The sequence below is a fragment of the Pseudomonas petroselini genome (assembly GCF_045037875.1).
Classification (GTDB): Bacteria; Pseudomonadota; Gammaproteobacteria; order Pseudomonadales; family Pseudomonadaceae; genus Aquipseudomonas; species Aquipseudomonas petroselini.
The window spans coordinates 57,672-173,014 of sequence record NZ_CP173614.1; the positions used below are offsets into that span (position 1 = coordinate 57,672).

Consider the following 115,343-nt stretch of genomic DNA (forward strand, 5'->3'; position numbering starts at 1 on the left):
GTTTTGCTTTCTACAGATAAAATCCCAAGCGACACCCCTCCCCCGCAATGCCCGTCTACACTCGAAACATTCCCCGTGCCATAACGAGACCGTTATGCCCAGACTGTCGACTGTGCTACTGCTGTCGCTGCTGACCTGGACCGCAACGGCTGGCGCGTTGACTCTTACCGATGATGAGCGTGGCTGGCTGGCGGACCATCAGGAGCTGAGCCTCGGGGTGGACGCCTCATGGCCACCTTTTGAATACCGTGACGAAGACGGCCGCTACCAAGGCTTGGCGGCAGATTACGTGCGCCTGATCCAGGATCGTTTGGGCGTCAGGATCAAGGTGATCGAAACGCCGAACTGGAGTGCCGTCCTGGAACTGGCCCGAGCCAATCAGCTCGACCTTGTCCCCAGCGTTATGTCGACGCCCGAACGGCAGAATTATTTGGCGTTCACACGCCCCTATATCGACTTCCCGATGGTCATCCTTGCCCACGAAGGCGGCGTACGACCGCGCAATCTCAAGGACCTGTACGGGCTGAAGATCGCCGTGGTGGAAAACTACGCCCCCCACGAATTACTGCGCACTCACCACCCCGACCTTAATCTGGTGGCCATGCCCAACGTCAGCTCAACCCTGCAGGCCCTGGCTACCGGCGAAGTGGACGCCGTGGTCAGCGACCTGGCCTCCAGTGTCTGGAGCTTGCGCGAACTCAAGCTGGACGGGCTGTATGTCAGCGGCGAAACCCCCTACCGCTATCAATTGGCGATGGGAGTACCGCGCGACGACAAGATGCTGGTCGGCATCCTCGACAAAGTCCTCGCCGACCTCAGCCCGGAAGAAACCAACACCATCCAGCAACACTGGGTAGGCAAGTTCACCGATAACCGTACGTTCTGGACCGATCTGCTGCTGTATGGCCTACCCGCGGTTCTGCTCTTGATTACCGTATTAGCCATTGTGATTCGGATCAATCGCCGACTCAGTTCGGAAATTTCCCGCCGCGTGGCCCTCGAACAGGAACTGCGCAGCAGCGAATACCACTACCGCGGCCTAGTGGAGAGCCTGTCCGCCATTGCCTGGGAAGCCAGCGTCACCGATTTCACCTACAGCTACGTGTCGCCGCACGCCGAGGAACTGCTCGGCTATCCGCGCGCGCACTGGCTGATCCCAGGGTTCTGGCGCAACATCATCCACCCCGCCGACCTGCTCCGCGCCGAAGCCTACTGCTACCGCGAAACCCGTGCTAACCGCGACCACAGCATTGATTACCGGGTGATCACCGCCGACGGCCGTTGCTTGTGGGTGCGTGACATTGTCAGCCTGATCGAGCACGGCCATGAGCCTGTGTTGCGCGGTTTGATGATCGACATCAGCGAAGCCAAACGCACCGAAGAGGCGCTGCAGCTTTCCGAACAGAAGTTTGCCTCGGTATTCCAACAGTGCCCGGACATTCTGGTGATCGCGCGACTGTCCGATGGCTGCCTGCTGGAGGTCAACAAAGCGTTCGAGGATCAAGTAGGCCTGAAGGCCGAAGACGTGATCGGCAAAACGGCCACCGCGCTGAACATTTGGGGGATTCCAGGCATCGGCCCGGACCTGTTGAAACGGGTGCAGACCACCAGCATCCGCAACTTGGAAATGCCGTTTCTGCGCAACAACGGCCAGGCCTTTACCGGCCTTATCTCCGCCGAGCCGTTTCAACTCGACACCACTGAGGCAATCGTGGTGGTGGTGCGCGACATCACCCAGCTCAAGGAAACCCAGCAACTACTGCAAACCTCCGAAGAGAAATTCGCCAAGGCCTTCCATGCCTCTCCCGACGGCTTGCTGTTGAGCCGACAGCGCGATGGCCTGTTGCTTGAAGTAAACGACGGTTTCAGTCGCATCACCGGTTTCAACAGCGCGGCCTCCTTGGACCAATCAACCTTGGACCTGGGCATCTGGGTCGACCTCAACGAACGCAAACACATGCTGGAACTGATGGCGCGCGATGGCTTTGTGCGGGACTTCATCTGCCATATACGCCGCAACGATGGGCAGATTCGCCTGTGCGAGCTGTCCAGCCGCCCACTGCCCATCGGCGATGACGACTGCATGCTGACGATTGCGAGGGACATCACCGAACGCCAGCTGATGCAGGAAAAACTGCAACAGGCCGCCACCGTGTTCGAGAGCACGGCCGAAGGCGTATTGATCACCGACACCCGACAGCACATCAGCGCCGTCAACCGTGCCTTCAGCGAGATCACCGGCTACAGCGAGGCCGAAGCCCTCGGCCAGACCCCGCGCCTGCTCGCCTCTGGCCTGCATGACAGCGCCTTCTACGCCGCCATGTGGCACCAGTTGACCGCACAGGGTCACTGGCAGGGCGAGATTTCCAACCGACGCAAAAACGGCGAGCTGTACCCCAGCTGGCTGACGATCAGTGCGGTACGCAACCGCGAACAGTTGATCACGCACTTCGTTGCGGTATTTGCCGACATTTCCAGCCTCAAGCTGGCCCAGGCCCGCCTCGACTACCAGGCGCACCACGATCCATTGACCGGCCTGCCCAACCGTACGCTGTTCGAAAGCCGACTACAGGCCGCCCTCAACGGGCATCAGGAAACCGGCAAGCAGGGCGCCGTTCTGTTTCTCGACCTGGACCGCTTCAAACACATCAACGACAGCCTCGGCCACCCGATAGGCGACCTGCTGCTCAAAGACATTGCCGTGCGCCTCAAGGAACAATTGCGCGACATCGATACCGTCGCTCGCCTGGGCGGGGATGAATTCATCATCCTGCTCCCCGGCCTCCAGCACGCCAGCGACGCCCAGCACCTGGCCAATAAACTGCTGGCCTGCTTCACTCCCCCCTTCCAGGCGGGTGAGCACGAGTTCTTTATCAGCGCCAGTATCGGCACCAGCCTATACCCCGAGGACGGCACCGACGTCGCCACCCTGGTCAAAAATGCCGACGCCGCGATGTACCGTTCCAAGGCCAAGGGCCGCAACCGGGTCGAAAGCTACACCCGCGACCTCACGGCCCAAGCCAACGAGCGCGTGGCCCTGGAACATGAACTGCGCCGCGCCATAGAGCGCGACGAATTGAGCCTGTACTACCAGCCAAAACTGAGCCTGGCCACCCAGCAATTGATCGGCGCCGAAGCCCTGATCCGCTGGCACCATCCCACCTTCGGCGATGTCCCCCCCGAGCACTTCATCGCCTTGGCCGAAGAAAACGGCACAATCCTGCAGATTGGCGATTGGGTACTGGAACAGGCCTGCCGACAACTGCACGCCTGGCAAGGCACATTCGATGATTTCGGCCCACTGTCGGTCAACCTCGCCGGCGCGCAACTGCGTCACCCCGGCTTGCTGGGCCGCATCGAACAGCTGCTGCGCGACTATGGCCTTGACCCAGGCCGCCTGCAGCTGGAGATCACCGAAAACTTCATCATGAGCCAGGCCGAAGAAGCGCTGGAGGTCCTGCACCAACTCAAACACTTGGGCGTACAACTGGCGATTGATGATTTCGGCACCGGCTACTCATCCCTCAGCTACCTCAAGCGCCTGCCACTGGACTTCCTCAAGATCGACCAATCTTTCGTCCGCGGCTTACCCGACGATCCCCACGACGCCGCCATCGTGCGCGCCATCATCGCCCTGGGCCACAGCATGCAATTCACCATCATCGCCGAAGGCGTGGAGAACCCCGCACAGCAAGCGTTCCTGGCCGCCGAAGGCTGCGAACAGATGCAGGGCTACATCGTCAGCCTGCCGTTACCACCGGCGCTTTTTGCCACGACGTTTCTTCGTATGAGCATTGGGGATTTTTCGGATGGCACAGCGGGTAAACCATCGTTATAATCCGCGGCCTACTGAGGGCCTATAGCTCAGTTGGTTAGAGCAGGGGACTCATAATCCCTTGGTCGTAGGTTCGAGTCCTACTGGGCCCACCATCTTGAAAGCCGCGCATTGCGCGGCTTTTGTGTGTCTGGAAGCCTGTAATATGCTTCCCGCCACCGCCCACACTCTGGAGCCCACCTTGCCCGCCCTAGACGAAATCGATCGCCAACTCATAGCCGCCCTGCAGCTCAACGCCCGCGAAAGCGTGGCCATGCTCGCCCGGCAGTTGGGCATCGCGCGCACTACCGTGACGTCACGCCTGGCACGCCTGGAGAAAACCCAGGTGATCACCGGTTATGGCGTGCGCCTCGGGCAACGTGTGGTCGACGGTGGCTTGCAGGCTTACGTAGGCATCACGGTGCAGGCGCGCTCGGGCAAGGACGTGCTGCGCAGGCTGAGTGCCATGGCCCAGGTGCAACAGTTATGCGCGGTGAGTGGCGAGTTCGATTACGTCGCGTGGCTGCGTACTGATTCGCCTGAACAGCTGGACCAATTGCTGGACCAGATCGGCAGCGTCGACGGGGTGGAGAAAACCACCACCTCGATCATCCTCAGTAACAAATTGGATCGCGGACAACCAATCTGATCACGATGCTCGTCATTCTGACTAAAAACAGATCAATTCGACGACACTTTGCGTCTTATTAACGAACGCTACACGCCCTAAACTGGCTGCCATCTTTTCCTATACTCAGCGGGTCACATCCGCCGATGTCGCCAGTAAGGTCAGCCATGAGCATTCCGTCCAGCACCTTCAGCAAGACCAATCGCCACCCCGCCGACGGCAAGAAACCCATCACCATCTTTGGTCCGGACTTTCCGTTTGCCTTCGATGACTGGATTGAACACCCTGCAGGCCTGGGCAGCATCCCCGTCGCCAATCATGGCGCCGAAGTGGCGATCGTCGGCGCCGGGATTGCGGGCCTGGTGGCTGCTTATGAGTTGATGAAACTGGGCCTCAAGCCGGTGGTGTACGAAGCCTCGAAAATGGGCGGCCGTTTGCGCTCCCAGGCTTTTGAGGGCGCCGAAGGCATCATCGCCGAGTTGGGTGGCATGCGCTTCCCGGTGTCGTCCACCGCCTTCTACCACTATGTGGACAAGCTCGGCCTGGAGACCAAACCCTTCCCCAACCCGCTGACCCCGGCGTCCGGCAGCACCGTGATCGACCTCGAAGGCCAGACTCACTACGCACAGAAACTCTCCGATTTGCCGGTCCTGTTCCAGGAAGTGGCTGACGCCTGGGCGGACGCCCTGGAAGCCGGCTCGCAGTTCGGCGATATCCAGCAAGCCATCCGCGACCGTGACGTACCGCGCCTCAAAGAACTGTGGAACACGTTGGTGCCGTTGTGGGACGACCGCACCTTCTACGACTTCGTCGCCACCTCCGAGGCATTTGCCAAATTGTCCTTCCATCACCGCGAAGTGTTTGGCCAGGTCGGATTCGGCACGGGCGGCTGGGACTCGGATTTCCCCAACTCAATGCTGGAAATCTTCCGCGTGGTGATGACCAACTGCGACGACCACCAACACCTGGTGGTCGGCGGCGTTGCCCAAGTGCCGATGGGCATCTGGCGCCATGTACCGGAGCAGTGCGCCCACTGGCCGGCCGGCACCAGCCTCAGTTCGCTGCACCGTGGCGCACCGCGCGCCGGGGTCAAGCGGATTGCCCACGCGGCCGACGGCCGTTTCGCGGTGACCGACAACTACGGTGACACCCGCGAATATGCCGCCGTGCTCACCACCTGCCAGAGCTGGCTGCTGACCACCCAGATCGAGTGCGACGAAACCTTGTTCTCACAAAAGATGTGGATGGCCCTGGATCGCACGCGTTACATGCAGTCATCAAAAACCTTTGTGATGGTCGATCGCCCGTTCTGGAAGGACAAAGACCCCGAAACCGGCCGCGACCTGATGAGCATGACCCTGACCGATCGCCTCACCCGTGGCACTTACCTGTTCGACAATGGCGACGACAAGCCTGGCGTGATCTGTCTGTCGTACTCGTGGATGAGTGACGCGCTGAAAATGCTCCCGCAGCCCATCGACAAGCGCGTGAAGCTGGCCCTCGACGCCCTGAACAAGATCTACCCGAAGGTCGATATCAAGGCGCGCATCATCGGTGACCCGATCACCGTGTCCTGGGAAGCCGACCCGCACTTCCTCGGGGCTTTCAAAGGCGCGTTGCCCGGCCACTATCGCTACAACCAGCGGATGTATGCGCACTTCATGCAGAAGGACATGCCCGCCGAACAACGTGGGATCTTTATCGCCGGTGATGATGTGTCCTGGACCCCAGCCTGGGTGGAAGGCGCGGTGCAAACCTCGCTGAACGCGGTGTGGGGCATCATGACTCACTTCGGTGGCAGCACCCACCCCGAGAACCCAGGGCCGGGTGATGTATTCGATGAAATCGGGCCAATCGCCCTGGCCGATTAAGGAGTTGAGCATGCGCGTCGCCCTGTACCAATGCCCACCGTTGCCGCTGGATGTGGCCGGCAACCTCAAGCGCCTGCACCAGCTGGCCCACGAGGCGTCCGACGCCGACGTGCTGGTGCTGCCGGAGATGTTTCTGAGCGGCTACAACATCGGCACCGAGGCCGTTGGCGCCTTGGCCGAGGCACAGGACGGACCGTCGGCGCAGGCGATTGGCGAACTGGCCAAAAGCGCCGGGCTGGCGATTCTGTACGGTTACCCGGAGCGCGCCGAGGACGGCCAGATCTACAACGCCGTGCAGCTGATTGACGCCCACGGCCAGCGCCTGTGCAACTATCGTAAGACTCACCTGTTTGGTGACCTGGACCATTCGATGTTCAGCGCCGGCGACGATGATTTCCCGCTGGTGGAGCTCAACGGTTGGAAACTCGGCTTCCTGATCTGCTATGACTTGGAGTTCCCGGAAAACACCCGACGCCTGGCCCTCGCAGGCGCCGAACTGATCCTGGTGCCCACCGCCAATATGGTGCCGTTCGACTTTGTCGCCGATGTCACGGTGCGGGCACGGGCCTTTGAAAACCAATGTTATGTGGCCTACGCCAACTACTGTGGGCACGAAGGCGAGATCCAGTACTGCGGGCAAAGCAGCATCGCCGCGCCGAATGGCCTGCGCATCGCCCAGGCGGGCCTGGATGAAGCGCTGATCGTCGGTGAGCTGGATCGCCAGTCGATCCTCGACGCCCGTGCTGCCAATCACTACCTGCAAGATCGTCGCCCCGAGTTATACGGTGCACTGCACAAGTCCTGATCCAGCCGGTTTGTGAGCGGTTTGTTAACATGGGCACATTCTACGTTTCGGAAGTGCCCATGCCTGCGCCGGCCCAGCCTCATCACCTTCACCTGACCCTGGCCAACGGCTTGCGGGTTGCCTTGCAACATGCGCCGCGCTTGAAGCGTTGTGCCGCCGTTCTGCGGGTGGCGGCCGGCAGCCATGACGTACCGCTGGTGTGGCCGGGGCTGGCACATTTCCTCGAACACCTGCTGTTCCTCGGTACCGAGCGTTTTCCCGCGAGCGAAGGGTTGATGGCCTACGTGCAACGGCATGGCGGGCAGGTCAATGCCAGCACCCGCGAGCGCACCACGGAGTTCTTCTTTGAACTGCCGGTCGCGACGTTTTCCGGTGGGCTGGAGCGGTTGGTGGACATGCTGACCCACCCGCGCCTGACGCTGGAGGATCAACTGCGCGAGCGCGAAGTGCTGCACGCCGAGTTTGTCGCCTGGTCCCAGGATGCCAAGGCACAGCAACAGGTCGCGTTACTGGAAGGGCTGGCGGCTGACCACCCGCTGCGGGGTTTTCATGCGGGCAACCGCGACAGCCTGCCGGTGGAACGTGAGGCGTTTCAGCAGGCATTGCGGGAATTCCACGCACAGTTCTATCAGAGCGGCCAGATGACCTTGAGCCTGGCAGGTCCACAGCCGCTGGAAGCGCTGGAAGGCTTGGCACAGCAGTTCAGCGAGCAACTGACCTCAGGCCCTCTTCGCCCACACTCCGCGCCACCGGCATTGATGCAGGGGCAAGCGCAGCGCTATCAGCACATCGCCAATGATCACCTGCACCACGTCATCACCTGTAACGCTCCGCGTGAAGCACTGGAATTCCTCTGCACCTGGCTCAACGCTTCGGCACCCGGCGGGTTGCTGGCGCAACTGAAAACTCAAGGGCTGGCCAGCGCACTGCAGGCGTCGGTGCTGTATCACTTCGCCGGGCAAGCCGTGTTGGATATCGACGTTACGCTCAGTAATCCTGTTGAATCGGCGACGCGCATCGAGGCGTTGCTGCACGACTGGTTGAGCTTTTTCGCACACAGCGACTGGACAGCCTTGCGGGAAGAGTTCGCCTTGCTGGCCGCTCGCCAACAACAGACCCAAGGCGCCCTGGCACTGGCGCGACACGACAGCGAGGCACTCTCGGAACAGGCTGTCATCGCCCTCAGGATCATGCTCGAGTCACTGCACCTGCCACCCGCCGCGCACACGTGGCAACTGCCGCCGAACAATCCGTTCCTGCACCCACCGGTCAAGGAAGAACGCGCCGGCCTGATTCGCGGCCAGACCAGCGCCCACCGAGGGTTGCGCACCTTTGCCCAGGATCGCTCACGAGGACGTCGTGATGTATCGGCGCTGGTCTTCAGCCAGGCACTGACGGATGACAATGATGAAGGCGCCCTGTATCTGCAATGGCAGTCTGCCCCGTCTGGCCTGGAAAGCGCAGTGCAGTCGTTGCGTGAAAATGCCCGGCAGGCGGGCGTCGACGTGTCGTTCGAAAGCCTGGGTAATGACGGGCTGGTGAAGATGGTCGGGCTGCAGGAGCCCATCCCAGCCGTGCTGGAGGTGTTGGCACAACGCCTGGGCGAACCGCAGGCTGCCCCAACCGTCTCGCCGCCCATGATTGCCATCCGAGCCTTGTTAAAGGCGCTGCCCGCTTGCTGCAGCGTGAGCACGCCCGACTCGACATCGTGGCAAGGCCTGGGGCTGGGCTTCTCCGCCGCGAATGAAGCCGCGATCAAAACAGCGGTGACCCGTTTGCCAGGGCAACCGGCGAACCTCAACCCCGTACTCCCCTCCCTCAGCGGCCAACGTATCTGGCACGCGGTGGAAACCGACTCAACCGAAGCCGCCCTGCTGCTGTTTTGCCCGACACCGAGCGCGTCGCTGGAGGACGAAGCCGCATGGCGACTGCTCAGCCATCTGCTCCAGGCGCCGTTTTATCAGCACCTGCGCGTAGAGCTGCAAATCGGCTACGCCGTATTCAGCGGCATCCGACAGATAAACGGTCAGACCGGCCTGCTATTCGGCGTGCAATCCCCCAGCGTCTCCCTGGAAGGCATCGCTGATCACCTGAACACCTTCCTGAAACAACTGCCGGCGCTGATCAACAGCAACGACGACCTGGGCAGCCTGGTCCTGGCGCAGCAGTTCTCAGCGCAGACACTGCCCAACGCCCAAGCCGCCGAACTGCTGTGGCATGCGCATCTGGCGGGCCATCCGTCGGGCTACTTGGAACACCTTCAGACCCACATCCAAACCTCTACCCGAGAAGCACTGCAGCGCGCCGCCCAGCAATTAAACGACGCTGCCGGCGGCTGGCACTGCGTGGCCAATGGCCCGCGCATCAGTGATGACTGGCAAGCGGCCGACTGATCATTGCCGCCCCTGCAAAAAGCTTTTTCCGCCAAGACAGCGCTAACTTGAAAAGAATTGCGTAACATTCCTGCGCACAAAGCTGAACATCTCCGACTGGAGGTGGACTATATGTATTGCTTGGTAGTGAACGTCCCATCCCTTCGTAGGAGTAAGAATATGACCTGGTCCAAACCTGCTTACACTGATCTGCGCATCGGTTTCGAAGTCACCATGTACTTCGCCAGCCGTTAATCCGCTGGGTAATACAACGCCTCGGTTCGCCCGGGGCGTTTTTGTTTTGAGCTTGATGGAGCTGCCATGTTTGTCCAGATTCTAGGTTCCGCCGCCGGCGGTGGTTTCCCGCAGTGGAACTGCAACTGCGTGAACTGCGCAGGTTTTCGTGATGGCAGCCTGCGGGCCCAGGCGCGTACCCAGTCGTCCATCGCGATCTCCGACGATGGCGTGAACTGGGTGCTGTGCAACGCTTCGCCGGATATCCGCGCGCAACTGCAAGGTTTTGCACCGATGCAACCCGGTCGCGCCCTGCGTGATACCGGCATCAGCGCGATCATCCTGATGGACAGCCAGATCGACCACACCACCGGCCTGCTGAGCCTGCGCGAGGGTTGCCCACACCAGGTGTGGTGCACCGACATGGTCCATGAAGACCTGAGCACCGGCTTCCCGCTGTTCACCATGCTCACCCACTGGAACGGCGGCCTGGCCTGGAACCGTATCGAGCTGGACGCCAGCTTCACCATCCCGGCGTGCCCCAACCTGCGCTTCACCCCACTGCCACTGCGCAGCGCCGCGCCGCCTTACTCGCCCCACCGCTTCGACCCGCACCCAGGCGATAACATCGGCCTGATCGTCGAAGACCTGCGCACCGGCGGCAAACTGTTCTACGCCCCGGGCCTGGGCAAGGTCGACGCGCCGTTGCTGGAGATCATGGCCGGCAGCGACTGCCTGCTGGTGGACGGCACGATGTGGGATGACGACGAAATGCAGCGCCGTGGCGTCGGCACTCGTACCGGCCGCGAAATGGGCCACCTGGCACAAAACGGCCCTGGCGGCATGCTCAACGTGTTGGAGCAGTTGCCTGAACAGCGCAAGGTACTTATCCACATCAACAACACCAACCCGATCCTCGATGAAGACTCCCCCGAGCGAGCGGAACTGGTGCGGCGCAATGTCGAAGTGGCTTACGACGGCATGAGCATTGAACTGTAGGAGCTGACGAGATGACTGACACGCCGATGACACCCGTCGAATTCGAAGCAGCCCTGCGGGCCAAGGGCGCCTTCTACCATATCCATCACCCATACCATGTGGCGATGTACGAAGGCCGCGCGACCCGCGAGCAAATCCAGGGCTGGGTCGCCAACCGTTTTTACTATCAGGTGAACATCCCGCTGAAAGACGCGGCGATCCTGGCCAACTGCCCAGACCGTGAGATCCGTCGTGAGTGGATCCAGCGCCTGCTCGACCACGATGGCGCTCCCGGTGAGGACGGCGGTATCGAAGCCTGGCTACGCCTGGGCCAGGCGGTCGGCCTCGACCCGGACCAACTGCGCTCCCAGGAACTGGTGTTGCCCGGTGTGCGGTTTGCAGTGGATGCCTACGTCAACTTCGCCCGCCGCGCCAGTTGGCAAGAAGCCGCCAGCAGCTCGCTGACCGAGTTGTTCGCGCCGCAGATCCATCAGTCGCGCCTCGACAGCTGGCCGCAGCATTACCCCTGGATCGACCCAGCCGGCTACGAATACTTCCGCACTCGCCTCGGCCAAGCCCGGCGCGATGTGGAGCACGGGCTGACGATCACCCTGCAGCACTACACCACCCGCGAAGGCCAGGCGCGCATGCTGGAAATTCTCCAGTTCAAACTGGACATCCTGTGGAGCATGCTGGATGCCATGAGCATGGCCTACGAACTCAAACGCCCGCCGTATCACAGCGTGACCGACCAGCGGGTGTGGCATAAGGGGATCACCCTATGAGCTTTGATCGCAGCAGAACACCGACCTGGCGCCCGGGCTATCGCTACCAGTACGAGCCCGCGCAAAAAGGCCATGTGTTGCTCTACCCCGAGGGAATGATCAAGCTCAATGACAGCGCCGCGCTGATCGGCGGCTTGATCGACGGCGAGCGTGACGTGGCGGCCATCATCGCTGAGCTGGATAAGCAATTCCCAGGCGTGCCTGAGCTGGGTGATGACATCGAGCAATTCATGGAGGTCGCCCGTGCTGAGCACTGGATCACCCTTGCCTGAAAAGCCAGCCATCGGGTTGCCACTGTGGCTATTGGCCGAGCTGACGTACCGTTGCCCGTTGCAGTGCCCGTACTGCTCCAACCCGCTGGATTTTGCCGAGCAGGGTAAAGAGCTGAGTACCGAGCAGTGGATCAAGGTGTTTCGCGAAGCCCGCGAAATGGGGGCTGCACAATTGGGGTTTTCCGGCGGTGAACCCTTGGTGCGCCAGGACCTTGCCGAGCTGATCGCAGAGGCACGCAAGCTGGGGTTCTACACCAACCTGATCACCTCCGGCATCGGCCTGACCGAGCAGAAGATCAGCGACTTCAAGAAGGCGGGGCTCGACCATATCCAGATCAGCTTCCAGGCCAGCGACGAGCAAGTGAACAACCTGCTGGCCGGGTCGAAAAAGGCCTTCGCGCAAAAGTTGGAAATGGCCCGCGCGGTGAAGGCGCACGGCTACCCGATGGTGCTGAACTTTGTCACCCATCGGCACAATATCGACAAGATCGACCGTATCATCGAGCTGTGTATTGCGCTTGAGGCAGACTTCGTAGAGCTCGCCACTTGCCAGTTCTACGGCTGGGCGCAGCTCAATCGTGTGGGCTTGTTGCCGACACGGGAACAGCTGGTGCGCGCCGAACGCATCACCAACGAATACCGCGCCAAGCTGGAAGCCGAAGGCCACCCGTGCAAGCTGATTTTTGTCACACCGGATTACTACGAAGAACGCCCGAAAGCCTGCATGAACGGCTGGGGGAGTATCTTTCTGACAGTAACGCCAGACGGCACCGCCCTGCCCTGTCACGGCGCCCGACAGATGCCAGTGCAATTTCCCAATGTGCGTGACCACAGCATGCAGCACATCTGGTACGACTCATTTGGCTTCAACCGCTTTCGCGGCTACGACTGGATGCCCGAGCCGTGCCGTTCCTGCGACGAGAAGGAAAAGGACTTCGGCGGCTGCCGTTGCCAGGCCTTCATGCTCACGGGGGATGCGAGCAATGCCGACCCGGTGTGCAGCAAGTCCGAGCAGCACGGCATCATCCTTCAAGCACGGGAAGAAGCTGAACATGCCACCCAGACCATCGAACAGTTGGCCTTTCGCAATGAGCGCAATTCACGACTCATCGCAAAAGGCTGAGGGCCTCAGCGCTTGGCGATGATGTACACCGCGTGAATGATGCCTGGGAAGTAACCGCACAGGGTCAGCAGAATATTCAGCCAGAACGCGCCGGCGAAACCCACTTGCAGGAACACACCCAGTGGCGGCAGCAGAATGGCGATGATGATACGAATGATGTCCATGGGTCAGCTCCAAAAAATCGGCTCGTGTGAGCCGTGTAGCTAATCGACCTTGGCGGTTCGTGAGGGTTCAGTGGGATCTGGCGTTGGGCCACCCATCGCTGTTACACAGACAAAAAAACGCCCCCAGCCAAAAGAATCAGGCCGGAGGCGCCGCGTAGGCCGCGAGACGGTTCAGGAATAGGGGATTAAACGGCGATGCCCTTGCGGCATTGCAGCTGTGCGGTGCGCACGCGGGAGAAGGCGCGGGCCAGGCGCAGGAGCATTTCGTCGATGTTGCTTTTGCTGACTGTCAGGGCCGGGGTGAAGCGCAGGCAGTTCGGTTGCGGGGCGTTTAGGATCAGGCCTTCGTGCAGTGCAGCCTTTACGACAGCGTCCGCAGAATCATCCGACAGCGTCAGGCCCCACATCAGGCCGTGGCCACGCAATTGACCGTGGTCATAGCGGTAGGCCAGGCGGGCCAGGCCTTCACCGAGGTAAAGCCCGGACTCACGCACCTGCTCCAGAAAGCCGTGCTCCAGCACCGTATCGAGTACGGCAACCCCGGCCGACGCCATCAGCGCATTGCCATGATGCGTGCCTTCCAGTTCGCCCACGTCGAAACAACAGGCTGTGCCACGCGCCAGCAACGCTGCGAGGGGCACGCCGCCGCCCAGGCCTTTGCCGAGGGTGATGATGTCGGCACGTACGCCGTATTGCTGTTCGGCGAGCAAGGTGCCGCAGCGGCCTATGCCGGTTTGCACTTCGTCGAGGATCAGCAGGATCCCCAGTTCACGGCACAGGCGCTCGACGCCCTTAAGGTAGTGTTCCGTTGCGGGGATTACGCCGGCTTCGCCCTGGATCGGTTCGAGCATGATCGCGACGGTCTGTGCATCCACGGCGGCATGCAGCGCCGACAGATCGTTGAACGGCACGTGGCTGAAGCCCGGCAATTGCGGCTCAAATCGGTTTTCAATGGCCCCAGCCGACGCCGACATCGCCGCGAAACTGCGACCATGGCAACCACTGCTCGCGCTGATGATGCGGTAAGCGCCGCCGCGATGCAGCTGGCCCCATTTGCGCGCCAGTTTGATCGCGGCTTCGCAGGCTTCCGCACCGCTGTTGAGCAGGTACGCCTGGTCGCTGCCGGTACGATGGCAAAGGCGCTCGACGAGGTTGAGTTGTGTGCGGTTATGCAAGCTGTGGCCCGGATTGATCAGCGCCTGCGCCTGGTCGGCCAACGCCTTGATCAATACCTGCGGGCTGTGGCCGAGGCTGTTGGCGGCGCCGCCCTGGCTGAAGTCCAGGTACGCGCGGTCGTCGCTGTCCCACAGCCAGGAACCCTGGCCACGCACAAATACTTGAGCCGGACGCGCCACCGTGGGCATCAGCGCTTCGCTGGAAGCGCTGTCGCCTGGCGTATCGAGGATCAGGTCGTCCAGGCTCGGCGCCGCGCGGCGCATATTGAACAGGTTCACACCTCACCCCCGCTGGCAACCGGACCTTGGTCGGTACGCGTGGTGTAACTTGGTTGAAGATTGTTTGCCTTGCCTATGTAAACGCTATCAACATAAACGCTGTTCATTGCCCGATCCGGCCCTGTAAGCCCTGCGAATAGGCGCTAGACTAGGCGCCTCAGGGGCCAACAGCCATTTCGTTTTTCCAGCTTTTTCGATAAGTAAGCCTTATGGATTTCAAGCAACTGCGTTATTTCGTCGCGGTGTATGAGGAAGGCCACGTAGGCCGGGCCGCGGAGCGCCTGTCGATCTCCCAGCCGGCGCTGTCGCAACAAATTCGCCAACTGGAACAGAACTTGGATGTCAGCCTGTTCGAGCGCAGCAGCAAGCGCCTGCTCCCGACTCTGGCGGCGCATACGCTGTACAACCACGCCCTGCCGCTGATCGATGGTCTGCAACAGGCGGTGGAAGCGTTGCGCAACTTCAAGGGTCAGGCGATGCGCACGCTGGCCATCGGCGTGCTGCAAACCGTGCACACCAGCCTGGTGCCGCAGATGCTCGAGCGCGTGCGCAAGGCCCAGCCGCACCTGGTGGTGCAGATCTACGAATTGACCGGACTTGAGATTGAGCGGCGCTTACTGAACGGCTCGCTGGACATCGGCATCAGCTACCTGCCGCCACGCCAGCCAGGGCTGCACGGCGTGTTGTTGTATGAAGATGAGTTGAAGGTGGTAATCCCCGAGGACCATCCCTTGCGCGAATTCAAGAAAGTCTCGCTGAAGCAGGCGGCCGAGTTGCCGATGTTGCTGCTGGGCGAAGAGTTTCAGGTCCGGCAGATCTGGCAGGGCCAACTGGCCAACCTCGGACGCCGCCCGCAAGTGCAGGCGGAACTGAATACCATGGTGGGGATTCTCGACAGCTTGCCTCACACAAAACTGGCGACGGTGCTGCCGGGGCGTTCCCAGGATGAACACAATAGCCAGTCGCTGCTGTGGAAACCCTTGAGTGAACCCAGGGTGCCGCTGAAAGTGGGCTTGGTGTGCCGCGATGTGCAGCGCCAGCAGGCGACGGTGGCGTTGCTGCGCACGTTGCTGGAAGACGTGATGAATGCCCCGCAGGTCATCGCCTGACTTTTTCGCGGGCAAAAGAAAACCCCGCCGAAGCGGGGCTTTGCAGACTGTTTCCCTGACATCCATTTCACTCCGCCATCCTGGCAGAATCCTACGTGTCCGTGTTGTTGCTTTGCGCTTCCTGCGCGACGTCCATGTGAAGTAGATTATCGGTGGATCCAATCTGGCGATAGAGGACGAATAGCAGCACGTCATGTAAGAGAATGCTTACACGCCCTCCAAGCCCTTAGAACAGGGCTTCATCCAGCAAAAATAATGATTCGCTACCGGCTTTTACCGACGCACTCAGCGAATAAATACGTGGCAATAGGCGGGCAAAGTAGAAACGCGCGGTGCCGAGCTTGCTGGCGTAGAAGTCTTCTTGCGACTCCTTGCCCAGCGCGGCCTTGGCCATGCGTGCCCACATATAGGCATACGCCATGTAGCCGAAGGCGTGCAGGTACTCCACCGACGCCGCGCCGATTTCATTCGGGTTGGTCTTGGCGCGGTCCAGCACCCAGGCGGTCAACTCATCCAGGTTATCCACCGCCACGCCCAGCGGTTTGGTGAACTCAGCCAGCTCGGGGCCCGCCGAAGCGATGAACGCGCGGATCTCATCGGCAAACAAGGTATAGAACGCCCCGCCACTGCCAACGATCTTGCGCCCCATCAGGTCCAGCGCCTGGATCCCGTTGGTGCCTTCGTAGATCTGGGTGATGCGCACATCCCGCACCAGTTGCTCCTGGCCCCACTCGCGAATGTAGCCATGGCCGCCAAACACTTGTTGGCCCAGCACGGTGGTTTCCAGGCCAAGGTCGCTCAAGAACGCCTTGGCCACCGGCGTCAGCAATGCCACCAGGTTATCCGCACGCTCGCGGGCAACAGCATCTTCACTGAACTTGGCGATGTCCAGTTGCGTCGCCACGTAGGTGGAGAACGCACGGCCGCCTTCGTTCGAGGCCTTCATGGTCAGCAGCATGCGACGCACGTCCGGGTGCACGATGATCGGGTCGGCCACCTTGTCCTTGGCCTGGGCGCCGGTGGGTGCACGGCTTTGCACGCGGTCGCGCGCGTATTCAATCGCGTTCTGGTAGGAACGCTCGCCGGACGCCAGACCCTGGATACCCACACCCAGACGCTCGTAGTTCATCATGGTAAACATCGCCGCCAGACCACGGTTCGGCTCGCCGACCAAGTAACCCACGGCTTCGTCGAAGTTCATCACACAGGTCGCCGACGCCTGGATGCCCATCTTGTGCTCGATGGAACCACAGCTCACCGTGTTACGTTCGCCCAGGCTGCCGTCGGCGTTCACCATGAACTTCGGCACCAGGAACAGCGAGATGCCCTTCGGACCCGCTGGCGCGTCCGGCAGCTTGGCCAGTACCAGGTGGATGATGTTTTCGGTGAGGTCATGTTCCCCCCCGGTGATAAAGATCTTGGTGCCGCTGACTTTGTAGGAACCGTCCGCCTGTGGCTCGGCCTTGGTCCGAATAATCCCCAGATCCGTCCCGGCATGCGCCTCGGTCAGGCACATGGAACCGGCCCATTCACCGGAATACATCTTCGGCAGGTAGGTGGCCTTGAGGTCTTCGCTGGCGTGGGTGTTGATCGACACGCAGGCGCCGGACGTCAGCATCGGATACAGGCCAAACGCCAGGCTCGACGAGTTGATCATCTCTTCGACCTGGGCCGACACGGCCTTGGGCATGCCCATGCCGCCAAAGGCAGGATCACCGCCCACACCTACCCAGCCGCCTTCGGCGTAGGTTTTGTAGGCCTGTGGGAAACCGTCCGGGGTGAACACTGCCGTGTTGTCCCAACGGCAACCTTGTTCATCGCCACCGCGGCTGAGCGGGGCGATGGATTTGGCGGTGACCTTGCCGGCTTCTTCGAGGATGGCCTCTACGGTTTCGGCGTCAACGGTGTCTGCCAATGCCGGCAATTGGGCCCAAGTGGTGGCGACCTCAAAGACTTCGTTGAGGACGAAGCGCATATCACGCAGCGGCGCTTTGTAATCAGCCATGGCAAACCTCGTGAGAACGTGAAAAGTGATTCGGTGAGAGTCGGTTTTACAGGCTCAGAGTGTACCCGAACAACTTTTCAGACACATAGGGTCCACTTGTGACTGATTGGTATTTTTAAGTCATCACAGTGCAAAGGCCTCCGCAGGCAGACTCATCAGGCATTCGCTGCCCGCTTGCACTGCAACACGGTGGGAGGCGGTACGCGGCAGCAGACGTTTGAAGTAGAAGTCGCATGTCGCCAGCTTGGCCTTGGCGAAGTCGGTGTCCTGTTGCTCAAGGGCGGCGATCGCCATGCGCAGCCAAAGGTAGGCGAGAATGACGTAACCGCTGTACATCAAGTAATCCACAGCTGCCGCGCCCACTTCATCGGGGTTCTTCATCGCGGCCATGCCGACTTGGGTGGTCAGTTCGCCCCACTCCCCGTTCAGTTGATTAAGCTGCGCCACATAAGCCCTGAGCTGCGGGTGCTCGGCATTCGCCCCGCAGAACTTATGCACGATCCTGGTAAACCCACGCAGCAACTTGCCCTGGCTGCCCAATACCTTGCGTCCGAGCAGGTCGAGGGCCTGGATGCCGTTGGTGCCTTCATAGATCGGCGCAATCCGCGCATCGCGTGCCAGTTGTTCCATGCCCCATTCGCGGATGTAACCGTGGCCGCCGAAGACCTGCATGCCGTGGTTGGTCACCTCCAGCCCGGTATCGGTCATAAAGGCTTTGCAGATGGGCGTGAGGAACGCCAGCAGGTCTTCAGCGTCCTGGCGTTGAGTGGCGTCGCTGCTCAGGTGCGCCGTATCGAGCAATTGCGCGGTGAAGTAGGTCAGCGCGCGGTTGCCTTCGTTGAAGGCTTTCATGGTCAGCAACATGCGGCGCACATCGGGGTGCACGATGATCGGGTCGGCAGCCTTTTCCGGGGCCTTGGCGCCGGTCAGCGAGCGCATTTGCAGGCGGTCGTTGGCGTATTTGATCGCGCCCTGGAAGCTTGCCTCGCCATTGCACAGGCCCTGCATACCGGTGCCCAGGCGCGCATGGTTCATCATGGTAAACATGCAGTTGAGGCCTTTATTCGCCTCGCCGATCAGGAAGCCCTTGGCGCCATCGAAGTTCAGTACGCAGGTCGCCGACCCCTTGATGCCCATCTTGTGTTCGATGGAGCCGCAGTGCACCGCATTGCGCTCACCGGAATCGGCATGGAACTTGGGCACGATAAACAGCGAAATGCCCTTGGTGCCCGCCGGCGCATCCGGCAGTTTGGCCAGCACCAGGTGGATGATATTGGCGCTCATGTCGTGTTCGCCGGCCGAGATGAAGATCTTGCTGCCGGTGACCGCGTAGCTGCCGTCCGCCTGGGGCACGGCGCGGGTCTTGATCAGGCCCAGGTCGGTGCCGCAGTGGGCTTCGGTGAGGCACATGGTGCCGGTCCACTCGCCCGCGGTGAGTTTGCTCAGGAAGGTGTCTTTTTGCTCGGCAGTGCCATGGGCATGGATCGCCGACATCGCGCCGTGGGTCAACCCTGGGTACATGCCCCAGGAGGTGTTGCTGGAGCCGATCATCTCGCTGAGCACCAGGCCCAATGACTGCGGCAGTCCCTGGCCACCGTAGGCCGGGTCCGCTGCCACGCCGTGCCAGCCGCCTTCAACGTATTGGGCGAAGGCTTCCTTGAAACCCTTGGGCGTGGTGACGACGCCATTGTCGAAATGGCAGCCTTCTTCATCGCCGCTGCGGTTGAGCGGCGCGAGCACGTTCTCGCAGAATTTCGCGCCTTCTTCGAGGATCGCGCCCACCATGTCCGGGCTGGCATCGGTCGCGCCCAATGCCGCGTAGTGGCCGTGGAAATCAAACACGTTGTCGATCAGAAAGCGCATGTCGCGAAGGGGAGCTTTGTACTCAGGCATGGCAATGTCTCCGTCAGCAGATGGTTTCAACCTACTGCCAGCCACTGCCGCGGACAATCACTGTAGAACCGCTGAATACACCGCCATCACTCAACCGGCAGCGCTCTCCATGCGCACCGCGCCACGCCGGGTTTGCCCGGCCGCCACCACACAGTTACGCCCGGCGCCCTTGGCGGCGTACAGCGCCTGGTCGGCGGATTTGAGCACCTCCTCCGGCGTGCGCTGCTCGGCCTGGCGTTCGGCCACGCCGATGCTGATGGTCACCGAAACACTCGAGGCGCCGCTGCCCGAGCGACGCTGGCGGCCCTGTTGGTCGTCGTTAGGACGGTCCGAGTTGCGCAGCTTGATGTCGTAATCGGCGATGATCTCGCGGATCTCCTCCAGGTGCGGCAAGCATTCTTCCACCGTCTTGCCGGCGAACACCACGGCAAACTCTTCACCGCCATAGCGGTAGGCGCGCCCGCCGCCGTTGACCTTGGACAGCTTGCTCGCCACCAGCCGCAGCACTTGGTCGCCAACGTCGTGGCCGTGGGTATCGTTGAAGCGCTTGAAGTGGTCGACGTCGCTCATTGCCAACACATAGTTGCGCCCCAGACGCTGCATGCGCTCGTTCAGCGCGCGTCGCCCCGGCAAGCCGGTCAGCTCATCGCGGAAGGCCATTTGATAAGCCTCATGGGCCACACCGGCGGCGATCATCAGCATCACCTGGCTGCACATGATGTTCAGGGTAAACGGCAGGATGAATGTCTGCGGCAACATCCAGAACAGGCCCAGCAGCCCCACCAGTTGCGCCGCATGCAGCGGGCGCGGCTGGTACCAGTACTGCGCCGCCAGGGTCAGGAAGCCGATCAGGAACATTGGGTACGACAGTTGGATCAGGCTCATCCAACTGCCATGCAGCGCCGGCCAGCGAATCTCCGCCAACCAGTTCAGCACCGCCTGGGGATAACTCTGCTCGAGCGCCAAGGCCACACTGCCGATTGCCAGCAACACCGCGCCACGTGCGACGAAGTCACGGAACAGGTGCGTCTTCTCCTGCCACAGCGCGTAGATGCTGAACAACAACGGCAGCAGCAGGCAGCACAAGTGAAACACCACGGCCGCGTCTTCGCGTACGCGACCGTTGTCGCGATAGAAGTCGGTCTGGGTATCGAGCAGGAAGTAGGCGATGTACACCGTGATCATCAGGAACAGTTCACGCTGACGGCGATACACCGCGCAGTACGAACCGCCGAGCAACAGCACCAAGGTCGGCAACACATTGAACAGCGAGGTGAAGAAGACGTTGAGGTCCTTGACGTACGCAGCCGAAAGCCCAGCCAGCAAGAGCAGCAACGAAGGTAAAAAGTGACTGAACCGTACAGCGGACACGCGCGACAAGGGTAAAACTCCGACCCGCAAAAAAAATGATGGCACTGTGCCTTGATGCGGACAGTTAAGCACAACCTGCCGAGCATGTATCACATTGCCATCACTGTAACGGCAGCGGGCGGCAATCCCTGAGCGCTGTACTGCGGTTTTTTATCGCCCACAAAAAAGCCGCCGCTCCGGGAAGGAGCGGCGGCTTAGGAAGTGAACCCGGTAAGGCTTAGTAAGCCAGGCCGAAGTCTTCTTCTTTCATGTCCATCAGGTTGTTGGCGCCCGACAGCATGGTGGCCACGTGAGTGCGGGTACGCGGCAGGATGCGCTGGAAGTAGAAGCGCGCGGTCTGCAGCTTGGCGGTGTAGAACGCCTCTTCGGTAGTGCCGGCCGCCAGTTTTTCGGCTGCCAGGCGCGCCATGTCGGCCCAGAAGTAAGCCAGGCAGGCGTAACCGGAGTACATCAGGTAGTCCACCGAAGCGGCACCGACTTCTTCGCGGTCTTTCATCGCGGCCATGCCGACCTTCATGGTCAACTCGCCCCACTCTTTGTTCAGTGCCGCCAGCGGTGTAACGAACTCTTTGACGGCTTCGTTACCTTCGTTGGCCTGGCAGAACTTGTGCACGATCTTGGTGAAGCCCTTGAGCGCTTCGCCTTGCGTCATCAGCACTTTACGGCCCAGCAGGTCCAGGGCCTGGATGCCGGTGGTGCCTTCGTACAGCATCGAAATGCGGCTGTCGCGAACGTTCTGCTCCATGCCCCACTCGGCGATAAAGCCGTGGCCGCCGTAGATCTGCACGCCGTGGTTGGCCGATTCAAAGCCGACTTCGGTCATGAACGCCTTGGCGATCGGGGTCATGAAGGCCAGCAGGCCATCGGCGTGTTTCTTGGCTTCGTCGTCGGTGCCGTATTTGACGATGTCCACTTGCTTGGCGGTGAAGTACACCATCGCACGGTTGCCTTCGGCGAAGGCTTTCATGGTCAGCAGCATGCGGCGCACGTCGGGGTGCACGATGATCGGGTCAGCGGCTTTGTCCGGTGCTTTCGGGCCGGTCAGGGAGCGCATTTGCAGGCGATCACGCGCATATTTCAGGCCGCCCTGGAAGCCGATCTCGGCGTGGGACAGGCCTTGCAGCGCGGTGCCCAGCCGAGCGGTGTTCATAAAGGTGAACATGCAGTTCAGGCCTTTGTTCGCCGGGCCGATCAGGAAACCGGTGGCCGCGTCGAAGTTCATCACGCAGGTGGCGTTACCGTGGATGCCCATCTTGTGTTCCAGGGAACCACAGGTCACCGCGTTGCGCTCACCAATCGAGCCATCGGCGTTCGGCAGGAACTTCGGCACGATAAACAGCGAAATGCCTTTGGTTCCGGCCGGTGCGTCCGGCAGGCGGGCCAGTACGATGTGGACGATGTTGTCGGCCATGTCGTGCTCACCGGCCGAGATGAAGATCTTGGTGCCGGAGACTTTGTAGGAACCGTCGGCCTGAGGCTCAGCCTTAGTGCGCAACATGCCCAGGTCGGTGCCGCAGTGTGGCTCGGTCAGGCACATGGTGCCGGTCCATTCACCCGACACCAGTTTGGTCAGGTAAGCGGTTTGCTGCTCAGGGGTACCGTGCTCGGAAATGGTGTTCATCGCACCGTGGGACAGGCCCGGGTACATGCCCCACGACCAGTTGGCGGCGCCGACCATTTCACTGACAGCCAGACCCAGGGATTCGGGCAGGCCTTGGCCGCCGTGCTCCACGTCGTGGGCCAGGCTTGGCCAGCCGCCTTCGACGAATTGTTTGTAGGCTTCTTTAAAACCCGTTGGGGTTTTAACGCCCGACTCACTCCAGGTACACCCTTCGATGTCGCCCACGCGGTTCAGCGGTGCCAGCACTTGCTCACAAAACTTGGCGCCTTCTTCAAGGATGGCGTCAACCATGTCCGGGGTAGCGTCCTGGCAAGCCGGCAGGCTCTGATAGTGCGCTTCATAGCCAAGCAGTTCGTCACGAACGAAGCGAATATCACGCAAGGGGGCCTTGTAGTCAGGCATAGCGATAAACCTCTGCTGATGTATCTGGAATGAACAACCGCTTGGAATTGTGCTGTGGCGGTCAAACAGGTGTTTGAAACATACGTTTACCACCTGGGGATGTCAAGCGTCGTCCGGACGCCGTTTGTCATGACGCACATCAACGGCGCGCACGGCAACGCTTGCGGCAAGACGCCACAAGACTGCGGGAGTGTAGAAGTGCAGAAGTACGACACACATAAAAAATGTGGGAGGGGGCTTGCCCCCGATAACGGTGTGTCAGCCATACACACGTTGGCTGATCCATCACTATCGGGGGCAAGCCCCCTCCCACATTTTTTAGCGCCAGCAGATCAGGCGTAGGTGTCGATCAACGTGCCGAGCATTTCATCCGAGGCCTTGGCGACTTTCACGCCCAGTTCCACCTGAAATTTGCCTTGGGCCATTTCGACCATGTTGCTGGCCGAGTTGGAAGGCTGTGCACGGTCGTTGGCGCGCAGACGGTCAACTTGCGCATCCGACGGCTGGGTAGTCGCGGCGCTGGCGATCTTGCCGGCGGCCTGGTCGACACGGCTCTGCCCGGTCTGAATGGTGCTCAGCCCCGAGTAAAACGCGCTGCTGCCAGAGATGTCCATGGCGTAAACCTGCCTTTAGAGAATCGTGAAGTTGAATTGAAGCAGATATCCCGGCAAAGGGCCCGTCAAAAACACTAATGGCATAATGCCTTAGCGATAGCCAAAATCAGTCAAGCAGGTCCAGCTGCAAGTATTCAGCAACCGCTTCGGCCCCGGCGTGCTTGAGTTTGGGCACACGCCCCAGGCACGGCGCAGGCAGCCGCTCGGCCAGGGTGGCGAGGTTCTCTTCCAGACGAGAGGTCTTGGGGTCGATGATATTCGCCACCCAACCCGCCAGCGGCAAACCGTCCCGGGCGATGGCCTCGGCGGTGAGCAAAGCATGGCTGATGCACCCCAGGCGCACGCCCACCACCAGGATCACCGGCAATTTGAGCGCCATGGCCAGGTCCGACAGATTGTCCTGATCAGCCAACGGCACGCGCCAGCCGCCTGCGCCCTCGATCAAGGTGAAATCCGCTTGCCTTGCCAGAATCTGCTGCATGGGCTTGAGCAAGGATTGCACCGTGAGCGAGACACCCGCCTCCCGCGCTGCCAGATGAGGCGCGATGGCCGGCTCAAATGCCACCGGGTTGACCTCGGCATAGGTCAGCGGCAATGAGCACTCGGCCAGCAACGCCAGGGCATCGGCGTTGCGCAAGCCTTTGGGCGTGACCTGGCAGCCGGACGCCACCGGTTTGCCGGCGGCGGTGCTTTTGCCGGCTTGCCGCGCCGCATGCAACAGCCCGGCGGCGATGGTGGTCTTGCCGACATCGGTGTCGGTACCGGTGATGAAGTAAGCGGCACTCATAGAGGTTTCTCCAGCACGGCATACACCACTTGGTAAGTCGCCGGCAGGCCTTGGGCCTGGCGGAACCGCTCATACGCTTGCACCAGTGCAACAATCCGCGCGCGCCCCGTCAACCCTCCCGGCCGGCCGGGGTTGAGGTTATGCGCGCCCAACGCCTTCAATTCGTGGGTCAGGCTGCGTACATCCGGGTAATGCAGCACATGGGGACGGCGCTCCAGGCTGACCAGTCGCAGGCCGCTGGCCGCGCACAGTTGCTGATAAGCCTCGAAGGTGCGAAAGCGATTGACGTGTACCAGACCATCCGCTGCGCGCCAGCTTTCGCGCAGCTCTTCCAGGGTGCCCACGCACAGACTGGCGAACGCCAGTACACCGCCCGGCTGCAACACGCGATAGGCCTCGCTGAGTACCGCCTCGAAGTTCGCGCACCATTGCACCGCGAGGCTGGAGAAGATCAGCCCCAGGCTTTCAGCCTTGAGCGGCAAGCGTTCGGCATCCCCCGCGATGAAGTGATGCGCGCCCCCCAACGGGCGGGCGTGGTTAAGCATGCCCTCAGCAATATCCAGCGCGACGCCTTGGCTGGCGGGTAACCGTTCGGCCAGCATGCGGCTGAAATACCCGGTGCCGCAGCCCATGTCCAGCCAGCGCTGTGGCGCGGTGCCCGCCGGCAAGCGCGCCAGCAGCTGGCTGCCCACCGCCCGCTGCAACTCGGCGACGCTGTCGTAGCTGGCGGCTGCACGGGAAAAGGAGGCCGCCACCTGGCGCTTGTCCGGCAAGGCACCCGGCAGCGGGGCGTGGGATAAATCAGTCATCGACATACTCATGCAAAAAAGCCTGGATCGCCCCCGCCACACCGTGGGGGTCTTCCAGAAGAAAAGCGTGGCCGGCCTGTTCAATCAGGCCGATTTCAACATCGGGCAGCAGCGCCAACAGGTCGCTGGCGGCTTCGGCGGGCACCAACCCGTCCAGCCCGGCGAACAGGTGCAACTGCGGGCCGCGATAGGCCAGCAAGGCCTCGCGGGTGTCGAGTTGGGCGAGCAGTTCAAGCCCAGGCATCAATACGCTCGACGGCGTATTCGGTGCACCGCTGACCAGTAGCCGCGACAGCCCGCGTGGTTCTTCGGCGCCCTTGGCGCACAACAGGCCGAAACGTTTGAGGGTGACTTGGGAGTCGGCATGGCAGCCGGCGAGAAACGCGTCGAATGTTTCGGCGGGCATCGCGCTCGGCCAACCGTCGTGGGCGACAAAACACGGGTTGCTCGCCAAGGTCAGCAGCCCGCAGCAGCGTTCGCCGCGCCGCGCCGCCAGCTCCGACGCCAGCATTCCACCCAGGGACCAACCGCCCAGCCAGGCGTTATCCGGCAAGGTGGCGTCGAGTTCATCGAGCCACTCATTCAGGTCGCTGGAACCCAACGCCGGCAACGGCTCGATATGCACCTGCAGGTGCGCGTCCAGGCCTTGCAAGGCAGCGGCCAACGGTTCCAGCGGCGATACGCCGAGGCCCCAGCCGGGCAGCAATACCAATCGATCACGCATGGTCGGGCTCCGAACTGCCTAACAAGCGAAAACACGCTTCCAACGCATTTAACAATAGCTGCACCTGCGCCGCGCTGTGGGCCGCCGTCAGTGTCACGCGTAAACGCGCGCTGCCGGCGGGCACGGTGGGTGGGCGGATCGCCGTCACCATCAGGCCGCGCTCGCGCAGCATCTGCGACAGGCGCACGGCCTTGGCGCTGTCGCCGATCAGGATCGGTTGGATCGGCGTGAAGCTGTCCATCAGGTCCAGGCCAAGCTGCTCGGCGCCCGAGCGGAACTGGCGGATCAACCCGTTGAGGTGCTCACGCCGCCAATGTTCGGTGCGCAACAGTTCCAGGCTTTTCAAAGTGGCGCACGCCAGGGCGGGCGGTTGGCTGGTGGTATAGATGTACGGGCGGGCGAACTGGATCAGGCTTTCGATCAGGTCTTCACTGCCGGCTACAAAGGCCCCCGCCGTGCCGAACGCCTTGCCGAGGGTGCCGACCAGCACCGGCACGTCGTCCTGGCTCAGGCCGAAATGCTCGACGATCCCGCCGCCATTGGCGCCCAACGGGCCGAAGCCGTGAGCGTCATCCACCATCAACCAGGCACCTTTGGCCTTGGTTTCACGGGCGAGTGCGGGCAGGTCTGCCAGGTCGCCGTCCATGCTGAACACGCCATCGGTGACCACCAGGGTATTGCCGGTGGCTTTCTCCAGGCGCTTGGCCAGGCTGTCAGCATCGTTGTGCAAGTAACGGTTGAAACGCGCACCGGAGAGCAGGCCCGCATCCAGCAGCGAGGCATGGTTGAGACGGTCTTCCAGCACCGTATCGCCCTGCCCCACCAACGCCGTGACTGCGCCGAGGTTGGCCATGTAGCCGGTGGTAAACAGCAGCGCGCGCGGGCGACCGGTAAGGTCCGCCAGGGCTTCTTCCAGCTCATGGTGCGGCGTGGCATGCCCGACCACCAAGTGCGAAGCGCCGCCGCCCACGCCCCAACGGGACGCACCGGCGCGCCAGGCTTCGATCACTTGCGGGTGATTGGCCAGGCCGAGGTAATCGTTGTTGCAGAACGCCAGCAACGGCTGGCCGTCCACCACCACTTCCGGGCCTTGGGGGCTGTCCAGCAGCGGGCGCTGGCGATAAAGGTGTTCGGCACGGCGGGCAGCGAGGCGCGCGGCGAGATCGAAAGACATGCAGGCCTCGGTTAAGCAGGATGTACGCGCTAAAGAATGGGGCAGGGAGCTGATGTGGGAGGGGGATTGCCCCCTCCCACACACGTCATTTCCAACAGTGGGGTGGCATTTCAATCAAACGGCGGCGTTGTAAAACTGCTCGCTGCTCTTCTGCTCCACCAACGCCTGCTCGATCGCCGCCTGATGCACCTCATCAGCGTGCTCTTCACGCGCTTCCGGCAGGATGCCCAGGCGCGAGAACAGTTGCATGTCCTTGTCGGCCTGCGGGTTGGCGGTCGTCAGCAACTTGTCGCCGTAGAAAATCGAGTTGGCACCGGCAAAAAACGCCAGGGCCTGCATCTGCTCGTTCATCGCTTCACGGCCAGCCGACAGCCGTACGTGGGACTGCGGCATCAGGATGCGCGCCACGGCGAGCATGCGGATGAAGTCGAACGGGTCGATGTCTTCGGCGTTTTCCAGCGGCGTACCGGCGACTTTCACCAGCATGTTGATCGGCACCGATTCCGGATGCTCCGGCAGGTTAGCCAGCTGGATCAGCAGGTTGGCGCGGTCGTCGAGGGACTCGCCCATGCCGAGGATACCGCCGGAGCAGATCTTCATCCCCGAATCACGCACGTAGGCCAGGGTTTGCAGGCGCTCGCCGTAGGTGCGGGTGGTGATGATGCTGCCGTAGAACTCCGGCGAGGTATCGAGGTTGTGGTTGTAGTAGTCGAGGCCGGCCTGGGCCAGGGCTTCGGTCTGGTCCTGGTCGAGACGGCCGAGGGTCATGCAGGTTTCCAGGCCCATGGCTTTTACGCCTTTGACCATCTGCAGCACGTAGGGCATGTCTTTGGCCGACGGGTGCTTCCAGGCAGCGCCCATGCAGAAACGGGTCGACCCGATGGCTTTGGCGCGGGCGGCCTCTTCGAGGACCTTCTGCACCTCCATCAGCTTCTCTTTTTCCAGACCCGTGTTGTAGTGGCCCGACTGCGGACAATATTTGCAATCTTCCGGGCAGGCGCCGGTTTTGATCGAGAGCAGCGTCGACACTTGCACACGGTTGGCGTCGAAATGCGCGCGGTGCACGGTCTGCGCCTGGAACAGCAGGTCATTGAAGGGCTGCACGAACAGCGCTTTGACTTCGGCGAGGGACCAATCGTGACGCAAGGTGGCGGTGGTGCTGGCGCTCATGGGCGATTCCTTGATTATGCTTTGGCAAGCGCTGCGGGAAGGGCAATACCCACAGGCACGACACGGATGCTCGGCATATTTAAGGAAGATTCATGCACTGTCAACTCAAGCACAAACACCAGGTTTACATCTGGCTAAAAAACATACAATCCTGTCTAGTCTGTGATGAGGCGACGGAATCAGCCCATTGTGTGTGCAACGCCTGCGAAACAGAGCTGCCCTGGCTGATGGAGCACTGCGATGTGTGCGCCCTGCCCTTGCCAATGGAAGGTCTGATCTGCGGCCAATGCCAGAAACAACCACCCGCCTTTAAACAGGTGACCGCGCCCTGGACCTACAGCTTTCCCATCGACAGCTTGATCAGCCGCTTCAAGCACCAGGCGCGCTGGCCTCTCGGGCAGATGCTCGCCCGGCTTTTAGCGCAGCATCTGCAACACCGCCTCGACAACAGCGAACTGACGCGCCCCGACTGCCTGTTGCCGGTGCCCATGGCCCGCAAGCGCCTGCGCGAGCGCGGCTATAACCAGGCGTTGATGCTGGCGCGTTGGCTCAGCAGCGACTTGAACATTGCCTACGATGAACACCTGTTATTACGTCCCCATGAAACCGTCGCCCAACAAGCCTTGGACGCCAAGACTCGCAAGCGCAACCTGCTCGGCGCCTTCGCCCTGGCGCCTGGCGCCCAGGTGCAGGGCCGGCACTTTGCCTTGGTCGACGATGTGCTCACCACCGGTGCCACCGCCCACAGCCTGGCGCGGTTATTGATCAATGCTGGCGCACGACAGGTCGATGTGTACTGCCTGGCCCGCACACCCAAACCGGGCAACTGACTTGACTCCGGCCCACCTTGCCCGCAACGTTCAGCTCATCACATCGAAGCGCATCCACATGTCTCTGCCAGCGTCCCTCAGCCAACACATCATCCGTCGCCCCCAGCGCATTGCCTTGCTGGCGCATATCGCCGAGCAAGGTTCCATCACCCGCGCGGCGAAAAGTGCAGGCCTCAGTTACAAGGCGGCGTGGGACGCCATCGACGAGCTGAACAACCTGGCGCAAAAACCCTTGGTGGAACGCAGCGTCGGCGGCAAAGGCGGTGGCGGCGCCAAGCTGACGGCCGAAGGTGAACGCGTGTTGCGTCTTTACCAGCGCCTGCAAGTGTTGCAGGCCGAAGTGCTGGGCTCGGACGAAGCCGCCAGCGACTTCAACCTGCTCGGTCGCTTGATGCTGCGCACCAGTGCGCGTAACCAACTGCACGGCCAAGTCATCGCCATCGAGCCGCATGGCCGTAACGACCTGATCCGCCTGCAGCTGGCGGGCGGGCTAACCCTGGAGGCGCAGATCACCCACGACAGCACGCAGCGGCTGGAACTGGAAACCGGCGTGGAAGTGGTCGCGCTGATCAAGGCCGGCTGGTTGGAATTGCTGGCTCCCGGCGACTCTGCAACACCTGGACACAATTGCATGAGCGGCAGCGTCGACGCCATTCTCGACGCCGACGACGGCCCCAGCGAAGTCCGCATCGCCCTGCCCAACGGCCAGGTTTTATGCGCCCTGGCGCAGCCCGGCGCGCTCATCGCCATCGGCGCCGCCGAGGGCCAGGCAATCCACGTGCAATTCGCGCCGAACAATGTGCTGCTCGGCACGCCGGTTTAGCCGCTGCCGATATTCAAACTGCAACAATTTCGTCACGCCCGCTCCTTAAGGTGTCTGCAAAAACCGCAGGGAGCCTGAGATGAGCCTATTAGAAGAAAACCAAGCCACCGACCTTGAACAGATGGTCGGCCTGACCCGCCGCCGCTTCATCGGCGCCGGCGCCTTGTGCGGTGCCGCGATGTTCCTCGGTGGCAACCTGCTGACGCGCAGCGCCCTCGCCGTCAACGCCGCCAGCGCCAGCCCGTTGCTGGGCTTTACCAGCATCGCCGCCGCCACCCGCGACACCATCACCTTGCCGCCGGGCTACAGCGCGTCGGTGCTGATCAGTTGGGGCCAGCCGCTGAGCAGGAGCGCGCCGGCCTTCGATCCGTCCGGCAACGGCACGGCCAAGGCCCAGGAACAGCAGTTCGGCGACAACAACGACGGCATGAGCCTGTTCGCCTTCCCCGGCGACGATAACCGCGCGCTGATGGCGATCAACAACGAATACACCAATTACCGTTACCTCTTCGCCCACGGCGGCGCGCCGCAATCGGCCGAAGACGTGCGCAAGGCCCAGGCCAGCGAGGGCGTCTCGGTGATCGAAGTACGGCGCAAGGGAGACACCTGGCAGTTTGTGCAGGACTCGCGCTACAACCGACGCATCCACGGCAACTCGCCGATCCGCCTCAGCGGCCCCGCCGCCGGCCACGCCTGGCTGAAGACCAGCGCCGACAAAACCGGCAAGAACGCCCTCGGCACCTTCCAGAACTGCGCCAACGGCAAGACGCCGTGGGGCACTTATCTGACCTGCGAAGAGAACTTCACCGACTGCTTCGGTAGCAGTAACCCACAACAGACGTTCGACGCCGGACAGAAACGCTATGGCGTGGTGGCGGCCAGCAAAGACATCAACTGGCACCCGCACGACCCACGCTTCGACATCGCCAAGAACCCCAACGAACTGAATCGTCATGGCTGGGTGGTGGAAATCGACCCGTTCGATCCGCACTCCACCCCGGTCAAACGCACCGCCCTGGGCCGCTTCAAACACGAAAACGCTGCCCTGGCCGAAACCCGTGACGGCCGCGCCGTGGTGTACATGGGCGACGACGAACGCGGCGAGTTCATCTACAAGTTCGTCAGCCGCGACAAGATCAACCACAAGAACCCCAAAGCCAACAAAGACCTGCTCGACCACGGCACCTTGTACGTAGCGATCTTCGATGCGGGCGACGGCAACGCCGACCATCCCAAGGGCAAGGGCCAGTGGGTCGAGCTGACGCACGGTAAAAACGGCATCGACGCCAGCACCGGTTTCGCCAGCCAAGCCGAAGTGCTGATCCATGCGCGCCTGGCCGCCAGTGTGGTGAAAGCCACGCGCATGGACCGCCCGGAATGGATCGTGGTCAGCCCCACTGACGGCCAGGTCTATTGCACCCTCACCAACAACGCCAAGCGCGGTGAAGACGGCCAGCCGGTGGGCGGCCCCAACCCGCGTGAGAAAAACGTCTACGGCCAGATCCTGCGCTGGAAGGCCGACGCCGATAACCACGGCGCCAGCGAATTCAGCTGGGACCTGTTTGTGGTGGCCGGCAACCCTGGCGTTCACGCCGGCACGCCGAAGGGCGGTTCGTCGAACATCAACCCACAGAACATGTTCAACAGCCCCGATGGGTTGGGCTTCGATAAGGCCGGGCGCTTGTGGATTCTTACGGATGGCGACTACAGCAACGCCGGTGACTTCGCGGGGATGGGCAATAACCAGATGCTGTGTGCCGACCCCTCCACCGGGGAGATACGCCGCTTCATGGTCGGGCCGGTGGCCTGTGAAGTGACAGGCATCAGCTTCTCGCCGGATCAGAAGACGCTGTTTGTGGGCATCCAGCACCCAGGCGAAACCGGCGGTTCGACCTGGCCGGAGCATCTGCCGAACGGCAAGCCGCGGTCGTCGGTGATGGCGATTCGGCGGGATGATGGTGGGGTCGTCGGCGCCTGACAGGGCCTCATCGGGGGCAAGCCCCCTCCCACAGTACGCGGCCCAATGTGGGAGGGGGCTTGCTCCCGATAGCAATGGCACAGTCGCCCCCTATCTCGACCTCGGTGCGTTACCATACCCGGCCGGACGCGGCGCTCTGCTGCGCGCAGGAGTTCGCATGGCCCACCCGTTTGAAACACTCACCCCCGACCTGGTGCTCGACGCTGTCGAAAGCATCGGCTTCCTCAGCGATGCTCGCGTTCTGGCGCTGAACAGCTACGAAAACCGCGTCTATCAAGTGGGCATCGAAGATTCGGAACCGCTGATCGCCAAGTTCTACCGCCCGCAGCGCTGGACCAACGAAGCGATCCTTGAAGAGCATCGCTTCACCTTCGAGCTGGCCGAATGCGACGTGCCAGTGGTCGCCCCGATGATCCACAACGGCGAAAGCCTGTTCGAACATGCCGGTTTCCGTTTCACCCTGTTCCCACGCCGCGGCGGCCGGGCGCCGGAGCCGGGTAATCTCGATCAACTGTATCGCCTTGGCCAATTGCTCGGCCGTTTGCATGCGGTGGGTTCCACCCGCCCGTTTGAACACCGTGAAGCCTTGGGCGTTAAGAATTTCGGTCACGACTCCCTCAACACCCTGCTGGAAGGCAACTTCATCCCCAAGAGCCTGTTGCCGGCCTACGAGTCCGTGGCCCGCGACCTGCTCAAGCGTGTGGAAGAGGTGTACAAGGCCACGCCGCACAAGAACATCCGCATGCACGGTGATTGCCACCCCGGCAACATGATGTGCCGCGACGAGATGTTCCACATCGTCGACCTGGATGACTGCCGCATGGGCCCGGCGGTACAGGACCTGTGGATGATGCTCGCCGGAGATCGTCAGGAATGCCTGGGCCAGCTGTCGGAATTGATGGACGGCTATCAGGAGTTCCACGATTTCGACCCACGTGAACTGGCGTTGATCGAACCCCTGCGCGCCTTGCGGCTGATGCATTACAGCGCCTGGCTCGCACGACGTTGGGATGACCCGGCGTTCCCCCACAGCTTCCCGTGGTTCGGCAGCGAGCGCTATTGGGGTGACCAGGTGCTGGCGCTGCGCGAGCAACTCTCGGCGCTCAATGAAGAACCCCTGAAACTGTTCTGACGGGTGGGTAACGTGTGGGAGGGGGCTTGCTCCCGATAGCAATCTGTCAGTTGATGAAAAGTCGGCTGATACACCGCTATCGGGAACAAGCCCCCTCTCACATAAAGCAACGCAGATCCCATTGCCGGACAAATATCCTTACAATCGCGCTTTGTTAGCTGCCTAAGCAAGGATTCTGCAATGCAAGCCGCCAACCCCCGCAAGGGCTACATCCTGGGCCTGAGCGCCTATGTCATCTGGGGTCTGTTCCCGCTCTACTTCAAAGCCATCGCCAGCGTGCCCGCCGCCGAGATCATCGTGCATCGCGTGCTGTGGTCGGCACTGTTCGGCGCGTTGCTGTTGATGGTCTGGAAACACCCAGGCTGGTTCCGCGAACTGCGCGACAACCCCAAACGCCTGGCGATCCTGGCACTCAGTGGTTCGTTGATCGCGGGTAACTGGCTGACCTATGTGTGGTCGGTCAACAGCGGGCGCATGCTGGAAGCCAGCCTGGGTTACTACATCAACCCCTTGGTGAATGTGGTGTTGGGCATGCTGATCCTGGGCGAACGCCTGCGTCGTCTGCAGTGGGTTGCCGTTGGGCTGGCCGCAGTGGGTGTGGCACAACAGGTGTGGCAAGTGGGCAGCCTGCCCTGGGTCTCGCTGGTGTTGGCGCTGACCTTTGGCTTCTACGGGCTGATTCGCAAGCAGGCACCGGTGAAAGCGCTGCCGGGGCTGGTGGTAGAAACCTGGATGCTGGTGCCAATTGCCGTGGCATGGTTGCTGTTCAACCCCTCGGCCCACAGTGCACAGATGGCTTTCTGGAGTACGTCCGAGGCGTGGTGGCTGGTGGCCGCTGGCCCGGTGACGCTGATCCCGCTGGTATGTTTCAACGCCGCCGCACGGCACTTGCCCTACACCGCCCTAGGCTTCTTGCAATATGTGGCGCCGACCCTGGTGCTGCTGGAAGCCGTGCTGCTGTTCGGTGAACACCTGGCGCCGAGCACGTTGACCGCCTTCGCTTTCATTTGGGCGGGCCTGGTGGTGTACAGCGTGGATATCTGGTTGAGCGTGCGCAAACGCTGATCAAAAAACGCACAATCCTCTGCAAGCCACAGCGGTCATGGCTTGCAGACATCCACCCCAAGGTTATCCACAGCCTGATCCCCGCCATTTGTGCACAAGCCCTTGAAACTGCTCGTTTTTTGCTCAACTGACGAAGAAGCCCGGCCAGCGTGGCCTGGCGCCGGGTCTCTACAGGTTATCCACAGGCCCATGCAAGATTTCCATGCATAACCCTGTGGGTAGATTATTCCTCGTGGTGCAGCTCCACCATCAAGTCATCGGCCAAGGTTTCAAGGGACAGTTGTAAGGTATCCAGGGATAACGCTGTCGGCACCTGCAGCACCGCCTCGGCGGTAAACAGCGGATCACCGCTCATCGGCGCCGGGCGTACATCCGTGCTCAGGCTCTCAAGGTTCACGCCCTGCTTGCTCAGCAGCGCCGTGATCTCGCGCACGATGCCCGAACGGTCATTGCCGACCAGCGTCATCATGATCGATTTAGAGGCCGAGGCTTGCCCGCTACTGCCCTCGCCCACCAACACACGAATGCCGTGTGTGGATAAATCCTCCAGCGCGCCCACCAATGCCTGACGCTGCTCGGCAGGCACGCTGACCCGCAGGATCCCGGCAAACTGCCCGGCCATATGGGCCATGCGGCTTTCCAGCCAATTGCCACCGTGGGCGGCAATGTTATGCGCAATACGTTCAACCAGGCCGGGTTTGTCGGCGGCGATAATTGTGAGTACAAGATGGTCCATGGCAAAGCCCTCTGGAATTCAACCTACAAGGTGGACCCGAAGGCCCTCGATAACAAATCGTGTACCATTTTTATATTTATCTGGAACAATCCAATAGTTTTTTGAGAACATCCGGTTCTCCGCTGTGACCGTACGACCAAAGTGGGTCGCTAATCGACGTATTTAGTCTAATTTTCACAACCGCAAGTCATCATGTAGTATGCCCAACCGTGCACTACATAATGAAATCTGAAAAAGCGCATAGCTCCGCAGAGTGAGGCAAGCAATGACTGAACACGTTCAAGTCGGTGGCCTGCAGGTCGCCAAAGTCCTGTTCGACTTCGTGAACAACGAAGCCATTCCCGGTACCGGCATCACTGCCGACCAGTTCTGGGCCGGTGCCGACAAGGTCATCCACGACCTGGCACCGAAGAACAAAGCCCTACTCGCCAAGCGCGACGATTTCCAGGCGCGGATCGATACCTGGCACCAGACTCACGCCGGTAAAGCGCACGACCCGGTGGCCTACAAGGCCTTCCTGCAAGACATCGGATACCTGCTGCCAGAAGCCGCAGACTTCCAGGCCACGACCCAAAACGTCGATGACGAAATCGCCCGCATGGCCGGCCCTCAGCTGGTGGTGCCGGTGATGAACGCCCGCTTCGCCCTCAACGCCTCGAATGCGCGCTGGGGTTCACTGTATGACGCGCTGTATGGCACCGACGCCATCAGCGAAGCCGGCGGCGCCGAAAAGGGCAAGGGCTACAACAAGGTGCGGGGCGACAAGGTGATCGCCTTCGCCCGCGCCTTCCTCGATGAAGCTGCACCGCTGAGCGCCGGCAGCCACGCTGAGTCGACCGGCTACAAGATCGTCGATGGCACGCTGATTGTCAGCCTCAAAGGCGGCAGTAACAGTGGCCTGCGCGACGATGCGCAGTTGATCGGTTTCCAAGGCCCTGCGGCCGAGCCGATTGCGATCCTGTTGAAACACAACGGCCTGCACTTCGAAATCCAGATCGACGCCAGCACCCCGGTCGGCCAGACCGACGCAGCCGGCGTCAAAGACGTGCTGATGGAAGCCGCGCTGACCACCATCATGGACTGCGAAGACTCCGTCGCCGCCGTGGATGCCGATGACAAAGTGGTGATCTACCGCAATTGGCTCGGCCTGATGAAGGGCGACTTGGCCGAAGAAGTGGCCAAGGGTGGCAATACCTTCACCCGCACCATGAACGCCGACCGCGTTTATACCGGCGTGGATGGCCAGGACGTGACGCTGCATGGCCGTTCGCTGCTGTTCGTGCGCAACGTGGGTCATCTGATGACCATTGACGCGATCCTCGACAAAGACAGCAACGAAGTCCCCGAAGGCATCCTCGACGGCCTGCTCACCAGCCTGGCCGCGATCCACAGCCTTAACGGCAACAGCAGCCGCAAGAACAGCCGCACCGGTTCTGTGTACATCGTTAAACCGAAGATGCACGGCCCGGAAGAAGCGGCGTTCACCAACGAGCTGTTCGGCCGTATCGAAGACGTGCTGAACCTGCCGCGCAACACCCTCAAAGTCGGGATCATGGACGAGGAGCGCCGCACCACGGTCAACCTCAAGGCCTGCATCAAGGCCGCCAGCGAGCGCGTGGTGTTTATCAACACCGGTTTCCTTGACCGTACGGGCGACGAGATCCACACCTCCATGGAAGCCGGCGCGATGGTGCGCAAGGCCGCCATGAAGGCGGAAAAATGGATCGGTGCGTATGAGAACTGGAACGTTGATATCGGCTTGAGCACCGGCCTGCAAGGTCGTGCGCAAATCGGTAAAGGCATGTGGGCCATGCCCGACCTGATGGCCGCGATGCTCGAGCAGAAAATCGCCCACCCATTGGCCGGTGCCAACACCGCCTGGGTACCGTCGCCAACCGCCGCCGCACTGCACGCGTTGCATTACCACAAGGTTGATGTATTCGCCCGCCAGGCCGAACTGGCCAAGCGCGAGCGCGCCTCGGTGGACGACATCCTGACCATTCCTCTGGCCAGCAACACCGATTGGTCCGACGAAGAAATCCGCAACGAGCTGGACAACAACGCCCAGGGCATCCTCGGCTATGTCGTACGCTGGATCGACCAGGGCGTCGGCTGTTCGAAAGTACCGGACATCAACGATGTCGGCCTGATGGAAGACCGCGCCACCCTGCGCATTTCCAGCCAGCACATCGCCAACTGGCTGCGCCACGGCATCGTCACCGAAGCCCAGGTCATGGAAAGCCTCAAGCGCATGGCGCCGGTGGTGGACCGTCAGAATGCCGGGGACCCGCTGTATCGCCCGCTGGCACCGGATTTTGACAGCAACATCGCGTTCCAGGCAGCGGTGGAGTTGGTGATTGAAGGCACCCAGCAGCCCAACGGCTACACCGAGCCGGTGTTGCACCGTCGGCGTCGGGAGTTCAAGGCTAAAAACGGCCTGTAAATGAAAAAGCCCTGATCGAGAGATCGGGGCTTTTTCTTTGGGCTTGTGGTGGCTGAACTGGCGCTATCGGGGGCAAGCCCCCTCCCACAACTAATAGGCGGCGCAGCAAACATGTGGGAGGGGGCTTGCCCCCGATGAGGCCGTTATATACACCGCAGAATCAGGACGCCATCCCCAACTCTCGCTTGACCATCTTCGCCAACTTCACGCTATCAATCGGCTTGAGCAGAAAGTCCACCACGCTCAAATGCATCGCATCGATCACATCCGGCGCTTCCGCGTCCCCCGACATAATGATGATCGGCAACGCCGCACGGGTGGATTCGCGCACCTGGCGGATCAGTTCCAAGCCATTGCTGGGCGCCATGCGCAGGTCGGTGATCAGCAAACCGATAGAGCTGCTGGACTTCAACAAATTCCAGGCCGCCTCACCATTCTCAGCGGTCATGCAGCGAATACCGTCCAGCCCCAGGATCTCCGCCAGCAGTTCACGCGCATCCTTGTCGTCGTCAACAATCAATACGCGTTGTGGCGGTAAATCAGGCTCCAGCATCACGGCGCTCAGCGCCTCGCGCTCGGCATCGCTCAAAATATCGTGATCGGACATACGGTTCTCAGCAATTCTCATCAATCTCCCAGCACACTCGTCAGACATCTGCGGGAGGGCGATCAATGTGCACTTCGTCGGAAAGTTTGCCTAGTGGGCGTTCTACGGGGTTTGGACGATAGTCATGTAAGGTTTTTCCCTAGTTTTGCGGCATTTTCAGCGACCTAGACTTACGTCCAATGGGCACCCGCCGCGCAGGGGTCGACCATGAAGGACGATAACGACAAAAAAATTGCGGTCACTGTTATGAGTAAAGCTGATGCTTTCGCCCAAGCGGGGAAAACTGCTGTGTTGCAGAACATTCACGGCACCCTGCAGTTCCTGCAACGCTTCCCGCCCTTCAACCAGATGGAAAACGCCCACCTGGCATTTTTGGTGGAACAGTGCCAGTTACGCTTCTATGGCCCCGGTGAGATCATCCTCAAACCGTCGGGCGGGCCGGTTGAACACTTTTACATCGTCAAGCAGGGCCGGGTCGTCGGTGAGCGGCCCGTGGCCAATCAAGAAACCGCTGAAACCACCTTCGAAATCACCACCGGCGAATGCTTCCCGCTGGCCGCACTCCTGGGTGAGCGGGCGACCCGCACCGAGCACAAGGCCGCCGAAGACACCTTCTGCCTGCAGCTGAACAAACCGGCGTTTATCAAGCTGTTCGCGCTGTCCAGCCCGTTTCGCGACTTTGCCCTGCGTGGCGTCAGCAGCCTGTTGGACCAGGTCAATCAGCAGGTTCAGCAAAAAGCCGTGGAAACCCTCGGCACTCAATACTCCTTGAACACACGCCTCGGCGAATTGGCCATGCGCCATCCGGTCACGTGCAGCCCAAGCACCCCCCTGCGCGAAGCGGTGACGCTGATGCATGAGCAGCAGGTGGGCAGCATCGTGATCGTCGATGAGCACAAAGCCCCCCTGGGAATTTTCACCCTGCGCGACCTGCGCCAGGTGGTGGCCGATGGCGCCAGCGACTTCAGCCAGGCCATCGACGGCCACATGACCCAGGCGCCCTTCTTCTTGACCCCGGACCACAGCGCCTTCGACGCCGCGATCGCCATGACCGAACGGCATATCGCCCATGTGTGCCTGGTCAAGGACCAGCGCCTGTGCGGCGTGGTGTCCGAGCGCGACCTGTTTTCCCTGCAACGCGTGGACCTGGTGCACCTGGCCCGCACTATCCGCAACGCGCCGCGTGTGGATAATTTAGTGGCGATTCGCGGTGAGATCGGCCAGTTGGTGGAGCGCATGCTGGCCCATGGCGCATCGTCTACCCAGATAACCCACATCATTACGCTGCTCAACGATCACACCGTGTGCCGCGTGATTGAGCTGACGCTCGCCGAAAAAGGCGACCCCGGCGTTCCATTCAGTTGGTTGTGTTTTGGCAGCGAAGGCCGTCGTGAACAGACGCTGTACACCGACCAGGACAACGGCATCCTGTTTGACGCCAGAGACGCCGCCGAAGCGGCCGAGATTCGTGGGCGTTTGCTGCCGCTCGCGCAGCAGATCAACCAGAGCCTGGCGCTGTGCGGGTTCAGCCTGTGCAAGGGCAACATCATGGCCGGCAACCCCGAGCTGTGTTTGTCGCGGGCCGAATGGGCGCGGCGTTTCGCGGCGTTTATCCGCGAGGCGACGCCGGAGAATCTGTTGGGCTCCAGCATCTATTTCGACCTGCGCGTGGTGTGGGGCGATGAGCGTGGCTGCGAGCAACTGCGCCAAGGCATCCTGGATCAGGTCGCGGATAACCGATTGTTCCAACGCATGCTGGCCGAGAACGCGTTGCGCCAGCGGCCGCCCGTCGGGCGTTTCCGCGAATTTGTGCTGACCCGTAAAGGCGGCGAGAAAGCCACCCTCGACCTCAAGGTGCAGGGCCTCACGCCCTTTGTCGACGGCGCGCGCTTGCTGGCCCTGGCTAACGGTATCCACGCCAACAACACCCTGGAACGCCTGCGCCAGTTGGTGGTCAAGGCCGTGATCGAGCCCCTGGACGGCGCGGCCTATGAAGAGGCTTACCACTTTATTCAGCAAACCCGCATGCAACAGCATCAGTTGCAGACTCGTGAGAACCAGCCCTACTCCAACCGTGTCGACCCGGAGAGCCTCAACCACCTGGATCGGCGCATCCTGCGCGAATCCCTGCGCCAGGCTCAGCGCCTGCAAAGCAGCCTGACATTGCGGTATCAGCTGTGAGTTTGTTCGGCTGGCTGCGTAAGAAAAAACCAGGGCTCGACGCGGCGCAACAACGACGACTGGAGCAATTGCCCAAGCCCGCGGCATTGGGCGACGGCTCATTGCGCAGCCAACGCTGGGTCGTGCTGGACCTGGAAACCAGCGGCCTGAACCTCAACCGTGACCAAGTGCTGTCCATCGGCGCGGTGGTGATCGAGGACGGCGCGGTGGACTTCTCCCAGCTGTTCGAACGCACACTGCAACGCGCCGAGACAAAACTCAGCCCCAGCGTATTAATCCACGGCCTCGGCCCCAGTGCGATCGCCGCCGGCAGCGACCCGGTGGAAGCCCTGTTGGACTTCATGGCGTTCGTCGGCGACAGCCCGTTGCTGGCCTTCCATGCACCGTTCGATCAACACATGCTGTGCCGGGCGCTCAAGGACAGCCTGGGTTACCGTCTGGCCCATCCGTTTCTGGATGTGGCCGACATCGCCCCGCTGCTATGCCCGCAAGCCCATATCCGCGAAGCCGGGCTGGACGACTGGATCAACCACTTCAACCTGCACGTGGGCGAACGCCATCACGCCAGCGCCGATGCCCTGGCCACGGCCGAGCTGATGCTCATCCTGTTCAGCCGCGCGCGTGCGCAACACATCGACACGCCTCAGGCGTTGCAAGAGCGTTTGAGCCAATGGAAACGGCGCCAACACGCACCCTCTTTCTAACGCCGCTGATCCTCGTAGTGAGCGGGCTAGCCCCGCGCTGGGTGGCGCAGCCCCCAATAAAAACACCGCGTTCTGCCCGGCAAACCGTGAAATCAGGTTTTGGGGCCGCTACGCAGCCCAGCGCGGGGCAAGCCCGCTCACCCCAAAAGCGTCCCCCCTTCAAACCGACAGACGCCAATTGCGCCCACCCCACGGCTCTGACACAATCGCGAATAATTCTCGTTAGTTTAAACATCGCGTTTGCCAGGTGCTGCCTTGTCGTCAATCCAGAACCCACACAGTGAGCTTGTTGGCGCGTTGTATCGCGACCATCGTGGCTGGCTGTTGGCGTGGCTGCGACGCAATGTGGCCTGTCCTAGCCGCGCCGAGGACCTGAGCCAGGACACCTTCATGCGCCTGCTTGGCCGTGACGAGTTGCGCGAACCCCGCGAGCCCCGCGCGTTTCTGATCGCGATCGCCAAGGGCCTGCTGTTCGATTATTTCCGTCGCGCCGCCCTGGAACAGGCCTACCTCACCGAACTGATGCTGATCCCGGAAAGCGAACACCCTTCGCCGGAAGCCCAGCAACTGATCCTCGAAGACCTCAAGGCCATCGACCGCCTGCTCGGCAAATTGTCGAGCAAGGCCCGCGCAGCCTTTCTCTACAACCGCCTCGACGGCATGGGCCACGCAGACATCGCCCAACGCCTCGGCGTGTCGGTGCCGCGCGTGCGCCAATACCTGGCTCAGGGCATTCGCCAGTGCTACATCGCGCTGTATGGCGAGCCGCAGTGACCATGATCAGCTCCAAGCCGGTCTCGGCCCGTGTGCTGGATGCGGCGATTGCCTGGCAACTGTCCCTCGATTCGGGCGACGGCAGCGTGGTGGAGCGCGAAGAATTCGACAAATGGCTGGCCAGCGATGAAGAGCACGCCCGCGCCTGGCGGCAGTTGGGCATGCTCGACCAGCGTTTCAGTGCGGCCTCGGGCCCGGCGCGGGCGGCGTTGTTGCAATCGCGTGAGGGCATTCGCCAGCGTGTGCGTAAGTTGGGCAGTGGTCTGGCGAGTATCGCCGTGGTAATTGGCCTGGCGTTGTTTGCCGGTGAGCGTTATGTGCCGGTCCACTATTGGCTGGCTGACCAACGTACCGCCACCGGCGAGCAGCGCACGCTGAAACTGGCGGACGGTACGCTGATCAACCTCAATACCCACAGCGCTATCGATGTGCGTTTTGATGAAAAACGCCGACTGATCGTGTTGCAGGAAGGCGAAATCCTGGTCGAGACCGGCCACCACGACGCACGCCCGTTCTATGTGCAAACTCGCGACGGCAGCCTGCGGGCACTGGGCACGCGGTTTATCGTCAAGCGCGAAGACGACGCCACGCGCTTGAGCGTGCTGCAGTCGGCGGTGGCCGCTCAGCCCGAAGCCCTGCACCGGGAACAGATTTTCAAGGAAGGCCAGCAAGTGCTGATGCGCAGCGACGGTCTCGGCCCTACGCTTGCCGTCACCCCGGCCACCGACGCCTGGACACGCGGCATGCTGGTGGTGGACAACGCTCGCCTGGGCGATGTGGTCGAGGAGCTGAGCCGCTACCGCACCGGTTACCTGGGCGTGGATAAAAACGTGGCCGACCTGCGCATCACCGGCAGCTTCCCGCTGCACGACACCACCTTGGCGCTCAACGCGCTGCTGCCGACGCTGCCGGTGCAGATCGAGCAGCACACACCGTGGTGGGTGACGGTTACCCGTAAGCCTTAGGTTTGGCGGTGCCTTGGCTATCGCTTGCTCGCGAAGAGGCCCTGCCAACCCCCTCAAATACCCCAGACAAAAAATATTTCCATCCCCCCCCTATCACTTTTCACTTCTCGTTCGGCACCTAGGCAATTGAGAAATATTTCCATTCAGGAGCCGCCGTATGTCCCGCACGCTAGACACCTTGTTGCGCCCCAGCCTGTTAGCCGTGGCCATTGCCCTCAGCGCCCCGCTGGCCAGCACCGCGCTGGTCGCCGCCGAACAGGCGTCCAGCGTGCGCGCCTACAACCTGCCGGCGGCGCCACTGGCCAGCACCCTGAACCAGATCGCCAGCCAGGGCGGCCTCGCGCTGACCCTCAGCCCGGCGCTGGCGTCGGGCAAGACCTCGGCGCCGGTCCAGGGCCAGTTCGATGCGCCGGGAGCACTGCGTGAGGCGTTGCGTGGGACGGGTTTGCAGTTGGAGCAAAGCAGTGCGGGGACTTATACGTTGGTACCGGTTCCGGAGGGGGTTGTAGCCCTGCCCGAGACAAACATTACCGGCCAGGGCAGCTATGAAAGCGCATGGGGCCCGGTAGACGGTTATGTTGCAACGCGCACCGCCGCCGGCACCAAAACTGATACGCCGATTGCCGAACTACCCCGTTCGGTCACCGTGATCACTCGCAAACAAATGGAAGACCGCTCCGTACTCAACCTTAATGACGCTTTGCGCTACACCGCTGGTGTGCAGAGTTCCGGCTACGGCTCCGACTCCCGTAGTGACTGGCTGTTGGTACGTGGTTTTGTGCCGACTCAATTCCTCGACGGCCTGCCATTGCCCAAAGGTAACTACGCCACGCCGAAAATCGACACCTGGAACCTGGAACGCATCGCTGTCCTACGCGGCCCGGCCTCGTCGGTTTACGGGCAAACCCCGCCAGGCGGTTTGCTGGACATGGTCAGCCGTCGCCCTCAGGCCGAAAGCTCGAATGAGATCGAAGTGCAGGCCGGCAGCAACAACCACAAACAGATCAACTTCGACAGTACCGGCAAGATCGACGACGAGGGTCAGTTCCTCTATCGCGTCAGTGGCGTGGTGCGCGACAGCAACACCGCCGTGGATCACATCCCGGACAAGCGCTACAACATCGCTCCGAGCCTGACGTGGAACATCAACGACGACACTAAGCTCACGCTACTCACCCAGTTCACCCGCGACGACACAGGTATCACCGGGCAGTTCCTGCCGCTGCAAGGCACCAAACTGAGCTCCCCAGCGGGCAAGATTTCCCACCACAAGAACTTGGGTGATCCTGACTGGGAGTTTTATGACCGCACCTACTATGCGCTTGGCTACGCCTTTGAAACCCGCTTGAACGACACGTGGCAGTTCCACCAGAACCTGCGTTATACCAAGAACGACCTGTCGTTCCAGGGTATTACCGCGGGCGGTGCTTTCTTTCCGAATGGCCCTGACGTCGCAGTGGACGCCAACGGTAACGTGAGTCGCTCTGCCGGCAAGGTTGACGAAAACATCGGCCAGTTCGCCGTCGATAACAACTTCCAGGCCGACTTCCAGACCGGTGCTGTCAGCCACACGCTGTTGCTGGGCCTCGACCATCAACGTTCCACCAGCGATGCGCGTTGGCTGTGGGGTTCTGCGGGGGTCCCCACCATCAACTTCAATCGTCCGGTGTACGGCCAGGACTTCTCCAACGTCCAATACTTCACCATGTACGATTACACCCAAAAGACCCAACAAACCGGCCTGTACGTCCAGGACCAGATGGCCCTCGACAACTGGCGCTTGACCCTCGGTGGCCGTGAAGACTGGGTACATACCGGCACCACTTTCCATAACCTCAATGACGCCACCAACACCCAGCGTGACAAACATTTCAGCGGCAACGCGGCACTGAGTTATGTCTTCGACAACGGTATCACTCCGTATCTGTCCTACGCCGAATCGTTCCAAGCCGGCTCAGGCACTCAAGTGGGCAGCACCGGCGCATTCAAACCCACCGAAGGCAAACAATACGAAGCCGGTATCAAGTACCAGCCTCCAGGCACCAAGGCGCTATTCACCGCCGCTGTGTTCGACCTGACCCAGCAAAACACCTCAGTCACCGAGGGGAGTGTCACTCGCCAAGTGGGTGAAGTGCGGGTACGTGGCCTGGAACTGGAAGCCAGCGCTGACGTCACCGAAAGCCTAAAGCTGGTCGGTTCCTACACCTACAACGACAGCGAAATCATTCAAGGTGCTACGGCTGAAAAAGGCAATCGCCTGAACCAGTTGCCGCGTAACCAGGCGACAGGCTGGGCTGACTACACGTGGCGCAGCGGGACGCTGGATGGTTTTGGTGTCGGTGCAGGCGTGCGCTACGTCGGCGACACCTACGGCAACGCCGCCAATACCGACTTGGGCCACGTAGGCTCATACACCGTGTACGACGCCTCGGTGCACTACGACCTTGGCCGCTTGAACAGCACCATGAAGGGTGTGACCGTAGCCGTCGACGCCAAGAACATCTTCAACAAGGACTACCTGTCCACCTGTGATGGTTTCTATTGCTACTACGGCGACCAGCGTAACGTGGTCGCCAGTGTGAACTACAAATTCTAAGACGGTAAAAACCGCCAACGAAGGGCCGCCTGAACCGCGGCCCTTTTGCCTTTGGAGCCGTGATGAAAAGCAAAACCATCCGCCGCTGGTCCTTCATCCACACCTGGACCAGCCTGATCTGCACGGTATTCCTGCTGCTGCTCGCCCTCACCGGCCTGCCGCTGGTGTTTCACCACGAGATCGACCATCTGCTGGGCAACGAGCCGGAACTGGCGCAGATGCCTGCCGACACGCCGCAGCTCAACCTGGAACAGCTGGTGGCCAAGGCGCAGGCGCATCGGCCCGGCGAAGTCATGCAGTACCTGGCCTGGGACGAAGATGACAAGAACGGCGTGATCGCGATCATGGCGGCCACCGCCGGCACCGAGCCCAACTCGTCGCACACCTTCATGCTCGACGCGCGCACCGGCGACGCGCTGGAAACCCCGGCGGCCAATGGCGGGTTCACCTTGTTCCTGCTGCGCCTGCATGTGGATATGTTCGCCGGTCTGCCGGGCAAGTGGTTGCTGGCGTTCATGGGGGTGCTGTTTGTCGTGGCGATCATCTCGGGCACGGTGCTTTACCTGCCGTTCATGCGCCGCTTGAAGTTCGCCACCGTGCGCCAGGACAAATCCACCCGTCTGCGCTGGCTCGACCTGCATAACCTGATCGGCGTGGTTACATTGACCTGGGCGCTGGTGGTGGGTGTGACCGGCGTGATCAGCGCCTGCGCCGACCTGATCATCGCCGCCTGGCGCCAGGACAGTCTCAGCGCAATGATCGAGCCCTATAAAAACGCCCCGCCACTGACCCAGCGCGCACCGGCCAACGAGCTGCTGAACATCGCCGCCAAAGCCGCGCCCGGCATGGAGCCGGACTTCATCGCCTTCCCCGGCACGCGCTTTTCCAGTGAGCACCATTACGCCGTGTTCATGAAGGGCAGCACCCACCTGACCTCGCACCTGCTCACACCAGTGCTGATCGACGCCAGCACCCTGGCCGTCACCGCCATTGCCGAACGGCCCTGGTACATGGACGCCATGGGCATGTCCCAGCCGCTGCATTTCGGTGACTACGGCGGCATGCCGATGAAGGTCCTCTGGGCGGTGCTGGATGTGCTGACCATTGTCGTGCTGGGCAGCGGCGTCTACCTGTGGGTTGTCCGGCGCAAGGCGGGCAAGCCATGAAGCCGCGCCAGTCGAACTTCTGGAAGGTGTTTGCCTTCCCGCTGGGGATAGGCCTGCTTACGGCGGCAGGGTTGTTCGCGGCGTTATTGGGGGATGGGCTGTGGGATTCGCTGAGTTGGCTGGGGCTGGGGGTTCCGGCAGTCATTGCGCTCTGGGGGGTGCTGCACCGTTGAATCGGGGCAATCAATAGATCGCTTCTCAGCAATAATTAGACATTAATAACAACTTATACAAAGCATCTAAATACGCTTAATCTCTGCCCCAGATCACACATCCTGTGCCGACAGTTTGCGGGGCAATACGTAATGACGCTTCCCATCTATGACCTTGCCGACCTGCGCACTGTGCTGAAGCGCGACGACATGCTGCGCGTGGTGCGCGATGCCTGTATGCAACATGCCCAACACAACGTCATCAGTGCCAAGTCCGGCGAGCTGCTGTTCCAGGAACCTCCTGGGGACTGTCATATCAGGCTCGGCTATTTGCGGGGCGGGGAAACCTTCGTCGTCAAACTGGCCATGGGGTTCTATGAGAACCCGTCCAAGGGGTTGGACACCAATAACGGGTTGATGCTGGTCTTCAGCTCACACACCGGCAAGATCATCGCCATCCTCAACGATGAAGGCTGGTTGACCAGTTGGCGGACAGCCGCCGCCGGGGCATTGGCGGCGAAGGCCGGCGCTCCGCCACAGGTCACCGCGCTGGGTATTCTCGGCACCGGGCATCAGGCCGAACACCAGGCCCACTGGGCCGCACACCTCTTGGGGACCGACCGGGTGTTTATCTGGGGGCGGGACCCGGCCAAAGCCGCCCGGCTGGCAGAGAAACTGGGGCATCACGGTTTGTCGGTTCACGCGCTGGCCACGGTTGAGGAGGTGTTCGAGCACTGCAATGTCGTCATCACCTGCACGCCGTCAACCCAGGCAATTGTTCCGGTGTCCGCCGTAAAACCTGGCACCCATATCGTCGCCCTGGGCGCGGACAGCCAGGGCAAACAGGAACTTGACCCGCACATTCTGGCGATGGCCCAGGTCATCATGACCGACGACCACCGCCAATGCGCCGAGCGCGGTGAACTGGGGCATGCCCTTCGCGCCGGGCTGGTCACCAACACTGCCGACATCTCCCTGGGGCACGTGTTGGCAGGCAGCCTCCAAGGGCGCATCAACGCTGACGACGTGACCGTCGCTGACCTGACCGGCCTCGCAGCCCAGGACATTGCCATCGCCACCCTGGCGGTCGGGTTGGTCCGGGCCGTGGCGCCTGGCGATGCGGACAACGTCACGCCCGCCTAGGTACCGAATCAACACCTGAATAAACAATAACAATAAGGTAGGTATTCAAATGAAAAAGCCGCTTAGTACGATTTCCACAGCAACCCTCTGGCTGCTCTGCACCGTCGCGGGTGCGGCACACGCAGAAACACTGCGCATTGCCAGCGAAGGGGCTTATCCACCGTTCAATTACGTGGATTCCACCAACACACTGCACGGCTTCGATATCGACATTGCCAACGCCCTGTGTGAGCGAATGAAGGTCACCTGCACCTTTGTCACTCAGGACTGGGAGGGCATGATTCCCGCGCTGCTGGCGAAAAAATACGATGCCATCGTGGCCTCGATGAATGTCACCGAAGAGCGCAAAAAGAAAATCGCCTTCACTAACCGCTATTACCGCACACCGTTGTCGGTCGCCGTGGCCAACGACTCAGGCATCCGCGATGCCCAGACCGACTTTAAAGGCCTGACGGTGGGCGCCCAGTCTTATTCGACACAAGCCATCTACGCCGAAGAACACTATGGCGCGGCCGGCGCCACGGTGAAGCTCTACCCCTCCCAGGACGAAGCCGCCAGCGACCTGGCGGCCGGGCGCCTGGACGGTGTCATCGCCGACAAATACCCACTGCTGGCATGGGTAGAAAGTGCCGGCAAAGACTGCTGCAAGATCCTCGGGGACATTGACGGCACCAACACCGATGCGGCCATTGCGGTACGCCAGGGGGACGTCAAGTTGCGCGAGCGGCTGAACCGGGCGCTGGACGAAATCGTCGCCGATGGCACTTACAAAAAGATCGCCAGCCGCTACTTCGCCTTCGATATCTATTGACCTTCGGGGCCCGGGCACTGGCCCGGGACGCTCCTCCGGCACTGCGGCGCCGTGCTGATCTAGAGCACCGCGCACCCGTGCAGGTCAAATTTCGCGAGAGGGTTCTGGCATGCTCGAACAACTGTCATTGTTATCTTTTGCCAGCGATGGCTGGGGCTCAGCGCTGCTCGCAGGTGCGTTGGTCACGATCGCCCTGGCCCTCGCCTGCGTGCCGCTCGGTTTGCCGCTGGGCCTGGCAGTGGCGTTGGCTGCGCGGTCCAGGCGGCGCTGGCTGCGGACTGGAGCCACGGCATTTTCCACGGTATTCCGTGGACTGCCCGAACTACTGACCCTGCTGATCATTTATTACGGCTGCCAGATCGCCGCACAAAAGCTATTTGCCGCCATGGGTTACCAGGGCGAGGTAGCCATCAACACTTTCGTCGCGGCCATGATTGCCTTCAGCCTGGTGTTTGCCGCGTTTTCCAGCGAGATCTGGTTAAGCGCCCTCAAGACACTGCCCAAGGGTCAGCTGGAGGCGGCTGCCATGCTGGGCTTGTCCAAGGGCACGACCTTTCGCAGGGTGGTCCTGCCACAACTGACACGTATCGCCTTGCCCGGCCTGTCGAACAACTGGTTGTCACTGCTCAAGGACACCTCGCTGGTTTCGACTATCTCCCTGGTCGACCTGATGCGCCAGACCAGCCTGGCAGTCAGCGTGACCAAAGAACCCATGCTGTTCTACACCGTGGCCTGCTTGGGCTATCTGTTTTTCTCGGCGTTGTCCGGCCGCGTGTTCCATGTGCTCGAACGCTGTTTCAGCCGCCACCAACAGAGTGCCAAGCCATGAACATCGAGAACCTGTGGAGCACGCTGCTCAACGTGGCGTTGCTTGAACGTTACGCCCCACGCTTTATCGACGGCTTGCTGGTAACCGGCAAACTGGTGGCGATTTCTTTCAGCCTCGGGGCATTACTGGGTCTACTGATTGCCTTGGGCCGCTTGTCGACCTATCGCTGGGTGCGCGGCTTCACTGGCGTCTATGTGTACTTCTTTCGCGGTTCGCCGCTGCTGGTCCAACTGTTCATGCTGTATTACGGCCTGGGGTCTTTCAAAGGCTTCTGGCAAGAGGTCGGTCTCTGGTGGTTCTTCCGGGATGCCTGGCTCTGCACCCTGCTGGCCTTCACCCTGAACACGGCGGCCTATCAAGCCGAGATCATGCGCGGCGCCCTGACCGCCATCGCACCGGGCCAGCGCGAAGCCTCGCAAACCCTGGGCCTGTCTCGCTGGACCACCTTGAGAAAAGTCATCCTGCCGCAATCGCTGCTGGTCGCCATCGGGCCGCTGGGTAACGAACTGGTCCTGATGATCAAGGCCAGTTCCATCGCCTCGCTGGTCACTATTTATGACCTGATGGGCGTTACCAAACTGGCCTTCTCACGCACCTTCGATTTCCAGATCTACCTCTGGGCGGCGGTGCTGTACCTGGTCATCGTCGAAGTTGTCAGACGCGCGCTCAAACGACTGGAACGGTCACTGAGCAAGCACATCGGGTAATCCGGTCTCCCCCCACACTGCGGTCCAGAGGGCTAGTCATGAATTCGTACATCACCGCACCAGACGGTCTTTCCCTTTCTGCCCCGCCCACGCGAAAGTCCGTGGTGCAAATCAGTGGATTGAACAAATGGTATGGCAACTTCCAGGTCCTTCACGCCATCGACCTTAACGTCAGCCAAGGTGAGCGCATCGTTCTGTGCGGCCCTTCCGGTTCGGGAAAGTCGACCTTGATTCGCTGCATCAGCCGCCTTGAAATTGCCGAGAGCGGGGTCATCCGAGCGCTGGATACCGACCTCGGGAAACCTTCGCCGGCCAGGCATAAAGCGTTGCGCGAGATTGGCATGGTGTTCCAGAACTTCAACCTGTTCCCCCACATGACGGTCCTGCAAAACTGCACCCTGGCCCCGATATCGGTACGCGGCCTGTCACGCAGGCGCGCCGAAGAACACGCACGGCATTATCTGAGCAAGGTCGGTATCGAAAGCCAGGCGAACAAGTACCCCAGCCAACTTTCAGGCGGCCAGCAACAGCGGGTGGCGATCGCCCGGGCACTGTGCATGGAGCCGAAAATCATGCTGTTCGACGAACCCACCTCGGCACTCGACCCGGAAATGGTCAACGAAGTGCTGGACGTCATCGTCAAATTGGCCGACACCGGCATGACCATGCTGTGCGTCACCCACGAAATGGGCTTCGCTCGCCAGGTCGCCGAACGGGTGCTGTTCCTCGACGCGGGACGCATTGTGGAAGACCTGCCCCCAGAGCAGTTTTTTACCGAGCCCAAGAGCGACCGGGCTCAAGCCTTCCTGGCGCAGATCCACCGCTGAGCGCGCAGGTATCGCCAAGACCGGACAACCTGTCAAAGGCAGGGTCGACTCCGTACAATCAGTCCCTTCACATTCAAGTGCTTTATTTCCCCATGGCCAATATCGCGTTCATGAATGCAGCGGCGGACGGCATCGCTGCCTTGCTTTTCCCCGACCTGGAAGCGGTGGTTCACGATATCCGCAGCGGATTGATCGTGCACATCGCGAATGGTTTCTCCAAGCGCAAAGTCGGGGACGCCTCCCTGATTTGCAATCTGCCGGAGCTGGACCAGGGGCTGGATGTCATCGGTCCGTATGAAAAGGCCGGCCCCAATAACCGCACGCTGCGCTCAATCTCTATCGCGGCCCGCTCCGAAGAGGGCGACATCGTCGCCCTGCTGTGTCTGAACTTCGATATGACGGCGTTATCCCAGGTGCAAAAGCTACTCAGCGGCTTCGCCGTGGGCCTGCAACCTCAAGCGCGACCCGCGCCGTTGTTCAGCGCGGATTGGCGGGAAAAGCTCAACGACATCGTCGAGGCCATATCCGTCGAACACTGCGTGCGGCGAAGTGACTTTGGTCGCACCGAGATCATGTACGCCCTGGCGCAAGCCAGAGCCAATGGCCTGCTGGACATTCGCAACTTCGTCGATTATTTCGGCGAGTACTTCGATATTTCCCGGGCCACGGTTTACAACTACTTGAGAGCAATCCCGCCAGAAAAAAACTAACCACTCTGTGATTGCACCGTTCTACTGTGGCGAGGGAGCTTGCTCCCGCTGGGGCGCGAAGCGGCCCCAAAAAATGGGCCTGCTGCGCAGTCCAGCGGGAGCAAGCTCCCTCGCCACAGGAACAGCTCTTTCATCCTTACAACCCGTGCTTCCCGCTAGAACTGCGAACCCACCTATCAGGGCCGCTTCCAGGGATTGGGTACATACTGAAACGCTGTGAGCATTGGCAGATGCTCCTTGCGGACATCCAGCGGCGTTACGATAAAAGGTCCTCCCATATTCAGCGAAGCCAAGTCGTACTGGTCGTGTGATTTCGGGTAGAACCGTGGGTCAACCTGAAGCGCCACCTGCGCGTTGCCAGCGGGAGCCTTGACATGTTCCGCCTCCCAACTGCCTCTGGCACGTATCATATTAACGAGCGCTGGAGATGCCATCGAAGGGGCAAGTGCTCAGGCGGTGTGTTGAATATTCAGCATAGCGAAAACCTCCAGATGAATACTGCGAGTAGCCGTTCCACTCTAGAGCAGTCATCCTTACCTAGGCCTGAGGCAAAATCCCGAGACGGCCAAGAAAGAGCCCTTTCAACCAAGCAAATCGCTTCGAGGAATATGCATGTCCATAGCCAGCATGACCTTGTTCCACAACCCCGCTTCGCCGTTTGTGCGCAAAGTCCGCGTGCTGTTGATCGAAACCGGCCAGCAGGACCGCGTCGCCCTTCACGGCTGCATGCCGACCCCGGTCAACCCGGATGCGCAGCTGGTACAAGACAATCCCGTGGGCAAGATCCCAGCGCTGCGTCTGGCCGACGGCACAGTGCTGCACGACAGCCGGGTGATCCTCGATTACTTCGACCACCAGCACGTCGGCAACCCGCTGATCCCTCGTGACGGCTCGGCCCGCTGGCGCCGCCTGACCCTGGCCTCGATGGCCGATGGCATCATGGATGCCGCCGTGCTGGTGCGTTACGAAAGCGCCCTGCGCCCGGTGGAGAAGCATTGGGCCCCGTGGCTCGACGAGCAGCGCAACAAGATCCGTCGCACCCTGGCCGAGTTAGAGGCTGATGCGATTGCCGAACTGACCAGCCACTTCGACATCGCCGCCATCAGCGTGGCCTGCGCCTTGGGTTACCTCGATTTCCGTCACCCTGATATGCAATGGCGGTCGGATACCCCGAAGCTTGCCGCGTGGTACGCCGAGGTCAGCCAGCGGCCGTCGATGTTGGAGACGCAACCGCCCGTGTGACCTCAAGCCCCCCACGCCGGGCCGACAGTCTTTCTGTAGTGAGCGGGCTTGCCCCGCGCTGGGCTGCGCAGCAGCCCTAATCAAGCAGCCAAGGGTGTATCAGGCACTACTCAGCGGCTCATTTTGGGGCTGCTGCGCAGCCCACCGCGGGGCAAGCCCGCTCACTACACGGGGTCCGCGGAGGTCAGGAAATAGCTGATTTATCCTGGCCACCAACTGCGCCTTCATCTGCTGATCCTCCCGCAACCCGATCATTGCACTGCCTCCAGGTCAAACTCCAATGGGGCGGTCACCTTGCGCTTGCCCACGCCATACCAGTCCAGTTTGCGCGTCAGCACCATCACCGTGCCCAGCAGGCCGAACAGCAGCAGCGAGCCCATCAGCAACGCGTAATCTTCGGCACTCAGCAGCCCGTACAGCAAGCCATACAACGCCGCCAGCCCGGCCGAAAAGCCCAGGCCATGGGTCACACTGCGCAGTACGTGGCACACGTAGAAGCCAATCAACACTACACAGGCGCTCGCCGAGATCAGGTAGGCCGGAGCGAAGCCTATGTGCTCGGACAACGACAACAGCAGCAGGTAGAAAAACGCCAGCGCAACACCCACCAAGGCGTACTGGATCGGGTGCACCGCCAGGCTTTTGAGCACTTCGAACAGGAAGAAACCGGCAAACGTCAATGCGATGAACAGCAGCGCGTATTTGATCGCGCGGTCGCTCTTGAGGTACTGATCCACCGGGTCGATGAAGTTCACGCCGAAGCTGCGGTTGTTGAAGTCCTCACAGCCTTGCTTGTCCAGGCAGGTTTGCAGGGCTTGTTCGAGGTTGGTGGAGAAGAATGAGGTCTGCCAGTTGGCGGTAAAGCCGTTGTCGGTCACCTCGCGTTGTGCCGGCAGAAAGTTGCCGATGAAGCTGGGGTGCGGCCAGTTGGAGGCGAGTGACACCTGGCTGGTCTTACCCACCGGCACCACTTGCAGTTGCTCGGTGCCTTGCAGGCGCAGGTCAAAGGCAAAGTCCACCACACAGGGCTTTTTGCTGTCCTGCTCCGGCAGCGCTACGTGCACGCCCTCACCCAGCCAATCCACCTGGGAGCCCGGTTCGAACTCCAGGCGCTGGCTGCCCAGTTCCAGCTTCAGCGCGTTTTCGATGCCACGAATATCGCTGATACCCACCGCCAGAAACGCCGGGTCAAAGCGGTAATCGGCATAGTCTTCAGTGATGCCCAACTGCGCAGGCAACTCGAAACGCCCGCTGATGCGGTTGTCGGCATGGAACAGCCGCGCCTGGTAGATGCCCCGTGCGCGCAGCTCGGTTTGCACTTTACCGTCAAGCTCAAAACGGTCCGGCAGGAAATACAGACGACCGCGCTCTTCACGGGTGACTTCGTAGCGTTTGTTGAGTTTTTCATTGAGCTTCCACTCGCGCACAGTCTTGCGATACGGCACCACCATCACCGGGCCGGTGAGGCGCTGGGCGTAGCTGGAGCTGCGGGCAATGTCCATCAGGACGCCATCGCGCAGTTGCTGGCGGTCACTGATGATGCCGTTGATCATCAGCAATGGAATCAGCAACAGCAGGATCAGCAGCGCAATCGCGCCAAGTTTGAAAAGCAGGCTGCGGTTCATGGGTCTCTCCCTGTTTTGATGGGGAGAGTCTGGGCAGCCTGTGTGGGGGATTTATGTGGGCAATGTGGAGACTGTGTGGAGATGCAGCACCACCTGCACGCCGCCTTCGACATTGCCGATCTGCAGCGCGCCGCCGTGCAGCTTCATCACTTCCTCGACAAAATTGAGGCCCAGGCCGGTGCTTTTGCGCCCGCTGGCCGGGCGTGGCAGTGAGTAGAAGCGCTCGCTCAGGCGTGGCAGGGCGTAGTCAGGAATCGGCGCGGCCTGGTTGAACAGGCTCACCTGCACGTCGTTGTGTCGCGTCTGTGCGCCGAACCTCAACAGGCCGCCGGGCGGTGTGAAGTCCAGCGCGTTCTCCAGCAAGTTGCCCAGTGCCTGACGCAATAAGAAGGGTTCGCCATAGACCTTCACATCCACCGCAATCGCTTGTTCGATTTGCAGCCCAGCACCTTCAATTCGCGCACATTGGGCGTTGAGCACCTCATCGACCATGGCCGCCAACGGGATGCTGGCCTGCGCTTCCAGGCCCTGGCGTTGCTCGACCTGCGCCAGGTTCAGCAGACGCTCGATCAACTGCTGCAGGCGCGCGCTTTCGCTGTCGATATTGCCGACGAAGCGCTGCTGTTGTTCGCGGGTCATATCGCCCTGCAACAGCTCGGCCGCACCGCGTATCGCGGCCAATGGGCTCTTCAATTCGTGGGTCAGGGTGTGTACGTAGTGTTCGACGTAGGCTTTGCCCTCCAACTGCGTGCGCATGTGCTCCACGGCGGTGGAGAGCTGCTTGAGCTCACCGCCACGGTAATGCGGCAACTCGGCACGCCGGCCCTCGCTGACCGCCTCGGCGTAAGCCGTCAACCGACGTAGCGCAACGCTCAGCCACCACGACAACAGTGCGCCCAGCAGCAGGCCCAGAATCACCAGGCCGGCGCCATACCACAGCAGGCGACGCTCGGTGCGGTCGACATAAGGCTGCAACGAGCTATTGGGCTTGGCCACGGTGACCACGCCGATGATCTGGCCGTTGTCACGAATCGGCGCACCGACGTGCATCACCGACGAGGTAGGGTCATCGAGTTCGCTGCGGGTGGAACGGGCGCCGTATTCGCCGCGCAGGGTCAGGTACACGTCGTTCCACTTGGAATAGTCCTGCCCCACCGCTTCACCCGAGGAGTCGAGCAGCACGGTGCCCTTGGCGTCGGTCACGTAGATACGGTGGTTGACCTGGTTTTTCGGCAGCCCCCAGATGGTCGCGCCCGGCTGGCGATTGCCATAGGCCTTGAGCAGTTCCGGCCAGTGGCTTTGGCCGAGGGTGCCGTTCTTCACGTCATCGCGCAGGATCTCGGCCAGCAGGTTGGCAGTGTCCACCAGGGTTTCTTCGGTGGATTGGCGCACACCGGGGCGGATTTCCTTCATCACGGTGCTGAGCACAAAATAGCCGGTCAGGCCGATAAACAGGGCATACACCAGGAAAATCCGTAGCCCCAGGCGCATCAGCTGTTGCTCGGGCTGTAGCTGTAGCCGAGGCCGCGATGGGTCTGGATCGGCTCCGCATCGGCGGCCACGCTGCGCAACTTGCTGCGCAGGCTTTTGATGTGGCTGTCGATATTGCGTTCGTAGCCCGCATCGGCCGCCACACCGACCGCATCCAGAAGTTGCTCGCGGCTGAAGACGCGCTCGGGCTGTTCCAGCAGGCTTTGCAGCAAGCGGAATTCATGGCGTGTGAGGCTCAAAGGCTGGCTGCGATAACTGATCTGCATGCGCTCCAGATCAACCTGGAACACCGCAGGCGCAGCACTTGGGCCGATCCGTTTAAGGATCGCCCTGACCCGCGCCGTCACTTCCCGTGGGCTGAACGGCTTGACCACATAATCGTCGGCGCCGATCTCCAGCCCCACCACTCGGTCGATCTCGCCATCCCGGGCACTGAGGAACATCACCGGCACCTCGCTGAACCGGCGCAGTTGCTTGCAGGTTTCAAACCCGGTGATGTCCGGCAGGCCGATGTCGAGGATGACCAGGTCGGCCGGCGTCTGGCGCTGATAGGCCAGCGCCTCCTGGCCGAGGCTCAGCCAGGTGGTGGTGAAGCCCTCGCCTTGCAGGGCGAATATCAGTGTGTCGGCTATCGCCGCTTCGTCTTCGACAATCAGGATATGCGGCATGGTGGTCCGTCAGCAGTCCGGTTTGTCCGCAGTGTAACGACGCGCCGGGTTTACCGCAGCGCCGAATTCACGCAGGGCCTTGGCGCCGATCAGCAACGGGTAGTTGAAGCTGCTGCGGTCGGTGAGGTTGACCTCGACGGTGCGCTTGACGTTGCCCAGGCACATTTCGAGGTCGACCACCGGACGTTTGGCCACGGTCGGCTCGTCCTTGTCGTCGTCTTCGTCGGCGCGGCTCTTGATCTTGCTGATGCGCGAGACTTTGTGTTCGTAGACTTTATTGGACGCATCCTTGCCGCCGAGGCGGAAGCGCACCCAATCGTCGCCCTCACGGGTGAAGGTCTCGATGTCGCGGGCCGACAGCGAGGCGGTCAGCGCGCCGGTGTCCATCTTGGCCTTGAAGGTTTCGCCGATCTCCGGCAACTGGATGTATTCGTAGCGACCGTAAAGGGTCGGTTCGGCGGCCATGACAGGCAGGGCAGCCAGGGCGAGGGAGGCAAGGAGCAGTTTCACGAAGTGATTTCCTCGGAAAGAAGTAGGCGGATTCTAGACCGCAAAGGCAGCACTTAGTTAGCTCACCCCAGCATAACCGGCACATTGTGAAACATTCGTCCGGCGAATTGGGATTTGGCCTCTAGACTCAAGCTGCTTATCATGGCCCGCCCACAGGATTCCAAGAGTTACTTATGCGCCGCCTGCTCACCGGCTGTTTCGTCTCACTGCTGCTCTTGCTCAACACCCTGGTCCTGATCGGCCCGCTGATGGTGTTTGCCCTGCTCAAGCTAGTGGCCCCCGGTCGCTATCGTGATTACATGTCGTGGGCGGTGATGTGGATCGCCGAGACCTGGGCAGAGATCGACAAGCTGATTTTCGCGCTGTGCATCCCCACCCAATGGGACATTCGCGGCGGCGGCGATTTGCGCGGTGACACCAGCTACCTGGTGATCAGCAACCACCAATCCTGGGTCGACATCCCGGCGCTGATCCAGGCCCTGAACCGGCGCACGCCGTTCTTCAAATTCTTCCTGAAAAAAGAGCTGATCTGGGTGCCTTTCCTGGGCCTGGCCTGGTGGGCGTTGGACTACCCGTTCATGAAGCGCTACACCAAGGCATTCCTGGCCAAGCACCCGGAACTCGCGGGGCAGGACTTGAAGATCACCCAGGAGGCTTGCGAGCTGTTCAAGCGCCAGCCGGTGACGGTGGTCAATTACCTCGAAGGCACGCGGTTCAGCGAGGCCAAGCGCAAGCAGCAGGCGTCGCCGTTTACTCGCTTGCTCAAGCCCAAGGCGGGCGGCGTGGCGTTTGTGCTGGCGGCGCTGGGAGAACAGCTGGACGCCGTGCTGGACGTGACCGTGGTCTATCCGCAGCAAAAGATTCCGGGGTTCTGGGACTTGATCAGCGGCGCGGTGCCAACAGTGATCATTGACATCCAGACCCGTGAGTTGGATCCGGCATTGTGGCAAGGGGATTACGAAAACGATCCGGCGTTTCGCCAGACCGTCCAGAACTGGGTCAACCAGCTCTGGACGGAGAAAGACGCACGCATCGAGCAACTGCGCGCGGAGCGTCTTTAACTGCCGGTGCCCCAGGCCTGGGCCAGCTTGCCCAGCAACGAGCTGTTGGCACCCTGCCCGCCCAGGTATTGCAGGATCACCGGGGCAAACTGGCCGACCATCCCACTGTCCATGCCCAGGGCGCTGAACGCGGTGTTCAGGTCGTTGGTGTTCTTCACGTTACCCAGCAAACCGTCCAGGCCGCTGGTCTTGCTGCCGCCGGCCTGGCCGAGCATCCCGCTCAACGCCCCGAGGCTACCCAACGCATTGTTGCCCGACAGTTGGTCGAGGCCCGGCACGCTATTGCCCAGTTGCGAATAGTCGTTGCCGCTCAGTTTGTTCTTGGCCAGGCCCAGCATGGCGCCCGTACCGCCTACGGCTTGTTCGGGGGTGATGTTCAGTTGCGAGGTCAGGGCGCTGAGCAGCCCAGCCGTCTCGGAAGACGGTGCCGCAGCAGCCGCCTTGTTGTTGCCACCCTGCATGCCGGAAATGGCATTGGCCGCGTCGCCAAGGCTGAACCCTGCCGCAAACACCGGGCCGGCCGCCAGGGTCATCAGGCAGGAAAGGGCGAAACCGCGTGAAATCTTCATCGAAACAACCTCTGGGTGTAGGGGCGAAAGCAGGCGTTTGACTGGGTATCCGGCACATTGTTCCGGGTCGGCCGAGGAACCCAATCGGCATACCAGAGTCCATGAAATGACTTCAAGACTTGCCAGGAACAGCCATATGAGCGCCAGCCGCCCCCAAGTAATTGAACAAAAAAAACCATTCTGGAGCCGCCCGCGCCTGTTTATCGGTGTCTGCGTGGCCATCGTCGCCGGGCTCGGCGGCGCGCTCTACACCCAAGACAACGTCAAGTCTGCCGCCACCCTGGTGACCACTGCCCAGCAACCCGCGGCACAGATCATGGCGCACAAGGACTACCTCGAAGTAGAACCGATCGCCACGGCAGCAGCTGAGCCGGATCGCAGCCTGGAACTGTGGGCCATGCCCGAAGGCAGCGCACCGGTGTCGCTTGGGCTGCTGCCGGAAGATGGCAAAGGCATTATCGGACTTAACCCGCGTCAGCAGAAAAGCATCCGCAAGCCGGTGGAGTTGATGGTGAGTTCGGAGACCAAGGGTGGGTCGGTGAGCAAACAACCGACGGGGCCGACGGTGTACCAAGGGGCGCTGGCAGCGCGATAGGCCAGCATCTTTCGTCCCTGGCAATAAAAAACCGTGGTTTGATCTCGACTTCTTCTAAAGCACTGTCAGTTCTCACAGTAGCCATCGACGGAGAATAATCCCCAGCATAAGGCTTCCCGCAACCCACAGGAGGTGGGTAATGAGAAGCTCACTACTTGCAGGTATGTTGGCCACGATGGCCCTGGTGAACACTGTTGGTGCAGCGACCTCCACCTGTCCCTCGATACAAGCCATCAAACAAACGGAGATGATCAAGGGTGGTTACCGCTATGAGGCGTCACAACCTGATGGACGGGCCTGGACAGGTGAAAACCCGTTGGCTGCCGCATCGTACTTGAATGATTCGACCTTTCACGATGCCCGGTACGATGCAAACAACAAAACCGTCACCTGCACCTATAAGGGCCCCATGAATAACGACGCGAGCTTTTCGGTCGCGCTCAAACCTGTGTCTGCCTGGAACCTTATCCCTCCTATTGGCGAGTGGAAAGGCACGTATTGCGAAGCCCTGGCAATTTCCAAGTGCTCATTTACGCATCAGTAAAAACGTCACCCGAATCATTCCGACCGTTCACGTTCACAAATCCTCAGCCAGCCGTCGACGTTCTTGCGGAACTATAGGCCCGGCACGGCCCACCCAAGGCAGCCTTCTCACGATTTTCGACGCGAAGGTTCAGCCACAAACAAAGGAACTGTGACGACATGATCGGATTGATACCCAATATTTTTGCTGCCGCTACCGCACTCAACCTTCTCGATTTTCGCAGGCCACACCAGGCTTCATCGGGCCAGGCCATCGACATCGGCCAATGCCCAGCCGTCAGCGACATCCACTCCAAACCCTACACGGACCCTGACCTGCCACCGCCCTACGGCGAAGGCTATGAATACTCGGCCCACACCAGGGGCAGGACATGGAAGGGCCAGACAGCCGGAACAGATGACGATTATCTAGCCCTCAGGTACGCACTCAAGGCAGAGACCATCACCCAGACAGAGGGAAGGCTACGTTGTGACTATGGCGGAAAGACTGTCGTTGAAGAGGGTGTAACAGCCACTCCCTACCTGCGGCTCAACTCACAATAAATAATAAGGGCGACCCTGGGGTCGCCCTTATTATTTGCCCTGCTCTTTATGCCGCACTGAACAACTTATGCGGATCAATCACAAACTTCTTCGGCACACCCGCATCAAACTCGCCATACCCACGCGGGGCATCATCCAGGCTGATCACCTGCACGCCGACGATTTCGGCAATGTTGATACGGTCCCACATGATCGCCTGCATCAACTGGCGGTTGTACTTCATCACCGGTGTCTGCCCGGTGTGGAAGCTGTGGGATTTGGCCCAGCCCAGGCCGAAACGGATGCTCAGGCTGCCCATTTTCGCGGCGGCGTCCACAGCACCTGGGTCTTCGGTGACGTACAGGCCGGGGATGCCAATCTTGCCGGCCACGCGCACGACGCCCATCAGTGAGTTGAGCACCGTGGCCGGTGCCTCTGCCTTGACGCCGTCATGGCCGTGGCCGCGTGCTTCAAAGCCCACACAGTCAACAGCGCAGTCCACTTCCGGCTCGCCGAGCAGTGCAGCAATCTGCTCGTGCAGCGGCGTGTCCTGGGACAGGTCGGCAATTTCAAAGCCTTGGGCCTTGGCGTGAGCCAGACGGATAGGGTTGACGTCGCCGATGATCACCACCGCAGCACCCAACAGGCGGGCGGAAGCCGCAGCGGCCAAGCCCACAGGGCCGGCACCGGCGATGTACACGGTGCTGCCAGGGCCAACGCCGGCAGTGACGGCGCCGTGGTAACCAGTCGGGAGGATGTCGGAGAGGCAGGTCAGGTCGCGGATTTTCTCCATGGCCTTGTCACGGTCCGGCAGTTTCAGCAGGTTGAAGTCGGCGTACGGCACCAGCACGTACTCGGCCTGGCCGCCGGTCCAGTCGCCCATGTCGACATAGCCGTAGGCGCCACCGGCACGCGCCGGGTTGACGGTGAGGCACACGCCGGTGTGTTGTTCTTTGCACGAGCGGCAACGGCCGCACGCCACGTTGAAAGGTACCGAAACCAGATCACCGATCTTCAGGTTTTCGACATCGCTGCCCTTCTCGATCACTTCACCGGTAATTTCATGACCGAGCACCAGGCCGGTCTGGGCAGTGGTACGGCCGCGCACCATGTGTTGGTCGGAGCCGCAGATGTTGGTGGAGACCACGCGCAGGATGACGCCGTGCTCAATCTTCCTGCCACGGGGGTCCTGCATTTTGGGATAGTCGATTTTCTGTACTTCGACCTTGCCGTTGCCGAGATACACGACACCACGATTACCAGACATGCTTTCACCTCGCTGTTGTTTTTATGGAACTGCGTTGCCCATTTGGGGGGCAGCGCGTTTAAGTGCTCGGGTACAGATGCTGTTTTCTTGCGTTGTTTGTGAGGGCCTCATCGGGGGCAAGCCCCCTCCCACATTCGACCGCATTCCAAAGGCAGAACTTGGTCAACTGTGGGAGGGGGCTTGCCCCCGATTGGCGCCAGTCAGAGCACCACCGTCCGATTGGCGTTCAAAAACACCCGCCGCTCAATGTGATACCCCACCGCCCGGGCCAATGTCAGCCCTTCGATATCCCGCCCCTTGGCAATCAAATCCTCGGGATAGTGGCTGTGATCCACCACCTCCACACCTTGGGCGATGATCGGCCCTTCATCCAGATCATTGTTGATGTAATGCGCCGTGGCGCCCACCAACTTCACCCCCTTGTTGTACGCCTGGTGATACGGTTTGGCGCCCTTGAACCCCGGCAGCAACGAGTGGTGAATGTTGATCGCTTTGCCATCCAGCTTGCGGCACAGCTCCGGCGACAGCACTTGCATGTAGCGCGCAAGGATCACCAATTCGGCGCCGGTGTCTTCCACCACTTGCCACACCTGACGCTCCTGGGACGGTTTGTCGTTGGGGTCGAGGGGGAAATGGTAGTAGGGAATCTGGTGCCAGTCGGCCAAAGGTTTCAAATCGGGGTGGTTGGACACCACCGCAACCACGTCCATCGACAGTTGGCCGATGCGCTGGCGGTACAGCAGGTCGTTCAGGCAGTGATCGGCCTTGGAGACCATGATCACCACTTTTGGCCGGTAGTTCGGCGCCGTAAGCTCGAAGATCATGCCAAAGGCTTCGCCGCGAGTGGCCAGGCCATCGCGGAAACCCTGCTCGTCAAAACCGTCGGGCTGGCGGAATTCCACGCGAATAAAAAATCGCCCGGAAAGCCGATCATCGAACGAATGGTGCTCGGTAACGTAGCAACCCTGCTCGAACAGATAGCGGGTGACCGCGTCCACCGTGCCGAGCACGCTGGGGCAATCGGCGGTCAAAATCCATGTATCGGGTGCGCGGCTCATGGGTGATTCCTCAGGCTTGGACGCTCAGGCCGAATTCAGCCGAGGCATCCTGCAGCCACAACCACCAGTAATCCGAGAAGCTGCGACGGATCACCAGCTCCCAGGTGTCTTCAGCCGTGTGGCGGATCACCAGTTGCGACTTGGCGAACACCGTGCCCACCGCCTTGCCCACCGGGAAGTTGTTGGGGTGCACGTCGTAGCTGGTGGACTTCATCAGCACATCGCGCACGTTCGGGCCGCTGAGCTCAAGGATCTGCTGGCCGCCGCTGACGTTGACGATCTGGATATGCAGGTCGCCCAAGGCGGCACGCAGGTTTTGCTCGGCGGCGAATTCTTCACCGCTTGGCACGACCAGCAGCCACTCATCCGGGCCGAGCCATTGCAAGCTGGTTTCGCCTTTGACGATGACCTGCAGGGCGCCTGGAAGCTCAATACCGAGGGCTTTGTGTACGCCGGCGGCGAAGGCTGCATCGTGGCCATCGCCACGAAGGGTCAGGTGGCCAAGAAGTTTCTTTTCACGCACGGTCACGCCGGCGTTCTTGCGGCCCTTGCCAATCAGGCTGGCGAGGTCGGCATGGTGCAGCGACGACTCGGCTTTGGCGCCGGTGGTGGGGCGTTGTTGGTATACGTTGGCTGCTGTCATAGAGCACCTGTTCTGAATTCTGTGGTGACTGTTCTGGCCTCATCGGGGGCAAGCCCCCTCCCACAGGGGAATGCATTTCAACATGTGGGAGGGGGCTTGCCCCCGATGCAGGCGACTCGGTCTATCAAATGTTCTGCCGTTCACCCTTGGGGTCGAAGAACACCGAGGACACAATCTCCGCCTCGATCACGCTGCCATCCGCTTGCGGCGAAAACACCCGTTCACCGATGCGCTTCAAGCCGCCCTTCACCACCGCCATCGCAAACGAATAGCCGAGGGAGTTGTGGGCATAGCTCGAGGTGACGTGGCCGACCATCTTCATCGGGATCGTCTGCTTCGGATCGAACACCAACTGCGCGCCTTCCGGCAGCCACACGGTTGGGTCGATCGGCTTCAAGCCCACCAGTTGCTTACGCTCTTCACGCACGCAGTCTTCACGGTTCATCCCACGCCAGCCGATCCACGAGAACGGCTTGGTGCGGCCGACGCACCAGCCCATGTTCAGGTCGTCCGGTGTCATCGAGCCGTCGGTGTCCTGGCCGACGATGATGAAGCCCTTCTCGGCCCGCAGCACGTGCATGGTTTCGGTGCCGTACGGGGTCAGGTTGTACTTTTTGCCGGCCTCGACGATCTGTTCCAGCACGCCCATGGCATAGTCGGCCTGCACGTTGACCTCGTACGACAGCTCACCGGTAAACGAGATGCGGAACACTCGCGCCGGCACACCGCCGACCAGGCCTTCTTTCCAGGTCATGAACGGGAAGCCGTCCTTGTCCAGGTCGATGTCGGTGACCTCACTCAGCAGCTTGCGGCTGTTGGGGCCGGACAGGGTCATGGTCGCCCAGTGGTCGGTGACCGAGGTGAAGTACACCTTGAGGTCTGGCCATTCGGTCTGCTGGTAGATTTCCAGCCACTGCAGCACGCGGGCGGCGCCGCCGGTGGTGGTGGTCATCAAGAAGTGGTTGTCGGCGAGGCAGGCGGTTACGCCGTCGTCGAAGACCATGCCATCTTCTTTGCACATCAGGCCGTAGCGCGCCTTGCCCACGTCGAGCTTGGTCCAGGCGTTGCTGTAGATGCGGTTGAGGAACTCACGCGCGTCCGGGCCCTGGATGTCGATCTTGCCGAGGGTCGACGCGTCCAACAGGCCGACGCTGTTGCGCACGGCCAGGCATTCGCGTTTCACCGCGGCGTGCAGGTCTTCACCGTTGCGCGGGAAGTACCAAGGGCGTTTCCACTGGCCGACGTCTTCAAACTCGGCGCCGTTCTTGACGTGCCAGGCGTGCAGGGCGGTGTAGCGCACCGGTTCGAAGATGTGTCCACAGTGACGGCCCGCCACCGCGCCGAAGGTCACCGGCGTGTAGTTGGGGCGGAACATGGTGGTGCCCATCTGCGGGATGGTCACGTTCAGCGAGCGCGCCGCAATGGCCAGACCGTTGACGTTGCCCAGCTTGCCCTGGTCGGTGCCGAAGCCGAGCGCGGTGTAGCGCTTGACGTGCTCGACCGACTCGAAACCTTCGCGGGTCGCCAGTTCGATGGCGGCGGCGGTCACATCGTTTTGCAGGTCGACAAATTGCTTCGGTGCCCGTGCAGTCGGTTTGTCGTGCGGCACTTGGTACACCGCCAGCGTCGGCTCTTCCAGACGGCTCAGGGCTTTGGGCAGCGTACCTTCTACCGGGGCGAAACCCGCTTCACTGGCCGCGCGCACGCCGCCTTCGAAACCATCGGCGAGCGAATCGCCGAGGCTGTAGACGCCGTTGATGCCGCCAACGCACACGCGTTTCTGCGGGGCTTCACCCGGTACGAAACCGAGGATGTCTTCACGCCAAGTCGGCTTGCCGCCCAGGTGCGAGGCCAGGTGGACCACCGGGCTGTAGCCGCCGGAGCTGGCCACCAGGTCGCACTCCAGCCACTCGCCTGGGCTGGTGACTTTATGCGCTTTCACATCGATTGCGGCCACGCGGGCAGCGGTAACGTGCTTGCTGCCACGGGCTTCGATCACGGCGCTGCCGGTGAGGATACGAATGCCTTTGGCGCGGGCTTCTTCAACCAGGGCGCCGCGTGGGTTGTGGCGCACATCAGCCACTGCCACCACTTGCAGGCCGGCGTCGAGCCAGTCCAGCGCAACGCGGTAGGCGTGGTCGTTGTTGGTCGACAACACCAGTTTCTTGCCCGGTGCTACACCGTAGCGGCGCACGTAAGTCGAGACTGCACCCGCGAGCATGTTGCCCGGCACATCGTTGTTGCCGTACACCAGCGGGCGCTCGCACGCACCGGTCGCCAGCACCACACGCTTGGCGCGGACACGGTGGATACGCTGGCGCACCACGCCAATCGGCGCACGGTCACCGAGGTGGTCGGTAAGGCGTTCGTGAATGGTCAGGAAGTTGTGGTCGTGGTAGCCGTTGACGGTGGCGCGAGGCAACAGCACCACGTCCGGCAGCGCCTTGAGTTCCGCGATAACGCTGGCGACCCATTCCGCAGCCGGCTTGCCGTCGAGGCTTTCGCGCGAGTCCAGCAGCGAACCGCCGAACTCTTCCTGCTCATCGGCGAGGATCACGCGGGCACCGCTGCGCGCAGCCGCCAGGGCAGCGGCCAGGCCGGCGGGGCCGGCGCCCACCACCAGCACGTCGCAGTGACGGTTGAAGTTGTCGTAGGTGTCCGGATCGTTCTCGGTCGGCGAGCGGCCAAGGCCAGCCGCCTTGCGGATGTACTTCTCGTAGGTCATCCAGAACGATTGCGGGTACATGAAGGTTTTGTAGTAGAAACCCGGCGGCATCAGCTTGCCGCCGACCTTGCCGAGAATGCCCATCACGTCATTGTTGACGTTCGGCCAGCCGTTGGTGCTGGTGGCGACCAGACCCTGGTACAGCGCCTGTTGCGTGGCGCGCACGTTAGGGATTTGCGTGGCTTCGGTCGCACCGATCTGCAGCACGGCGTTCGGCTCTTCGGCGCCGGCGGCAAAGATGCCACGAGGGCGCGAGTACTTGAAGCTGCGGCCGATGATGTCGACGCCGTTGGCCAGCAGGGCTGCTGCCAGGGTGTCGCCTTCAAAGCCTTTATAGCTCTGGCCGTTGAAGGTAAACGTCAGGACTTTATTGCGGTCGATGCGGCCACCGTTGGACAGGCGATTGGTCTGGCTCATACCTTCTCTCCAGCAGCCTTGGCGGTGAATTGCGGCTTGGTGCCGATCTTGTAGGTTTCAAGAATTTCGTAGGTCAGGGTGTCGCGGGTCGCGTTGAAGTACTGGCGGCAACCGGCGGCGTGAATCCACAGCTCGTGGTGCAGGCCACGGGGGTTGTCGCGGAAGAACATGTAGTCGCCCCACTCTTCATCGGTGCAGGCGTTCGGGTCCAGCGGGCGCGGGATGTGCGCTTGGCCGGACGCGTGGAATTCCTCTTCGGAGCGCAGTTCGCCACAGTGAGGACAGAAGATATGCAACATAGGGAATTTCTCCTGTTAGTGGGCGACGGCCGCAGCGCCGTGTTCGTCGATCAACGCACCGTTGTGGAAACGGTCGATGGAGAATGGCGCGGCCAACGGGTGCATTTCGCCCTTGGCGAGGCTGGCGGCAAACACGTTGCCTGAGCCCGGCGTGGCCTTGAAGCCACCGGTGCCCCAACCGCAGTTGAAGAACATGTTCGGCACCGGGGTCTTGGAGATGATCGGGCAGGCGTCCGGCGTGGTGTCGACGATGCCGCCCCACTGGCGGTTCATGCGCACGCGGGACAGCACCGGGAACATCTCGACGATGGCCTGGATGGTGTGTTCGATCACCGGGTACGAACCACGCTGGCCGTAGCCGTTGTAGCCGTCGATACCGGCGCCGATCACCAGGTCGCCCTTGTCGGACTGGCTGATGTAACCGTGCACGGCGTTGGACATGATCACGCTGTCGATAATCGGCTTGATCGGCTCCGACACCAACGCTTGCAGCGGGTGGGATTCGATCGGCAGGCGGAACCCGGCGAGCGAAGCCATGTGCCCGGAGTTACCGGCGGTCACCACACCGACGCGCTTGGCGCCGATAAAGCCCTTGTTGGTTTCCACGCCGATGCACACGCCGTTTTCCTTGCGGAAGCCGATCACTTCGGTCTGCTGGATCAAGTCCACGCCGAGAGCGTCGGCGGCACGCGCAAAGCCCCACGCCACAGCATCGTGACGGGCGACGCCGCCGCGACGTTGTACGGTGGCGCCGAGTACCGGGTAGCGGGTGTTTTTCGAGCAGTCGAGGTATGGGATCTCGTCGGCCACTTGCTTGGCGTTGAGCAGTTCGCCGTCCACGCCGTTGAGGCGGTTCGCGCTCACGCGGCGCTCGGAATCACGGATGTCCTGAAGGGTGTGGCACAGGTTGTAGACGCCACGCTGGGAGAACATCACGTTGTAGTTCAGGTCCTGGGACAGGCCTTCCCACAGTTTCATCGCGTGCTCGTACAGGTGGGCCGACTCGTCCCACAGGTAATTGGAGCGCACGATGGTGGTGTTGCGCGCGGTGTTACCGCCGCCCAGCCAGCCTTTCTCGACCACCGCCACGTTGGTGATGCCGTGTTCTTTTGCCAGGTAGTAGGCAGTCGCCAGACCATGCCCGCCGCCGCCGACGATGACCACGTCGTAAACCTTTTTAGGGGTCGGCGTGCGCCACATCTTCTGCCAGTTTTCGTGGTGGCTGAGTGAGTGCTTGAAGAGGCCGAAGCCCGAGTAGCGTTGCATAGTCATTACTCCAAAACCGCGCTCAGCGATAAACCGGGAAATCAGCGCACAGGGCAGACACGTGCTTGGCCACGTTGGCCTCGACATCGGCATCACCGAGGTTGTCGAGGATGTCGCAGATCCAGCCGGCCAGTTCGATGCACTGCGGCACTTTGAAACCACGCGTGGTCACCGCCGGGGTGCCGATGCGCAGGCCCGAGGTCACGAACGGCGACTGCGGGTCATTCGGCACGGCATTCTTGTTGACGGTGATGTGGGCGCGACCGAGGGCGGCGTCCGCCTCTTTGCCGGTGAGGCCCTGACGGATCAGGCTGACCAGGAACAGGTGGTTATCGGTGCCGCCGGACACGACATCGTAGCCGCGTTTGATAAACACGCTGGCCATGGCCTGGGCGTTGTCGATCACTTGTTGCTGGTAGACCTTGAAGCCAGGCTCCTGGGCTTCCTTGAAGCACACGGCCTTGCCGGCGATGACGTGCATCAGCGGGCCGCCCTGGGCGCCAGGGAACACGGCAGCGTTGAGTTTCTTCTCGATTTCTTCGTTGGCCTTGGCCAGGATCAGGCCGCCACGGGGACCGCGCAGGGTCTTGTGGGTGGTGGTGGTGACCACATCGGCGTACGGCAGCGGGTTCGGGTACAGGCCGGCGGCAACCAGGCCGGCAACGTGGGCCATGTCGACGAACAGCAGCGCACCGACCTTGTCGGCGATGGCGCGAAAGCGTGGGAAGTCCAGGGTCTTGGAATAGGCAGAGAAACCCGCCACGACCATTTTCGGCTTGTGTTCGACGGCCAGGCGTTCGACTTCGTCGTAGTCGATCAGGCCAGTGTCGGTGTTGATGCCGTACTGCACGGCGTTGTACAGCTTGCCCGAGGACGACACCTTGGCGCCGTGGGTCAGGTGACCGCCATGGGCCAGGCTCATACCGAGGATGGTGTCACCGGCGTTCAGCAGCGCCAGGTACACCGCGCTGTTGGCGGAGGAGCCGGAGTGCGGCTGCACATTGGCGTAATCGGCACCGAACAGCTGTTTGGCGCGCTCAATGGCCAGGGCCTCGACTTTGTCCACGTGCTCACAGCCACCGTAGTAGCGCTTGCCCGGATAGCCTTCGGCGTATTTGTTGGTGAGGCCGCTGCCTTGGGCTTCCATCACGCGTTTGCTGGTGTAGTTCTCTGACGCGATCAGCTCGATATGATCTTCCTGACGCTGCTCTTCGGCATTCATGGCCGCCAGCAGTGCGTCGTCATATCCCTGGATCTGGTCTTTTTTGCTGAACATCGCGTCTCTCCCAGCCTTTCGTATTGTTGAGGCCCATGCAGGGCCCTTTGATGCGATGGTAGGGCTGGTGCAGACAGGTCAAATGCCTACGGACGCCACGCAAAGGTGCGTTTACGACATGGCAGGAACAACGCGGAAAAAATGTGGGAGGGGGCTTGCCCCCGATTGCAGGGTGTCAGCCACTGCATCTGCAAGCTGGCCCACCGCTATCGGGGGCAAGCCCCCTCCCACAGGGGATTACGCGAGGATCTGGCGGATGAGTAGCAGCAGCAGGAAATGCAGGGGATAGAGGGTGTAGGCCCAGCGGCGCATGGCGGGTGGCGAGATGTTTTGCCCATGTCGCAACAAGAACAATCCAGCTAATGGCGCGATCAGGCACATCACCAACCCGAGCATGGCAACCAGACTGCCGCTATTGAGCAAAATCTGCCATTGATTGGCCGCGACGCAAACCACGCCCGGCATCAGGCTGAAATACCAAGGCCGACGAAACACCAGCAACATCGCCAATGGCAGTAATACACCGAAGAAACCGAACATTAACTTCGTCGAAAATACCGCGGCAATTATGACGGCAATCACCGCCAATCCTCGATCAAAAAGCGTCTTCTGATGCCATCCTCGGGCAACCAGCAACCCCAGCGCCAAGGTCGGCAACACATTCAACGTATCGGCATCGTCGATAAACATTCGATAGGGCACTTCGCTGATCACACTGAATAGCAGCAGCCATCCCAGGTAACGCCATTGGCCCGTGACAGGTGCGTTTCTCGCCCGATGCAAATTCGCCGCAATCGCCAGGCAAAACCACGGAAACGCCAGGCGCCCCGGCACATACAGGCCATCCAGGCTCAAACCGACATACCGCAGGTGGTCCAGCACCATGCTCACCAGCGCCAGCCACTTGAGCAGATCCAGAGCGCCATCACGGACGCGTCCGACAGGCATCGTTTCAGTACCGTGCATAATTCCCCAGTGACTTTGCATTTACAGTGCGTGCGCACCCGCGACAATCTTGGTTACAGTGCGCACCAACATCGACCACAGGAATGGGCCATGACCGACAAGAGCCAACAATTCGCCAGTGACAACTATTCCGGTATCTGCCCGGAAGCCTGGGCCGCCATGGAACAAGCCAACCAGGGTCATCAGCGCGCCTACGGCGATGATGAATGGACCCACCGCGCCGCCGACGGTTTCCGCAATCTGTTCGAAACCGACTGCGAAGTGTTCTTCGCCTTCAACGGCACCGCCGCCAACTCCCTGGCGCTGTCCTCTTTGTGCCAGAGCTACCATAGCGTGATTTGCTCGGAAACCGCCCACGTCGAAACCGACGAATGCGGCGCGCCGGAGTTTTTCTCCAACGGCTCCAAGCTGCTCACCGCCCGCACCGAAAACGGCAAGCTGACCCCGGAATCGATCCGCGAGATCGCCCTCAAGCGCCAGGACATCCACTACCCGAAACCGCGCGTCGTCACCCTGACCCAGGCCACCGAAGTCGGCAGCGTGTACACCCCGGAAGAAATCCGCGCCATCAGCGTGACCTGCAAGGAACTGGGGCTGAACCTGCACATGGACGGCGCACGCTTCTCCAATGCCTGCGCGTTCCTCGGCTGCTCGCCGGCCGACCTGACCTGGAAGGCCGGCGTGGATGTGTTGTGTTTTGGCGGCACCAAGAATGGCATGGCCGTGGGTGAAGCCATCCTGTTCTTCAACCACAAGCTCGCCGAAGACTTCGACTACCGCTGCAAACAAGCCGGCCAGCTGGCGTCGAAAATGCGCTTCCTGTCCGCCCCGTGGGTAGGCCTGCTGGAAAACGACGCCTGGCTCAAGCATGCCCGCCACGCCAACCACTGCGCCCAGTTGCTGAGCAGCCTGGTGGCGGATATTCCCGGTGTGGAGCTGATGTTCCCGGTGCAGGCCAACGGCGTGTTCCTGCAACTCTCGGAACCGGCCATCGCCGCGCTGACCGCCAAGGGCTGGCGCTTCTACACCTTCATCGGCAAAGGTGGCGCACGCTTCATGTGTGCGTGGGATACCGAGGAAGAGCGTGTAAGAGAATTGGCGGCGGATATTCGGAAAGTGATGGAGGCCTGAAACGACGGGCCTTTCAGCCTCTTAGCAGAGACTGTTTGTACGTATTTCTGACAGTATCTATCTACCCCCTGCCTTGGATAGGATCTCTGCACCCCGAACGAACGGACGCGTTCTTTCGGGGCTGACTGCCTGCCGAATAGTCGGCTGGAAATGGAAATCCGATAGAGGGCAATATCATGGAAATTCAATGCTACACGACGGACTCGCAACTTCGAGACGGCACCAACGCCACACTCGTCAGCCTGGACGACCTGAGGAAGCTGGCGAATCTCGGCGACACTATTGTCGAGCCTTCAAGGCTTTTCACCGTCACCGGTAAAGAGTTTGAAATGACAGCATCCGGCGCGTACATCATCAACCTTTTTGTGCGTTAAGCACTGACTGTGGGAGGGGGCAAGCTCCCCCTCCCACATTTAGACGCGCTCGTTAATCAGAACTCGATCCGCACATCACCCTTCGGCACACTGCAGCACGACAGGATGTAGCCCTCGGCTTCGTCCTCCTCGGTGATCCCGCCGTTGTGGTCCATCTCGACCTCGCCCCCCAGCTTCATCACCTTGCATGTGCCGCAAATCCCCATGCCACAGGCTTTCGGAATCAACAGGCCGAGCTTGGCCGCCGCTGCATGCACGGTTTCGCCCGGTGCTACGCGAATGCTCTTGCCCGACGCAATGAATTCCACCTGGTGCAGATCCGCCAGATCGATTTCCGGTGCGTCGGCAGCTTGTTCGGCTTGCTCCACCGCATCGGCACGGGCTTCGGGTGGCGTGGCGCCGAAGGATTCTTCGTGGTAGCGCGCCATGTCGAAACCGGCGACTTCCAGTAGGCGCTTCACCGCGTTCATGTACGGCGTAGGCCCGCAGCAGAACACTTCGCGCTCCAGGAAGTCCGGCACCATCAGTTCGAGCATCTTGTGGTTCAGGTAACCGCGATAACCTGCCCACGGCTCACCCAACCCGTGTTTCTCGCAGATCAGGTGCAGGCTGAAGTTATCGATGCGCGACGCCATGTGCTCCAGCTCGCGGTGGTAAATGATGTCCTTGGGCGAGCGGGCGCTGTGGATAAACGTCATGTCGACGTTCGCGTTGGTGTCGTAGAACCAGCGCGCCATGGACATGACCGGGGTGATCCCCACACCACCGCTGAGGTACAACACTTTCGGGCTCGGGTAATCGATGGCATTGAAGAGGCCCACCGGCCCGTGCACCGCCAACTCCTGGCCTTCGTGCAAGGTGTCGTGCAGCCAGTTGGAGACCTTGCCGCCCGGCACACGCTTGATCGTCACCGAGAAGCTGTACGGCACCGACGGCGAGCTGGAAATGGTGTACGAACGCATGATCGGCTGGCCTTCGATTTCCAGCTCCAGGGTGACGAACTGCCCCGGCTTGAAAAAGAACAGGATTGGCTGGTCGGCCATGAAGCAAAAGGTGCGCACGTCCCAGGTTTCCTGGATGACTTTGACGCAACGGACGATGTGCCGACCATTGGCCCAGGTCTGGGTCGTTACCGGATTCAGGAAATTGCTGGACATGTTGTTCTCCACCGCCGAGGTCGGCCTTATGGTGGCGATTCTGCGTAACGCGAGAACCACCCATTTACCTATCTGCGACATTCACATACTTATCGCGACCAGCCCCCATACCACGGGGGTTGCGCGTCGGGATCAGAGTGGGCCATGTCGCTCATGGATAAGGTTCGGCGCATCGGCGGCCCCACACTCGCTCCCAACACAGACGCTTTCTTTACGCCTTGCTGCAAACCTGATTAGCCACTTATCTCGGCCACACAGAATGGCCATGAGGACACACACGATGGACGTCACCGCAACTTTAAGCTTGGGCGATCCGCTGGAACCCGCACGCAAGGCCACCGCGCAGATGCTGCAAGAGCGCGAGCGCACCTTTTCGCTGCCACAGCCGTTCTACTCTGATGAGCGGTTGTTTGATATCGACATGCAGGAGATCTTCCAGAAAGAGTGGTTGATCGCCGGCATGACCTGCGAGATCCCCACCAAGGGCAACTACCTGACCCTGCAAGTGGGCAAAAACCCGATCATCGTGATCCGTGGCGCCGAAGGCGTGGTGCATGCCTTCCACAACGTGTGCCGCCACCGTGGCTCGCGCTTGTGCACCAGCGACAAGGGCAAGGTCGCCAAATTGGTGTGCCATTACCACCAGTGGACCTACGAACTGGACGGACGCCTGCTGTTCGCCGGTACCGAGATGGGCGCCGACTTCGACATGAAGCAGTACGGCTTGAAGCCGGTGAACGTGAAGACCGCGGGTGGCTACATCTTCATCAGCCTGGCTGAGAACCCGCCGGCCATCGATGACTTCCTGTCGACACTGAACCACTACATGGAACCCTACGACATGGAGAACACCAAGGTGGCGATTCAGACCACCTTGTTCGAAAAGGCCAACTGGAAGCTGGTGCTGGAAAACAACCGCGAGTGCTACCACTGCAACGCGTCGCACCCGGAACTGCTCAAAACCCTGCTGGAATGGGATGACGTCACCGACCCGCGCGCCGACCAGGCGTTCAAGGACCACGTGGCCGCGTCTGCCGCTGCCTGGGATGCCGAGAAGATCCCATACGCCCACGCGAGCTTCGGCTTGCGTAACCGCATCGTGCGCATGCCGCTGCTCAAGGGCACCGTGTCGATGACCCTGGACGGCAAGCAGGGCTGCGCCAAACTCATGGGTCGCATCAAGAACCCGGACCTGGGCTCGATGCGCATTCTGCACCTGCCGCACTCGTGGAACCACTGCATGGGTGACCACATCATCGTGTTCACCGTGTGGCCGATCAGCGCCCAGGAAACCATGGTCACCACCAAGTGGATCGTGCACAAGGATGCGGTCGAGGGCGCGGATTATGACGTGGAGCGCATGCGCCAGGTGTGGGACGCCACCAACGACCAGGATCGTCGCCTGGCCGAAGAGAACCAGCGCGGGATCAACTCCACCGCCTACCAGCCCGGCCCTTACTCCAAGACCTATGAGTTCGGCGTGGTGAACTTCGTGGATTGGTACAGCGAGCGCATGCTCAGCAACTTGGGTGCCGCCCCGGCGCCGTACCTCAAAGGTGTTGCCGTACACGAATAAAAAGGTGGGGCTTGCCTGCGATGGCGGTATGGGCTGATACAACGCCATCGCAGGCACCTCCCACATTAGCTTTCACCCATGATCAAAATTTGATCAACCCCCTTGCAGACCACTCGCACCCTGCCTTCCAGCCTTTCCCCAACAACTTATCCACAAAGCCACCCACAGCAATTGTGGGCAACTGTGCTATCCCCTAAAAATAAATGAAGAAAATCCGTGACTTATTCGTGCTGCCAGTTTTAACGCACAGCTGATCACTTTCTGACCAACACCGTGAAAGCCATGTAAAACGTGGCTTGTAGCGGTACGCAAACACCTTATCCACAGAAGCACCAACAGACTTTGGGGGCAAATTTGACGATGCTGTGGAAAACCGCTTCAAACCTTCATAAATCGCGGTTTACACGGGTTTTAGTCGAAAAAAACTGTGAATCGATCAGATTTTGACCAACTGAATGAAAGCCTTTATTTATAAGGGCTGCAGCCGAGAGCGAACACGTTATCCACAGAAGCGCCAACAGAGTATGGGGGCAAGTCGGCTGGGAAAAATGCACAGAGACAGTGAAAAACCCAAGTAAAAACCGTCAGTTAGCTTGGTTGTTTTTCGTACAGAGGGCTGCAGGGCTTGATTCACAGGGGCTGTGGACAACCGCGAACAGGTTATCCACAGACGGGTCAACAGGGATTGTGGGTAAGCCCAAGGGACTTCAAGTTTGGAGAGCTGGCTTCCCTGCTGTAGCCATTGGAATCTACACATCTTTGTAGTGAGCGGGCTTGCCCCGCGCTGGGGGGCGAAGCCGCCCCAAACCAAACGACTTGGTTTTATCTGAAACTCAGCGGCGTATTTATTGGGGCGGCTTCGCCCCCCAGCGCGGGGCAAGCCCGCTCACTACAGGTACAGATACGCCTGCTCCCACAGGGGATCAGCGTACGACGCCTTCCTCAACCAACAGCTTGAGAATGGCCTCGGCGCCCGCTTCCGGAGTGAGGCCCTTGAGCACTTGCCCACCGCCGCCGCTGGCCTTGGCCGTGGCGGCTTTCATACGATCGGCGCCGCTCTTGGCCTTGATCACCTTGAGCCGCTTGGGCCGAGGCTTGGCCGGTTGCAGCACGGCCACTGTGTATAACGCGTCCTGCTCGACTTCAACTTCGTGAGCCGCCAGTTCACCGCGCTGCGCCGGGCCGTACGCACTTTGCCGAGGCTTGGGCGCGGCGTTATCCACGGTCGCCAGGAACGGCAAACGCACCTTCAACCGGCGCCGCTGGCCGCGTGGCAGGGCTTGCAGCACATGGGCCACGCCCGCTTCGATCGATTCAACCTGCGCCAGCCCGACAATCAGCGGCCAGCCCAACTGCTCGGCCAGCAAGAACGGCAACATGCCCGAGCCTTCACCGGTTTCGGCCTGGCTGCCAGTGAGCACCACCTGGGCACCGGCATCGCGCAAGTACTCACTGAGTACCGGCAACGCATCGCTGCCAGCCGGTTGCTCCAGTACATGTAACTCTGGCAAGCCCATGCCCAGGTAACTGCGCAGTGTCGGTTCGGCGATGTTGCCGGCGTGCAGCACCTGCAACTTATCCCCAGCCATTTGCAGGCCCAGTTCGACGGCGCGCGCGTCCTGCTCGGCACGGCGCGGGCGCCTGGAGGTAGGGTGGGCACCGATGGACACCAGGCTGATTACATTCGTCGTCATGGTCATATCCTTAAGCAGCATCGCGCTTGGCGCCGTTGCGGTAGGTCTCGACCGCCGCGATCAAGGCTTGCAGTATCGCGGCACTTTCGCCGATGACCGAGAGGTCGGCACGCTTGATCATGTCGCAGCCAGGATCCAGGTTGATCGCCACCACCTTGTCGCAGGCGCCGATGCCCTGCAGGTGCTGGATCGCCCCGGAAATGCCCACGGCCACATACACCCGCGCCGTGACCCAGGTGCCGCTGGCGCCCACCTGACGGTCACGCGCCATGAAGCCATCGTCCACTGCGACGCGGGAGGCGCCTTCGGTGGCACCCAACGCCGCAGCGGTCTGGTGGAACAGCGCCCAGTCCTTCACCCCATTGCCACCGGAAAAAATGAATTCGGCCTCGGCCATGGGAATAGCCCCCGGGTCCACCGCCACCGCGCCGAGGTCCTCGATACGCGGCAAGCTGCGCGCCAGGGCTGTGGATAACTCCACAGGCAACGCTTCGTGACGGGTTTCGCTGACGGGCTCCGCGCACTCTACGGCAGCCAGGATCAGGCGCGGCAGCGGCCGGGCCAAGTCTTCCTGGCCAGCACCGGCGCGGCCGATGCACTCGTCGCCCTTGATCTGCCACACCCGCGTGGCCGGGCGTTCCTTGAGGCTCGCGGCAAAACGTCGGCCCAGTTCGCCGCCACCGCTGCGGCTGTCCGGCAGCAACCAATGACGCGGATTGAACTGGTTATCCACAGCGCGCAAACCTTGAACACGTTGCTCCGGTGAATAACCGTCGAATTCGTGGCCCTCAAGCACCAGCAGACGGTCGACGCCAGCGGTGGCAAACGCACTTTCCTTGTGCTCGCCAAACACTACCGCCAGCACCGCGCCGTCGCTGCCGGCGAGTTGCCGCGCCAGGCCAAGCAGGTCGCGGTCGTGGCTGCTCAGGCGGCCGCCCACCATGTCCGGCACCACGTTGATGTAGAACGCAGGCGCAGGCACCTGATGCAGCGGCAACTGCACTTCCACCGCCGCCGTGCGCTTGGCCGCGCCGCCCTGCTGGGCACCGCTGCGGTCGATACGCTTGATGCCGTTGGGGCCGATGAAACCGACGCCGTGTACGTTCTTGCGAATGACACCGTTAGGTCCCATCCAACTGTGTTGTACCGGCTGCATGGCCGCGTGCAGCGGGTGCAAGCGGTTGCGGGCGATCCATTCGGCCCGTGGGTCGCGGCGGATAATGTCGCTCATCAATGCACCTCCGCAGGTTCAAGTTTGGCCGGGGCCTTCGCCGGTGCGGCGTCTTCCAGCAACGCATCAGCCACCAACTCCGCGATGTCCTTAATCAATGGGCGCGGCTCGACCACACCTTCCAGCATCGCGGTACATTGCGGGCAACCCACGGCCACCAGCTCGGCGCCGGTTTCGCGGATGTCGTCCATGCGCATGTCCGGGATACGTTGCTTGCCGGGAATGTCAGTAATCGGCGCCCCACCCCCACCGCCGCAGCAGCGAGAACGGAAGCCCGAGCGTTGCATCTCCTTGACCTCGATGCCCAGCGCCCGCAGCACTTGGCGCGGCGCCTCGTATTCGCCGTTGTAGCGGCCCAGGTAGCACGGGTCGTGATAGGTCACGCTGTTGCCCTTGTGCTGGCCCAGGTTCAGCGCGCCCTCGCCGATCAACTCGGCCATGAAGGTACTGTGGTGCTGCACGAGGTAGTTGCCGTTAAAGGCGCCGTACTCGTTCTTCAGCACGTGGAAACTGTGCGGGTCGCACGTGACGATGCGCTTGAAGCTGTACTTGGCCAACGTCTGGATATTGCGCGTGGCCAGCAACTGGAATGTCGCTTCATCGCCCAGACGGCGGGCTACATCACCGCTGTCGCGCTCTTCCAGGCCGAGCACGGCAAAGTCCACCTTGGCCGCTTTGAGCACTTTGACAAAGGCTCGCAGCGTGCGCTGGTTACGCATGTCGAAGGCGCCATCGCCGACCCAGAACAGCACCTCGGCACTGCCCTTGTCGCTGAGCAACGGCAGGTTCAGATCCGCCGCCCAGTTCAGGCGACCACCCGGTGCGAAACCGCCGGGGTTGTCGGTGGCGATCAAATTCTCGAGGACTTCGGCGCCCTTGTTCGGCGTGGCCCCTTTTTCCAGGGTGAGGTGGCGGCGCATGTCGACGATGGCGTCCACGTGCTCGATCATCATCGGGCACTCCTCCACACAGGCACGGCAGGTGGTGCATGACCACAGGGTCTCGGCGTCCACCAGGCCGTTGACGATGGGCTGGTGCGGGTTGCCGCTGTGTTCGCCGATCGGTTTGCCTGGATAGGGGCTGCCGGCAAATTTGGCATCGGTGCCGCCGGCCAGGCCGACCACCATGTCCTGGATCAGCTTTTTCGGGTTCAGCGGCTGGCCGGCGGCGAACGCCGGGCACGCAGCCTCGCACTTGCCGCATTGCACGCAGGCGTCGAAACCGAGCAGTTGGTTCCAAGTGAAATCCTTGGGTTTCTCCACGCCCAGCGGCGCGGACTTGTCGCTGAGGTCCAGCGGCTTCAAACCGGTGGAACGGCCACCGCCAAAGCGTTCGGCGCGGCGGTGCCAGGCCAGGTGCAAGGCACCGGCGAAGGCGTGTTTCATCGGGCCGCCCCAGGTCATGCCGAAGAACATCTCGGACACGCCCCACAACACACCGACGCTGAGCAGCGCAGCGAGCAGCCAGCCGCCAAAATCAGCCGGCAGGATTCCGGCCACCGGCAGCGTCACCAGGAAGAAACTCACCGAGAACGCCATGAGGCTTTTCGGCAGGCGCATCCACGGGCCTTTCGACAGGCGCGACGGCGGATTGCGCCGCCGCAGGTAGACGAACGTGGCGCCAACAAACATCAGCACCGAGGCCAGCAGCAAGGCGTAGCCGAGGATGCGGTTATGCAGGCCGAAACCGTGTACGAGGATCGCCAGCAGCGCCGACAGCACAAACCCCAGCGCGGTCGCGACGTGGGTGTTGGCGATGTATTTGTCGCGGGCGACCACGTGGTGCAGGTCAACCATGTAGCGCTTGGGCATGGCCAGCAGGCCGCCCAGCAGGTCAACCTTGGAAGCGCGGCCACGGCGCCACATGTTCACCCGGCGCAGGGCGCCGAGGACGGCCAGGCCCAACGCGGCAAACAACAGAATAGGCAGCAAGGTGTTCAACATGGTGAAGCTCCCACAGACCACACAGGTCTACTGTGAAACTGGCCTTAATGTGGGAGGGGGCGTGCTCCCGATGGCGGCGAATCAGCCACACATGCATCAACTGACACACTGCCATCGGGAGCAAGCCCCCTCCCACCTTTGGACCGAGTCCACATTATTTCGGTGTCGGGTCAGAAATCCTTGCACAAGCGCAGGGCGTCATAGATCGCAGCGTGGGTATTACGCTGCGCCACACAGTCGCCAATGCGGAACAGCAAGTACCCGTCACCCGCCTCGCTCAAGCACGGCTGGGGCTTGATCGCGAACAAGGCTTCGACGTCGATCTGGCCCTTGTTGCGCGAGCCTTCCTTGAGCGCATAGTAGATGGCTTCATCCGGACGCACGCCGTTTTCAACCACCACCTGGTCGACCACCCGTTCCTCTTTGGCGCCGGTGTATTCGTTCTCCAGCACCGCCACCAGCTTGTCGCCCTCGCGGTAGACCTTTTCCAGCATCATGTCGCCGGTCATGATCACTTCCTTGGGGTACATGCTGCGGTAGTAGGTCGGGAACGACGTACCGCCGATGGCCACGCCCGGTTTGATATCGTCGGTGACGATCTCGACCTGGCTGCCTTTGTCCGCGAGGAAATCCGCGACCGACATGCCGGTGAATTCACAGATGGTGTCGTACACCAACACGTTTTTACCCGGTGCGACCTTGCCGTCGAGCACGTCCCAACTGCTGACGACCAAGCCTTCGGCCGCGCCCCAGTGTTCGTTCTGCTCCACATTCGGGTGCCCGCCCACTGCCAGCACCACCACATCCGGGCGCAGGTCCAGGATGGTGTCGGCATCGGCCGCCACGCCCAGGCGCAGGTCAACTTTCAAACGTGCCAGCTCCAACTGGAACCAGCGGGTGATCCCGGCAATCTGATCGCGCTGTGGCGCTTTCGAGGCGGTGGTGATCTGCCCGCCGATAAACTCTTTCTTTTCGAGCAGGGTCACGTCGTGGCCACGTTCGGCAGCCACGCGTGCGGCTTCCATCCCGGCCGGGCCGGCACCGACCACCACAACTTTGCGTTTGGGTCCGGTGGACTTCTCGATGATGTGCGGCACGCCCATGTATTCACGGGAAGTCGCAGCGTTCTGGATGCACAGCACATCCAGGCCCTGATACTGGCGGTCGATGCAATAGTTGGCGCCGACGCACTGCTTGATCTGGTCGATCTGACCCATCTTGATCTTGGCGATCAGGTGCGGGTCGGCGATGTGTGCACGGGTCATGCCGACCATGTCCACATAGCCGCCTTCCAGAATGCGCGTGGCCTGGTTCGGGTCCTTGATGTTCTGCGCGTGCAGCACCGGGACCTTGACCACTTCCTTGATACCGGCGGCCAGGTGCAGGAACGGCTCCGGTGGGTAACTCATGTTGGGGATAACGTTGGCCAGGGTGTTGTGGGTGTCGCAACCCGAGCCCACCACGCCGATGAAATCGAGCATGCCAGTGTCGTCGTAATACTTGGCGATCTGCTTCATGTCCTCGTGGGACAGGCCGTCCGGGTGGAACTCGTCGCCGCACAGGCGCATACCCACGCAGAAGTCGTCACCGACCTCGGCACGCACGGCTTTGAGGACTTCCAGGCCGAACTTCATGCGGCCTTCAAAGCTACCGCCCCACTCGTCGGTACGCTTGTTGACCCGTGGGCTCCAGAACTGGTCGATCATGTGCTGGTGCACGGCCGACAGCTCCACACCGTCCAGGCCACCGGCCTTGGCGCGCTTGGCGGCGCTGGCGTAGTTACCGATCACGCGCCAGATTTCCTCGGGCTCGATGGTCTTGCAGGTGGCACGGTGCACCGGCTCACGCACGCCGGACGGCGACATCAGGGTAGGCCAGTTGAAGCCGTCCCAACGCGAGCGACGGCCCATGTGGGTAATCTGGATCATGATCTTGGCGCCATGCTTGTGCATGGCGTCAGCCAGGTTCTGGAAGTGCGGGATGATACGGTCGGTGGACAGGTTGACCGAGCTCCACCACTCCTGCGGACTGTCGATGGCGACCACCGAGGAACCGCCGCAGATCGCCAGGCCGATGCCGCCCTTGGCTTTCTCTTCGTAATACTTCACATAGCGGTCGGTGGTCATGCCGCCGTCGGTGGCATACACCTCGGCGTGAGCGGTGCTGAGCACGCGGTTGCGGATGGTCAGTTTGCCGATCTGGATCGGCGCAAACATTGCTTCGAAAGCCATGGCACGGTCCTCGGCTTACAACGGCTTGACGGTGAACAGGCCGTCATCGTGGCCCTCTTCGGAGCCTCCGTAGACTTGTTCGGCGACGGTGCGGATCTTGCTTGCGCGCGCTTCGAGAATCTGGTCCATCGCGCCGGCAAACCAGCCAGTGAACATGTAGTCCACTTTGCGCCCGACCTTGCCGTACACGTAGACGAACGCCGAGTGTTCGAGCTTGACGCTGGCGGTGCCTTTGTCGAGGTCGATGTCCTGGATCTTGAACAGGCCCCAGCCGCGTTGCGACAGGCGCTTCATGTAATGCTCGAACACCGCGACACCTTCCAGGCCGTGGCACTCGGCTTCTTTTTCACACCAGTGCCAGGCGGATTTGTAGCCGGCCTTGTAGAGGATCTCGGCATAGGCGTCGGCGCCCAGCACTTCTTCGATGCCGATGTGGTTATTCACGAAAAAATGACGTGGCACGTACAACATCGGCAGGGCGTCGGAAGTCCAGACACCGGTTTCGCTGTCGACTTCGATAGGCAATTGCGGGGCGATCTTGGCCATGGAAACTTAACTCCAGAAAATTCTTGGTAGTGCCCCCGACGCGAACGGCCGGGGGAGAAATGCGGTGGCTTATTCGCCCCAGACGTCCTTGAGCACGTTGACCCAGTTCTCGCCCATGATCTTGCGCACCACGCGCTCAGGATGGCCGCGCTTGAGCAGGGTCTCGGTGAGGTTGGGGAACTCGCCCACGGTGCGGATGCCCAGCGGGTTGATGATCTTGCCGAAGCTGGTCAGGCGGCGTGCGTAGCCCTTGTCATGGGTCAGCATTTCGAAGAAATCCTGGCCATGGCCCTGGGTGAAGTCGGTGCCGATGCCGATCGCGTCTTCACCGACGATGTTCATGGTGTATTCGATGGCTTCGGCGTAGTCGTCGATGGTCGAATCGATGCCCTTGGCCAGGAACGGCGCGAACATGGTCACGCCGACAAAGCCGCCGTGGTCAGCGATGAACTTCAGCTCTTCATCGGATTTATTGCGCGGGTGCTCTTTGAGCCCGGACGGCAGGCAGTGCGAATAGCACACCGGTTTCTTCGATTCGAGGATGACTTCTTCGGACGTCTTGGAGCCCACATGGGACAGGTCGCACATGATGCCGACGCGGTTCATCTCGCCGACCACCTCACGGCCAAAGCCCGACAGGCCGCCATCACGCTCGTAGCAACCGGTGCCGACCAGGTTCTGGGTGTTGTAGCACATCTGCACCACACCGACGCCGAGCTGCTTGAAGATCTCGACGTAGCCGAGCTGGTCTTCGAAGGCATGGGCGTTCTGGAAGCCGAAAATGATGCCGGTCTTGCCCTGTTCCTTGGCTTTGCGGATGTCCGCGGTGGTTTTCACCGGGATCACCAAGTCACTGTTCTCACGGATCAGGGTCTGGCTGGCCACGATATTGTTGATGGTGGCCTGGAACCCTTCCCACACCGACACCGTGCAGTTGGCAGCCGTGAGGCCACCTTTGCGCATGTCTTCGAACAGGTCGCGGTTCCACTTGGCAATAATCAGCCCGTCGATAACGATGCTGTCGGCGTGCAATTCGGCTGGGCTCATCAGGCGTCCCCTTATTGGCGATTCATGCGCCGAATCGTCTGCCGGCGCTTTGGGGCCAGCATATGCCCAGGGGCCGACGGAGCCGGGTGCAAAAACGACAGGGGAATTGCCGAAAGCGTCAATCCACGACAAAGGCTGTTAAGAGAGGTCTGACTGGCGACTGTTCTTTGTCTTACGCTTGAGCCAGAATTCCCGCATCACCTGATATGAGACGGCGCAATGAAATCGATTTTCCTGGCTTTGGCACTCATCGCAACCGGCGTTCACGCGGCCGAAGACACCGATAGCACGCCGTGCGACGGCATCGAAAACGACAAGCAAACCCTGGAATGCGCCTCTTACAACAAAACCACTGCCGAGCAACTGCTCAAGGACAACTATCAGGGCCTGCTCGAACGCATGGCTTCGACCTATGGCAGCGACAAGACCAAACTGGCCGACATTACCGCTCGTCTGAAGGACGCCCAGCAGAAATGGGAAAAACTGCGCGATGCCGATTGCGCCGTGGATACGTTCCCGGCCGTGAACGGCACCAAGGCCTATGCGATTGCGCAGAATGATTGTTTGGCGCGGATGAGTGATGAGCGGTCGGAGTTTTTGGAGTCGATCGGGCAGGAGTGACGGCTAGAAGGCTTTCCATATTGAGTTGAAGGCCATTTGCAGATGATCACGCTGAGTGTTGTCGATATGGAGGTCCGCGCAATGCTGGCTCCACTTCGACAAGGCCTCCATGGTCTGCTCGATGTAAAGCTCGGGTTCGAGAAAGCTGAAGGGTTCACAGACCTTCCTGATTGCCTGGCGTGATGGCTGGCCCGTACCTGCAAAGGCACAGGTATGCTCATTCCCGCGACCGCTGGTATTGGCAAACGTCAGGTCATAGGCTGGCGCCATCTGCCAGCCAGCCGAGGAGCCGAAGAACGAGAAGTTTTTTGCGTGATCGTCGCGATTGTGAGCCAACGCATTGAAGACCATCAGCCGAGCCATTTTCTGCACATCACCGGCGTTTTGGGTGATGGCGAAGGTCAGGCGCAACAGGTCGCCGTAGTCAAGGCTGGGCATGCGGAAATCGGCATACAGGATCGCCGCGCAAGTCAGCATATGGCGCTTGGTGTGACCGGTTCGGTCAAAGCGTCGAGTGTTGAAAAAACGCTCTAGTCCGGTATCCGTCTGTACCTCGAGCAGGCTTGAATCCGAGACTTCGACCCCCGCGTTACGAGCGATTTCGGCGTAGGCTTGTTCGATAGCGCCACTGTCGCGATGCTCGTCCTGACTGCGGAATTTGATCAACCAGTGTTCATAGCCTTCAGGCATCTCACCAAATGAAGAAATGGCCTGCTGCTTGTCGGTCGAGAGCCCAATGACTGCCTTTGGCCGCGCACCACCGGGAGAGCCTCCCGCCAGGCGCAATGACTCGATCACCTCGTGCGTTTCGCCAGACAATACGTTTTGCGAAGCTTGGTAAAGGGACGCCAGATCCAGCTCGCCTTGCTCTGAATCTTTCTCTAGCATCGGCCTGTACTCAAGCGCCCCCATGCCCCGATTGCCCATATAGGCCAGCCGGTCCAATGGGCGTATCGCACGCCGTTCAATTCCCAATTTCATGCGAAAGAAACGGTCCATCAGCAACAGCCCCCAGCCATCGGGCAACGAATCGCTGAACGCCCCTGGCAGGCCACCGAAAAGTAACTCGTCAGCTGCCAACTGAGGTGTGGAAGAAAAGTCCATGTACAACGGCGCCAGGTTGAAGCCGTTCGCCAGCCAACTCGGATCATACGAAAAATAAATCCCCCTGCCGGGTGCATCCACCAGCTCACCGACGTGTGAGCCTTGCAACATGACGTGCAGTGCGGAGACTGTTTTCATCGACGCCCTCGAAGCCTGGTTTGACTTTTCAATTCCTGGAGACTGATCGGCGGCGGCGCACTGAACAGATCCGCCATTTGCGCCCCTACCCCCAGGCTCATCGCGATCAGCAGTAAGGCATCAAGGGAAACCTTTCCGGTCGTTTCAAAGCGCTTGAGCGTGGACTCGGCCACCCCCGACTGGGCTGCCAAGGCTCGGCGAGAAAGGTTCTTGCTCAGCCGCAGTGCCTTGGCATTTCCAGCGATCTGCAAAGCAATCTCGCCGGGGGCGTAGAGAATATGGGTAAGGGCCATGGTTCGACCTCAAATGAGTGTTAGCAAGTGTAGCAGGCGCTGGATGAGTATTTTAAATAATGGATAACGGGCTATCCAAAAACCTTCATATATCAAAATAAAAGGTAATATATTATCTCTTATATGCTTACAAATTTGACCTCGCTTGCAGCACCTTTGACCCTCCCCAAAAGGTGCGCGACCATCTGCGTCATCTCACGTCCCTCAAGGCCAAACCATGAAAACCTGCGGCATCGAAATCAAAGGCAGCGAAGCCATCATCGCCGTCGCCTCCCTGGACAACCAGGCGCTGACCCATGTCGCCCTGGCGACCAAGAAAATCGCGCTGGACGACGACGATGAGGCTGCCAACGTCAAAGCCTTCGCGGCCCAGGTGAAGGCGTTTGTGCAGGAGAACGCCATCGAGCGCATCGCCATCAAGAAGCGCAGCAAGAAAGGTGAATTCGCGGGTGGCCCGACGACGTTCAAGATTGAAGGAGTTTTTCAGTTGCTGGACGGGGTTGAGGTGACATTGCTGTCGCCGCAGACCATCAATGCGCAGAACAAGAAGCACGCCTTTGATCTGCCTGCGACGCTCAACAAATATCAACACGAGGCTTATAAAACAGCCTGCTCGTGCCTGATGAAGAAGTAACCGGCCATCAGCTTTTGACACAGTGTTCCAGGCCGTGCCCACCGCCTTCGTATTCAGGGCCATAGTAATACTTGACGAAAGATACTTTACCGTCGGGGGTGGGTGTCACTTGTGCCACGCCCACGCCAAAGTCTTTTAAGGCTGGGTTGGTGTGGGCAAAGTAGATGCCCAGCGTATCTGCGGTCCCGGCGGCCATTCCGTCATAGCGGGACTTGTCTTCCAGGGTCAGGGTGAAAGTGTAGGCGGCGTACTTGCCTGTGCTTTGCGTGGCGTCGAGTTTCATGTCAACAACGCCCTTGAAGTTGCCGATATGTTTATCCTGGCCGTTGCACTCATAACGCCCGCTGTAATCGGCTCCGGTAAAGAGTGCAGGCGCCGGAGCAGCCCAAACTGGGGTGGAAACGAGTGCAATCACAGCAACTAGTTTTTTCAGCATGCCAACCTCTTATGGTTAAGTAATGACGCTCCTGGCACACGTGCCTTAACTTTCAAAGCACCTGGCCGAGAGCAACTTCAAGCCCATAGGACATTAGCAGCGACCCTCCATACGCCGTCGTTAATGATAGAAAACAAGAACTTTCCCACGTGCCAAATGAGTTTTCTTACGCCGACTTATCCGAAATTTCGTTGCAATGGAAACCAACCACACCACGTCACTTGCCTATAATTCGCGTCAAACCACCTCCCGTCGCCGATCCTCCCTTGGACACTTGGCAAACCTCGCCCGATAACTCCTGGTGAAATACGACGGCGACTCAAACCCACAGGCAATGCTCACCTCCAGCACGCTCAAATCACTCTGGCGCAACAACTGTCGGGCTTTTTCAAGGCGCAGGCCGAGGTAGAAGTTGCTCGGTGTGTCGTTCAGGTGCAGGCGAAACAGGCGCTCCAATTGCCGCCGGGTGACTTTGATCGCCTCGGCCAAGGCCAGTGTGCTCAGCGGTGGCTCGGTGTGTTGCTCCATCTCGCCGATCACTTGCACCAGTTTCTTGTTGTTGATGCCGTAGCGCGTGGCGATCTGCATGCGCTGGTGGTCTTTGCGTGGGCGGATACGGCTGAGCACGAATTGTTCGGAAACCTGGATCGCCAGCTCCGAGCCATGAGCCTGGGCGATCAGGTCGAGCATCAGGTCGATGGACGCCGTGCCGCCAGCGCAGGTGATGCGGCGGCGGTCGATTTCGAACAGCTCCTGGGTCACGCTCAGGTGCGGATAGGATTCCTTGAACGCGTCGATGGCTTCCCAGTGCAGGGTCAGGCGGTGGCCGTCGAGCAAACCGGCTTCGGCCAGTACACAGGCGCCGGTGTCGATGGCGCCGAGGGTCACGCCGTCATGGTCGAGGCGGCGCAGCCAGTGTTCCAGCGCAGGAGTGGCGAACTGCAGCGGCTCGAAGCCGGCCACCACCAGCAAGGTCGCGCCTTTTTTCAGCGGTTCCAGCGCTGCATCGGCGTTGACCGACATGCCATTGCTCGCCAGCACCGCGCCGCCGTCCGCGCTCAATATGTGCCAGCGGTACAACTCGCCGCGAAAGCGGTTGGCCACTCGCAGCGGTTCCAGCGCAGAGATAAACCCGATGGCCGAAAAACCCGGCATCAGCAGAAAGTAGAAATCCTGGGACATGGTGGCGCTCTCGTAATACGGGCAGCGTACTCACTGTGATACGCCAGTTCAACGGGCCATTCAAGAGCACAGGTCGCTGCAGTGCAAGAGCGGGTCGCCGCCGTGCGTTTTGTCGCCCCTAAAGCTACGTAACGTGGTCCCACGGCGCACAAAGACGCCGGACCCCACAATAACGACCTGCCGAGGGATCCACCATGAACCGACTGATTCGCCGCTGCGTGCTCGCACTCAGCGCCAGCGCCATCTTGAGCACCCACGTAATGGCCGCCGATGCGGCGTCCTGCCAGAACGTGCGCATGGGCGTGGTGAACTGGACCGACGTAATCGCCACCAGCGCCATGACCCAAGTGCTGCTCGACGGCCTCGGCTACAAGACCAAACAGACCAGCGCCTCCCAGCAAATCATCTTCGCCGGTATCCGCGACCAGCGCCTGGACCTGTTCCTGGGCTACTGGAACCCGCTGATGACCCAGACCATCACGCCGTTCGTCGACGCCAAGCAAGTCAAGGTGCTGGACAAGCCCAGCCTGGAAGATGCCCGCGCCACCCTCGCCGTGCCGACTTACCTGGCGGACAAAGGCCTGAAAACCTTCGCCGACATCGCCAAGTTCGAGAAAGAGCTGGGCGGCAAGATCTACGGCATCGAGCCAGGCTCGGGCGCCAACACCCAGATCAAGGCGATGATCGCCAAGAACCAGTTCGGCCTGGGCAAGTTCCAATTGGTCGAATCCAGTGAAGCCGGCATGCTCGCCGCCGTCGACCGCGCGGTTCGCCGCAAGGAAGCCGTGGTGTTCTTCGGCTGGGCGCCGCACCCGATGAACGTCAACGTCGCCATGACGTACCTCACCGGCAGCGACAACGCCCTGGGCCCGAACGAAGGCATGGCGACCGTGTGGACCGTGACCGCGCCAACCTACGCCGAACAGTGCCCCAACGTGCACAAACTGCTGACCAACCTGACCTTCACCGCCGCCGACGAGAGCCGGATGATGCAGCCGTTGCTGGATCACAAGGATGCCCTCGAGTCCGCCAAACAGTGGCTCAAGGATCACCCGCAGGACCAGGCGCGCTGGCTGGAAGGGGTGACCACCTTCGACGGCAAACCGGCGGCAGCCAACCTGCAATTGACCAGCAAGTAACCCCCTTTCAATCACCGCTTCGCGGTCACTTTCGACCGCGAACGGCATCGCCACGCCCTTGAAATCACGCCTGTAAGGAACCGCCTCATGAACCACGACGTCATCATCACCTGCGCACTCACCGGTGCTGGCGACACGACCAGCAGAAGCCCGCACGTGCCGGTCACCCCGAAACAAATCGCCGCCGCCGCCGTGGAAGCCGCCAAGGCCGGTGCCACCGTGGTGCATTGCCACGTGCGCGACCCCGAAACCGGCAAGTTCAGCCGCGACGTTGCCCTGTACCGTGAAGTGATGGAGCGCATCCGTGAGGCCGACATCGACATCATCGTCAACCTCACCGCCGGCATGGGCGGCGACCTGGAGATCGGCGGCGGCGAGCACCCGATGGAATTCGGCCCCAACACCGACCTGGTCGGCCCGCTGACTCGCCTGGCCCACGTGGAAGAGCTGCTGCCGGAAATCTGCACCCTCGACTGCGGCACGCTGAACTTCGGCGATGGCGACACCATTTACGTGTCCACCCCGGCGCAGCTGCGGGCGGGTGCCAAACGCATCCAGGCATTGGGCGTGAAAGCCGAGCTGGAAATATTCGACACCGGCCACCTGTGGTTCGCCAAACAGATGATCAAGGAAGGCCTGCTGGACGACCCGCTGTTCCAATTGTGCCTGGGCATCCCGTGGGGCGCGCCGGCCGACACCACCACCATGAAAGCCATGGTCGACAACCTGCCCGCCGACGCTGTGTGGGCCGGCTTCGGCATCGGCCGCATGCAAATGCCAATGGCCGCACAAGCGGTGTTGCTGGGCGGCAACGTGCGGGTCGGCCTGGAAGACAACCTGTGGCTGGACAAAGGCGTGCTCGCCACTAACGGTCAGTTGGTGGAGCGAGCGAGTGAAATTCTCAGCCGCCTGGGCGCGCGAGTCATGACCCCGGCCGAAGGCCGCATCAAGATGGGTTTGACCAAACGCAGCTAGTCAAAACGGTGGGAGGGGGCTTGCCCCCTCCCACAAGGGATCACTGAACTCTTTAGGACGTCGCCATGAGCTTTATCACTGAAATCAAAACCTTCGCCGCCCTCGGCAGCGGTGTTATCGGCAGCGGCTGGGTGGCTCGCGCCCTGGCCCACGGCCTGGATGTGGTCGCCTGGGACCCCGCGCCCGGTGCCGAAGCGGCGCTGCGCAAGCGCGTCGCCAACGCTTGGGGCGCCCTGGAAAAACAAGGCCTCGCACCGGGCGCATCCCAGGACCGCCTGCGCTTTGTCGCGACCATCGAAGCGTGCGTGAAAGACGCCGACTTCATCCAGGAAAGCGCCCCGGAGCGCCTGGAACTCAAACTGGATCTGCACAGCCAGATCAGCGCCGCAGCCAAGCCGAACGCGTTAATTGGTTCAAGCACTTCGGGCTTGTTGCCAAGCGAGTTCTACGAAGGTTCGACTCACCCCGAGCGCTGCGTGGTCGGTCACCCGTTCAACCCGGTCTACTTGCTGCCGCTGGTGGAAGTGGTGGGCGGCAAGCACACAGCGCCAGAGGCGATCCAGGCGGCGATCAAGGTGTATGAATCACTCGGCATGCGCCCGCTGCATGTGCGCAAGGAAGTGCCCGGTTTTATCGCTGACCGCCTGTTGGAAGCGCTATGGCGCGAGGCGCTGCACTTGGTCAACGATGGTGTGGCCACCACCGGCGAGATCGATGACGCGATCCGCTTTGGCGCGGGCCTGCGCTGGTCGTTCATGGGCACCTTCCTCACCTATACCCTGGCGGGTGGTGATGCCGGCATGCGGCATTTCATGGCGCAGTTCGGTCCGGCGCTGCAGCTGCCGTGGACCTACCTGCCGGCGCCGGAACTGACCGAAAAGTTGATTGACGATGTGGTCAACGGCACCAGCAATCAACTGGGCAAGCACAGCATTTCGGCGCTGGAGCGCTATCGTGATGATTGCCTGCTGGCGGTGCTGGAGGCGGTGAAAACCACTAAGGCCAAACACGGCATGAACTTCGCCGAATAACGGAAACCCTGACATGCCCGCACTCACCACCTACACCACCCAGGTCCACCCCGAGTGGGTGGACTACAACGGCCACTTGCGCGACGCGTTCTACCTGCTGATCTTCAGCTACGCCACCGATGCATTGATGGACACCCTGGGCCTGGACAGTGAAAACCGCGAAGCCAGCGGCCACTCGCTGTTCACCCTGGAGCTGCACCTGAACTACCTGCACGAAGTGAAACGGGGCGCCGACGTCGAAGTGCATACGCAACTGATCGCGCACGATGCCAAGCGCCTGCACCTCTATCACAGCCTGCATCTTGTGGGTGAAGAACGGGAGCTGGCGGGCAACGAACAGATGCTCTTGCACGTCGACCTCGCCGGCCCGCATTCGGCGCCGTTCACCGAGGCCACGCTGGAAAAACTCGCGGCCATCAGCGCTCAACAGGCTGACCTCGCGCGCCCCGTACTCCTTGGCCGAGTGATAGGGCTGCCACCGTCGCAGGCAAAAAAAGCCCCGATCAAGCCGTGACAGGATCGGGGCAGAGTGCTTTGTGTGGCGTGACATCCCGAGGGTGACCAAACCTTCAAGTTGCTTGCCTGGCGTTCAGTGTGCCTATTACTTCTGCCGGTCAGTGCCTCGAAAACGACCTGTTCATAGCCATCTGAGGCATTCGTGCAATCTGCCCTTGCCGACCGGTTGAGTGGCTACCAGAATCCCAGTCAGACCCCGCCCCCTTCACCAGGATAAACGTCATGATGCATGCGGATTTGATTGACCAGGATGACCTGCTGGGCCAACTGCGCTCGCTGGGTTTCGACGTGTCCAGCGGCGCCACCGCCGAACAGGCTTGCGAGTGCGCGGTGCGCGGTTTGAACGAAGCACGGGCCAGGGCGCTCAAGGGCATGGTTGAGCAGATGTACAGCGGCAGTGCGACGATTTTGCCGGCAGTGAGGCAGGCGATCGATAAGCAGTTGTTGCCGGCACTGGTGCAGTTCAGGCAGAACTCTGGCGCCTGATAGATTGCTATCGGGGGCAAGCCCCCTCCCACAGGTTGATGTGTGAACACAGTCAAAGGTGGGAGGGGGTTTGCTCCCGATGCAGACGACTCGGTCTACAGCCGTACGCTGGCAAACGTCGACTCATTACGCGCCTGGCTTAACGCCGACATCGGCCCCGACAACGGTGACAACACCAGCGCCTGCGGAATCGGCATCATCGCCACTTGCTGGGTGGTGTTGGAACCTACACGCTCATCCCGTGGCGGAATGCCGAAGTATTCGCGGTAGCACTTGGAGAAGTGCGGTGTAGAGACAAAGCCACACACCGATGCCACTTCGATGATCGACATCGGCGTTTGCTTGAGCAACTGCCGCGCACGGATCAGGCGCAATTTGAGGTAGTAGCGTGACGGCGAACAATGCAGGTATTTCTGGAACAAGCGCTCCAACTGGCGACGGGACACGGCGACGTACACGGCCAGTTCATCCAGGTCGATCGGCTCTTCCAGGTTGGCTTCCATCAGCGCCACGATTTCCTGCAGCTTGGGCTGGTTGGTGCCGAGCATGTGCTTGAGCGGCACCCGCTGGTGATCCTGTTCGTTGCGAATGCGTTCGTACACAAACATCTCGGAGATGGCGGCCGACAGTTCGCGACCGTGATCGCGGCTGATCAGGTGCAGCATCATGTCCAGCGGCGCGGTGCCGCCGGAGCTGGTGAAGCGGTTGCGGTCGAGGGTAAACAGGCGTGTGCTCATGGCCACGCGGGGGAAGGCTTCCTGCATCGACGCCAGGCATTCCCAGTGCACGCTGCAATCAAAACCGTCGAGCAAACCGGCGCAGGCCAGGGCCCAACTGCCTGTGCACACCGCACCCAGGCGACGGGATTGGCGCGCCTGGCTTTGCAGCCACGACACATGTTCACGGGTAACGGTGCGCTGGATACCCACGCCGCCGCACACGATCACCGTGTCCAGGGCCGGGGCTTTGTGCATGGAGGCATCGGGGGTGATTTGCAGACCGTCGCTGGCCCACACTTGGTTTCCATCGACGCTCAAGGTCGTCCAGCGGTACAGCTCACGGCCGGACAACTGGTTGGCCATGCGCAGCGGTTCGACTGCGGATGCCAGGGAAATCAGCGTGAAATTGTCCAGCAGCAAAAAGCCGATGGATTGAGGCGCACGGTTCTGGGGTTGAGCCCCTGAGTTGAACGACGTCATCGCGGTATCTCCTCACACAAAGCGGGTGGTGGCCTCAGGCGAGGCTCTTGTTATTGCGCTCAGCCTAAGGAAGGCGACGCTTTAGGATTGATAGAGCAAATGCCATGCCTAAAATTGAATGGCCATTCAATAACTCCTGAAAACGACCTGATGACGCGTCTATATAAGCCCGCGCAGGAAGTGCGGGATATGACCTGAAAAGGACGTCAGAGCGAGCCTGCTCAAGCTGTGTGAGCAGTTCGGTAGCACTTGTGGGAAGGCGCTTTGAGGGTGTGGGAAACGTCTGTCACCACACGCACAGCTGACGGGTGGTCGAGAGCAAAATCGTTTGGAGGCTACTTATCTGTTTGCGACGCGCCAAAAGGTGGCGCTTTTGCTTTGGGTGTTCACTTTATGCGCAGTCTGCCGACCCTTTGTGGCGAGGGAGCTTGCTCCCGCTGGAGTGCGCAGCGCTCCCAGGATCTTGGGGCCGCTACGCAGCCCAGCGGGAGCAAGCTCCCTCGCCACAAAAGCTGATCAGGTCAACACTCTACTGCGCTGACCGCCAACCCACCCCGCGATGTCTCTTTGTACTTGTCATGCATATCCGCCCCGGTATCCCGCATGGTGCGGATCACCCGGTCCAGGGAAATAAAGTGCTGGCCGTCGCCACGCAAAGCCATCTGCGCCGCATTGATCGCCTTCACCGCTGCAATGGCATTGCGCTCGATGCAAGGCACTTGCACCAGCCCACCCACGGGGTCGCAGGTCAGGCCCAGGTTGTGCTCCAGGCCGATTTCGGCGGCGTTGCACAGTTGCTCCGGCGTGGCGCCGAGGATCTCCGCCAGCCCGGCGGCGGCCATGGCGCAGGCCGAGCCTACCTCCCCCTGGCAGCCGACTTCGGCGCCGGAAATCGAGGCGTTTTTCTTGCACAGGATGCCGACCGCCGCCGCGCCGAGCAGGTAGTCGACCACGTTGGCTTCCGTCACCTCCTCGCTGAATTTCATGAAGTAATGCAGCACCGCCGGAATAATCCCCGCCGCACCGTTGGTGGGTGCCGTGACCATGCGCCCACCGGCCGCGTTTTCCTCGTTCACCGCCAGGGCAAACAGATTGACCCATTCCATCGCGCTCAAGGTCGAGCCGATCACATTCGGCTTGCCCAACTCCTGCAAACTGCGGTGCAGCTTGGCGGCGCGGCGGCGCACGTTCAGGCCGCCGGGCAGGATGCCTTCGTGCTTGAGGCCCTGCTCCACGCAATCCTGCATGGCGCGCCAGAGCTTCATCAGGCCACTGCGGATTTCTTCTTCCGAGCGCCAGGTTTTTTCGTTGGCCAACATCAATTCGGCCACGCGCAGGTTGTGGGTCTTACACAGCTGTAACAGCTCCACCGCGCTGGAAAAATCATAGGGCAACTCGGTGCGGTCCATATCGGCCACGCCGCTTTGCGCCTGGGCCTCATCCACCACAAAGCCGCCCCCCACCGAATAGTAGGTGTCGCGGTGCAACTCACCGTTATCGTCGTACACCACCAAGGTCATGGCGTTGGGGTGGAAGGGCAGGTTTTCGTCCAGCAGGCGCATGTCACGGGCCCACACGAACGCCACGGGCAAGCGCCCGTCCAGCAGCAGGGTGTCGGTCTCGCGCAGGGTGTGGATCCGCAGGCCGATTTGCGCCGGATCGATCGCGTCCGGCCACTCGCCCATCAGGCCCATGATGGTGGCCGTGTCGCTGCCGTGGCCGATGCCCGTGGCCGACAAGGAACCGTAGAGCTGAACTTCAACGCGCCGAACCTGTTCCAACAGTTCACGTTCACGCAGTGCTTGAACGAACAACGCCGCGGCGCGCATGGGGCCGACGGTGTGAGAACTCGAAGGCCCGATGCCGATCTTGAACAGGTCGAAAACGCTGATAGCCATTGCCGTGAAACTCCTCGGTGAGTACGGGCCAGGCACCAAGGAGCTGCTACGCTCAGATCGCCCAGATGGCGGCATCATCAAGCTTTTATCCGCCCTCACGGCGTCTCACACCGACGTAACCATGCTCACCAGCGTCGCCCGTGCGCAATCACCTGTTTTGGCCGTTTTTGGCGGTGCAGATGGGCAAAAACTGCAGTTTTGCCTTGGGAAAAACCTGTAAGCGACGTCACCGACACTGGATGCGACCCTGCCTGTACTGGATACGACGCCCCCTGTAGGCGTCAGATTTTCACTGGTACATGATCAGTCTCGACTCGTTTGCAAGGCACCGTGCCAGAGCTGTTGTCGCACGCACCAACCGCAACACTTATAAAGCGCGGCGAAGGCCGCCAGAAAAAACACAGGAGTCTAGCCCCATGAAAGCTTCACCCTCGTTGTTGTTGGCCGCCATGCTGAGTCTGCCAGTCCTGGCGCACGCTGCAGAACCGGCACAATGTCAGACCGTCAACTTCTCCGATGTCGGCTGGACCGACATCACCGTCACTACCGCGACCACCAGCGAAGTCCTCAAGGGCCTGGGCTACAAGCCGCGCACCACGATGATTTCGGTACCGGTGACCTACAAGTCCCTGGCCGACGGCAAGAACATGGACATTTTCCTCGGCAACTGGATGCCGACCATGGAAAACGACATCAAGCAGTACCGTGATGCCGGCACCGTGGAAACCGTGCGCGCCAACCTGGAGAACGCCAAGTACACCCTCGCGGTCCCGGAAGCGCTGTACAACAAAGGCCTGAAGGACTTCGCCGATATCGCCAAATTCAAGGATGAGCTGGGCGGCAAGATCTACGGCATCGAGCCGGGCAACGACGGCAACCGCACCATCCAGACCCTCATCGACAAAGACGCCTTCGGCCTGAAAACCGCCGGTTTCAAAGTCGTCGAGTCCAGCGAAGCCGGCATGCTCTCCCAGGTTGAACGTGCCACCAAGCGTGACCAGGCCATCGTGTTCCTCGGCTGGGAACCGCACCCGATGAACACCCGCTTCAAGATGAAGTACCTGACCGGGGGTGACGATTCGTTCGGCCCCAACTACGGCCAGGCCACCATCTACACCAACACCCGCAAGGGCTACACCCAGGAATGCAGCAACGTGGGTCAGTTGCTGAAAAACCTGTCGTTCACCCTGAACATGGAAAGCACCCTGATGGGTAACGTCCTGGACGACAAGATGAAGCCCGACGCCGCCGCCAAGGCTTGGCTGAAGAAGAACCCGCAAGTCCTCGACACTTGGCTCGCCGGTGTCACTACCGTTGACGGCAAACCCGGTCTGGAAGCCGTAAAAGCCTACCTCGACAAGTAACGCAGCTGACCCCGGGCCGGTGCGCTGGCCCGGGATGTTTTCCCCTTCGCATGTGGACATTCACTACCATGCTGACTGAACAGAAAATCCCACTAGGCCAGTACATCGCTGCCTTCGTCGAATGGTTGACCCAACACGGCGCCAACTACTTCGACGCAATCGCATCGACACTGGAAACGATGATCCACGGCGTGACGTTTGCGCTGACCTGGTTCAATCCGCTGGCATTGATCGGTCTGATTGCGCTGCTGGCTCACTTTATTCAACGTAAATGGGGACTGACTGTTTTTGTCATCGCCTCCTTCCTGCTGATCCTGAACCTGGGGTACTGGCAGGAAACCATGGAGACCCTGGCGCAAGTGCTGTTCGCCACCCTGGTCTGCGTGGTGATCGGTGTGCCGCTGGGCATTGTTGCCGCGCACAAGCCGATGTTCTACACCCTGATGCGGCCGGTGCTCGATCTGATGCAGACCGTACCGACCTTCGTCTACCTCATCCCTACCCTGACCCTCTTCGGGCTGGGTGTGGTGCCTGGGCTGATTTCCACGGTGGTGTTCGCGATTGCCGCGCCGATCCGCCTGACCTACCTGGGTATCCGCGATGTACCGCAAGAGTTGATGGACGCCGGCAAGGCCTTTGGCTGCTCGCGCCGTCAGTTGCTCTCGCGCATTGAACTGCCCCACGCCATGCCGAGCATCGCCGCCGGCATTACCCAATGCATCATGCTGTCGCTGTCGATGGTGGTAATCGCGGCCCTGGTGGGCGCCGATGGCCTCGGCAAGCCGGTGGTCAACGCACTCAATACCGCCGACATTGCCCTGGGCTTCGAAGCCGGCCTGGCGATCGTGTTGCTGGCCATCATGCTCGACCGCATCTGCAAACAACCCGACGCTAAAGTAGGGGGTGATGCATGAGCATTATCCGGTTCGACAATGTCGACGTGATCTTCTCCAAAGACCCACGCGAAGCGCTCAAGCTGCTGGACCAGGGCATGAGCCGTAACGAGATCCTGAAAAAGACCGGGCAGATTGTCGGCGTTGAAAAGGCCAGCCTGGACGTTGAGAAAGGCGAAATCTGCGTGCTGATGGGCCTGTCCGGCTCCGGCAAGTCCAGCCTGCTGCGTTGCATCAACGGCCTCAACACCGTGAGCCGTGGCCAGCTGTTCGTGGAGCATGAAGGGCGCCAGATCGACATCGCGTCCTGCACCCCCGCCGAGCTGAAAATGATGCGCACCAAGCGCATCGCCATGGTGTTCCAGAAGTTCGCCCTGATGCCTTGGCTGACCGTGCGCGAGAACATCAGCTTCGGCCTGGAAATGCAGGGCCGTCCGGAGAAAGACCGGCGCAAGCTGGTGGATGAAAAACTCGAGCTGGTGGGCCTGACCCAATGGCGCAACAAGAAGCCGGACGAGCTTTCCGGCGGCATGCAGCAACGCGTCGGCCTAGCCCGCGCCTTGGCGATGGACGCCGACATCCTGCTGATGGACGAACCGTTCTCCGCGCTCGACCCGCTGATCCGCCAAGGCCTGCAGGATGAGCTGCTGGAGCTGCAGCGCAAGCTGAGCAAGACCATCGTGTTCGTGAGCCACGACCTCGATGAAGCGCTGAAACTCGGCAGCCGTATCGCGATCATGAAAGACGGCAAGATCATCCAGTACAGCGTGCCGGAAGAGATCGTGCTGAACCCGGCGGACGACTATGTGCGCACCTTCGTCGCCCATACCAACCCGCTGAACGTACTGTGCGGCCGCAGCCTGATGCGCACGCTGGACAACTGCAAACGCGTGAACGGTTCGGTGTGCCTCGACCCGGGCGGCGATTCGTGGCTGGACCTGGCCGAAGGCAATACCATCCAGGGCGCGCGGCAGAATGGCGTGGTGATGAATTTGCAGAACTGGGCGCCCGGGCAACCGGTGGAAGGACTGGGCCGGGTGCCGACGCTGGTGGACTCGAATATCGGCATGCGTGATGCCTTGCAGATTCGGTATCACACCGGGAACAAGTTGGTGTTGCATGACAACAACCAAGTGGTGGGGATTCTGGGGGACAGCGAGCTGTACCATGCCCTGCTAGGCAAGAACCTGGGCTGACAAACACTGCACATCTCAATGTAGAAACTGGGTCAATGTGCGAGGGGGCTTGCCCCCGATTGCGGTGTATCAGTAACAGAAGTACTGACTGACACATTGCTATCGGGAGCAAGCCCCCTCCCACATTAAGTTCTGTTTACACATGTGGACCCGGTGGTGTCAGTGAGGACACCACCCGTCTTCACCTATCAGCTATAGACACGGCCAAGGAGCTGCCGATGGCTTTCAAACTGATCGAGCACATCCCGGGTGATCTGTTCCTGGGTGAAGCCCATCAGGTCGTATTCCTGAGGCCCGTTGTGCAAATAGACCTCGGCCCGGTAATAACGCGTGCGTTCTTCCTCAGGCACATCGCTCGGCGCCGACGAATAAGCATCCAGGCTCACTTCATAAACGAAGGGGTTGCCCTCTTCCATCTCGATGCGCACACCGATGCAACGCTTGGACTTGCCCAACAGCGTCTGCACTTCCAACCCCAGGTCACGCAACGCGACCGCAGCCTCTTCCAGCGCCGGCGTGACGTGCTTGTCCATAAAGCGCTGCACGGTGCCCTGGCTCGGTTGCAGGTCCAGCGCGGTCAAACGCTCGCTGAAACCACGACGCCCGCGTTCGGCCAATTGCGCCTGCTCCTGTTCGATCGCCACATCCTGGCGCATGGCCTTGTGCAAACCGAACATGAAGAAGATCAGCACCACCGAGAACGGCAGCCCCGCCAGCACCACCATGGTTTGCATGGCCTCGAAGTTGCCAGCAAACAGCAAGCCGATGGTCACCAGGGTGATCACCGCCGACCAGAAGATCCGCAGCCAGTGCGGCGCATCTTCGTCCACATTGCCGCCTTTGCACGAAAGGTTGGCCATCATCACCGCACCGGAATCCGCCGGCGTCAGGAACAGCACAAAGCCCACGAAGATCGACACACCGATGACGATTTTCGACGCCGGGTAGTGCTCAAGCAGTTGGTAGATGGCCATGGACGGCTGTTCCAGCGCCGTCTTGCCCAGCTCTACCGCACCGTGGTTGAGCACCAGGTCCAGTGCCGAGTTACCGAAGATCGACAACCACGCCAGGGTGAAGCCCAGCGGGATCAGCAGCACGCCGGCCACCAGTTCACGCACGGTGCGGCCACGGGAAATACGCGCGATGAACATGCCCACGAATGGCGCCCAGGAAATCCACCAGGCCCAGTAGAACAGGGTCCACAGGCCCATCCAGCGCTCGGTCTTGTCGGCGTCGCCTTCGTACACGTAGAGGTCGAAGGTTTTCAGGATGATGCCGTTGAGGTAGTCACCGGTGTTCTGCACCAGGCCGTTGAGCAAATGCAGGGTCGGCCCGAACAGCAGTACGAAGATCAGCAAGCCGCTGAACAGCACGATGTTGAGGTTGGACAGGCGGCGAATACCGTTCTCCACACCCGACACGGCAGCGATGGTCGCCACGGTGCTCATCACGATGATCACGATCAGCAGGTTGGTGTTGCTGTGCTGCATGCCGAACAGGTTTTCCAACCCGGACGACACTTGCATCGAGCCGATCCCCAGGTTGGTCACCAGGCCGAGCAGGGTCACGAACATGCCGAAGCCATCCACCGCATGGCCGGCCGCGCCTTTCACCCAACGCTCGCCTACCAGTGGGTACAGCGCCGAACGCAGGGCCAGCGGCTGGTTATGGCGGTACGCGAAGTACGCCACGGCCAGGCCGACCAGCGCATAGATCGCCCAGCCGTGCAGGCCCCAGTGCAGGAAGGTCAGTTGCAACGCCTGGCGGGCGGCGCCATTGCTGGCGGCGGCGCCTTCGGGCGGGTTGAAGTAGTGGTCCAGCGGCTCGGAGGCACCGAAGTACAGCAGCGAAATGCCGATGCCCGACGAGAACAACATGCCGGCCCAGGCGCCGTAGCTGAAGTCCGGGGTGTCATCCTTACTGCCCAGTTTCAACTTGCCGTAGGACGAAAACGCCAGGCCGACCACGAACACCAGGTAGGCGGCGATGACCACCATGTAGTACCAGCCGAAGCTTTTAGACAGCCAGGCCTGGGCGACGCCGAGCATGCGCCCGGCCTCCTGCGGGGCGATGATCAGGATGGCGGTCAACAACAGAATCAGCGCGGTGGAGGTGTAGAACACCCAACCGTTGACCCGCACCTTTTCCGGCGGGGTCTTTATAAGAGAGGCAGAACTCATGGCGCAGATGCTCCAGGCAGTGCGAGAGAGAAACACAAGGCAACGGTTATCCCGGGACATCGATTTTTCGGCAGTCGACGGACGGGTGTTATAAAGACACCCCGAAAATTCCTGAACCCGCCGAAACGGTGGGCAGGCCCTGATACGGCCTGTTTCAAGGGTTTTTGCAGGTGTCAGATGTCACGGCCCACACGTAGGAAATACCTGTAGGCAGCGACCATTTGTCGCAGAGCTTATTCTTTGTTGATTGAACGTTCAATCAAAACAAAATAGACTGGCCACCAAGTCGACGAACGTTCATCGCCCGTCGCAGGCCTAAGGAGAGGTGCTACATGCCCAAGGTCGGTATGCAACCCATACGCCGCCAGCAGTTGATCGAAGCCACCCTGACGGCCATCGATCAGGTCGGGATGGGCGATGCCAGCATTGCGCTGATCGCCCGTTTGGCCGGTGTCTCGAACGGCATCATCAGTCACTACTTCAAGGACAAGAACGGCCTTATTGCAGCGACGATGCGCTATTTGATGAACGCATTGATCGATAACGTCCACGAACGCCGGCTGGCGCTTACAGACGACAGCCCACGGGCACATCTTCAGGTGATCATCGAGGGCAACTTCGACGCCAGCCAGGTCAACGGACCGGCAATGAAAACCTGGCTGGCCTTCTGGGCCACCAGCATGCATCACCCGTCATTGCACAGGTTGCAGCGGATCAACGATCAACGTCTGTATTCCAACCTGTGCTGCCAGTTCCGCCGAGTGCTGCCGCTGCCGCACGCACGCAAAGCAGCCCGAGGCCTGGCGGCCCTGATCGACGGTTTATGGTTGCGCGGCGCCCTGTCGGGAGACGCTTTCGACACGGCGCAGGCGCAACGGATCGCTTACGAATACATGGATTTCCAATTGGCCAAGCAGGTGAGTTAGAGCACTTATAAACGCTCAACCCCTGAACGTCTGCCGCTCAGTGTTGCCACACCCTCATGGCCCACTTTTCGGCGGGTAACGCCAACCACTTATGCACTTGCGAGGACTTTATGGCCCGTTTCGACCTGCAAAAACTCTACATTGACGGCGGCTACAGCGACGCTGGCAGCGATGCCACCTTCGAAGCCATCAACCCGGCTAACGGTGAAGTTCTCGCCCAAGTGCAACGCGCAACGAAAGAAGACGTTGAACGTGCCGTGGTCAGCGCTGAAAAAGGCCAGAAAATCTGGGCCGCCATGACCGCCATGGAGCGTTCGCGCATCCTGCGCCGTGCCGTCGACATCCTGCGCGAGCGCAACGACGAACTGGCCGCCCTGGAAACCCTGGACACCGGTAAAGCCTTCTCCGAAACCCAATACGTCGACGTCGTCACCGGCGCCGATGTCCTGGAATACTACGCAGGCCTGGTACCGGCCATCGAAGGCGAGCAGATCCCACTGCGCGACACCTCTTTCGTCTACACCCGCCGCGAGCCGTTGGGCGTGATCGCCGGTATCGGCGCGTGGAACTACCCGATCCAGATCGCCCTGTGGAAATCCGCACCGGCCCTGGCCGCCGGTAACGCGATGATCTTCAAGCCCAGCGAAGTCACCTCGCTGACCACCCTGAAACTGGCCGAGATCTACACCGAAGCCGGCGTTCCGGCTGGCGTGTTCAACGTGCTGACCGGCAGCGGCCGTGAAGTCGGCACCTGGCTGACCGAGCACCCGCGCATCGAGAAAGTCTCGTTCACCGGCGGCACCGACACCGGCAAGAAAGTCATGGCCAGCGCTTCCAGCTCCTCGCTGAAAGAAGTGACCATGGAACTGGGCGGCAAGTCGCCGCTGATCGTGTTCGAAGACGCCGACCTGGATCGTGCCGCCGACATCGCGATGATGGCCAACTTCTACAGCTCCGGCCAAGTCTGCACCAACGGCACCCGTGTGTTCGTGCCTAAGCACTTGCAGGCGGCTTTCGAAGCCAAGATCGTTGAGCGTGTTGCCCGTATCCGCGTGGGCGACCCGCAAGACGAAAACACCAACTTCGGCCCGCTGGTCAGCTTCGCCCACATGGAAAGCGTGCTGGGCTACATCGCCAAAGGTAAAGAACAAGGCGCACGCCTGCTGTGCGGCGGCGACCGCCTGACCGACGGCGACTTCGCCAAAGGCGCCTACGTGGCCCCAACGGTGTTCACCGACTGCACCGACGAGATGACCATCGTCCGTGAAGAAATCTTCGGCCCAGTGATGAGCATCCTCACTTACGAGACCGAAGAAGAAGTGATCCGCCGCGCCAACGACACCGACTTCGGCTTGGCTGCCGGCCTGGTAACCAAGGACCTGAACCGCGCCCACCGCGTGATTCATCAGCTGGAAGCGGGCATCTGCTGGATCAACGCCTGGGGCGAGTCCGACGCGAAGATGCCGGTCGGCGGCTACAAGCAATCGGGTGTTGGCCGTGAGAACGGCATCAGCTCGCTGAACAACTTCACCCGCATCAAATCGGTACAGGTTGAGCTGGGCGACTACGCCTCGGTGTTCTAAGACTCGAGATTTGTATCGCCTTTGAGGCCGCCATCGGGGGCAAGCCCCCTCCCACCTTTGACTGTGTAAACCCGATCAAATGTGGGAGGGGGCTTGCTCCCGATGAGGCCCGACCTGACCACACTTCAAAGAGGGTGCATTTATGTCCCAAGAATACGATTACATCATTGTGGGTGCCGGCTCCGCCGGTAACACCCTGGCGACCCGTCTGACCGAAGACGAAGGCGTCACCGTCCTGCTGCTGGAAGCCGGCGGCCCCGACTACCGTCTCGACTTCCGTACCCAGATGCCCGCTGCCCTGGCCTTCCCGCTGCAGGGCCGCCGCTACAACTGGGCCTACGAGACCGATCCAGAGCCCCACATGGACGGCCGCCGGATGGAATGCGGTCGCGGCAAGGGCCTGGGTGGCTCTTCCCTGATCAACGGCATGTGCTACATCCGTGGCAACGCCATGGACTACGACAACTGGGCAAAACTGCCAGGGCTTGAAAACTGGACGTACCTGGACTGCCTGCCCTATTTCAGAAAAGCTGAAACCCGCGACATCGGCCCGAACGACTACCACGGTGGCGAAGGCCCGGTCAGCGTGACCACGCCAAAAGCCGGCAACAACCCGCTGTTCCACGCCATGGTCGAAGCCGGCGTGCAGGCCGGTTACCCGCGCACCGACGACCTGAACGGCTACCAGCAAGAAGGCTTCGGCCCGATGGACCGTACCGTGACCAAAAATGGCCGTCGCGCCAGCACTGCACGCGGTTACCTCGACACGGCGAAGAAGCGCTCGACCCTGACCATCGTCACCCACGCCCTCACGGACAAAGTGTTGTTCGAAGGCAAGCGTGCCGTTGGCGTGCGTTACCTGATCGGCGCCGCCGAAGAGCGCGTTGAAGCCCGCGCCCGCAAAGAAGTGCTGGTGTGCAGCGGCGCGATCGCCTCGCCGCAACTGCTGCAACGCTCCGGCGTCGGCCCGGCCAAATTGCTGGAAAGTCTCGACATCCCCGTGGTCCACGACCTGCCGGGCGTCGGCGAGAACCTGCAGGACCACCTTGAGCTGTACCTGCAATACGCCTGCACCCAACCGGTGTCGCTGTACCCATCGCTGCTCTGGTACAACCAGCCGGCGATTGGTGCCGAGTGGCTGTTCAACGGCACCGGCATCGGCGCCAGCAACCAGTTCGAAGCCGGGGGTTTCATCCGCTCGCGTCCGGAATTCGATTGGCCGAACATCCAGTACCACTTCCTGCCGGTGGCGATTAACTACAACGGCAGCAACGGTGTGAAAGAGCACGGTTTCCAGGCGCACATGGGCTCCATGCGTTCACCAAGCCGTGGCCGCGTGCAACTGAAGTCGAAGAACCCACGGGACTACCCGAGCATCCTCTTCAACTACATGGCCACTGAGCAAGACTGGCAGGAATTCCGCGATGGCATCCGCCTGACCCGTGAAATCATGCAGCAGCCGGCACTGGACCCGTACCGTGGTCGCGAAATCAGCCCTGGTATTGACGTGCAAACCGATGAGCAACTCGACAAGTTCATCCGCGAACACGCCGAAACCGCGTTCCACCCGTCCTGCTCGTGCAAGATGGGCACCGACGAGATGGCGGTTGTCGACGGTGAAGGCCGCGTGCATGGCATGCAGGGTCTGCGTGTGGTCGATGCGTCGATCATGCCGATCATTACCACCGGCAACCTGAACGCGCCGACGATCATGATCGCCGAGAAAATCGCCGACAAGATCCGCGGCCGCCAGCCTCTGCCGCGCAGCACCGCCGACTACTACGTGGCAGGCGATGCGCCAGTGCGTGGCAAGCCGCTGCGTGAAGTAGGCCCGACCGCACAGTAACTGAAACACCCTTGTAGTGAGCGGGCTTGCCCCGCGCTGGAGTGCGAAGCGCTCCCAAGATGTTAGGGCCGCTGCGCAGCCCAGCGCGGGGCAAGCCCGCTCACTACAATGATCCGCTTTCCTTGATCAGCTTCCAGCCCAGGCCTACTCTGTTTGCCTGCCCGCGCTGAGCCCCCCACAAGGAAGGCCCCATGTTCGACCACCACGCCACACTCAAAAAGCACTTCAGTGCCCTGCGCACCCGCGCCGAATTTTTCTCGCTGCGTTATGTACGCGAATCCGGCCACTACCTGGCCGTACGCAAGAACGTCGCCGAACCGCCACACCTGAACCACGACGAGGGCGCCATGCTCACGGTGCGTGTCAACGGGGTGGAAGCCTACGCCGCGACCCACGACATTTCCCTTTCCGGCCTGCAAGCCGCCCTTGAGCGTGCCGAACAGCAAGCCCGGTTGATCAAGCCCCACGCCCTGCTCGACCTGCGAGACCACCACGTTTCCAGCGACGTCGCGGACTACCTGTCACCCGACCTCGACCAGCCCTTTGCGTCCCTGAGCGATTGCTACCAACTGCTGGGGAGCGAATCGGCCGCCGTCCCCCAGGACGAACGCCTGGTGAACTGGGAAGTCAGCCTTGGCCTGACCCACGTCGAGCAGATTTACCTCAACAACGCAGGCGCCGAACTGCGCCAGGCCCAGCGCTTTGTATTCCCCGGCGTCAACGTCACGGCCTATGACGGCAACGACAGCCAGTCGCGCACGCTCGGCGGCAGCAACTTCGGCCAGCAAGGTGGCTTCGACGTGATCAGCCGCTTCGGCCTGATCGGCGCCGCGCCGCGTATTGCCGACGAAGCCCTGCAACTGCTGCTGGCACCCAACACGCCCCAGGGCCCGCGTGACCTGCTGCTGATGCCCGACCAGATGATCCTGCAGATCCACGAATCCATCGGCCATCCGCTGGAACTCGACCGCATCCTCGGCGATGAGCGCAATTACGCCGGCACCAGTTTCGTCAAGGCCAGCGACTTCGGCCACCTGCAATATGGCTCCACGCTGCTCAACGTGACCTTCGACCCGGACATCCCCGAACAACTCGCCAGCTACAGCCATGACGACGACGGCACCCGCGCCAGCAAACAGTTCCTGATCCGCGAAGGGCTGCTGCTCAAACCGCTGGGCGGGGCGTTGTCGCAGTTCCGCGCCGGCATGGGCGGCGTCGCCAACAGTCGCGCGTGCAGCTGGAACCGCCCGCCGATCGACCGCATGGCCAACCTGAATATCGAACCCGGCGACCAGAGCCTGACGCAACTGATCGGCGGCATCGAGCACGGTATCTTGATGTCGACCAACCGCTCCTGGTCCATCGACGACGCGCGCAACAAATTCCAGTTCGGCTGCGAATGGGGCCAACTGATCGAAAACGGCGAACTCAAAGGCGTGGTGAAAAACCCCAACTACCGGGCCATTTCCGCGCAGTTCTGGCGCAAGCTCAGCGCCGTCGGCGACGCCAGCACGTTCAAGGTCCTGGGGACGCCGAACTGCGGCAAGGGCGAACCCAACCAGGTGATCCGCGTGGGCCATGCCTCGCCTGCCTGTGTATTCAGTGATGTCGATGTATTTGGGGGAGATGCCTGATGAACAACTTCAAGGCACTGGTGGATTGGCTCAAGCACGCCATCACCGACGGTGAACACTTCCATCTGGGCTACGCGGATGAGTCGTCCGAGTTCGTGCGCTTCAACCACGCACACGTGCGTCAGGCCGGGCAGGTGCAACAGGCCAGCCTCACGCTGAAACTGATCAACGACGGCCGTCACGCCGACCTGGGCATCACCCTGGGCGGCGAACCGGAAGTCGACCGCCAACGCCTCGCCGAGGGCCTGCAACAGTTGCGCGAAACCTTGCCGCTGCTGCCGCAGGACCCATACCTGCTGCTGAACCATAACGCCTGGCAAAGCCACAACGAACAGGCCCGCCCCCTGCCCGACCTGGCCCTGGTGTTGGAAGACATCAGCCGCGCCGCGCAAGGCGTGGACCTGGTCGGTTTCTACGCCGCCGGGCCGATCAGCCGTGGTTTTGCCAGCTCCGACGGCGCCTTTGGCTGGCATCAGGCGAACAGCTTCAACTTCGACTTCAGCCTGTTCCATGCCAATGGCGAGGCCGTTAAAGCCAGCTACGCCGGTGACCAATGGGACAGTACCGAATTCGCCCGTCGCTTCCAACTCGCCCGAGAACAGCTGGAATTCCTTGGCCGCCCGCTGCACAAACTGGCACCTGGGCAATACCGCGCCTACCTCGCGCCGGCCGCACTGGAAGAAATCATCAGCATCATCACCTGGGGTGGGTTTTCCGCCCAGGCCATCGCCAGCAAAGGCAGCTCGCTGCAAAAACTGTATGCCGGTGAACAGTCCCTGAGCCCGTTGGTGACGGTGAAAGAGCAGATCAGCGGCTCATTGAGCCAGGCGTTTTCCACCGAAGGCTACCCACGGGGCGATGTCACGCTGATCAGCGCCGGCAAAGCCGACGGCCAATTGGTGAACTCACGCAGCGCCGCCGAATACGGCCTCAGCGCCAACGGCGCCAGCCGTGATGAATCGCCCAGCGCCCTGCAAATAGCGGCGGGCAACCTGGCCCAGGCCGACATCCTCAAACAGTTGGGCACCGGGCTGTACATCAGCAACCTGTGGTACCTGAACTACTCCGACCTCCCGGCGGCGCGCCTTACCGGCATGACACGCTTCGCCACCTTCTGGGTGGAAGACGGCGAGATCAAAGCGCCGGTCAGCACCATGCGCTTTGATGACAGCGTCTACCAACTGCTGGGGTCGCAGTTGGAAGCGCTGACAGCGGATCGGGAACTGCTGCTGTCGGCCAGTACTTACAGCCAGCGCAACACGGCCTCCAACCTGCTGCCGGGCGCTCTGGTCAAACGCCTGACCCTCACCCTTTAAACACAGCAGATCCCTGTGGGAGGGGGCTTGCTCCCGATAGCGGTGTGTCAGCCACAGATAAGTTGACTGATACACCGCAATCGGGAGCAAGCCTCCTCCCACATTGTTTCGTACTGGGTTCATACACCTTCGCTTTACACTTTCCTACGGTCAATTCTCGGCTGCCCAGTCTGCACGGGCAGCCTGTTGTCGCCTGCAAAAAACCTCGTTATAACGGTTGGTGGCGTCCCGCCACTCCCCCCACGAGAGCACGACCTTGCCCGGGAAGGGCAAGCTGGAGCGTTGACATGAACCATGGAAGTTTTGTCATTGAAAAGCTGTTCAAGCACTACAACGTTCATGTTGAGCAGCTGGGAAACAATCCGCAAAGAAAGACCGTGCTGATGGTCAATGGCGCGCTGTCCACCACACGCTCCTTTGCCCGCACCAGCAAATGCCTGGCCGAGCATTTCAATGTGTTGCTGTTCGACCTGCCGTTCTCCGGCTATTCCCGCGAACACAACATTGACCTGGACCTGGTCACGAAGGACGACGAAGTGCAAATCCTGCGCGCCCTGGTGGAGCGCTTCCAGGTCAACCATCTGGTGTCGGCGTCGTGGGGCGGTATCTCGACCCTGCTGACCCTGGCGCATAACCCTCCCTCCATTGAAAGCTCGGTGGTGATGGCCCTGGCGCCCAACCTCAACCAGGCGATGCTCGACTATGTGGAGCGCGTACGCGTGCTGATCGAAGCGGATGACAAATCCGCCGTTGGCCACTTGCTCAACGAGACCGTGGGCAAATACCTGTCATCCCGGCTCAAGCGCAACAACCACCGGCACCTGTCGACCATGGCCACCACCGAATACCGCCAGGCGCGTTTTCATATCCATCAGGTGCTGGCGTTGGGCGATGGCAACTACCTGCCGGCACTCAAGCAGATTGAAACACCGGTGCACTTTCTCAACGGTGCACTGGACGAATACACCCCGGCCGCCGAGGCAAAGGTGTTCCAGCAATACGTGGGTCGCAGCAGCTTTGCCATGGCCGAACATACCGGCCACTTGCTCGACCTGGAGTCCCGCGAGGCCGCGCTGGCGGTACACCGGGCGCTGTTGGATTTCCTGGTGGGCGAGCATGCCGCGTTGTCGGATTTAGACGAACCGCCAGTGGGAAAAGGAGCGACGGATGGCGCATAATCGCCAACACATAGCCTGCTAACAAAAAGGTTTTCCATGCCGAATCGCGTCCCGCTCGATGCCAAGACCGCCCGCTGGCTCCCCTGGGTGGTCGCGATTGCCTTCTTCATGCAGTCGCTGGACGGGACGATCCTCAACACCGCTTTGCCGGCCATGGCCCGGGACCTCGCGGAAAACCCGCTGCGCATGCAAGGGGTGGTGATCGCGTACATGCTCACCGTCGCCTTGCTGATCCCGGCCTCGGGCTGGATCGCCGACCGCTTCGGCACCAAGAAAATCTTCTTTGGCGCAATCATGCTGTTCAGCATTGGCTCGCTGCTGTGCGCCTTGTCCAGCAGCTTGACCATGCTGGTGGGCGCACGGGTGATCCAAGGGTTGGGCGGCGCGCTGATGCTGCCGGTGGGACGACTGGTGGTGCTGCGTGCCTACCCCCGCTCCGAGCTGGTGCGCATCATGGGCTTCATCACCATCCCCGGCCTGCTCGGCCCGTTGCTCGGCCCGACGATGGGCGGCTGGATGGTGCAATACCTGACCTGGCACTGGATCTTCCTGATCAACCTGCCGGTGGGCATGGTCGGTTGTTATGCCGTGTGGAAACTGATCCCCGACCTGCGGGGCAGTGAACGCACGCGCTTCGACGGTATCGGCTTTCTGTTGTTTGGCGCGGCGATGGTGCTGATCACCATCGCCATGGAAGGCCTGGGCGAACTGCACCTGCCGCACCTGCGGGTGATGTTGCTGCTGTTCGGTGGGCTGGCGTGCCTGGCAGCGTATTGGCTGCGCGCCGGGCATATCGACAACCCGTTGTTTTCGCCGGTGCTGTTCAAGACGCGCACCTTCGCCGTGGGCATTCTGGGTAACCTGTTCGCGCGCCTGGGCAGCGGCGCACTGCCGTTCCTGGTGCCGCTGCTGTTGCAGGTCGCGCTGGGTTACTCGCCGTCCGAAGCGGGCATGAGCATGTTGCCCCTGGCCGCCGCGGCGATGTTTGCCAAATCCATCGCCCGCACGCTGATCGAACGCCTCGGCTACCGCATCGTGCTCACCGGCAACACCCTGGCGCTGGGCATCATGCTCGCCAGCATGGGCCTGGTCAGCGAGCACACGCCCTACCCGCTGCTGTTGTGCATGCTGGCGGTACTGGGGGCGATCAACTCCCTGCAATTTACCGCGATGAACACCGTCACCCTGATCGACCTCGATGATGCCCAGGCCAGCAGCGGCAACAGTTTGCTCTCGGTGGTGGCGCAATTGTCGCTGAGCCTCGGGGTGGCGTGCGCCGGTGCACTGCTGGGCGGATTTACCGCCGAAACGGGCAATGACGGGGTAGAAAGCGTGCTTGGCGCGTTCCAGTTGACCTTCCTCACTGTAGGCATCATGGCGATGCTGGCGGCGGCGATCTTCCTGCAACTGTCGCCAAAAGACGGCAAACGTGTGGTCAGCCGTGAGCACGACATTGAGCACTGACAGGCTTCTCGTCTAGAACTTGCAGGGAAATTCCCACGAGACTGGTACACTGCGCGACATTTTGTTTTGCAGAGCCAGTCCCGTGACTACCATCGCCACCGCTTTTAATACTTTGCCCCTGTCCGCCGCCATGCTGGCTAACCTCGACTCGCTGGGTTATGTCGAGATGACGCAGATCCAGGCGCAAAGCTTGCCGGTGATCCTCAAAGGGCTGGACCTGATTGCGCAGGCCAAGACCGGCAGCGGCAAGACCGCTGCGTTCGGCATCGGCCTGTTGAACCCGATCAACCCGCGCTACTTCGGCTGCCAGGCCCTGGTCATGTGCCCGACCCGTGAGCTGGCCGACCAGGTTGCCAAGGAAATCCGTCGCCTGGCCCGCGCGGAAGACAACATCAAGGTGCTGACCCTGTGCGGCGGCGTGTCCCTCGGCCCGCAGATCGCCTCCCTGGAACACGGTGCCCACGTCATCGTCGGCACGCCGGGCCGTATCCAGCAGCACCTGCGCAAGGGTTCGCTGGTGCTGGATGGCCTGAACACGCTGATCCTCGACGAAGCCGACCGCATGCTCGACATGGGCTTCTACGACGCCATCGAAGACATCATCAGCAAGACCCCGCCGCGCCGCCAGACCCTGCTGTTCTCGGCCACCTACCCGGTGAGCATCAAACAGCTGGCCTCGAAGTTCATGCGCGCGCCGCAGCAAGTGAAGGCCGAAGCGTTCCACTCCGATGACCAGATCGAGCAGCGTTTCTACGAAATCTCGCCGGAAGAGCGCATGGAAGCCGTGACCAAGGTCCTGGCGCACTTCCGCCCGGCCTCCTGCGTCGCCTTCTGCTTCACCAAGCAGCAAGTGCAGGAAACCGTGGATCACCTGACCGCCAAGGGTATTTCCGCCGTCGGCCTGCATGGTGACCTGGAACAGCGCGACCGTGACCAGGTACTGGCGATGTTCGCCAACCGCAGCACGTCCGTGCTGGTGGCCACCGACGTCGCCGCCCGTGGCTTGGACATCGACTCGCTGGACATGGTGATCAACGTCGAACTGGCCCGCGATTCGGAAATCCACATCCACCGCGTCGGCCGTACCGGTCGCGCCGGTGAGACCGGGATTGCCATCAGCCTGGTCGCCCCGTCCGAAGCACACCGCGCGCAGGCCATCGAGCAACTGCAGAAGTCGCCGCTGAACTGGGACCAACTGGACAACCTCAAGCCGCAAAGCGGTGGCCCGCTGCTGCCGCAGATGAGCACCTTGTGCATCGCTGCCGGGCGTAAAGACAAGGTTCGTCCGGGCGATATCCTCGGCGCACTGACCGGTGAAGCCGGTATCCCCGGTGCCCAGGTCGGCAAGATCGCGATCTTTGACTTCCAGGCGTTCGTGGCCGTGGAACGCGGGATCGCCAAGCAGGCGTTGCAGCGTTTGAACGACGGCAAGATCAAAGGCCGGTCGTTGCGCGTGCGGATCCTGTAACACGATCTCCCATTCAATGGAGATCCAATGTGGGAGGGGGCTTGCCCCCGATAGCAATCTATCAGTTACCGATGCACTGACTGACACACTGCTATCGGGGGCAAGCCCCCTCCCACATTTGACTGTATTTCAAATTAGAACGTGTATGAGGACATCGCTGTGCGCTCGACCGAAGTTGTGATCATTGGCGCCGGCGCCGCAGGCTTGATGTGTGCACTGACCGCCGCCGGGCGTGGGCGCAAGGTGATGTTGATCGACCATGCGAACAAGGCCGGCAAAAAGATCCTGATGTCCGGCGGTGGCCGCTGCAATTTCACTAACATGTACACCGAGCCGGCCAATTTCCTTTCGCACAACGAACACTTCTGTAAATCCGCCCTGGCCCGCTACACCCAGTGGGATTTCATCGGGCTGGTGGCCAAGCACGGCGTGCCGTACCACGAGAAGAAGCTCGGCCAGCTGTTCTGCGATAACAAATCCAGCGACATTCTCGGCATGCTGCTCGATGAATGCATTCAGGTCGGTGTGAGCATGCACCTGGACACGTCGGTCCAGGAGATTGCCAAGCTGGACGCCGGTTATCAGTTGCAAACCACCTTGGGTGAACTGCGCTGCGAATCCCTGGTGATCGCCACGGGCGGCCTGTCGATTCCGACCCTGGGCGCCACCGGCTTTGGTTACCAGGTGGCCAAGCAATTCGGCCATGAACTGCTGCCGACCCGCGCCGGGCTGGTACCGTTCACTATCACTGACCAGCTCAAGGACCTGTGCGGCGAGCTGTCCGGTACGTCGGTGGATTGCCTGGTGAGCTGCAACGGCCAGAGCTTTCGCGAGAACATTCTGTTTACCCACCGTGGCCTGAGCGGGCCGGCGATCTTGCAGATCTCCTCGTACTGGGAACCCGGCGACACCGTGGAGATCAACCTGCTGCCCGACCATGACGCTCACACCTGGCTGCAACAGCAACAGGCCGAGCGTCCGAACAGCGAGCTGAAAACCCTGCTGGGTGAGATCTTCACCAAGAAAATGGCCAACCTGCTGGCGGACAGCTGGTTTGTGTCCAAGCCGATGAAGCAGTACACCCACGCTGAAATCGCCGACATCGCGCAGAAACTCGGCAACTGGCAACTGGTGCCGGCGGGCACCGAGGGCTATCGCACCGCCGAAGTGACCCTGGGTGGCGTGGACACGCGGGAAGTGTCGTCCAAGACCATGGAATCGCTGAAAAGCCCGGGGTTGTACTTTATCGGTGAAGTGCTGGATGTGACCGGCCACCTGGGCGGGTTCAACTTCCAGTGGGCGTGGGCGTCGGGCTATGCAGCCGCGCAATACGCCTGACTGAAGGATGCACTCCCACATTTGGTTTAGGGTGTGTCTGGGAGATATTTTGCGAATTGATGTGATCGCCACGCTTGCCGTGGCGTCCTTGATAGCTCAATTTAACGGCATCGTCCCGGAAGACTCCAGCCTTCATGTCATCGACCTCGTTCAAGCAGTCCATGCGGCGCCTGTGGGCGCTGGATAAATTCAGCTACAGCATTCGGGTATTCATCGCCCTCACCGGCAGCATGGCGCTGTGCTGGTACCAAGATGAAATGACGCTGCTGATCCCACTGTTCTTGGGGATTATCGCCAGCGCCCTGGCCGAGACCGATGACAGCTGGCAAGGTCGCCTCAACGCCCTGGCAGTCACGCTGGTGTGTTTCAGCATCGCCGCACTGTCGGTGGAGTTGCTGTTCCCTTATCCCTGGATCTTCGCGATCTCCCTGGCCCTGGCCACCTTCTGCCTGACCATGCTGGGCGCCTTGGGCGAACGCTATGGCGCGATTGCCTCGGCGACGCTGATTCTGTCGGTGTACACCATGATCGGCGTGGACCAGCGCGGTGGCGCGGTCTCCGATTTCTGGCATGAACCGCTGCTGCTGGTGGCCGGTGCCGCCTGGTACGGCGTGCTGTCGGTGCTGTGGCAGGCGCTGTTTTCCAACCAGCCGGTGCAACAGAGCCTGGCGCGGTTGTTTCGCGAATTGGGGCGTTACCTCAAGCTCAAGTCGTCGTTGTTCGAACCGATCCGCCAACTGGATGTGGAAGCGCGGCGCCTGGAACTGGCGCAGCAGAACGGCCGGGTGGTGGCGGCGCTCAACGCGGCGAAGGAAATCATCCTGCACCGCGTAGGCAATGGTCGCCCCGGCTCGAAAGTCAGCCGCTACCTGAAGCTGTATTTCCTCGCCCAGGACATCCACGAACGCGCCAGCTCGTCCCACTACCCCTACAACGCGCTGGCCGAGGCCTTCTTCCACAGCGACGTGCTGTTCCGTTGCCAGCGCCTGTTGCGCCAGCAGGGCAAGGCCTGCCAGGCCCTGGCCGAATCGATTCAATTGCGCCAGCCGTTCATCTATGACGACAGCTTCGCCGAAGCCCTGGGCGACCTGAACGCGTCCCTGGAACACCTGCGCATCCAGAGCAACCCGGCCTGGCGCGGCCTGCTGCGCTCGTTGCGCGCCCTCGCGGCCAACCTGTCCACGCTGGATCGCCTGCTGGGCGACGCCAGCAACCCCGACAGCCTGGCGGACGCCACCGACAGCAACCTGCTGGACCGCGCCCCGCGCAACCTCAAGGAAATGTGGACGCGCCTGCGCACTCAGATGACGCCGACCTCGCTGCTGTTCCGTCATGCGCTGCGCCTGTCGCTGGCGCTGACCGTCGGCTACGGCATGTTGCATGCGATCCACGCCTCCCAAGGCTACTGGATCATCCTCACCACGCTGTTCGTGTGCCAACCGAACTACGGTGCTACGCGGCGCAAGCTCGGCCAGCGGATCATCGGCACCGCCATCGGCCTCACCGTGGCCTGGGCGCTGTTCGACCTGTTCCCGAGCCCCCTGGTGCAGTCGATGTTCGCCATCGCCGCCGGCCTGGTGTTCTTTATCAACCGCACCACCCGCTACACCCTGGCCACCGCCGCCATCACCTTGATGGTGCTGTTCTGCTTCAACCAGGTCGGCGATGGCTATGGGCTGTTCCTGCCACGCCTGTTCGATACCTTGCTCGGCAGCTTGATTGCGGGCCTGGCGGTGTTCCTGTTCCTGCCGGACTGGCAAGGCCGGCGCCTGAACAAAGTGCTGGCCAACACCCTGACCTGCAACAGCATCTACCTGCGCCAGATCATGCAGCAATACGCCGCCGGCAAGAGCGACGACCTGGCCTACCGCCTGGCCCGGCGCAACGCGCACAACGCCGATGCGGCGCTGTCCACCACCTTGGCGAACATGTTGATGGAGCCAGGGCACTTCCGGAAGGAGGCGGACGTAGGCTTCCGTTTCCTGGTGCTGTCGCACACATTGCTCAGCTACTTGTCAGGGTTGGGTGCGCATCGGGAAACCCAACTGCCGGCCGAGGTGCGTGAGCACTTGATCGAAGGCGCCGGTAATACCTTGGCGGCGAGCATCGATGACATCGCCAGCGGGCTGGCCAACAAGCAGCCGATTGCGATTCAGAGCGATGCCGAGGAAGCACTGGCGGCGGACCTGGAGCAGATGCCGGATGAGATTGATGAAGGGCAACGGTTGGTGCAGACGCAACTGGCGTTGATTTGTCGCCAGTTGGGGCCGTTGC

At 61.2% G+C, this 115,343-nt stretch carries 100 protein-coding genes, 1 tRNA gene and 1 pseudogene (1 of these 102 only partly in view); 61 read left to right on the forward strand and 41 right to left on the reverse strand.

Annotated features, from left to right (window positions below; translation table 11 throughout):
* Positions 1-94: 94 nt before the first annotated feature.
* From ACI512_RS00360 to pqqE, 11 genes are all read left to right on the forward strand, one after another.
* A complete protein-coding gene (locus tag ACI512_RS00360) occupies positions 95-3,838 on the forward strand; it encodes an EAL domain-containing protein (protein ID WP_236379091.1) in 3,744 nt (1,247 codons plus the stop codon).
* Positions 3,839-3,853: 15 nt separating this feature from the next.
* A tRNA-Ile gene (locus ACI512_RS00365) sits at positions 3,854-3,930 on the forward strand.
* 50 nt (positions 3,931-3,980) lie between these two features.
* On the forward strand, positions 3,981-4,463 hold the full coding sequence (locus ACI512_RS00370; protein WP_102061908.1) for an Lrp/AsnC family transcriptional regulator: 483 nt from the start codon (positions 3,981-3,983) through the stop codon (positions 4,461-4,463).
* A gap of 146 nt (positions 4,464-4,609) precedes the next feature.
* Entirely contained in the window at positions 4,610-6,313 is a 1,704-nt protein-coding gene (locus ACI512_RS00375) for an NAD(P)/FAD-dependent oxidoreductase (RefSeq protein WP_236379089.1), read from the forward strand.
* Positions 6,314-6,323: 10 nt separating this feature from the next.
* On the forward strand, positions 6,324-7,118 hold the full coding sequence (locus ACI512_RS00380) for a carbon-nitrogen hydrolase family protein (protein ID WP_236379087.1): 795 nt from the start codon (positions 6,324-6,326) through the stop codon (positions 7,116-7,118).
* Positions 7,119-7,177: 59 nt separating this feature from the next.
* On the forward strand, positions 7,178-9,511 hold the full coding sequence (pqqF, locus tag ACI512_RS00385) for a pyrroloquinoline quinone biosynthesis protein PqqF (protein ID WP_405121878.1): 2,334 nt from the start codon (positions 7,178-7,180) through the stop codon (positions 9,509-9,511).
* A 159-nt stretch (positions 9,512-9,670) separates the two neighbouring features.
* The gene (gene pqqA / locus ACI512_RS00390; protein ID WP_003194766.1) at positions 9,671-9,745 is read left to right on the forward strand and encodes a pyrroloquinoline quinone precursor peptide PqqA; all 75 of its coding nucleotides are present in this window, start codon (positions 9,671-9,673) and stop codon (positions 9,743-9,745) included.
* Between the two features lie 66 nt (positions 9,746-9,811).
* On the forward strand, positions 9,812-10,723 hold the full coding sequence (pqqB, locus tag ACI512_RS00395) for a pyrroloquinoline quinone biosynthesis protein PqqB (RefSeq protein WP_236379085.1): 912 nt from the start codon (positions 9,812-9,814) through the stop codon (positions 10,721-10,723).
* 11 nt (positions 10,724-10,734) lie between these two features.
* A complete protein-coding gene (pqqC, locus tag ACI512_RS00400) occupies positions 10,735-11,487 on the forward strand; it encodes a pyrroloquinoline-quinone synthase PqqC (RefSeq protein WP_236379083.1) in 753 nt (250 codons plus the stop codon).
* The gene (gene pqqD, locus ACI512_RS00405; RefSeq protein ID WP_101273278.1) at positions 11,484-11,759 is read left to right on the forward strand and encodes a pyrroloquinoline quinone biosynthesis peptide chaperone PqqD; all 276 of its coding nucleotides are present in this window, start codon (positions 11,484-11,486) and stop codon (positions 11,757-11,759) included. The genes pqqC and pqqD overlap by 4 nt, the downstream gene beginning before the upstream one ends.
* On the forward strand, positions 11,701-12,882 hold the full coding sequence (gene pqqE, locus ACI512_RS00410) for a pyrroloquinoline quinone biosynthesis protein PqqE (RefSeq protein ID WP_268947254.1): 1,182 nt from the start codon (positions 11,701-11,703) through the stop codon (positions 12,880-12,882). Before pqqD ends, pqqE begins: the two co-directional genes overlap by 59 nt.
* 5 nt (positions 12,883-12,887) lie before the next feature.
* On the opposite strand, the gene ACI512_RS00415 is transcribed toward pqqE, so the two are convergent.
* Both ACI512_RS00415 and ACI512_RS00420 read right to left on the reverse strand, forming a co-directional pair.
* Positions 12,888-13,046 carry a YqaE/Pmp3 family membrane protein gene (locus ACI512_RS00415; protein WP_010207008.1) on the reverse strand — a complete coding sequence of 53 codons (159 nt, stop codon included), beginning with the start codon at positions 13,044-13,046 and terminating at the stop codon, positions 12,888-12,890.
* 185 nt (positions 13,047-13,231) lie between these two features.
* Complete coding sequence (locus ACI512_RS00420; protein WP_093542444.1) at positions 13,232-14,500, reverse strand: aspartate aminotransferase family protein; 1,269 nt, start codon at positions 14,498-14,500, stop codon at positions 13,232-13,234.
* A gap of 209 nt (positions 14,501-14,709) precedes the next feature.
* On the opposite strand from ACI512_RS00420, the gene ACI512_RS00425 reads away from it, so the two are divergent.
* On the forward strand, positions 14,710-15,609 hold the full coding sequence (locus tag ACI512_RS00425) for a LysR family transcriptional regulator (RefSeq protein WP_015886199.1): 900 nt from the start codon (positions 14,710-14,712) through the stop codon (positions 15,607-15,609).
* Positions 15,610-15,835: 226 nt separating this feature from the next.
* Here the strand turns inward: ACI512_RS00425 and ACI512_RS00430 are convergent, their stop codons facing one another.
* The 10 genes from ACI512_RS00430 to bioB form a co-directional block, all read right to left on the reverse strand.
* Complete coding sequence (locus ACI512_RS00430; protein WP_405121572.1) at positions 15,836-17,614, reverse strand: acyl-CoA dehydrogenase C-terminal domain-containing protein; 1,779 nt, start codon at positions 17,612-17,614, stop codon at positions 15,836-15,838.
* 123 nt (positions 17,615-17,737) lie between these two features.
* Entirely contained in the window at positions 17,738-19,507 is a 1,770-nt protein-coding gene (locus tag ACI512_RS00435) for an acyl-CoA dehydrogenase C-terminal domain-containing protein (RefSeq protein ID WP_102061903.1), read from the reverse strand.
* Between the two features lie 90 nt (positions 19,508-19,597).
* Positions 19,598-20,887, reverse strand: a complete 1,290-nt coding sequence (locus ACI512_RS00440; protein ID WP_043205994.1) for a diguanylate cyclase — start codon at positions 20,885-20,887, stop codon at positions 19,598-19,600.
* A 208-nt stretch (positions 20,888-21,095) separates the two neighbouring features.
* On the reverse strand, positions 21,096-22,901 hold the full coding sequence (locus ACI512_RS00445; RefSeq protein WP_015886203.1) for a phenylacyl-CoA dehydrogenase: 1,806 nt from the start codon (positions 22,899-22,901) through the stop codon (positions 21,096-21,098).
* A gap of 332 nt (positions 22,902-23,233) precedes the next feature.
* Positions 23,234-23,515, reverse strand: a complete 282-nt coding sequence (locus tag ACI512_RS00450) for a hypothetical protein (RefSeq protein WP_015886204.1) — start codon at positions 23,513-23,515, stop codon at positions 23,234-23,236.
* 106 nt (positions 23,516-23,621) lie between these two features.
* Positions 23,622-24,302: a dethiobiotin synthase gene (bioD, locus tag ACI512_RS00455; protein ID WP_015886205.1), complete on the reverse strand. Its 681-nt coding sequence runs from the start codon at positions 24,300-24,302 to the stop codon at positions 23,622-23,624.
* The gene (gene bioC / locus ACI512_RS00460) at positions 24,299-25,111 is read right to left on the reverse strand and encodes a malonyl-ACP O-methyltransferase BioC (RefSeq protein WP_064054241.1); all 813 of its coding nucleotides are present in this window, start codon (positions 25,109-25,111) and stop codon (positions 24,299-24,301) included. The genes bioD and bioC overlap by 4 nt, the downstream gene beginning before the upstream one ends.
* Positions 25,104-25,835, reverse strand: coding sequence for an alpha/beta fold hydrolase (locus tag ACI512_RS00465; RefSeq protein ID WP_046035003.1), 732 nt, complete (start codon positions 25,833-25,835; stop codon positions 25,104-25,106). Before ACI512_RS00465 ends, bioC begins: the two co-directional genes overlap by 8 nt.
* On the reverse strand, positions 25,828-27,009 hold the full coding sequence (gene bioF, locus ACI512_RS00470) for an 8-amino-7-oxononanoate synthase (RefSeq protein ID WP_015886208.1): 1,182 nt from the start codon (positions 27,007-27,009) through the stop codon (positions 25,828-25,830). Before bioF ends, ACI512_RS00465 begins: the two co-directional genes overlap by 8 nt.
* Before the next feature lie 114 nt (positions 27,010-27,123).
* Positions 27,124-28,179: a biotin synthase BioB gene (bioB, locus tag ACI512_RS00475; protein WP_046035002.1), complete on the reverse strand. Its 1,056-nt coding sequence runs from the start codon at positions 28,177-28,179 to the stop codon at positions 27,124-27,126.
* A gap of 92 nt (positions 28,180-28,271) precedes the next feature.
* On the opposite strand from bioB, the gene ACI512_RS00480 reads away from it, so the two are divergent.
* The 5 genes from ACI512_RS00480 (at position 28,272) to rarD (ending at position 34,007) form a co-directional block, all read left to right on the forward strand.
* Positions 28,272-29,009 carry a ComF family protein gene (locus ACI512_RS00480; RefSeq protein WP_064054244.1) on the forward strand — a complete coding sequence of 246 codons (738 nt, stop codon included), beginning with the start codon at positions 28,272-28,274 and terminating at the stop codon, positions 29,007-29,009.
* 58 nt (positions 29,010-29,067) lie between these two features.
* The gene (locus ACI512_RS00485; protein WP_064054245.1) at positions 29,068-29,832 is read left to right on the forward strand and encodes a TOBE domain-containing protein; all 765 of its coding nucleotides are present in this window, start codon (positions 29,068-29,070) and stop codon (positions 29,830-29,832) included.
* 79 nt (positions 29,833-29,911) lie between these two features.
* Complete coding sequence (locus ACI512_RS00490) at positions 29,912-31,810, forward strand: PhoX family phosphatase (protein ID WP_231809006.1); 1,899 nt, start codon at positions 29,912-29,914, stop codon at positions 31,808-31,810.
* 157 nt (positions 31,811-31,967) lie between these two features.
* Positions 31,968-32,942 (forward strand): serine/threonine protein kinase, encoded by a 975-nt coding sequence (locus ACI512_RS00495; RefSeq protein ID WP_015886213.1) that lies wholly within the window; start codon positions 31,968-31,970, stop codon positions 32,940-32,942.
* Positions 32,943-33,122: 180 nt separating this feature from the next.
* Positions 33,123-34,007, forward strand: a complete 885-nt coding sequence (gene rarD / locus ACI512_RS00500) for an EamA family transporter RarD (RefSeq protein WP_064054247.1) — start codon at positions 33,123-33,125, stop codon at positions 34,005-34,007.
* A 223-nt stretch (positions 34,008-34,230) separates the two neighbouring features.
* Here the strand turns inward: rarD and ACI512_RS00505 are convergent, their stop codons facing one another.
* Complete coding sequence (locus tag ACI512_RS00505) at positions 34,231-34,743, reverse strand: glycine cleavage system protein R (RefSeq protein WP_236380401.1); 513 nt, start codon at positions 34,741-34,743, stop codon at positions 34,231-34,233.
* 265 nt (positions 34,744-35,008) lie between these two features.
* Between ACI512_RS00505 and ACI512_RS00510 the strand changes: the two genes are divergently transcribed.
* Positions 35,009-37,186: a malate synthase G gene (locus ACI512_RS00510; protein ID WP_236380399.1), complete on the forward strand. Its 2,178-nt coding sequence runs from the start codon at positions 35,009-35,011 to the stop codon at positions 37,184-37,186.
* 160 nt (positions 37,187-37,346) lie between these two features.
* Here ACI512_RS00510 and ACI512_RS00515 read toward each other — a convergent pair whose 3' ends face one another.
* Positions 37,347-37,793, reverse strand: a complete 447-nt coding sequence (locus tag ACI512_RS00515; protein WP_231809004.1) for a response regulator — start codon at positions 37,791-37,793, stop codon at positions 37,347-37,349.
* Between the two features lie 246 nt (positions 37,794-38,039).
* Here ACI512_RS00515 and ACI512_RS00520 point away from each other — a divergent pair, with 246 nt between their 5' ends.
* The 15 genes and pseudogenes from ACI512_RS00520 to ACI512_RS00590 all read left to right on the forward strand — a co-directional run bounded on the left by ACI512_RS00520 (position 38,040) and on the right by ACI512_RS00590 (position 52,600).
* Complete coding sequence (locus ACI512_RS00520) at positions 38,040-39,974, forward strand: putative nucleotidyltransferase substrate binding domain-containing protein (RefSeq protein WP_236380398.1); 1,935 nt, start codon at positions 38,040-38,042, stop codon at positions 39,972-39,974.
* Positions 39,971-40,678 (forward strand): PolC-type DNA polymerase III, encoded by a 708-nt coding sequence (locus ACI512_RS00525; protein ID WP_015886219.1) that lies wholly within the window; start codon positions 39,971-39,973, stop codon positions 40,676-40,678. Before ACI512_RS00520 ends, ACI512_RS00525 begins: the two co-directional genes overlap by 4 nt.
* A gap of 255 nt (positions 40,679-40,933) precedes the next feature.
* Entirely contained in the window at positions 40,934-41,452 is a 519-nt protein-coding gene (locus ACI512_RS00530; protein WP_015886220.1) for an RNA polymerase sigma factor, read from the forward strand.
* Positions 41,449-42,417: a FecR domain-containing protein gene (locus ACI512_RS00535; RefSeq protein WP_405121573.1), complete on the forward strand. Its 969-nt coding sequence runs from the start codon at positions 41,449-41,451 to the stop codon at positions 42,415-42,417. Before ACI512_RS00530 ends, ACI512_RS00535 begins: the two co-directional genes overlap by 4 nt.
* Positions 42,418-42,574: 157 nt before the next feature.
* Positions 42,575-45,013 (forward strand): TonB-dependent siderophore receptor, encoded by a 2,439-nt coding sequence (locus ACI512_RS00540; RefSeq protein ID WP_405121574.1) that lies wholly within the window; start codon positions 42,575-42,577, stop codon positions 45,011-45,013.
* A 62-nt stretch (positions 45,014-45,075) separates the two neighbouring features.
* A complete protein-coding gene (locus ACI512_RS00545; RefSeq protein WP_405121575.1) occupies positions 45,076-46,179 on the forward strand; it encodes a PepSY-associated TM helix domain-containing protein in 1,104 nt (367 codons plus the stop codon).
* Entirely contained in the window at positions 46,176-46,352 is a 177-nt protein-coding gene (locus ACI512_RS00550) for a hypothetical protein (RefSeq protein WP_015886224.1), read from the forward strand. Before ACI512_RS00545 ends, ACI512_RS00550 begins: the two co-directional genes overlap by 4 nt.
* Positions 46,353-46,484: 132 nt before the next feature.
* Positions 46,485-47,474 carry an NAD(P)-binding domain-containing protein gene (locus ACI512_RS00555; RefSeq protein WP_250947497.1) on the forward strand — a complete coding sequence of 330 codons (990 nt, stop codon included), beginning with the start codon at positions 46,485-46,487 and terminating at the stop codon, positions 47,472-47,474.
* 49 nt (positions 47,475-47,523) lie between these two features.
* Positions 47,524-48,285 (forward strand): transporter substrate-binding domain-containing protein, encoded by a 762-nt coding sequence (locus tag ACI512_RS00560; RefSeq protein WP_250947496.1) that lies wholly within the window; start codon positions 47,524-47,526, stop codon positions 48,283-48,285.
* Between the two features lie 109 nt (positions 48,286-48,394).
* On the forward strand, positions 48,395-49,114 hold the full coding sequence (locus tag ACI512_RS00565; RefSeq protein ID WP_231808998.1) for an ABC transporter permease: 720 nt from the start codon (positions 48,395-48,397) through the stop codon (positions 49,112-49,114).
* A complete protein-coding gene (locus ACI512_RS00570) occupies positions 49,111-49,821 on the forward strand; it encodes an ABC transporter permease (RefSeq protein ID WP_093542465.1) in 711 nt (236 codons plus the stop codon). The genes ACI512_RS00565 and ACI512_RS00570 overlap by 4 nt, the downstream gene beginning before the upstream one ends.
* A 38-nt stretch (positions 49,822-49,859) precedes the next feature.
* Positions 49,860-50,648, forward strand: coding sequence for an amino acid ABC transporter ATP-binding protein (locus ACI512_RS00575; protein ID WP_284738781.1), 789 nt, complete (start codon positions 49,860-49,862; stop codon positions 50,646-50,648).
* A 92-nt stretch (positions 50,649-50,740) separates the two neighbouring features.
* Positions 50,741-51,358, forward strand: a complete 618-nt coding sequence (locus tag ACI512_RS00580; protein WP_046034986.1) for a transcriptional regulator — start codon at positions 50,741-50,743, stop codon at positions 51,356-51,358.
* 24 nt (positions 51,359-51,382) lie between these two features.
* Positions 51,383-51,478, forward strand: a pseudogene (locus tag ACI512_RS00585) (N-acetyltransferase); the annotation flags it as partial.
* Positions 51,479-51,970: 492 nt separating this feature from the next.
* Entirely contained in the window at positions 51,971-52,600 is a 630-nt protein-coding gene (locus ACI512_RS00590) for a glutathione S-transferase (RefSeq protein WP_405121576.1), read from the forward strand.
* 251 nt (positions 52,601-52,851) lie between these two features.
* Here the strand turns inward: ACI512_RS00590 and creD are convergent, their stop codons facing one another.
* The 4 genes from creD to ACI512_RS00610 are packed head-to-tail and all read right to left on the reverse strand — an operon-like array spanning position 52,852 to position 56,894.
* A complete protein-coding gene (creD, locus tag ACI512_RS00595) occupies positions 52,852-54,225 on the reverse strand; it encodes a cell envelope integrity protein CreD (protein ID WP_405121577.1) in 1,374 nt (457 codons plus the stop codon).
* Positions 54,226-54,276: 51 nt separating this feature from the next.
* Positions 54,277-55,716, reverse strand: a complete 1,440-nt coding sequence (gene creC, locus ACI512_RS00600; protein ID WP_231808995.1) for a two-component system sensor histidine kinase CreC — start codon at positions 55,714-55,716, stop codon at positions 54,277-54,279.
* A complete protein-coding gene (gene creB, locus ACI512_RS00605; protein ID WP_015886234.1) occupies positions 55,716-56,384 on the reverse strand; it encodes a two-component system response regulator CreB in 669 nt (222 codons plus the stop codon). Before creB ends, creC begins: the two co-directional genes overlap by 1 nt.
* Positions 56,385-56,393: 9 nt before the next feature.
* Positions 56,394-56,894, reverse strand: coding sequence for an ATP-dependent zinc protease (locus ACI512_RS00610; RefSeq protein WP_236380306.1), 501 nt, complete (start codon positions 56,892-56,894; stop codon positions 56,394-56,396).
* A gap of 173 nt (positions 56,895-57,067) precedes the next feature.
* On the opposite strand from ACI512_RS00610, the gene ACI512_RS00615 reads away from it, so the two are divergent.
* On the forward strand, positions 57,068-57,955 hold the full coding sequence (locus ACI512_RS00615) for an acyltransferase (RefSeq protein WP_236380307.1): 888 nt from the start codon (positions 57,068-57,070) through the stop codon (positions 57,953-57,955).
* On the opposite strand, the gene ACI512_RS00620 is transcribed toward ACI512_RS00615, so the two are convergent.
* The gene (locus ACI512_RS00620) at positions 57,952-58,524 is read right to left on the reverse strand and encodes a DUF2780 domain-containing protein (RefSeq protein ID WP_015886237.1); all 573 of its coding nucleotides are present in this window, start codon (positions 58,522-58,524) and stop codon (positions 57,952-57,954) included. The two genes, ACI512_RS00615 and ACI512_RS00620, sit on opposite strands and share 4 nt — an antisense overlap.
* Before the next feature lie 136 nt (positions 58,525-58,660).
* Here ACI512_RS00620 and ACI512_RS00625 point away from each other — a divergent pair, with 136 nt between their 5' ends.
* The 3 genes from ACI512_RS00625 to ACI512_RS00635 all read left to right on the forward strand — a co-directional run bounded on the left by ACI512_RS00625 (position 58,661) and on the right by ACI512_RS00635 (position 60,205).
* Positions 58,661-59,119, forward strand: a complete 459-nt coding sequence (locus ACI512_RS00625) for an anti-sigma factor domain-containing protein (RefSeq protein ID WP_236380308.1) — start codon at positions 58,661-58,663, stop codon at positions 59,117-59,119.
* A gap of 139 nt (positions 59,120-59,258) precedes the next feature.
* Complete coding sequence (locus ACI512_RS00630) at positions 59,259-59,663, forward strand: DUF3757 domain-containing protein (RefSeq protein WP_064054267.1); 405 nt, start codon at positions 59,259-59,261, stop codon at positions 59,661-59,663.
* A gap of 158 nt (positions 59,664-59,821) precedes the next feature.
* A complete protein-coding gene (locus tag ACI512_RS00635; protein ID WP_236380310.1) occupies positions 59,822-60,205 on the forward strand; it encodes a hypothetical protein in 384 nt (127 codons plus the stop codon).
* 46 nt (positions 60,206-60,251) lie between these two features.
* Here the strand turns inward: ACI512_RS00635 and fdhA are convergent, their stop codons facing one another.
* From fdhA to ACI512_RS00675, 8 genes are all read right to left on the reverse strand, one after another.
* A complete protein-coding gene (gene fdhA / locus ACI512_RS00640; RefSeq protein ID WP_015886239.1) occupies positions 60,252-61,451 on the reverse strand; it encodes a formaldehyde dehydrogenase, glutathione-independent in 1,200 nt (399 codons plus the stop codon).
* Between the two features lie 200 nt (positions 61,452-61,651).
* On the reverse strand, positions 61,652-62,509 hold the full coding sequence (gene purU / locus ACI512_RS00645; protein WP_016977808.1) for a formyltetrahydrofolate deformylase: 858 nt from the start codon (positions 62,507-62,509) through the stop codon (positions 61,652-61,654).
* 10 nt (positions 62,510-62,519) lie between these two features.
* Positions 62,520-63,152, reverse strand: a complete 633-nt coding sequence (locus ACI512_RS00650; RefSeq protein WP_064054269.1) for a sarcosine oxidase subunit gamma — start codon at positions 63,150-63,152, stop codon at positions 62,520-62,522.
* A gap of 124 nt (positions 63,153-63,276) precedes the next feature.
* Positions 63,277-66,294 (reverse strand): sarcosine oxidase subunit alpha, encoded by a 3,018-nt coding sequence (locus ACI512_RS00655; RefSeq protein ID WP_405121578.1) that lies wholly within the window; start codon positions 66,292-66,294, stop codon positions 63,277-63,279.
* The gene (locus ACI512_RS00660; RefSeq protein WP_015886243.1) at positions 66,291-66,593 is read right to left on the reverse strand and encodes a sarcosine oxidase subunit delta; all 303 of its coding nucleotides are present in this window, start codon (positions 66,591-66,593) and stop codon (positions 66,291-66,293) included. The genes ACI512_RS00655 and ACI512_RS00660 overlap by 4 nt, the downstream gene beginning before the upstream one ends.
* Before the next feature lie 15 nt (positions 66,594-66,608).
* Positions 66,609-67,859, reverse strand: coding sequence for a sarcosine oxidase subunit beta (locus tag ACI512_RS00665; RefSeq protein ID WP_010207084.1), 1,251 nt, complete (start codon positions 67,857-67,859; stop codon positions 66,609-66,611).
* Between the two features lie 22 nt (positions 67,860-67,881).
* Positions 67,882-69,135 carry a serine hydroxymethyltransferase gene (gene glyA, locus ACI512_RS00670; RefSeq protein WP_078050481.1) on the reverse strand — a complete coding sequence of 418 codons (1,254 nt, stop codon included), beginning with the start codon at positions 69,133-69,135 and terminating at the stop codon, positions 67,882-67,884.
* Between the two features lie 237 nt (positions 69,136-69,372).
* The gene (locus ACI512_RS00675; protein WP_064054271.1) at positions 69,373-70,101 is read right to left on the reverse strand and encodes a TraX family protein; all 729 of its coding nucleotides are present in this window, start codon (positions 70,099-70,101) and stop codon (positions 69,373-69,375) included.
* 90 nt (positions 70,102-70,191) lie between these two features.
* Here ACI512_RS00675 and ACI512_RS00680 point away from each other — a divergent pair, with 90 nt between their 5' ends.
* Complete coding sequence (locus ACI512_RS00680) at positions 70,192-71,232, forward strand: low specificity L-threonine aldolase (RefSeq protein WP_015886246.1); 1,041 nt, start codon at positions 70,192-70,194, stop codon at positions 71,230-71,232.
* Positions 71,233-71,408: 176 nt separating this feature from the next.
* Positions 71,409-71,606, forward strand: coding sequence for a hypothetical protein (locus ACI512_RS00685; protein WP_064054272.1), 198 nt, complete (start codon positions 71,409-71,411; stop codon positions 71,604-71,606).
* A 56-nt stretch (positions 71,607-71,662) separates the two neighbouring features.
* Here the strand turns inward: ACI512_RS00685 and gbcB are convergent, their stop codons facing one another.
* Positions 71,663-72,763 carry a glycine-betaine demethylase subunit GbcB gene (gene gbcB, locus ACI512_RS00690; RefSeq protein ID WP_015886250.1) on the reverse strand — a complete coding sequence of 367 codons (1,101 nt, stop codon included), beginning with the start codon at positions 72,761-72,763 and terminating at the stop codon, positions 71,663-71,665.
* Positions 72,764-73,043: 280 nt separating this feature from the next.
* Here gbcB and gbcA point away from each other — a divergent pair, with 280 nt between their 5' ends.
* Positions 73,044-74,339 (forward strand): glycine-betaine demethylase subunit GbcA, encoded by a 1,296-nt coding sequence (gene gbcA, locus ACI512_RS00695; protein ID WP_236380312.1) that lies wholly within the window; start codon positions 73,044-73,046, stop codon positions 74,337-74,339.
* A gap of 923 nt (positions 74,340-75,262) precedes the next feature.
* On the opposite strand, the gene ACI512_RS00700 is transcribed toward gbcA, so the two are convergent.
* The 6 genes from ACI512_RS00700 to ACI512_RS00725 form a co-directional block, all read right to left on the reverse strand.
* Positions 75,263-76,033, reverse strand: coding sequence for an electron transfer flavoprotein subunit beta (locus ACI512_RS00700; RefSeq protein ID WP_236380313.1), 771 nt, complete (start codon positions 76,031-76,033; stop codon positions 75,263-75,265).
* Positions 76,034-76,043: 10 nt separating this feature from the next.
* Entirely contained in the window at positions 76,044-77,264 is a 1,221-nt protein-coding gene (locus tag ACI512_RS00705) for an electron transfer flavoprotein subunit alpha/FixB family protein (RefSeq protein WP_015886253.1), read from the reverse strand.
* Positions 77,264-79,207, reverse strand: coding sequence for a dimethylglycine demethylation protein DgcB (gene dgcB / locus ACI512_RS00710; RefSeq protein WP_064054274.1), 1,944 nt, complete (start codon positions 79,205-79,207; stop codon positions 77,264-77,266). The genes ACI512_RS00705 and dgcB overlap by 1 nt, the downstream gene beginning before the upstream one ends.
* A gap of 170 nt (positions 79,208-79,377) precedes the next feature.
* Complete coding sequence (dgcA, locus tag ACI512_RS00715) at positions 79,378-81,438, reverse strand: dimethylglycine demethylation protein DgcA (protein WP_015886255.1); 2,061 nt, start codon at positions 81,436-81,438, stop codon at positions 79,378-79,380.
* Between the two features lie 15 nt (positions 81,439-81,453).
* Complete coding sequence (locus ACI512_RS00720; RefSeq protein ID WP_236380314.1) at positions 81,454-81,984, reverse strand: DUF5943 domain-containing protein; 531 nt, start codon at positions 81,982-81,984, stop codon at positions 81,454-81,456.
* A 69-nt stretch (positions 81,985-82,053) separates the two neighbouring features.
* Positions 82,054-83,031, reverse strand: a complete 978-nt coding sequence (locus ACI512_RS00725; RefSeq protein ID WP_015886257.1) for a dipeptidase — start codon at positions 83,029-83,031, stop codon at positions 82,054-82,056.
* 219 nt (positions 83,032-83,250) lie between these two features.
* Here ACI512_RS00725 and ACI512_RS00730 point away from each other — a divergent pair, with 219 nt between their 5' ends.
* On the forward strand, positions 83,251-83,652 hold the full coding sequence (locus ACI512_RS00730) for a lysozyme inhibitor LprI family protein (RefSeq protein ID WP_016977792.1): 402 nt from the start codon (positions 83,251-83,253) through the stop codon (positions 83,650-83,652).
* Positions 83,653-83,655: 3 nt separating this feature from the next.
* On the opposite strand, the gene ACI512_RS00735 is transcribed toward ACI512_RS00730, so the two are convergent.
* Positions 83,656-84,894, reverse strand: coding sequence for a type II toxin-antitoxin system HipA family toxin (locus tag ACI512_RS00735; protein ID WP_236381374.1), 1,239 nt, complete (start codon positions 84,892-84,894; stop codon positions 83,656-83,658).
* On the reverse strand, positions 84,891-85,187 hold the full coding sequence (locus ACI512_RS00740) for a helix-turn-helix domain-containing protein (protein WP_064054277.1): 297 nt from the start codon (positions 85,185-85,187) through the stop codon (positions 84,891-84,893). The genes ACI512_RS00735 and ACI512_RS00740 overlap by 4 nt, the downstream gene beginning before the upstream one ends.
* Before the next feature lie 217 nt (positions 85,188-85,404).
* Between ACI512_RS00740 and ACI512_RS00745 the strand changes: the two genes are divergently transcribed.
* Complete coding sequence (locus ACI512_RS00745) at positions 85,405-85,821, forward strand: DUF3010 family protein (protein WP_236381377.1); 417 nt, start codon at positions 85,405-85,407, stop codon at positions 85,819-85,821.
* A 7-nt stretch (positions 85,822-85,828) separates the two neighbouring features.
* Here the strand turns inward: ACI512_RS00745 and ACI512_RS00750 are convergent, their stop codons facing one another.
* Both ACI512_RS00750 and ACI512_RS00755 read right to left on the reverse strand, forming a co-directional pair.
* Positions 85,829-86,257: a hypothetical protein gene (locus tag ACI512_RS00750; protein WP_064054279.1), complete on the reverse strand. Its 429-nt coding sequence runs from the start codon at positions 86,255-86,257 to the stop codon at positions 85,829-85,831.
* Between the two features lie 237 nt (positions 86,258-86,494).
* The gene (locus tag ACI512_RS00755; protein ID WP_236381378.1) at positions 86,495-87,439 is read right to left on the reverse strand and encodes a GlxA family transcriptional regulator; all 945 of its coding nucleotides are present in this window, start codon (positions 87,437-87,439) and stop codon (positions 86,495-86,497) included.
* Positions 87,440-87,633: 194 nt separating this feature from the next.
* On the opposite strand from ACI512_RS00755, the gene ACI512_RS00760 reads away from it, so the two are divergent.
* The 5 genes from ACI512_RS00760 to ACI512_RS00780 all read left to right on the forward strand — a co-directional run bounded on the left by ACI512_RS00760 (position 87,634) and on the right by ACI512_RS00780 (position 91,586).
* On the forward strand, positions 87,634-88,578 hold the full coding sequence (locus ACI512_RS00760) for a choline ABC transporter substrate-binding protein (protein WP_231809634.1): 945 nt from the start codon (positions 87,634-87,636) through the stop codon (positions 88,576-88,578).
* Between the two features lie 87 nt (positions 88,579-88,665).
* A complete protein-coding gene (locus ACI512_RS00765; protein WP_015886265.1) occupies positions 88,666-89,553 on the forward strand; it encodes a 3-keto-5-aminohexanoate cleavage protein in 888 nt (295 codons plus the stop codon).
* Positions 89,554-89,618: 65 nt separating this feature from the next.
* On the forward strand, positions 89,619-90,584 hold the full coding sequence (locus ACI512_RS00770; RefSeq protein WP_236381382.1) for an L-carnitine dehydrogenase: 966 nt from the start codon (positions 89,619-89,621) through the stop codon (positions 90,582-90,584).
* Positions 90,585-90,597: 13 nt separating this feature from the next.
* Complete coding sequence (locus ACI512_RS00775) at positions 90,598-91,098, forward strand: thioesterase family protein (protein ID WP_064054282.1); 501 nt, start codon at positions 90,598-90,600, stop codon at positions 91,096-91,098.
* Positions 91,099-91,322: 224 nt separating this feature from the next.
* Complete coding sequence (locus ACI512_RS00780; protein WP_015886268.1) at positions 91,323-91,586, forward strand: hypothetical protein; 264 nt, start codon at positions 91,323-91,325, stop codon at positions 91,584-91,586.
* 95 nt (positions 91,587-91,681) lie between these two features.
* On the opposite strand, the gene ACI512_RS00785 is transcribed toward ACI512_RS00780, so the two are convergent.
* The gene (locus tag ACI512_RS00785) at positions 91,682-92,785 is read right to left on the reverse strand and encodes a GlxA family transcriptional regulator (RefSeq protein ID WP_005792167.1); all 1,104 of its coding nucleotides are present in this window, start codon (positions 92,783-92,785) and stop codon (positions 91,682-91,684) included.
* 521 nt (positions 92,786-93,306) lie between these two features.
* Positions 93,307-94,683 (reverse strand): L-serine ammonia-lyase, encoded by a 1,377-nt coding sequence (locus ACI512_RS00790; protein WP_236381384.1) that lies wholly within the window; start codon positions 94,681-94,683, stop codon positions 93,307-93,309.
* Positions 94,684-94,687: 4 nt separating this feature from the next.
* Here ACI512_RS00790 and ACI512_RS00795 point away from each other — a divergent pair, with 4 nt between their 5' ends.
* The 4 genes from ACI512_RS00795 (at position 94,688) to choV (ending at position 98,136) form a co-directional block, all read left to right on the forward strand.
* Positions 94,688-94,903, forward strand: coding sequence for a hypothetical protein (locus ACI512_RS00795; protein ID WP_064054283.1), 216 nt, complete (start codon positions 94,688-94,690; stop codon positions 94,901-94,903).
* Positions 94,904-95,099: 196 nt separating this feature from the next.
* The gene (locus ACI512_RS00800) at positions 95,100-96,047 is read left to right on the forward strand and encodes a choline ABC transporter substrate-binding protein (RefSeq protein ID WP_015886270.1); all 948 of its coding nucleotides are present in this window, start codon (positions 95,100-95,102) and stop codon (positions 96,045-96,047) included.
* Between the two features lie 68 nt (positions 96,048-96,115).
* Entirely contained in the window at positions 96,116-96,961 is an 846-nt protein-coding gene (gene choW, locus ACI512_RS00805) for a choline ABC transporter permease subunit (RefSeq protein ID WP_015886271.1), read from the forward strand.
* Complete coding sequence (choV, locus tag ACI512_RS00810; protein WP_015886272.1) at positions 96,958-98,136, forward strand: choline ABC transporter ATP-binding protein; 1,179 nt, start codon at positions 96,958-96,960, stop codon at positions 98,134-98,136. Before choW ends, choV begins: the two co-directional genes overlap by 4 nt.
* Before the next feature lie 188 nt (positions 98,137-98,324).
* On the opposite strand, the gene ACI512_RS00815 is transcribed toward choV, so the two are convergent.
* Positions 98,325-100,259 (reverse strand): BCCT family transporter, encoded by a 1,935-nt coding sequence (locus ACI512_RS00815; RefSeq protein ID WP_236381388.1) that lies wholly within the window; start codon positions 100,257-100,259, stop codon positions 98,325-98,327.
* Between the two features lie 389 nt (positions 100,260-100,648).
* On the opposite strand from ACI512_RS00815, the gene betI reads away from it, so the two are divergent.
* The 10 genes from betI to yccS form a co-directional block, all read left to right on the forward strand.
* Positions 100,649-101,242: a transcriptional regulator BetI gene (gene betI, locus ACI512_RS00820; RefSeq protein WP_015886274.1), complete on the forward strand. Its 594-nt coding sequence runs from the start codon at positions 100,649-100,651 to the stop codon at positions 101,240-101,242.
* 110 nt (positions 101,243-101,352) lie between these two features.
* Complete coding sequence (gene betB, locus ACI512_RS00825) at positions 101,353-102,825, forward strand: betaine-aldehyde dehydrogenase (protein ID WP_405121579.1); 1,473 nt, start codon at positions 101,353-101,355, stop codon at positions 102,823-102,825.
* Positions 102,826-102,967: 142 nt separating this feature from the next.
* Positions 102,968-104,671 carry a choline dehydrogenase gene (gene betA / locus ACI512_RS00830; RefSeq protein WP_015886276.1) on the forward strand — a complete coding sequence of 568 codons (1,704 nt, stop codon included), beginning with the start codon at positions 102,968-102,970 and terminating at the stop codon, positions 104,669-104,671.
* A 191-nt stretch (positions 104,672-104,862) separates the two neighbouring features.
* Positions 104,863-106,305, forward strand: coding sequence for a TldD/PmbA family protein (locus ACI512_RS00835; protein ID WP_236381548.1), 1,443 nt, complete (start codon positions 104,863-104,865; stop codon positions 106,303-106,305).
* On the forward strand, positions 106,305-107,621 hold the full coding sequence (locus ACI512_RS00840; RefSeq protein WP_236381541.1) for a TldD/PmbA family protein: 1,317 nt from the start codon (positions 106,305-106,307) through the stop codon (positions 107,619-107,621). Before ACI512_RS00835 ends, ACI512_RS00840 begins: the two co-directional genes overlap by 1 nt.
* A gap of 287 nt (positions 107,622-107,908) precedes the next feature.
* Positions 107,909-108,799: an alpha/beta fold hydrolase gene (locus ACI512_RS00845; RefSeq protein ID WP_236381533.1), complete on the forward strand. Its 891-nt coding sequence runs from the start codon at positions 107,909-107,911 to the stop codon at positions 108,797-108,799.
* Between the two features lie 36 nt (positions 108,800-108,835).
* Positions 108,836-110,263, forward strand: coding sequence for a multidrug transporter subunit MdtD (mdtD, locus tag ACI512_RS00850; protein WP_015886280.1), 1,428 nt, complete (start codon positions 108,836-108,838; stop codon positions 110,261-110,263).
* A gap of 130 nt (positions 110,264-110,393) precedes the next feature.
* Positions 110,394-111,731 carry an ATP-dependent RNA helicase DbpA gene (gene dbpA, locus ACI512_RS00855; protein WP_231809651.1) on the forward strand — a complete coding sequence of 446 codons (1,338 nt, stop codon included), beginning with the start codon at positions 110,394-110,396 and terminating at the stop codon, positions 111,729-111,731.
* A 159-nt stretch (positions 111,732-111,890) separates the two neighbouring features.
* Positions 111,891-113,069, forward strand: a complete 1,179-nt coding sequence (locus ACI512_RS00860; RefSeq protein ID WP_015886282.1) for an NAD(P)/FAD-dependent oxidoreductase — start codon at positions 111,891-111,893, stop codon at positions 113,067-113,069.
* A 134-nt stretch (positions 113,070-113,203) separates the two neighbouring features.
* Positions 113,204-115,343, forward strand: the 5' portion of a protein-coding gene (gene yccS / locus ACI512_RS00865) for a YccS family putative transporter (RefSeq protein WP_015886283.1). It continues 44 nt past the right edge of the window; the window shows 2,140 of its 2,184 coding nt (coding positions 1-2,140); its start codon is at positions 113,204-113,206; its stop codon lies off the right edge, out of view.

Coding starts and splice junctions, on each gene's coding strand:
- ACI512_RS00360 (WP_236379091.1), top strand. CDS start 95: ATGCCCAGACTGTCGACTGTGCTACTGCTGTCGCTGCTGACCTGGACC.
- ACI512_RS00370 (WP_102061908.1), top strand. CDS start 3,981: ATGCTTCCCGCCACCGCCCACACTCTGGAGCCCACCTTGCCCGCCCTA.
- ACI512_RS00375 (WP_236379089.1), top strand. CDS start 4,610: ATGAGCATTCCGTCCAGCACCTTCAGCAAGACCAATCGCCACCCCGCC.
- ACI512_RS00380 (WP_236379087.1), top strand. CDS start 6,324: ATGCGCGTCGCCCTGTACCAATGCCCACCGTTGCCGCTGGATGTGGCC.
- pqqF (WP_405121878.1), top strand. CDS start 7,178: ATGCCTGCGCCGGCCCAGCCTCATCACCTTCACCTGACCCTGGCCAAC.
- pqqB (WP_236379085.1), top strand. CDS start 9,812: ATGTTTGTCCAGATTCTAGGTTCCGCCGCCGGCGGTGGTTTCCCGCAG.
- pqqC (WP_236379083.1), top strand. CDS start 10,735: ATGACTGACACGCCGATGACACCCGTCGAATTCGAAGCAGCCCTGCGG.
- pqqD (WP_101273278.1), top strand. CDS start 11,484: ATGAGCTTTGATCGCAGCAGAACACCGACCTGGCGCCCGGGCTATCGC.
- pqqE (WP_268947254.1), top strand. CDS start 11,701: ATGACATCGAGCAATTCATGGAGGTCGCCCGTGCTGAGCACTGGATCA.
- ACI512_RS00415 (WP_010207008.1), bottom strand. CDS start 13,046: ATGGACATCATTCGTATCATCATCGCCATTCTGCTGCCGCCACTGGGT.
- ACI512_RS00425 (WP_015886199.1), top strand. CDS start 14,710: ATGGATTTCAAGCAACTGCGTTATTTCGTCGCGGTGTATGAGGAAGGC.
- ACI512_RS00430 (WP_405121572.1), bottom strand. CDS start 17,614: ATGGCTGATTACAAAGCGCCGCTGCGTGATATGCGCTTCGTCCTCAAC.
- ACI512_RS00435 (WP_102061903.1), bottom strand. CDS start 19,507: ATGCCTGAGTACAAAGCTCCCCTTCGCGACATGCGCTTTCTGATCGAC.
- ACI512_RS00445 (WP_015886203.1), bottom strand. CDS start 22,901: ATGCCTGACTACAAGGCCCCCTTGCGTGATATTCGCTTCGTTCGTGAC.
- ACI512_RS00450 (WP_015886204.1), bottom strand. CDS start 23,515: ATGGACATCTCTGGCAGCAGCGCGTTTTACTCGGGGCTGAGCACCATT.
- bioD (WP_015886205.1), bottom strand. CDS start 24,302: ATGAGTGCCGCTTACTTCATCACCGGTACCGACACCGATGTCGGCAAG.
- bioC (WP_064054241.1), bottom strand. CDS start 25,111: ATGACTGATTTATCCCACGCCCCGCTGCCGGGTGCCTTGCCGGACAAG.
- ACI512_RS00465 (WP_046035003.1), bottom strand. CDS start 25,835: ATGCGTGATCGATTGGTATTGCTGCCCGGCTGGGGCCTCGGCGTATCG.
- bioF (WP_015886208.1), bottom strand. CDS start 27,009: ATGTCTTTCGATCTCGCCGCGCGCCTCGCTGCCCGCCGTGCCGAACAC.
- bioB (WP_046035002.1), bottom strand. CDS start 28,179: ATGAGCGCCAGCACCACCGCCACCTTGCGTCACGATTGGTCCCTCGCC.
- ACI512_RS00480 (WP_064054244.1), top strand. CDS start 28,272: ATGCACTGTCAACTCAAGCACAAACACCAGGTTTACATCTGGCTAAAA.
- ACI512_RS00485 (WP_064054245.1), top strand. CDS start 29,068: ATGTCTCTGCCAGCGTCCCTCAGCCAACACATCATCCGTCGCCCCCAG.
- ACI512_RS00490 (WP_231809006.1), top strand. CDS start 29,912: ATGAGCCTATTAGAAGAAAACCAAGCCACCGACCTTGAACAGATGGTC.
- ACI512_RS00495 (WP_015886213.1), top strand. CDS start 31,968: ATGGCCCACCCGTTTGAAACACTCACCCCCGACCTGGTGCTCGACGCT.
- rarD (WP_064054247.1), top strand. CDS start 33,123: ATGCAAGCCGCCAACCCCCGCAAGGGCTACATCCTGGGCCTGAGCGCC.
- ACI512_RS00505 (WP_236380401.1), bottom strand. CDS start 34,743: ATGGACCATCTTGTACTCACAATTATCGCCGCCGACAAACCCGGCCTG.
- ACI512_RS00510 (WP_236380399.1), top strand. CDS start 35,009: ATGACTGAACACGTTCAAGTCGGTGGCCTGCAGGTCGCCAAAGTCCTG.
- ACI512_RS00515 (WP_231809004.1), bottom strand. CDS start 37,793: ATGTCCGATCACGATATTTTGAGCGATGCCGAGCGCGAGGCGCTGAGC.
- ACI512_RS00520 (WP_236380398.1), top strand. CDS start 38,040: ATGAGTAAAGCTGATGCTTTCGCCCAAGCGGGGAAAACTGCTGTGTTG.
- ACI512_RS00540 (WP_405121574.1), top strand. CDS start 42,575: ATGTCCCGCACGCTAGACACCTTGTTGCGCCCCAGCCTGTTAGCCGTG.
- ACI512_RS00545 (WP_405121575.1), top strand. CDS start 45,076: ATGAAAAGCAAAACCATCCGCCGCTGGTCCTTCATCCACACCTGGACC.
- ACI512_RS00550 (WP_015886224.1), top strand. CDS start 46,176: ATGAAGCCGCGCCAGTCGAACTTCTGGAAGGTGTTTGCCTTCCCGCTG.
- ACI512_RS00555 (WP_250947497.1), top strand. CDS start 46,485: ATGACGCTTCCCATCTATGACCTTGCCGACCTGCGCACTGTGCTGAAG.
- ACI512_RS00560 (WP_250947496.1), top strand. CDS start 47,524: ATGAAAAAGCCGCTTAGTACGATTTCCACAGCAACCCTCTGGCTGCTC.
- ACI512_RS00565 (WP_231808998.1), top strand. CDS start 48,395: ATGCTCGAACAACTGTCATTGTTATCTTTTGCCAGCGATGGCTGGGGC.
- ACI512_RS00570 (WP_093542465.1), top strand. CDS start 49,111: ATGAACATCGAGAACCTGTGGAGCACGCTGCTCAACGTGGCGTTGCTT.
- ACI512_RS00575 (WP_284738781.1), top strand. CDS start 49,860: ATGAATTCGTACATCACCGCACCAGACGGTCTTTCCCTTTCTGCCCCG.
- ACI512_RS00580 (WP_046034986.1), top strand. CDS start 50,741: ATGGCCAATATCGCGTTCATGAATGCAGCGGCGGACGGCATCGCTGCC.
- ACI512_RS00590 (WP_405121576.1), top strand. CDS start 51,971: ATGTCCATAGCCAGCATGACCTTGTTCCACAACCCCGCTTCGCCGTTT.
- creD (WP_405121577.1), bottom strand. CDS start 54,225: ATGAACCGCAGCCTGCTTTTCAAACTTGGCGCGATTGCGCTGCTGATC.
- creC (WP_231808995.1), bottom strand. CDS start 55,716: ATGCGCCTGGGGCTACGGATTTTCCTGGTGTATGCCCTGTTTATCGGC.
- creB (WP_015886234.1), bottom strand. CDS start 56,384: ATGCCGCATATCCTGATTGTCGAAGACGAAGCGGCGATAGCCGACACA.
- ACI512_RS00615 (WP_236380307.1), top strand. CDS start 57,068: ATGCGCCGCCTGCTCACCGGCTGTTTCGTCTCACTGCTGCTCTTGCTC.
- ACI512_RS00620 (WP_015886237.1), bottom strand. CDS start 58,524: ATGAAGATTTCACGCGGTTTCGCCCTTTCCTGCCTGATGACCCTGGCG.
- ACI512_RS00625 (WP_236380308.1), top strand. CDS start 58,661: ATGAGCGCCAGCCGCCCCCAAGTAATTGAACAAAAAAAACCATTCTGG.
- ACI512_RS00630 (WP_064054267.1), top strand. CDS start 59,259: ATGAGAAGCTCACTACTTGCAGGTATGTTGGCCACGATGGCCCTGGTG.
- ACI512_RS00635 (WP_236380310.1), top strand. CDS start 59,822: ATGATCGGATTGATACCCAATATTTTTGCTGCCGCTACCGCACTCAAC.
- fdhA (WP_015886239.1), bottom strand. CDS start 61,451: ATGTCTGGTAATCGTGGTGTCGTGTATCTCGGCAACGGCAAGGTCGAA.
- purU (WP_016977808.1), bottom strand. CDS start 62,509: ATGAGCCGCGCACCCGATACATGGATTTTGACCGCCGATTGCCCCAGC.
- ACI512_RS00650 (WP_064054269.1), bottom strand. CDS start 63,152: ATGACAGCAGCCAACGTATACCAACAACGCCCCACCACCGGCGCCAAA.
- ACI512_RS00655 (WP_405121578.1), bottom strand. CDS start 66,294: ATGAGCCAGACCAATCGCCTGTCCAACGGTGGCCGCATCGACCGCAAT.
- ACI512_RS00660 (WP_015886243.1), bottom strand. CDS start 66,593: ATGTTGCATATCTTCTGTCCTCACTGTGGCGAACTGCGCTCCGAAGAG.
- ACI512_RS00665 (WP_010207084.1), bottom strand. CDS start 67,859: ATGCAACGCTACTCGGGCTTCGGCCTCTTCAAGCACTCACTCAGCCAC.
- glyA (WP_078050481.1), bottom strand. CDS start 69,135: ATGTTCAGCAAAAAAGACCAGATCCAGGGATATGACGACGCACTGCTG.
- ACI512_RS00675 (WP_064054271.1), bottom strand. CDS start 70,101: ATGCACGGTACTGAAACGATGCCTGTCGGACGCGTCCGTGATGGCGCT.
- ACI512_RS00680 (WP_015886246.1), top strand. CDS start 70,192: ATGACCGACAAGAGCCAACAATTCGCCAGTGACAACTATTCCGGTATC.
- ACI512_RS00685 (WP_064054272.1), top strand. CDS start 71,409: ATGGAAATTCAATGCTACACGACGGACTCGCAACTTCGAGACGGCACC.
- gbcB (WP_015886250.1), bottom strand. CDS start 72,763: ATGTCCAGCAATTTCCTGAATCCGGTAACGACCCAGACCTGGGCCAAT.
- gbcA (WP_236380312.1), top strand. CDS start 73,044: ATGGACGTCACCGCAACTTTAAGCTTGGGCGATCCGCTGGAACCCGCA.
- ACI512_RS00700 (WP_236380313.1), bottom strand. CDS start 76,033: ATGACGACGAATGTAATCAGCCTGGTGTCCATCGGTGCCCACCCTACC.
- ACI512_RS00705 (WP_015886253.1), bottom strand. CDS start 77,264: ATGAGCGACATTATCCGCCGCGACCCACGGGCCGAATGGATCGCCCGC.
- dgcB (WP_064054274.1), bottom strand. CDS start 79,207: ATGTTGAACACCTTGCTGCCTATTCTGTTGTTTGCCGCGTTGGGCCTG.
- dgcA (WP_015886255.1), bottom strand. CDS start 81,438: ATGGCTTTCGAAGCAATGTTTGCGCCGATCCAGATCGGCAAACTGACC.
- ACI512_RS00720 (WP_236380314.1), bottom strand. CDS start 81,984: ATGGCCAAGATCGCCCCGCAATTGCCTATCGAAGTCGACAGCGAAACC.
- ACI512_RS00725 (WP_015886257.1), bottom strand. CDS start 83,031: ATGAGCCCAGCCGAATTGCACGCCGACAGCATCGTTATCGACGGGCTG.
- ACI512_RS00730 (WP_016977792.1), top strand. CDS start 83,251: ATGAAATCGATTTTCCTGGCTTTGGCACTCATCGCAACCGGCGTTCAC.
- ACI512_RS00735 (WP_236381374.1), bottom strand. CDS start 84,894: ATGAAAACAGTCTCCGCACTGCACGTCATGTTGCAAGGCTCACACGTC.
- ACI512_RS00740 (WP_064054277.1), bottom strand. CDS start 85,187: ATGGCCCTTACCCATATTCTCTACGCCCCCGGCGAGATTGCTTTGCAG.
- ACI512_RS00745 (WP_236381377.1), top strand. CDS start 85,405: ATGAAAACCTGCGGCATCGAAATCAAAGGCAGCGAAGCCATCATCGCC.
- ACI512_RS00750 (WP_064054279.1), bottom strand. CDS start 86,257: ATGCTGAAAAAACTAGTTGCTGTGATTGCACTCGTTTCCACCCCAGTT.
- ACI512_RS00755 (WP_236381378.1), bottom strand. CDS start 87,439: ATGTCCCAGGATTTCTACTTTCTGCTGATGCCGGGTTTTTCGGCCATC.
- ACI512_RS00760 (WP_231809634.1), top strand. CDS start 87,634: ATGAACCGACTGATTCGCCGCTGCGTGCTCGCACTCAGCGCCAGCGCC.
- ACI512_RS00765 (WP_015886265.1), top strand. CDS start 88,666: ATGAACCACGACGTCATCATCACCTGCGCACTCACCGGTGCTGGCGAC.
- ACI512_RS00770 (WP_236381382.1), top strand. CDS start 89,619: ATGAGCTTTATCACTGAAATCAAAACCTTCGCCGCCCTCGGCAGCGGT.
- ACI512_RS00775 (WP_064054282.1), top strand. CDS start 90,598: ATGCCCGCACTCACCACCTACACCACCCAGGTCCACCCCGAGTGGGTG.
- ACI512_RS00780 (WP_015886268.1), top strand. CDS start 91,323: ATGATGCATGCGGATTTGATTGACCAGGATGACCTGCTGGGCCAACTG.
- ACI512_RS00785 (WP_005792167.1), bottom strand. CDS start 92,785: ATGACGTCGTTCAACTCAGGGGCTCAACCCCAGAACCGTGCGCCTCAA.
- ACI512_RS00790 (WP_236381384.1), bottom strand. CDS start 94,683: ATGGCTATCAGCGTTTTCGACCTGTTCAAGATCGGCATCGGGCCTTCG.
- ACI512_RS00800 (WP_015886270.1), top strand. CDS start 95,100: ATGAAAGCTTCACCCTCGTTGTTGTTGGCCGCCATGCTGAGTCTGCCA.
- choW (WP_015886271.1), top strand. CDS start 96,116: ATGCTGACTGAACAGAAAATCCCACTAGGCCAGTACATCGCTGCCTTC.
- choV (WP_015886272.1), top strand. CDS start 96,958: ATGAGCATTATCCGGTTCGACAATGTCGACGTGATCTTCTCCAAAGAC.
- betI (WP_015886274.1), top strand. CDS start 100,649: ATGCCCAAGGTCGGTATGCAACCCATACGCCGCCAGCAGTTGATCGAA.
- betB (WP_405121579.1), top strand. CDS start 101,353: ATGGCCCGTTTCGACCTGCAAAAACTCTACATTGACGGCGGCTACAGC.
- betA (WP_015886276.1), top strand. CDS start 102,968: ATGTCCCAAGAATACGATTACATCATTGTGGGTGCCGGCTCCGCCGGT.
- ACI512_RS00835 (WP_236381548.1), top strand. CDS start 104,863: ATGTTCGACCACCACGCCACACTCAAAAAGCACTTCAGTGCCCTGCGC.
- ACI512_RS00840 (WP_236381541.1), top strand. CDS start 106,305: ATGAACAACTTCAAGGCACTGGTGGATTGGCTCAAGCACGCCATCACC.
- ACI512_RS00845 (WP_236381533.1), top strand. CDS start 107,909: ATGAACCATGGAAGTTTTGTCATTGAAAAGCTGTTCAAGCACTACAAC.
- mdtD (WP_015886280.1), top strand. CDS start 108,836: ATGCCGAATCGCGTCCCGCTCGATGCCAAGACCGCCCGCTGGCTCCCC.
- dbpA (WP_231809651.1), top strand. CDS start 110,394: ATGCTGGCTAACCTCGACTCGCTGGGTTATGTCGAGATGACGCAGATC.